The organism is Bradyrhizobium sp. LCT2 (assembly GCF_009931255.1).
Lineage (GTDB): Bacteria > Pseudomonadota > Alphaproteobacteria > Rhizobiales > Xanthobacteraceae > Bradyrhizobium > Bradyrhizobium diazoefficiens.
Map to the genome: position 1 here is coordinate 1,198,106 of NZ_CP034432.1, position 114,205 is coordinate 1,312,310.

99 protein-coding genes, 1 tRNA gene and 2 pseudogenes (1 of these 102 only partly in view) are annotated in these 114,205 nt (G+C 65.2%); 32 read left to right on the forward strand and 70 right to left on the reverse strand.

Going from position 1 to position 114,205, the window contains the following annotated elements; translation table 11 throughout:
• Nucleotides 1-22: 22 nt before the first annotated feature.
• From EI171_RS06395 to EI171_RS06405, 3 genes are all read right to left on the reverse strand, one after another.
• Nucleotides 23-862: a hypothetical protein gene (locus EI171_RS06395; protein WP_161532860.1), complete on the reverse strand. Its 840-nt coding sequence runs from the start codon at nt 860-862 to the stop codon at nt 23-25.
• 82 nt (nt 863-944) lie between these two features.
• The gene (locus EI171_RS06400) at nt 945-1,406 is read right to left on the reverse strand and encodes a GNAT family N-acetyltransferase (RefSeq protein WP_028172515.1); all 462 of its coding nucleotides are present in this window, start codon (nt 1,404-1,406) and stop codon (nt 945-947) included.
• Between the two features lie 6 nt (nt 1,407-1,412).
• The gene (locus EI171_RS06405; protein WP_161532861.1) at nt 1,413-2,339 is read right to left on the reverse strand and encodes a hydrogen peroxide-inducible genes activator; all 927 of its coding nucleotides are present in this window, start codon (nt 2,337-2,339) and stop codon (nt 1,413-1,415) included.
• A 114-nt stretch (nt 2,340-2,453) separates the two neighbouring features.
• Here EI171_RS06405 and katG point away from each other — a divergent pair, with 114 nt between their 5' ends.
• On the forward strand, nt 2,454-4,619 hold the full coding sequence (gene katG / locus EI171_RS06410; protein ID WP_161532862.1) for a catalase/peroxidase HPI: 2,166 nt from the start codon (nt 2,454-2,456) through the stop codon (nt 4,617-4,619).
• A 172-nt stretch (nt 4,620-4,791) separates the two neighbouring features.
• Here the strand turns inward: katG and pnp are convergent, their stop codons facing one another.
• From pnp to rimP, 8 genes are all read right to left on the reverse strand, one after another.
• On the reverse strand, nt 4,792-6,954 hold the full coding sequence (gene pnp, locus EI171_RS06415) for a polyribonucleotide nucleotidyltransferase (protein ID WP_028172517.1): 2,163 nt from the start codon (nt 6,952-6,954) through the stop codon (nt 4,792-4,794).
• A gap of 462 nt (nt 6,955-7,416) precedes the next feature.
• The gene (rpsO, locus tag EI171_RS06420; protein WP_011083602.1) at nt 7,417-7,686 is read right to left on the reverse strand and encodes a 30S ribosomal protein S15; all 270 of its coding nucleotides are present in this window, start codon (nt 7,684-7,686) and stop codon (nt 7,417-7,419) included.
• 2 nt (nt 7,687-7,688) lie between these two features.
• Nucleotides 7,689-8,807: a tRNA pseudouridine(55) synthase TruB gene (truB, locus tag EI171_RS06425; RefSeq protein ID WP_028172518.1), complete on the reverse strand. Its 1,119-nt coding sequence runs from the start codon at nt 8,805-8,807 to the stop codon at nt 7,689-7,691.
• Complete coding sequence (gene rbfA / locus EI171_RS06430; RefSeq protein ID WP_011083604.1) at nt 8,804-9,238, reverse strand: 30S ribosome-binding factor RbfA; 435 nt, start codon at nt 9,236-9,238, stop codon at nt 8,804-8,806. Before rbfA ends, truB begins: the two co-directional genes overlap by 4 nt.
• A gap of 153 nt (nt 9,239-9,391) precedes the next feature.
• Complete coding sequence (infB, locus tag EI171_RS06435; protein ID WP_161532863.1) at nt 9,392-12,100, reverse strand: translation initiation factor IF-2; 2,709 nt, start codon at nt 12,098-12,100, stop codon at nt 9,392-9,394.
• A 71-nt stretch (nt 12,101-12,171) separates the two neighbouring features.
• A complete protein-coding gene (locus tag EI171_RS06440; RefSeq protein WP_011083606.1) occupies nt 12,172-12,855 on the reverse strand; it encodes an RNA-binding protein in 684 nt (227 codons plus the stop codon).
• A gap of 23 nt (nt 12,856-12,878) precedes the next feature.
• On the reverse strand, nt 12,879-14,489 hold the full coding sequence (gene nusA / locus EI171_RS06445) for a transcription termination factor NusA (RefSeq protein WP_060909539.1): 1,611 nt from the start codon (nt 14,487-14,489) through the stop codon (nt 12,879-12,881).
• A gap of 2 nt (nt 14,490-14,491) precedes the next feature.
• Nucleotides 14,492-15,247, reverse strand: a complete 756-nt coding sequence (gene rimP / locus EI171_RS06450) for a ribosome maturation factor RimP (protein ID WP_161532864.1) — start codon at nt 15,245-15,247, stop codon at nt 14,492-14,494.
• Nucleotides 15,248-15,608: 361 nt separating this feature from the next.
• On the opposite strand from rimP, the gene EI171_RS06455 reads away from it, so the two are divergent.
• Nucleotides 15,609-16,691, forward strand: coding sequence for a DUF2336 domain-containing protein (locus EI171_RS06455; RefSeq protein WP_011083609.1), 1,083 nt, complete (start codon nt 15,609-15,611; stop codon nt 16,689-16,691).
• Nucleotides 16,692-16,807: 116 nt separating this feature from the next.
• On the opposite strand, the gene trmB is transcribed toward EI171_RS06455, so the two are convergent.
• The 16 genes from trmB to murJ form a co-directional block, all read right to left on the reverse strand.
• On the reverse strand, nt 16,808-17,521 hold the full coding sequence (trmB, locus tag EI171_RS06460) for a tRNA (guanosine(46)-N7)-methyltransferase TrmB (protein WP_161532865.1): 714 nt from the start codon (nt 17,519-17,521) through the stop codon (nt 16,808-16,810).
• On the reverse strand, nt 17,518-18,675 hold the full coding sequence (locus EI171_RS06465; RefSeq protein WP_161532866.1) for a M20 family metallopeptidase: 1,158 nt from the start codon (nt 18,673-18,675) through the stop codon (nt 17,518-17,520). The genes trmB and EI171_RS06465 overlap by 4 nt, the downstream gene beginning before the upstream one ends.
• A gap of 86 nt (nt 18,676-18,761) precedes the next feature.
• A complete protein-coding gene (locus EI171_RS06470; RefSeq protein WP_027546813.1) occupies nt 18,762-19,175 on the reverse strand; it encodes a helix-turn-helix domain-containing protein in 414 nt (137 codons plus the stop codon).
• 220 nt (nt 19,176-19,395) lie between these two features.
• On the reverse strand, nt 19,396-21,009 hold the full coding sequence (lnt, locus tag EI171_RS06475) for an apolipoprotein N-acyltransferase (RefSeq protein WP_161532867.1): 1,614 nt from the start codon (nt 21,007-21,009) through the stop codon (nt 19,396-19,398).
• Nucleotides 21,006-22,124: a hemolysin family protein gene (locus EI171_RS06480; RefSeq protein ID WP_028172525.1), complete on the reverse strand. Its 1,119-nt coding sequence runs from the start codon at nt 22,122-22,124 to the stop codon at nt 21,006-21,008. The genes lnt and EI171_RS06480 overlap by 4 nt, the downstream gene beginning before the upstream one ends.
• Nucleotide 22,125: 1 nt before the next feature.
• Nucleotides 22,126-22,635, reverse strand: a complete 510-nt coding sequence (gene ybeY, locus EI171_RS06485; RefSeq protein WP_038965162.1) for an rRNA maturation RNase YbeY — start codon at nt 22,633-22,635, stop codon at nt 22,126-22,128.
• Between the two features lie 62 nt (nt 22,636-22,697).
• Nucleotides 22,698-23,693 (reverse strand): PhoH family protein, encoded by a 996-nt coding sequence (locus EI171_RS06490; protein WP_011083616.1) that lies wholly within the window; start codon nt 23,691-23,693, stop codon nt 22,698-22,700.
• Nucleotides 23,694-23,757: 64 nt separating this feature from the next.
• Nucleotides 23,758-25,155 (reverse strand): tRNA (N6-isopentenyl adenosine(37)-C2)-methylthiotransferase MiaB, encoded by a 1,398-nt coding sequence (miaB, locus tag EI171_RS06495; RefSeq protein WP_161532868.1) that lies wholly within the window; start codon nt 25,153-25,155, stop codon nt 23,758-23,760.
• A gap of 193 nt (nt 25,156-25,348) precedes the next feature.
• Complete coding sequence (locus tag EI171_RS06500) at nt 25,349-26,029, reverse strand: HAD family hydrolase (RefSeq protein ID WP_161532869.1); 681 nt, start codon at nt 26,027-26,029, stop codon at nt 25,349-25,351.
• Entirely contained in the window at nt 26,030-26,485 is a 456-nt protein-coding gene (locus tag EI171_RS06505) for a Fur family transcriptional regulator (protein ID WP_011083619.1), read from the reverse strand.
• Nucleotides 26,486-26,523: 38 nt separating this feature from the next.
• Complete coding sequence (rimI, locus tag EI171_RS06510; protein WP_161532870.1) at nt 26,524-27,009, reverse strand: ribosomal protein S18-alanine N-acetyltransferase; 486 nt, start codon at nt 27,007-27,009, stop codon at nt 26,524-26,526.
• Nucleotides 27,006-27,698, reverse strand: a complete 693-nt coding sequence (gene tsaB, locus EI171_RS06515; RefSeq protein ID WP_161536932.1) for a tRNA (adenosine(37)-N6)-threonylcarbamoyltransferase complex dimerization subunit type 1 TsaB — start codon at nt 27,696-27,698, stop codon at nt 27,006-27,008. Before tsaB ends, rimI begins: the two co-directional genes overlap by 4 nt.
• Nucleotides 27,699-27,897: 199 nt before the next feature.
• Nucleotides 27,898-28,467: a NifU family protein gene (locus tag EI171_RS06520; protein WP_161532871.1), complete on the reverse strand. Its 570-nt coding sequence runs from the start codon at nt 28,465-28,467 to the stop codon at nt 27,898-27,900.
• Between the two features lie 237 nt (nt 28,468-28,704).
• Nucleotides 28,705-29,199, reverse strand: coding sequence for a universal stress protein (locus tag EI171_RS06525; RefSeq protein ID WP_028172532.1), 495 nt, complete (start codon nt 29,197-29,199; stop codon nt 28,705-28,707).
• A gap of 108 nt (nt 29,200-29,307) precedes the next feature.
• A complete protein-coding gene (trpS, locus tag EI171_RS06530; protein WP_011083624.1) occupies nt 29,308-30,360 on the reverse strand; it encodes a tryptophan--tRNA ligase in 1,053 nt (350 codons plus the stop codon).
• A 93-nt stretch (nt 30,361-30,453) separates the two neighbouring features.
• Nucleotides 30,454-31,986 (reverse strand): murein biosynthesis integral membrane protein MurJ, encoded by a 1,533-nt coding sequence (gene murJ / locus EI171_RS06535; RefSeq protein WP_161536933.1) that lies wholly within the window; start codon nt 31,984-31,986, stop codon nt 30,454-30,456.
• Nucleotides 31,987-32,111: 125 nt separating this feature from the next.
• Here murJ and EI171_RS06540 point away from each other — a divergent pair, with 125 nt between their 5' ends.
• Complete coding sequence (locus EI171_RS06540) at nt 32,112-33,113, forward strand: adenosine kinase (RefSeq protein WP_011083626.1); 1,002 nt, start codon at nt 32,112-32,114, stop codon at nt 33,111-33,113.
• A 165-nt stretch (nt 33,114-33,278) separates the two neighbouring features.
• Here EI171_RS06540 and EI171_RS06545 read toward each other — a convergent pair whose 3' ends face one another.
• Entirely contained in the window at nt 33,279-34,472 is a 1,194-nt protein-coding gene (locus EI171_RS06545) for a serine hydrolase (RefSeq protein ID WP_161532872.1), read from the reverse strand.
• Between the two features lie 347 nt (nt 34,473-34,819).
• Between EI171_RS06545 and EI171_RS06550 the strand changes: the two genes are divergently transcribed.
• Together EI171_RS06550 and EI171_RS06555 are read left to right on the forward strand one after the other, a co-directional pair.
• The gene (locus EI171_RS06550; RefSeq protein ID WP_011083628.1) at nt 34,820-35,140 is read left to right on the forward strand and encodes a hypothetical protein; all 321 of its coding nucleotides are present in this window, start codon (nt 34,820-34,822) and stop codon (nt 35,138-35,140) included.
• Between the two features lie 188 nt (nt 35,141-35,328).
• Nucleotides 35,329-36,822 (forward strand): NAD-dependent succinate-semialdehyde dehydrogenase, encoded by a 1,494-nt coding sequence (locus EI171_RS06555; protein ID WP_161532873.1) that lies wholly within the window; start codon nt 35,329-35,331, stop codon nt 36,820-36,822.
• Between the two features lie 517 nt (nt 36,823-37,339).
• Here the strand turns inward: EI171_RS06555 and EI171_RS45380 are convergent.
• From EI171_RS45380 to EI171_RS06575, 4 genes are all read right to left on the reverse strand, one after another.
• Nucleotides 37,340-37,762 carry a hypothetical protein gene (locus EI171_RS45380; RefSeq protein WP_246740456.1) on the reverse strand — a complete coding sequence of 141 codons (423 nt, stop codon included), beginning with the start codon at nt 37,760-37,762 and terminating at the stop codon, nt 37,340-37,342.
• 352 nt (nt 37,763-38,114) lie between these two features.
• Nucleotides 38,115-40,331 (reverse strand): SLC26A/SulP transporter family protein, encoded by a 2,217-nt coding sequence (locus EI171_RS06565; protein ID WP_161532874.1) that lies wholly within the window; start codon nt 40,329-40,331, stop codon nt 38,115-38,117.
• 283 nt (nt 40,332-40,614) lie between these two features.
• The gene (locus tag EI171_RS06570; RefSeq protein WP_110115858.1) at nt 40,615-41,529 is read right to left on the reverse strand and encodes a phosphoribosylaminoimidazolesuccinocarboxamide synthase; all 915 of its coding nucleotides are present in this window, start codon (nt 41,527-41,529) and stop codon (nt 40,615-40,617) included.
• A gap of 93 nt (nt 41,530-41,622) precedes the next feature.
• Nucleotides 41,623-42,540, reverse strand: a complete 918-nt coding sequence (locus EI171_RS06575; protein ID WP_028172539.1) for a pirin family protein — start codon at nt 42,538-42,540, stop codon at nt 41,623-41,625.
• A gap of 313 nt (nt 42,541-42,853) precedes the next feature.
• Between EI171_RS06575 and EI171_RS06580 the strand changes: the two genes are divergently transcribed.
• Nucleotides 42,854-43,915 (forward strand): helix-turn-helix domain-containing protein, encoded by a 1,062-nt coding sequence (locus EI171_RS06580; RefSeq protein WP_161532875.1) that lies wholly within the window; start codon nt 42,854-42,856, stop codon nt 43,913-43,915.
• Nucleotides 43,916-44,230: 315 nt separating this feature from the next.
• On the forward strand, nt 44,231-45,658 hold the full coding sequence (locus EI171_RS06585) for a serine hydrolase (RefSeq protein ID WP_161532876.1): 1,428 nt from the start codon (nt 44,231-44,233) through the stop codon (nt 45,656-45,658).
• Between the two features lie 174 nt (nt 45,659-45,832).
• On the opposite strand, the gene EI171_RS06590 is transcribed toward EI171_RS06585, so the two are convergent.
• Nucleotides 45,833-47,203 carry an MmgE/PrpD family protein gene (locus EI171_RS06590; protein ID WP_161532877.1) on the reverse strand — a complete coding sequence of 457 codons (1,371 nt, stop codon included), beginning with the start codon at nt 47,201-47,203 and terminating at the stop codon, nt 45,833-45,835.
• Nucleotides 47,204-47,326: 123 nt separating this feature from the next.
• Here EI171_RS06590 and EI171_RS06595 point away from each other — a divergent pair, with 123 nt between their 5' ends.
• Nucleotides 47,327-48,442 (forward strand): aromatic acid exporter family protein, encoded by a 1,116-nt coding sequence (locus tag EI171_RS06595; protein WP_028172543.1) that lies wholly within the window; start codon nt 47,327-47,329, stop codon nt 48,440-48,442.
• Between the two features lie 13 nt (nt 48,443-48,455).
• Here EI171_RS06595 and EI171_RS06600 read toward each other — a convergent pair whose 3' ends face one another.
• The 14 genes from EI171_RS06600 to rpsT form a co-directional block, all read right to left on the reverse strand.
• Entirely contained in the window at nt 48,456-49,103 is a 648-nt protein-coding gene (locus EI171_RS06600) for a DUF6064 family protein (protein ID WP_161532878.1), read from the reverse strand.
• Between the two features lie 142 nt (nt 49,104-49,245).
• A complete protein-coding gene (locus EI171_RS06605) occupies nt 49,246-49,896 on the reverse strand; it encodes a 2-hydroxychromene-2-carboxylate isomerase (RefSeq protein WP_161532879.1) in 651 nt (216 codons plus the stop codon).
• Nucleotides 49,893-50,381, reverse strand: a complete 489-nt coding sequence (locus EI171_RS06610; protein ID WP_011083642.1) for a DUF2867 domain-containing protein — start codon at nt 50,379-50,381, stop codon at nt 49,893-49,895. Before EI171_RS06610 ends, EI171_RS06605 begins: the two co-directional genes overlap by 4 nt.
• Nucleotides 50,378-51,772, reverse strand: coding sequence for an MATE family efflux transporter (locus tag EI171_RS06615; protein WP_161536934.1), 1,395 nt, complete (start codon nt 51,770-51,772; stop codon nt 50,378-50,380). Before EI171_RS06615 ends, EI171_RS06610 begins: the two co-directional genes overlap by 4 nt.
• A gap of 85 nt (nt 51,773-51,857) precedes the next feature.
• Nucleotides 51,858-53,153 (reverse strand): UDP-N-acetylglucosamine 1-carboxyvinyltransferase, encoded by a 1,296-nt coding sequence (gene murA / locus EI171_RS06620; protein ID WP_028172548.1) that lies wholly within the window; start codon nt 53,151-53,153, stop codon nt 51,858-51,860.
• A gap of 293 nt (nt 53,154-53,446) precedes the next feature.
• Nucleotides 53,447-55,882: a DNA topoisomerase (ATP-hydrolyzing) subunit B gene (gene gyrB, locus EI171_RS06625; protein WP_011083645.1), complete on the reverse strand. Its 2,436-nt coding sequence runs from the start codon at nt 55,880-55,882 to the stop codon at nt 53,447-53,449.
• 280 nt (nt 55,883-56,162) lie between these two features.
• Nucleotides 56,163-56,846 carry a hypothetical protein gene (locus EI171_RS06630; RefSeq protein ID WP_161532880.1) on the reverse strand — a complete coding sequence of 228 codons (684 nt, stop codon included), beginning with the start codon at nt 56,844-56,846 and terminating at the stop codon, nt 56,163-56,165.
• Nucleotides 56,847-56,986: 140 nt separating this feature from the next.
• Entirely contained in the window at nt 56,987-59,131 is a 2,145-nt protein-coding gene (locus tag EI171_RS06635; RefSeq protein WP_161532881.1) for a hypothetical protein, read from the reverse strand.
• A 117-nt stretch (nt 59,132-59,248) separates the two neighbouring features.
• Complete coding sequence (locus EI171_RS06640; RefSeq protein WP_161532882.1) at nt 59,249-59,992, reverse strand: hypothetical protein; 744 nt, start codon at nt 59,990-59,992, stop codon at nt 59,249-59,251.
• A gap of 112 nt (nt 59,993-60,104) precedes the next feature.
• On the reverse strand, nt 60,105-61,241 hold the full coding sequence (gene recF / locus EI171_RS06645) for a DNA replication/repair protein RecF (protein ID WP_028172552.1): 1,137 nt from the start codon (nt 61,239-61,241) through the stop codon (nt 60,105-60,107).
• A 91-nt stretch (nt 61,242-61,332) separates the two neighbouring features.
• On the reverse strand, nt 61,333-61,698 hold the full coding sequence (locus EI171_RS06650; RefSeq protein ID WP_011083650.1) for a DUF559 domain-containing protein: 366 nt from the start codon (nt 61,696-61,698) through the stop codon (nt 61,333-61,335).
• Nucleotides 61,699-61,825: 127 nt separating this feature from the next.
• Nucleotides 61,826-62,944: a DNA polymerase III subunit beta gene (dnaN, locus tag EI171_RS06655; RefSeq protein WP_161532883.1), complete on the reverse strand. Its 1,119-nt coding sequence runs from the start codon at nt 62,942-62,944 to the stop codon at nt 61,826-61,828.
• 377 nt (nt 62,945-63,321) lie between these two features.
• On the reverse strand, nt 63,322-64,734 hold the full coding sequence (gene dnaA, locus EI171_RS06660) for a chromosomal replication initiator protein DnaA (RefSeq protein ID WP_028172553.1): 1,413 nt from the start codon (nt 64,732-64,734) through the stop codon (nt 63,322-63,324).
• Between the two features lie 1,280 nt (nt 64,735-66,014).
• Nucleotides 66,015-66,281: a 30S ribosomal protein S20 gene (gene rpsT, locus EI171_RS06665; RefSeq protein WP_011083654.1), complete on the reverse strand. Its 267-nt coding sequence runs from the start codon at nt 66,279-66,281 to the stop codon at nt 66,015-66,017.
• A gap of 361 nt (nt 66,282-66,642) precedes the next feature.
• Between rpsT and EI171_RS06670 the strand changes: the two genes are divergently transcribed.
• The 3 genes from EI171_RS06670 to EI171_RS06680 all read left to right on the forward strand — a co-directional run bounded on the left by EI171_RS06670 (nt 66,643) and on the right by EI171_RS06680 (nt 68,816).
• Nucleotides 66,643-66,960, forward strand: a complete 318-nt coding sequence (locus EI171_RS06670) for a hypothetical protein (RefSeq protein ID WP_011083655.1) — start codon at nt 66,643-66,645, stop codon at nt 66,958-66,960.
• A gap of 144 nt (nt 66,961-67,104) precedes the next feature.
• On the forward strand, nt 67,105-67,761 hold the full coding sequence (gene msrA / locus EI171_RS06675; protein ID WP_011083656.1) for a peptide-methionine (S)-S-oxide reductase MsrA: 657 nt from the start codon (nt 67,105-67,107) through the stop codon (nt 67,759-67,761).
• Between the two features lie 350 nt (nt 67,762-68,111).
• Nucleotides 68,112-68,816 carry a polysaccharide biosynthesis/export family protein gene (locus tag EI171_RS06680; protein WP_231166607.1) on the forward strand — a complete coding sequence of 235 codons (705 nt, stop codon included), beginning with the start codon at nt 68,112-68,114 and terminating at the stop codon, nt 68,814-68,816.
• Nucleotides 68,817-68,959: 143 nt separating this feature from the next.
• On the opposite strand, the gene EI171_RS06685 is transcribed toward EI171_RS06680, so the two are convergent.
• From EI171_RS06685 to EI171_RS06700, 4 genes are all read right to left on the reverse strand, one after another.
• On the reverse strand, nt 68,960-69,442 hold the full coding sequence (locus EI171_RS06685) for a hypothetical protein (RefSeq protein WP_161532884.1): 483 nt from the start codon (nt 69,440-69,442) through the stop codon (nt 68,960-68,962).
• A 214-nt stretch (nt 69,443-69,656) separates the two neighbouring features.
• Nucleotides 69,657-70,331, reverse strand: coding sequence for a dienelactone hydrolase family protein (locus EI171_RS06690; protein ID WP_161532885.1), 675 nt, complete (start codon nt 70,329-70,331; stop codon nt 69,657-69,659).
• A 160-nt stretch (nt 70,332-70,491) separates the two neighbouring features.
• Complete coding sequence (locus EI171_RS06695; protein ID WP_028172557.1) at nt 70,492-70,833, reverse strand: hypothetical protein; 342 nt, start codon at nt 70,831-70,833, stop codon at nt 70,492-70,494.
• Nucleotides 70,834-70,858: 25 nt separating this feature from the next.
• Nucleotides 70,859-71,623 (reverse strand): alpha/beta fold hydrolase, encoded by a 765-nt coding sequence (locus EI171_RS06700; protein ID WP_161532886.1) that lies wholly within the window; start codon nt 71,621-71,623, stop codon nt 70,859-70,861.
• 319 nt (nt 71,624-71,942) lie between these two features.
• Here EI171_RS06700 and EI171_RS06705 point away from each other — a divergent pair.
• The 3 genes and pseudogenes from EI171_RS06705 to EI171_RS06715 all read left to right on the forward strand — a co-directional run bounded on the left by EI171_RS06705 (nt 71,943) and on the right by EI171_RS06715 (nt 76,227).
• Nucleotides 71,943-72,433, forward strand: a pseudogene (locus EI171_RS06705) ((2Fe-2S)-binding protein).
• Complete coding sequence (locus tag EI171_RS06710) at nt 72,430-74,724, forward strand: molybdopterin cofactor-binding domain-containing protein (protein ID WP_161532887.1); 2,295 nt, start codon at nt 72,430-72,432, stop codon at nt 74,722-74,724. Before EI171_RS06705 ends, EI171_RS06710 begins: the two are co-directional and overlap by 4 nt.
• A 408-nt stretch (nt 74,725-75,132) precedes the next feature.
• Complete coding sequence (locus EI171_RS06715; protein ID WP_011083664.1) at nt 75,133-76,227, forward strand: HD-GYP domain-containing protein; 1,095 nt, start codon at nt 75,133-75,135, stop codon at nt 76,225-76,227.
• Nucleotides 76,228-76,342: 115 nt separating this feature from the next.
• On the opposite strand, the gene EI171_RS06720 is transcribed toward EI171_RS06715, so the two are convergent.
• On the reverse strand, nt 76,343-77,923 hold the full coding sequence (locus EI171_RS06720; RefSeq protein WP_161532888.1) for an ATP-dependent acyl-CoA ligase: 1,581 nt from the start codon (nt 77,921-77,923) through the stop codon (nt 76,343-76,345).
• Nucleotides 77,924-78,141: 218 nt separating this feature from the next.
• Nucleotides 78,142-78,552: a VOC family protein gene (locus tag EI171_RS06725; RefSeq protein WP_011083666.1), complete on the reverse strand. Its 411-nt coding sequence runs from the start codon at nt 78,550-78,552 to the stop codon at nt 78,142-78,144.
• A 126-nt stretch (nt 78,553-78,678) separates the two neighbouring features.
• Here EI171_RS06725 and EI171_RS06730 point away from each other — a divergent pair, with 126 nt between their 5' ends.
• The 6 genes and pseudogenes from EI171_RS06730 (at nt 78,679) to EI171_RS06755 (ending at nt 82,142) form a co-directional block, all read left to right on the forward strand.
• Complete coding sequence (locus tag EI171_RS06730) at nt 78,679-79,653, forward strand: tripartite tricarboxylate transporter substrate binding protein (RefSeq protein WP_011083667.1); 975 nt, start codon at nt 78,679-78,681, stop codon at nt 79,651-79,653.
• Between the two features lie 150 nt (nt 79,654-79,803).
• Nucleotides 79,804-80,082, forward strand: a complete 279-nt coding sequence (locus EI171_RS06735) for a DUF3551 domain-containing protein (protein ID WP_028172563.1) — start codon at nt 79,804-79,806, stop codon at nt 80,080-80,082.
• Between the two features lie 125 nt (nt 80,083-80,207).
• Nucleotides 80,208-80,462: a DUF3551 domain-containing protein gene (locus EI171_RS06740; protein ID WP_082757162.1), complete on the forward strand. Its 255-nt coding sequence runs from the start codon at nt 80,208-80,210 to the stop codon at nt 80,460-80,462.
• Between the two features lie 37 nt (nt 80,463-80,499).
• Nucleotides 80,500-81,039 (forward strand): helix-turn-helix transcriptional regulator, encoded by a 540-nt coding sequence (locus EI171_RS06745; protein ID WP_011083668.1) that lies wholly within the window; start codon nt 80,500-80,502, stop codon nt 81,037-81,039.
• A gap of 11 nt (nt 81,040-81,050) precedes the next feature.
• Nucleotides 81,051-81,383, forward strand: a pseudogene (locus EI171_RS06750) (SRPBCC domain-containing protein); the annotation flags it as partial.
• Nucleotides 81,384-81,404: 21 nt separating this feature from the next.
• The gene (locus EI171_RS06755; protein ID WP_161532890.1) at nt 81,405-82,142 is read left to right on the forward strand and encodes a DUF899 domain-containing protein; all 738 of its coding nucleotides are present in this window, start codon (nt 81,405-81,407) and stop codon (nt 82,140-82,142) included.
• A gap of 173 nt (nt 82,143-82,315) precedes the next feature.
• On the opposite strand, the gene EI171_RS06760 is transcribed toward EI171_RS06755, so the two are convergent.
• On the reverse strand, nt 82,316-83,560 hold the full coding sequence (locus tag EI171_RS06760) for a S1C family serine protease (RefSeq protein WP_060912794.1): 1,245 nt from the start codon (nt 83,558-83,560) through the stop codon (nt 82,316-82,318).
• Nucleotides 83,561-83,751: 191 nt separating this feature from the next.
• On the opposite strand from EI171_RS06760, the gene EI171_RS06765 reads away from it, so the two are divergent.
• The 6 genes from EI171_RS06765 (at nt 83,752) to EI171_RS06790 (ending at nt 88,446) form a co-directional block, all read left to right on the forward strand.
• Complete coding sequence (locus EI171_RS06765) at nt 83,752-84,369, forward strand: hypothetical protein (protein WP_161532891.1); 618 nt, start codon at nt 83,752-83,754, stop codon at nt 84,367-84,369.
• On the forward strand, nt 84,356-84,730 hold the full coding sequence (locus EI171_RS06770) for a transcriptional regulator (RefSeq protein ID WP_038965183.1): 375 nt from the start codon (nt 84,356-84,358) through the stop codon (nt 84,728-84,730). The genes EI171_RS06765 and EI171_RS06770 overlap by 14 nt, the downstream gene beginning before the upstream one ends.
• A 31-nt stretch (nt 84,731-84,761) precedes the next feature.
• A complete protein-coding gene (locus EI171_RS06775; protein WP_011083674.1) occupies nt 84,762-85,502 on the forward strand; it encodes a di-trans,poly-cis-decaprenylcistransferase in 741 nt (246 codons plus the stop codon).
• A 131-nt stretch (nt 85,503-85,633) separates the two neighbouring features.
• The gene (bchE, locus tag EI171_RS06780; protein ID WP_161532892.1) at nt 85,634-87,160 is read left to right on the forward strand and encodes a magnesium-protoporphyrin IX monomethyl ester anaerobic oxidative cyclase; all 1,527 of its coding nucleotides are present in this window, start codon (nt 85,634-85,636) and stop codon (nt 87,158-87,160) included.
• A gap of 176 nt (nt 87,161-87,336) precedes the next feature.
• Nucleotides 87,337-87,873, forward strand: coding sequence for a GNAT family N-acetyltransferase (locus EI171_RS06785; RefSeq protein ID WP_161532893.1), 537 nt, complete (start codon nt 87,337-87,339; stop codon nt 87,871-87,873).
• Between the two features lie 87 nt (nt 87,874-87,960).
• Nucleotides 87,961-88,446 carry a Crp/Fnr family transcriptional regulator gene (locus EI171_RS06790; protein ID WP_011083677.1) on the forward strand — a complete coding sequence of 162 codons (486 nt, stop codon included), beginning with the start codon at nt 87,961-87,963 and terminating at the stop codon, nt 88,444-88,446.
• Here EI171_RS06790 and EI171_RS06795 read toward each other — a convergent pair.
• Nucleotides 88,385-89,212, reverse strand: a complete 828-nt coding sequence (locus EI171_RS06795; protein WP_161532894.1) for a metallophosphoesterase — start codon at nt 89,210-89,212, stop codon at nt 88,385-88,387. The genes EI171_RS06790 and EI171_RS06795 overlap by 62 nt on opposite strands.
• A gap of 207 nt (nt 89,213-89,419) precedes the next feature.
• Here EI171_RS06795 and EI171_RS06800 point away from each other — a divergent pair, with 207 nt between their 5' ends.
• From EI171_RS06800 to EI171_RS06815, 4 genes are all read left to right on the forward strand, one after another.
• Nucleotides 89,420-90,106, forward strand: a complete 687-nt coding sequence (locus EI171_RS06800) for a DNA-3-methyladenine glycosylase I (protein WP_161532895.1) — start codon at nt 89,420-89,422, stop codon at nt 90,104-90,106.
• Between the two features lie 303 nt (nt 90,107-90,409).
• Complete coding sequence (locus EI171_RS06805) at nt 90,410-90,703, forward strand: hypothetical protein (RefSeq protein WP_028172575.1); 294 nt, start codon at nt 90,410-90,412, stop codon at nt 90,701-90,703.
• A gap of 240 nt (nt 90,704-90,943) precedes the next feature.
• Nucleotides 90,944-91,171: a DUF3551 domain-containing protein gene (locus EI171_RS06810; RefSeq protein WP_161532896.1), complete on the forward strand. Its 228-nt coding sequence runs from the start codon at nt 90,944-90,946 to the stop codon at nt 91,169-91,171.
• 389 nt (nt 91,172-91,560) lie between these two features.
• Nucleotides 91,561-91,944 (forward strand): SHOCT domain-containing protein, encoded by a 384-nt coding sequence (locus tag EI171_RS06815; protein ID WP_011083682.1) that lies wholly within the window; start codon nt 91,561-91,563, stop codon nt 91,942-91,944.
• Nucleotides 91,945-92,007: 63 nt separating this feature from the next.
• On the opposite strand, the gene dinB is transcribed toward EI171_RS06815, so the two are convergent.
• Entirely contained in the window at nt 92,008-93,108 is a 1,101-nt protein-coding gene (gene dinB, locus EI171_RS06820) for a DNA polymerase IV (protein ID WP_161532897.1), read from the reverse strand.
• Nucleotides 93,109-93,321: 213 nt separating this feature from the next.
• Here dinB and EI171_RS06825 point away from each other — a divergent pair, with 213 nt between their 5' ends.
• The gene (locus tag EI171_RS06825) at nt 93,322-93,531 is read left to right on the forward strand and encodes a hypothetical protein (RefSeq protein ID WP_060909506.1); all 210 of its coding nucleotides are present in this window, start codon (nt 93,322-93,324) and stop codon (nt 93,529-93,531) included.
• 27 nt (nt 93,532-93,558) lie between these two features.
• Here EI171_RS06825 and EI171_RS06830 read toward each other — a convergent pair.
• The 12 genes from EI171_RS06830 to EI171_RS06885 form a co-directional block, all read right to left on the reverse strand.
• Nucleotides 93,559-93,635, reverse strand: a tRNA-Arg gene (locus EI171_RS06830).
• 285 nt (nt 93,636-93,920) lie between these two features.
• Nucleotides 93,921-97,031 (reverse strand): EAL domain-containing protein, encoded by a 3,111-nt coding sequence (locus EI171_RS06835; protein WP_161532898.1) that lies wholly within the window; start codon nt 97,029-97,031, stop codon nt 93,921-93,923.
• Between the two features lie 173 nt (nt 97,032-97,204).
• Nucleotides 97,205-98,290, reverse strand: coding sequence for a branched-chain amino acid ABC transporter permease (locus tag EI171_RS06840; protein WP_171463731.1), 1,086 nt, complete (start codon nt 98,288-98,290; stop codon nt 97,205-97,207).
• Nucleotides 98,287-99,297, reverse strand: a complete 1,011-nt coding sequence (locus EI171_RS06845; protein WP_161532899.1) for a branched-chain amino acid ABC transporter permease — start codon at nt 99,295-99,297, stop codon at nt 98,287-98,289. The genes EI171_RS06840 and EI171_RS06845 overlap by 4 nt, the downstream gene beginning before the upstream one ends.
• Entirely contained in the window at nt 99,294-100,016 is a 723-nt protein-coding gene (locus tag EI171_RS06850; protein ID WP_011083707.1) for an ABC transporter ATP-binding protein, read from the reverse strand. The genes EI171_RS06845 and EI171_RS06850 overlap by 4 nt, the downstream gene beginning before the upstream one ends.
• The gene (locus EI171_RS06855) at nt 100,013-100,777 is read right to left on the reverse strand and encodes an ABC transporter ATP-binding protein (RefSeq protein WP_028172583.1); all 765 of its coding nucleotides are present in this window, start codon (nt 100,775-100,777) and stop codon (nt 100,013-100,015) included. Before EI171_RS06855 ends, EI171_RS06850 begins: the two co-directional genes overlap by 4 nt.
• Before the next feature lie 202 nt (nt 100,778-100,979).
• Nucleotides 100,980-102,164, reverse strand: a complete 1,185-nt coding sequence (locus EI171_RS06860) for a substrate-binding domain-containing protein (protein WP_028172584.1) — start codon at nt 102,162-102,164, stop codon at nt 100,980-100,982.
• A gap of 111 nt (nt 102,165-102,275) precedes the next feature.
• The gene (locus EI171_RS06865) at nt 102,276-104,324 is read right to left on the reverse strand and encodes an acyl CoA:acetate/3-ketoacid CoA transferase (protein WP_161532900.1); all 2,049 of its coding nucleotides are present in this window, start codon (nt 104,322-104,324) and stop codon (nt 102,276-102,278) included.
• A 113-nt stretch (nt 104,325-104,437) separates the two neighbouring features.
• Complete coding sequence (locus EI171_RS06870) at nt 104,438-105,748, reverse strand: MFS transporter (RefSeq protein ID WP_246740457.1); 1,311 nt, start codon at nt 105,746-105,748, stop codon at nt 104,438-104,440.
• A gap of 195 nt (nt 105,749-105,943) precedes the next feature.
• Complete coding sequence (locus EI171_RS06875) at nt 105,944-107,386, reverse strand: sigma-54-dependent Fis family transcriptional regulator (protein WP_161532902.1); 1,443 nt, start codon at nt 107,384-107,386, stop codon at nt 105,944-105,946.
• Nucleotides 107,387-107,647: 261 nt separating this feature from the next.
• Nucleotides 107,648-109,384, reverse strand: a complete 1,737-nt coding sequence (locus EI171_RS06880; RefSeq protein ID WP_161532903.1) for a bifunctional diguanylate cyclase/phosphodiesterase — start codon at nt 109,382-109,384, stop codon at nt 107,648-107,650.
• Between the two features lie 198 nt (nt 109,385-109,582).
• On the reverse strand, nt 109,583-110,554 hold the full coding sequence (locus EI171_RS06885; RefSeq protein ID WP_011083714.1) for a sensor histidine kinase: 972 nt from the start codon (nt 110,552-110,554) through the stop codon (nt 109,583-109,585).
• 179 nt (nt 110,555-110,733) lie between these two features.
• Here EI171_RS06885 and EI171_RS06890 point away from each other — a divergent pair, with 179 nt between their 5' ends.
• The gene (locus tag EI171_RS06890) at nt 110,734-111,573 is read left to right on the forward strand and encodes an SDR family NAD(P)-dependent oxidoreductase (RefSeq protein ID WP_161532904.1); all 840 of its coding nucleotides are present in this window, start codon (nt 110,734-110,736) and stop codon (nt 111,571-111,573) included.
• A gap of 126 nt (nt 111,574-111,699) precedes the next feature.
• Here EI171_RS06890 and EI171_RS06895 read toward each other — a convergent pair whose 3' ends face one another.
• Nucleotides 111,700-113,076 (reverse strand): cytochrome P450, encoded by a 1,377-nt coding sequence (locus EI171_RS06895; protein ID WP_161532905.1) that lies wholly within the window; start codon nt 113,074-113,076, stop codon nt 111,700-111,702.
• A 142-nt stretch (nt 113,077-113,218) separates the two neighbouring features.
• Nucleotides 113,219-114,205, reverse strand: partial view of an LLM class flavin-dependent oxidoreductase gene (locus EI171_RS06900; protein WP_161532906.1) — the 3' portion only. The gene runs 249 nt beyond the window's last position; only the last 987 of its 1,236 coding nucleotides appear in the window; its start codon lies beyond the right edge, outside the window — the gene reads right to left on this strand; its stop codon occupies nt 113,219-113,221.

The following is a 114,205-nucleotide window of genomic DNA, read 5'->3' on the forward strand; positions in this document are numbered from 1 at the left end:
CGTGTCGCGTCGGCAAAGGCGCTTACTCTTCCTTTAGATAGCCCGGCAGGCCCCGGTCGAGCCTGTCGGTGATGAGCGCGCGCGTCCTCTCGCGCAGCGCCGCGCTGGCGGAAGCTGCCGCGGGTGGGTCGGGAAATAGCGAGTTGTCGAGCTTGTTGAGTGGGTCTTCGGTCAGTCGCAGACTCGCAGCGAAGTTGGCGCCGAAATTCACAAAGGGGCGCTTGATCTCCTCGTAGCTCCTTCCGTCGATCAGTGTGATCGCAACATTGGCGAAAAGATGCGAGTGACGGAGGATGCCGCCGACCCCCTGATTGTAAGTGCCGATGCCGTTTAGCGTCATATGCGAATTTGGCAGCTCCGCCTTGAACGTGGTTGCGACAAGATAGCGCTCGCAATTCGCATTCGCGGTGAAGCTTCGTACGATGTCCGGCAGACGCTCTCCGGGATCGCGGATCAGGATCGTTTTCGGATTATAGAAGGGCTCGAAGACGCCCTTGGGATAGGCGATCCTACGTACCCCGGGATCGTTATTCGTTGCCGCGCGCACCCGTGCGAAGACGAGATCGTCGAGGCCCCAGTCGATCGGGACCTCGCTTGCCTCAGCCTCGAAGATCGTAATGCCAAATTTCTGTACGGAGTAGCGATCTCCGATCACCGAGATCACACCGAGCCGACACGGGCCGCTCTCTGCCGCGACCGGCGGCTTCGCAGTCGGCTTGGCCTTCGGCGCCGCTTTCTTGGCAACCGGCTTTGCCTGTGGTGCGGACTGAGCGACGGGCGCTGTTGTTGCGGGAGGAGTTTGTGCGACTGCCGGGGTCAGAAGGGACAGGAGCGCGATCAGCGAGACAGCAATGCGAAGCATGGATTCCGGGAGCAGGGGTCATCGGTCCCGCCACACTAGGTGGGGATCGTGACAACCGCAAGCTGCATCCAGAGATCGTGGTCTATCCCGCAGCCGGCCGCTTCCAACGGTAATACTTCATCACGAACCCGTTCGACGGTTCGACCTCTTCCTTCTCAAACACAAAGCCTTCGCGCTCGTACCAGCGCCAGGCCTTTTCGTTTTCGCGCACACAGCGCAGGTACATCTCGTCAGGCATTTGCGTGCGCGTGAAGGCGAGCAGTTTTCGTCCGAGGGATTGCCCCTGATAGGCGGGCCCGACAAAGAGCATATCGAGATAGAGTTTGGGCAGATGCAGTGCGAGCATCGCGGCGATGGCGCCGTTGTCGTCGGCGACGAACAGGCTCCAGCCGTTCTCGATCTCGCGCCTGATGCGTGCGCGCAGGTTTGCCAGCAGGAATTCACTCGCCTCGGCAAGCCCGGTCGAGACCCAGCTCTCCATCCAGACGCGGGCGATCTCGTCATATTCGTCCGCGCGGGCGGGGCGGATGACGGGTGCCGGCATCGGAAGTCAGGCCCGTTGGCTGCGCACGGATTGCCGTGCGCGCACCTTGCCGGCCGACAGGCACACCACCTCGGAAATCTGCAGCAGCTGCCGCGCCAGCGGACTGGTCTTGCGCCAGACCATGCCGATGGTGCGCGAGGGCTGCGGGTCGCGAAAGCGCGTGAGCGAGACCGCGGCCGATCGCGTCTCCACCGGCACCGCCATCTCCGGGATCAAGGTGACACCGATGCCGGCGCTGACCATCTGGACCAGCGTCGACAGCGAATTCGCATCCAGCATCTCGCGCGGCGGCGCCGATTGCATGTTGCAGAACGACAGCGCCTGATCGCGGAAGCAGTGTCCCTCCTCGAGCAGCAGGAGCCGCATCTCCCGCATCATCTCCCGCGAGGGTGCGGGCGTTCCCTCATCCGCGCCGGGCCGCACCAGCAGGAATTTCTCCTCGAACAGGGCGACCTCGGTGAGCGAGGGCTCGGACACCGGCAGCGCGACGATGGCGGTGTCGAGCCGGCCTTCGACCAGTTCCTGGATCAGCCGCGGTGTCATCGTCTCGCGCACGCGGATGTCGAGTTCCGGATGCATGCGCGTGAGATTCTTGGTGATCTTGGGCAGCAAATACGGCGCGATCGTCGGAATCATGCCGATGCGCAGTCGGCCGGCGAAGCGGTCCTGCGACGCCCGCGCGAAATCGCCGAGCTCATCGACCGAGCGCAGGATGTCGCGGACGCGGGGGGCGAGCTCTTCGCCGAACCGCGTCAGCGCGACCTGCCGGGCGGTGCGCTCCAGCAGCAGGCCGCCGAGCGCCTCCTCCAGTTCCTTGATCTGCATCGACAGGGCCGGCTGCGAGATCGAGCTCGCCTCCGCCGCGCGCCCGAAATGGCCGTGACGCGCCAGCGCGTCGAAATACCGGAGCTGGCGCATCGTCACGTTGACCATCAGAAAATCCTATCGCAGCGATCATTAAAGTCAACTTCCCCTGATGGAATGCGAGGCTTAGAGTGTTTCTACCTGGTCAAAGGCGCGAGTTCGACGCCACCAGAGGAGGTATTCATGGACGACACTTCAAAGTGCCCGTTTTCGGGTGGAAAACGCGTGCCGGCGAACCGCGATTGGTGGCCAACCCAGCTCAGCATCGAGATGCTGCACAAGAATTCCGGCCTGTCCGATCCGATGGGCGAGGAATTCGACTACGCCAAGGAATTCAAGACGCTCGACCTGAACGCGGTCATCAAGGACCTGACCGCCCTGATGACGGACTCGCAGGAGTGGTGGCCCGCCGACTTCGGTCATTATGGCGGCCTGATGATCCGCATGGCCTGGCACAGCGCCGGCACCTACCGCATCACCGATGGCCGTGGCGGCGCCGGTGCCGGTCAGCAGCGCTTCGCGCCGCTCAACAGCTGGCCCGACAACGCCAACCTCGACAAGGCGCGCCGGCTGCTCTGGCCGATCAAGCAGAAATACGGCCGCAAGATCTCCTGGGCCGATTTGATGGTGCTCGCCGGCAATGTCGCGCTGGAATCGATGGGCTTCAAGACGTTCGGTTTCGCCGGTGGCCGCGCCGACGTCTGGGAGCCGGAAGAGCTCTATTGGGGTCCCGAAGGCACCTGGCTGGGCGATGAGCGCTACAGCGGCGAGCGCCAGCTCGCCGAGCCGCTCGGCGCGGTGCAGATGGGCCTCATCTACGTCAATCCGGAAGGCCCGAACGGCAAGCCGGACCCGATCGCCGCGGCAAAGGACATCCGCGAGACCTTCTTCCGCATGGCGATGAACGACGAGGAAACCGTCGCGCTGATCGCCGGCGGTCATACCTTCGGCAAGACCCATGGTGCGGGCGATCCGTCGCTGGTCGGACCGGAGCCGGAAGCGGGCGCACTCGAGGATCAGGGGCTCGGCTGGAAGAGCAAGCACGCTTCGGGCCTGGCGGGCGATTCCATCACCAGCGGACTCGAGGTGACATGGACGACGACGCCGACGAAGTGGAGCAACAACTTCTTCGAGAACCTGTTCAAGTACGAATGGGAGCTGACGAAGAGCCCGGGCGGCGCGAACCAGTGGACGGCCAAGGGTGCCGAGGCGATCATTCCCGACGCCTTCGACAAGTCGAAGAAGCACCGGCCGACGATGCTGACCACCGACCTCTCGCTGCGCCTCGATCCGGCCTATGAGAAGATCTCGCGGCGCTTCCTGGAGAACCCGGATCAGTTCGCGGACGCATTCGCCCGTGCCTGGTTCAAGCTCACCCATCGCGACATGGGTCCGATCCAGCGCTATCTCGGCCCGCTGGTGCCGAAGGAGACGCTGATCTGGCAGGATCCGATCCCGGCCGTGAATCACGAGCTGGTCAGCGATCAGGACATCGCTGCGCTGAAGACGAAGATCCTGGCCTCGGGCCTCTCGGTGCCGGAGCTGGTCTCGACCGCATGGGCGTCGGCCTCGACGTTCCGCGGTTCGGACAAGCGCGGCGGCGCCAACGGCGCGCGCATCCGTCTCAGCCCGCAGAAGGACTGGGAGGTGAACCAGCCGGCTCAGCTCTCGAAGGTCCTCGGCAAGCTCGAGGCGATCCAGAAGGAGTTCAACGCCTCGGCCGGCGCGAAGAAGGTCTCGCTCGCCGACCTGATCGTCCTCGGCGGCACCGCCGCGGTCGAGAAGGCCGCGAAGGACGCCGGCGTCGACGTCAAGGTCGCGTTCACGCCGGGCCGCATGGATGCTTCGCAGGAGCAGACCGACGCGGCTTCCTTCGCGCCGCTGGAGCCGCGCGCCGATGGCTTCCGCAACTACGTCGGCAAGCGGCAGCAGTTCCTGCAGCAGGAAGAAGCGCTCGTCGATCGCGCGCAGCTTCTGAAGCTCACCGGACCGGAGTTGACGGTGCTAGTCGGCGGTCTGCGCGTGCTCGGTGCCAATGCGAACGGTTCGAAGCACGGTGTCCTCACTACGAAGGTGGGCGCGCTGAGCAACGACTTCTTCGTCAACCTGCTCGACATGAGCACGCAGTGGGCGCCGGCGGCCGACGGCACCTACGAGGCTCGCGACCGCAAGACCAACGCGGTGAAGTGGACCGGCACGCGCGCCGATCTCATCTTCGGCGCGCACTCGCAGCTCCGCGCCTACGCCGAGGTCTATGCCACGTCGGACTCCAAGGAGCAGTTCGTGAAGGACTTCGCCAAGGCCTGGACCAAGGTGATGAACCTCGACCGGTTCGATCTCGCGGCGTAAGGCGGTGTTACACCTCTCCCGCTTGCGGGAGAGGTCGCGCCGAAGGCGCGGGCTCACCCCAGCCCTCTCCCGCAAGCGGGAGAGCGAGCGCAGCTCTCCCGGGGCGAGCACGAACACAAACAAAAAGGGCGGCCTCTCGGCCGCCCTTCGTTTTTCTGGACTGGTGCGAGACTTACTCGCCGGCCGCTTCGCGCGGGGCCTTCTCGCCCTCGGCGGCCTTGTCCTTGGCCTCGAGGTCCTCGCCGGTGGTCTGGTCCACCACCTTCATCGACAGGCGGGTCTTGCCGCGGTCGTCGAAGCCGAGCAGCTTGACCTTGACCTTGTCGCCTTCCTTGACGACGTCGGAGGTCTTCTGCACGCGCGCCGAAGCGAGCTGGCTGATGTGGACGAGGCCGTCCTTGGAGCCGAAGAAGTTCACGAAGGCGCCGAACTCCATCACCTTGACGACGGTGCCGTCATAGATCTGGCCGACTTCCGGCTCGGACGCGATCGACTTGATCCACTTGATCGCGGCCTTCATCGCCTCGCCGTCGCTGGAGGCGACCTTCACGGTGCCGTCGTCCTCGATGTTGACCTTGGCGCCGGTCTTCTCGACGATCTCGCGGATCACCTTGCCGCCGGTGCCGATCACTTCGCGGATCTTGTCGGTCGGGATCTTGAAGGTCTCGATGCGCGGCGCGTATTCGCCGAGCTCGGCGCGGGCGTTGGTCAGCGCCTTGGCCATCTCGCCGAGGATGTGGATACGCCCATCCTTGGCCTGGCCGAGAGCCACCTTCATGATCTCCTCGGTGATGCCCTCGATCTTGATGTCCATCTGGAGCGAGGTGATGCCCGATTCCGTGCCGGCGACCTTGAAGTCCATGTCGCCGAGATGGTCCTCGTCACCGAGGATGTCGGAGAGAACCGCAAAGCGCTTGTCTTCGAGGATCAGGCCCATCGCGATGCCCGCGGTCGGCCGCTTCAACGGCACGCCGGCGTCCATCAGCGCGAGCGAGGCGCCGCAGACCGAAGCCATCGACGAGGAGCCGTTGGATTCGGTGATCTCGGAGACCACGCGGATCGTGTACGGAAACTCGTGATGCGGCGGCAGCACCGGGTGGATCGCGCGCCAGGCGAGCTTGCCATGGCCGATCTCGCGGCGCTTGGTGCCGCCGAGGCGGCCGGTCTCACCGACCGAATAGGGAGGGAAGTTGTAGTGCAGCAGGAACGTCTCTTTGTACGTTCCCGACAGCGCGTCGATGTACTGCTCGTCCTCGCCGGTGCCGAGCGTGGTCACGACCATCGCCTGGGTCTCGCCGCGGGTGAACAGCGCCGAGCCGTGGGCGCGCGGCAGCACGCCGACTTCGGCGATGATGTTGCGCACGGTCTTGGAGTCGCGGCCGTCGATGCGCTTGCCGGTGTCGAGGATGTTCCAGCGAACGATCTTGGCCTCGAGCTCCTTGAACACGCCGGCGATGCGCAGCTTGTCGTATTTCGGTTCCTGCCCTTCGGGGAAATAATGGGCGATCACCTTTTCCTTGACCTTGCCGACCGCGGCGTAGCGATCCTGCTTGACCGGAATGGCGTAGGCGGCGCGCAGTTCCTGCTCGACGAGGCCGAGCATTTCCTTCTCGAGCGCGGCATTGTCGATGACGGTGACTTCGCGCGGCTCCTTGGCGGCCTTCTCGGCGAGCTCGATGATCGCGTTGATCACCGGCTGGAAGTGGCGGTGACCGAACATCACCGCGCCGAGCATGATGTCTTCGTTCAGTTCCTTGGCTTCCGATTCCACCATCAGCACGGCGTCGGCCGTGCCGGCGACGACGAGGTCGAGCTGGGTGTCGACCATCTCGTCGAGCGTCGGGTTGAGCACGTATTCGTCATTGACGAAGCCGACGCGCGCGGCGCCGATCGGACCCTTGAAGGGAGCGCCCGACAGGGTCAGCGCAGCCGACGAGGCCACCAGCGCGACGATATCGGGATCGTTCTCCATGTCGTGCGACAGCACGGTGGCGATCACCTGGGTCTCGTTGCGCCAGCCGTCGACGAACAGCGGACGGATCGGGCGGTCGATCAGGCGGGAGACCAGCGTCTCCTTCTCGGTCGGACGGCCCTCACGCTTGAAATAGCCGCCGGGAATGCGGCCGGCGGCGTAGGTCTTCTCCTGGTAGTCGACGGTCAGCGGCAGGAAGTCGACGCCTTCGCGCGGCGCCTTCGCCGCGACGACGGTGGCGAGCACCACGGTCTCGCCATAGGTGGCGACGACGGCGCCGTCGGCCTGGCGGGCGATCTTGCCGGTTTCGAGCTTGAGAGGGCGTCCGCCCCAGTCGATCTCGACTGAATGCTTATTGAACATAGAGGTCTTCTTTCATGGGTTCTCGAAACAAGGGACGCTTCGAAAAACAAAAACCATGCGCAAGATTGCGGGACGCTGATCGGAGCGGATGATCAGCGTCCTGCGATCCTGCCATGGTTTTTGGATTTCGGATGGCGTCCATCCTTTCGGGTCATACGGGCGCCTTGCCCGTTGTGCCCAGCCGCCGGATTGCTGCTGGACTGTCAGTCGGCACGAACGCGAACACCGAACTGTGGTCTTCGCCGATCGTGCCCCGGATGCTGGCCGTCACTCGAGTATGATCCGGAAAAGTGCGAATCGGTTTTCCGAAAAGATCATGCTCAAACAACAATCCAAAGTGCGATTCTTCGCGCTTTGGGCTTGCATCCGACGCGCACGCAGCCTCGATCAAAAACCTTCAAACAAACGCTTTCGTTCGAAACCACGCGCGAAAACGCGCGCCAGTGGCGCGCGCAGGAACACTTAACGACGAATGTTGTGCTTCTCGAGCAGTGCCTTGTAGCGCGCCTCGTCCCTCTTCTTGAGGTAGTCGAGGAGCGAGCGGCGGGTCGAGACCAGCTTCAAGAGGCCGCGACGCGAATGGTTGTCCTTCACGTGGGTCTTGAAATGGCTGGTGAGGTTGTTGATGCGTTCCGACAGGATCGCGACCTGAACCTCGGGCGAGCCGGTATCGCCGGCCTTGGTGGCATTCGTCTTGATGACTTCCGCTTTGCGTTCTGCGGCAATCGACATCGTCAATTTCTCTCGTTGCGACCGGGGCTGGCAGTCAGGCCGGTCAGGTTGAACACACGCTTGGGGATGATTTCGCCATTGCCGACTTCGGCAAGCGCCAAAAGGCGGCCTGCCACCGTGACATAGACTGTGCCGCTACAAGTGGGCGCATCCCGTCCGCGCAACAAAACGGCCTGGCCCCGATGGAGCCTTGCCGCATCAGCCCGAGTGACGGCCAGTGCCGGGATGTCGTCCAGCGCGGTCTCAACGGGCAAAAGCGCGTCGGCGAGGCTGCCCTCGCCGGACGCGGCTCTATCGCACAAAGCCTCCAACTGATCCAGCGGAATCATGTCGTTTTCGCCAAATGGGCCGACCAGGGTCCGCCGCAGCGCGCAGATATGGCCATAAGTGCCGAGAATCCGGCCCATATCGCGGGCCAGCGCGCGGACATAGGTGCCCTTGCCGCATTCGGCCTCGAACACGGCCCGGTCGTTATCCGGTTGATCCACAAGGGTTAATCGGTGAATCTCGACCGGGCGGGGAGCCAGCTCCACGACCTCGCCGTCGCGGGCGAGGTCATAGGCGCGCTCGCCCTGGATCTTGATCGCGGAATAGCGCGGCGGGATCTGCTCGATCACCCCGGTGAAGCGGGGCAACAGCGCCAGGATGGCCTCCCGGGTCGGGCGCAGCTCGGAGGTCGCGGTCACCCGGCCCTCGATGTCGTCGGTGTCGCGCTCCTCGCCCCAGCACACGGTGAACTGGTAGCGCTTGCGGCCGTCCATGACGAAGGGAACCGTCTTGGTGGCTTCGCCGAGCGCAATCGGCAGGCCGCCGGAAGCGAGCGGATCGAGCGTGCCGGCGTGGCCGGCGCGCTTGGCGTTGAACAGGCGCTTGAGCACGGCGACGGCCTGCGTCGAGGTCATGCCGATCGGCTTGTCGAGCACGACCCAGCCATGGACGTCGCGGCGGTCGCGGCGAACCTGGTTGCCCTTCTGCTGCTTGGCGCGGGGATCGTTGTTGACGCGGCGCGGCTCCTGGTGCGGCTGGGAATTGCCGCCCATGTCCGCAAAATTATTTTTCTGCACGTCGCGCTGATCGGCCTGTTCGCCGCCGATCGTGCCGTGAGCCGGGTCCATCGTCATTGCTCTTCTTCCCGATCCGAATCCGGATCCTGTTCCAGGTCCTTCTGCACCGCAGGTGTTCGCAAAAGCTTCTCGATCCGTTCCGCTTCGTCGAATCGCTCGTCGACGCGGAAGCGAACGTCAGGTGCAAATTTCAGGTTAACGCGCCGCGCGACTTCGCCGCGCAGGAATTTCTTGTTGCGCTCGAGCGCAGCGATGACGATCTCGGTGTCGCGGCCACCGAGCGGCATCACGTAGATTGTCGCGAGCTTCAGGTCGGGGGACATCCGCACCTCCGGCACGGTGACGATGTGACCTTCGAGGTCCGCATCATGCACGTTGCCTTGCGCCAGAATCTCGGCCATCGCATGGCGAACCTGCTCGCCGACGCGCAACTGGCGCTGCGAGCCTCCGCCGGACGCGGAACTTTTTTTCTGGTGGTGGCGCGGCATTCTGGAAATCACCTCGTCGTGCCCGCGTTTGGGACACGAGCATTGTCATTTGTCCGTTGAAACGAAGAGGCGCGGATGGCCGGAAAAAATCCGGCCATCTCACTCCCGCTATTTCAGCTCAAAAAGATCCGGGCGCTTCGGTAAGATTTGGACTTACAGGGAGCGCTGGATCGTCTCCACGCGATAACACTCGATCACGTCACCGGCACGCATGTCGTGATAGTTCTCGAAGGCCATGCCGCATTCCTGACCGGACTGGACTTCCTTCACTTCGTCCTTGAAGCGCTTCAGCGTCGACAGCTTGCCTTCGTGCACGACGACGTTGTCGCGGATCAGGCGCACATTGGCGCCGCGTTCCACGGTGCCGTCGGTGACGCGGCAGCCGGCGACCTTGCCGACCTTGGAGATGTTGAAGATCTCCAGGATCGCGGCATTGCCCAGCATGGTCTCGCGCAAGGTCGGCGCGAGCAGGCCGCTCATCGCCTTCTTCACGTCGTCCACGAGGTCGTAGATGATGTTGTAGTAGCGGATCTCGATGCCGTTGCGCTTGGCGGCCGCAGCGGCTTCCTTGTTGGCACGAACCGAGAAGCCGATGATCGCGGCGTTGAAGCCTTCCGCGAGCGTCACGTCCGACTCCGAGATACCGCCGACGCCGGCATGCAGGATGCGGGCGGCGACTTCGTCGGTGCCGAGCTTCTCCAGCGAGCCGAGGATCGCTTCCAGCGAGCCCTGCACGTCGGCCTTGATGATCAGCGGGAATTCCTTGCGGCCCGCCGTCTTCAGCTGCGACATCATCTGCTCGAGCGAGCCGCGCATGCCGGAGATCGAGGCTGCCGCGTTCTCGCGCTTCTGGTGCGCGCGGTAGCTCGTGACCTGGCGGGCGCGGGCTTCGTTCTCGACGACGGCGAGGCGATCGCCGGCTTCCGGCGGACCGTTGAAGCCGAGCACCTCGACCGGCACCGACGGACCTGCTTCCTGCACCGTCTCGCCCTGGTCCGAGATCAGCGCGCGGACGCGGCCCATCTCGGCGCCGGCAACGATGATGTCGCCGACACGGAGCGTGCCGCGCTGGACCAGCACGGTCGCGACCGGGCCACGGCCGCGGTCGAGCTTGGCCTCGATCACGGTGCCTTCGGCCGGACGCTCCGAATTGGTCTTCAGGTCGAGGATATCGGCCTGGAGCGCGATCATCTCGAGCAGCTTGTCGAGATTGGTCTTGTTCTTGGCGGACACCTCGACGTCGACGACGTCGCCGCCGAAGGATTCCACCTGCACTTCGTGCTGGAGCAGCTCGGTGCGCACGCGCTCGGGCTTGGCATCGGGCTTGTCGATCTTGTTGATGGCAACGATGATCGGCACCCGCGCCGCCTTGGCGTGGTTGATGGCTTCGACGGTCTGCGGCATCACGCCGTCATCGGCCGCGACCACCAGCACGACGATGTCGGTGACCTTGGCGCCGCGGGCGCGCATCGCGGTGAACGCGGCGTGGCCGGGCGTGTCGATGAAGGTGATCTTCTTGCCGCTTTCGGGCGACACCACCTGATAGGCGCCGATATGCTGGGTGATGCCGCCGGCTTCGCCGGAGACCACGTTGGCATGTCGGAGCGCGTCGAGCAGCGAGGTCTTGCCGTGGTCGACGTGACCCATCACGGTCACCACGGGCGAACGCGTCTCGGTGTCGGTGGAATCGTCGACCTGGTCGAACAGGCCTTCTTCAACGTCGGACGCGGCGACGCGCTTGACGGTGTGACCGAGCTCTTCGGCGATCAGCTGCGCGGTGTCGGCGTCGATCACGTCGGTGATCTTGTGCATCGCGCCCTGCTTCATCAGCATGCGGATGACGTCGACCGCGCGCTCGGCCATGCGGTTGGCGAGCTCCTGGATCGTGATCGCTTCCGGAATGATCACCTCGCGGATGAGCTTTTCCTTCGGCTCGTTCGAGGCATGGCCCTTCAGACGCTGGGTGCGGCGGCGGAACGAGGCGATCGAGCGCTCGCGCACCTCGTCGGCGTTGAGCGCGGTGACCACCGTGAGACGGCCGCGCTCTTTCTGCGGGCCGGGCTTGTGAGTGGTCTTGGGAGGCGGCGCGGGACGCGCGGCGCCGCCGGGACCGCGACGGATCTGGCGCGGCGCCTCGTCCTCGTCCGGCTCGGCCGCAACTGCGGGGCCACGGCCTGCCGGTGCACCCGGACGCTGCGCGGTCGTCGTTGCAGGACGCGCGGTCGTTGTTCCCGGGCGGGTCGTCGTGGTTCCGGGCCGTACCGCGGGGGCGCCGGGGCGCGGTGCGGGCGCGGCCGGCGCTGCGGTCGCGGGACGCGCGGCCGATGCCGGCTGCTCGCCCTCGCCAAAACGCTTCTTGGCCTCGGTCTCGGCCTTCCGCTTGGCTTCGTCCTCGTGGCGATGGCGCTCGTCCTCGGCCTTGCGGCGGGCTTCGGCGGCTTCGCGCTCGGCGCGTTCGGCGGCCTCGCGGACGGCGCGGCGCTGGGCCTCTTCCTCGGCCTGGCGGCGTTCCTCGACTTCGCGCAGCTTGGCATCGGCCAGCGCGCTGGCACGGGCCGAACGCTCGTCCTCGGTCAGGGTGCGCAGCACCACGCCGGAACCGGCATTGCGCGGCGGGGCGGGCGGCGGAGCCGGGCGCGACGGGGTAGGCGCGGCGGGCGCCGGCTTTGCGGTCACCTCGGGCGCGTGCGGCTCGGGACCGTCGCCAATACGGCGCTTGCCGCGCTTCTCGACCACGACCTGCTTGCTCCGGCCGTGGCTGAAGCTCTGGCGCACGGTGCCCGTTTCGACGCGCGGCTTGAGCGATAGCGTCTTGCTCGGAACGCTCAGCTTCTTGTCGCCAGGGGTCTTGGTATCAACCATTCAGCAGTCCTAATCCTGATCTTGTTGTCGTTGTGCGTTGCCGCACAGTCATGTCGGTTGGTCGTTGTCTCTCAGAAATCCTGGCCGCGCTTTTCGGCAGTCTTGTCATCGTCCGCCATCCGGTATCGGACCAGCATCTGGCTACGTGACAGGAATGACCTGCTCGCCGGGCCCGCGAGCAGCGCAGCATGTATCACATTTGACCGGGTCAGTGCCAAATCCAATTCTATCGATTTCAGTCCGGTCACGACGGGAATCTGCGGCTTGGCGCCGCGATTTCCGGCATTTTGACGCGCCAGCATGTCCAATTTGCGGATTCCGTCCGCGGCCCCGTCGCTGGCGTGGATCAGGACCTCGACCGTGCCTTCCCGAAGCGCGCTCTCGACCTTGCCGAAGCCGGCCACGACCTGGCCCGCCTTGGCGGCAATCCCAAGGGCTTCCGTCACGCTCCGGACCAGGAGCGCCTCGATGTCGGCGGGAAGCGTCTGAGGGGTGCGCAGCTCGCGCTTGAAGGCCTTGCTAAATTGGTGACGCCGCACCGCTTCCGCAACCACCTCGCGCGAGGCGGTGATCCACATGCCGCGTCCGGGCAGCTTGCGCTTGAGATCGGGAACTATGTGCCCTTCCGGCGAGACGACGAAACGGATCAGCTCGTCGATCGGCCGGACCTCGCGGCTGACCGCGCACATCCGCATGGTCGCGGACCTTTCGGTCCGCGGCCCATGGTCGAGATCGTGGTCAGTATCTGCGAGCATCCGGGCGACATTCTCCTTCGTCCTTAAGCCGGCTGATCTTCGCTCGCCTCAGCCTCTTCGGCGGGCTTGGCGAGATCGGCCTCGGTGATCCAGCCGGCCTTGACGCGGGCCTGCATGATCATCGCTTCGGCATCGTCACGGGAAATGTCGATACCGTCGAGCGCACCCGGATATTTGGTGGTTTCGCCACCTTCCTTGCGCTCGGTCCAGCCGACCAGGTCGTCGGTGGCGCAGCCGGCGAGGTCGTCGACGGTCTTGATGTCGTTCTCGCCGAACTTGACCAGCATCTTCGAGGTGACGCCGGGCACGTCCTTGAGAGCGTCCTCGACGCCGAGTTCCACCCGCTTGGCCTCAAGCTCGGCTTCCTGTTGCTCGAGATATTCGCGGGCGCGGTTCTGGAGCTCCTGCGCGGTCTCCTCGTCAAAACCCTCGATGCCGGCGAGCTCCTTGATGTCCACCATGGCGAGTTCCTCGACCGAGGTGAAGCCTTCGGACGCCAGCAGCTGGCCGACCACTTCGTCGACGTTGAGCGATTCCATGAAGACGCGGGTGGAGTTCTCGAAGTCGGCCTGGCGGCGCTCCGATTCCTCCTGCTCGGTCAGGATGTCGATATCCCAGCCGGTGAGCTGCGAGGCCAGGCGCACGTTCTGGCCGCGGCGGCCGATCGCCAGCGAGAGCTGGTTGTTGGTATCGGGCACCACGACCTCGATGCGCTCGCGGTCTTCGTCGATGACGACCTTGGAGACTTCGGCCGGCGCCAGCGCGTTGACCACGAAGGTCGCGATGTCGGGCGACCAGGGAATGATGTCGATCTTCTCGCCCTGCAATTCGTTCACCACGGCCTGCACGCGCGAGCCGCGCATGCCGACGCAGGCGCCGACCGGATCGACCGAGGAATCGCGGGAAATCACGCCGATTTTCGCGCGCGAGCCGGGATCGCGGGCAACCGCCTTGATCTCGACGATGCCGTCATAGATTTCCGGCACTTCCTGCGCGAACAGCTTCGCCATGAACTGCGGATGGGTGCGGGAGAGGAAGATCTGCGGGCCGCGGGTCTCGCGGCGGACGTCGAAGATATAGGCGCGGACGCGGTCGCCGTTGCGGAACACTTCGCGCGGCAGCATCTCGTCGCGGCGGATGATGGCTTCACCGCGGCCGAGATCGACGATCACGCTGCCATATTCGACGCGCTTGACGACGCCGTTGACGATGTCGCCGATGCGGTCCTTGAATTCCTGATATTGCCGGTCGCGCTCGGCCTCGCGCACCTTCTGCACGATCACCTGCTTGGCCGACTGCGCAGCGATGCGGCCATATTCGAGCGGCGGCAGGGTGTCGGCGATGGTGTCACCGACCTGGGCGCCGGGATTGGCGCGCTGCGCATCCACCAGCGAAATCTGGTTGGAGTGGTTTTCGACCTTCTCGACCACCAGCATGTGGCGCGACAGCCGCAGCTCGCCCTTCTTCGGGTCGATCTCGGCGTGAACGTCAGTCTCGCTGCCGTAGCGGGCCCGCGCCGCCTTGGCGATGGCGTCCTCCATCGCCGCGATGACGATGCCGCGGTCGATCGATTTCTCGCGCGCGACGGCATCGGCGATCTGGAGCAGTTCAAGTCGATTGGCGCTGACTGCCATGGCTAGTCTCCTTCGTCAGGCTCGATCTCGCCGCGCCGCGCGCGTTCGGCGGCCAGGCGATGTTTCTTCGTATTGGTCGGTGCCGGCTTCTTCTTCGGCTTGGTGTTCTTGGTCGTTTTTTCGCTGATTTTCGCGTGAGGCGCAGCCGGCGGCTCCAGGCCGAGATTGCGGCGCATCTCGCGCGCCGCGGCCTTGCCACGGCGCATCGATTCCGCGATCAGCTCGTCGGTCAGTACCAGCCGGGCCTCGCTGATGTCCTCCATCGTCAGGAGAACGTCGCGTTCCTCGCCCACCTTGACGTCGTCGCGCTGCAGATGCACGCGGTCGCCTTCGACAGCGCCGATCATGCCGCGGAACCGCTTCCGCCCCTCATGGGCGACCGCCATCTCGACCTTCACCAGATGTCCGGCATAGCGCTCGAAATCGGAACGCCGCACCAGGGGGCGATCGATCCCCGGCGAGGAGATTTCCAGCCGATAGGCGCGATCGATGGGGTCGGCGACGTCGAGCACGGGCGACAGCGCCCGCGAGATTGCCTCGCAATCCTCGATCTGCATCGAGCCGTCCGGGCGCTCGGCCATGATCTGCACGGTGCAGCCGGCCTCGCCGGAAATGCGGATCCGCACCAGGCGGTAGCCCATGCCCTGGAGCACGGGACCTGCCACCGCGGACACCCGTGCCGCGACGCCCGGCTCGACCACGAGCCTCGGCTCGGCCAGCAACTCGGCATCCGTGGAACCAGCGGTCGGTTCGGTCATATCCAGGGTCAAGGCGCTCGATGGTTAAGGCTTGGTTACGATTTCAAAGCCCGCTTCGGAACTCTCCCGGCAGATCGCCGGGCCGCATCTTCCGCCAAGCCGCGCTCAGGTAATAAAAAAGAGCGGGTCCTTTCGGGCCCACTCTCACTACGCGGATCGTATGAGAAGATGAATTGGCGCTGATATAGCCCTTTCCACCCTCGCGGACAAGGCCCATCGCAGGGCAGGCGAGGCTTTTTGCGCCTTTCCAACGGCCCCCCGCGCAACGCTTCCTTCATCAACGGGGCCTAAATTCCCTGATTGTGGGGCGACTTGGACCAAGGGCGCACCCGCGGCGTGCCCTGTACGAGTTTGCGTTTTCATGACCGTTGCCACGTCGCTCATTCCCGGACTGGACGATATCGTCAAACGCGGCGACCCCCGGCGCCGTGGCGAGATCGCGCGTGCCATCGCCGAGCTGTTCTTCCAGGATCCCGCCAAGCTCCGTCCCGAGCTCATAGATCTCTTCGACGATCTCCTGATCGATCTCGTCCCGCATGCCGAGCTCGCCTCGCGCGTCGATCTCGCCGAGCGCTTTTCGCGCCTGGACAACGCGCCGCGGCACCTGGTGAACCAGTTCGCGCGCGAAAACGAGATCATGGTGGCGGCCCCTGTGTTGCGCCGCTCGCCCGTGCTCGACGAAGCGGCGCTGGTCGAGATCGCGCGGCTGAAGGGCCAGGGTCATCTGCTGGCGATGACGGAGCGTCCCGCCCTGTCGTCTGTCGTCACCGACGTACTGGTCGAGCGCGGCGATCGCGACGTGGTGCGTCGCGCCGCAGGCAATGCCGGTGCGATGTTCTCACCCGGCGGCTATTCCGAGCTGATCAAGCGTGCCGCGCAGGACGGCGTGCTGACGCTCAAGATCGGCCAGCGCAACGATCTTTCGGGCGAGCACCTGAAAGAGCTGCTCAACGGCACGCTCGACGTCATTCGCCGCCGTCTCTCCAGCGTGGTCAATCCCGTGCGCCAGGTCGAGATCAAGCGCGCCATGGCGGCCATCGAGGAGGCCGCGCTGCCGCCCGGGCCGCGGCGCGATTTCACGGCGGCACAGCGCACGGTGCTCGGTCTGCATCGCGAGGGCCATCTCGGCGAGAGCGCGCTGCTCGGCTTTGCCAAGGCAAACAAATACGAGGAAGCGATCGCCTCGCTCTCGGCGATGTCCGGCGTCCGCCTCTCGATCCTCGACCGCCTGATCGCGGGCGACCGCTACGATCCGATTCTGATCCTGGGGCGCGTGCTCAATCTCGGCTGGCCCACGGTGCGCGCGCTCATCCTGCTCTGGTACGGTCCGCATCGCACGCCGGCCGATGCCGACATCGAGGCCGCCCGCATGAACTTCACGCGCCTGATGCCGACGACGGCGGAACGCGTCGTGAATTTCTGGCGCAACCGGCAGACGATCTGAGATTATCTCTCCTGTCATTCCGGGGCGCGCGCAAAGCGCGAACCCGGAATCCCGAGATTCTCAGGTGCGCAATTGCGCACCATAGTTCGATGCTGCGCATTGCCCCGGAATGACGATTACACTCGCTTGAACCGCAAATACGCGGCCTTGCGTCCTTCGCGCGCGGCCTTCCGGCCGTAGCGCGTCATCGTGTAGCCGTCCCATGGCTGCCGGAAATCGTCGGCGCGCTCCGCAAGCCATTTGAAGTCCGCCGAGCGCGCAAGATGCGACAGCGTCCAGGCGCAGTAATCGTCGATGTCGCAGACGAAGCGGAATTCGCCGCCGACCTTCAGCACGCGCGCCATTGCGGCGATGGTCCTGTCCTGGACAAAGCGCCGCTTCCAGTGCCGCCGCTTCGGCCAGGGATCCGGGTGGATCAGGTCGATCCGCGACAGCGAGGCCTTCGGCAGCCAGGCCAGGAGCTCGGCGGCATCGCCCGCGAACAGGCGGATGTTGGCGATGTTGCCGGCCTCGATCTGCGCGAGGATCTTCGCCATGCCGTTGACATAGGGCTCGCAGCCGATGAAGCCGGTCGTGGCGAAGTTCTGCGCCTCGGCCGCAAGATGCTCGCCGCCGCCGAAGCCGATCTCGAGCCGCACGTCGCTCGCCGCGGGATCGAAGATCTCGCACGCATTCGCCGGCGCCTCGCCCGCGATGTCGAGCGCAAGATGCGGCAGCAGATGATCGATCAGCTCGGCCTGGTGCTGCCTGAGCTTGTGGCCCTTGCGGCGCCCGAAGAAGGCGCGCTCGCTGTTGTCATCGCGATCGGGATCTGACTTGCGTTCGCTCATCGCAGCGTCTGATACAGGCGATAGAGCAGCCGCGCGCGCGGTTCGAGCGACGAGACATAAAGCTGCTCATAATGGGTGTGTGCGCCCTTGCCGTCGACGCCGAGCCCGTCGAGCGTGCCGGTGTGGGGAGCGGTGAAATTGCCGTCCGAGCCGCCGCCCGTGTAGGTGTCGATCAGTTCGAAGCCGATCTCCGTGGCGAGCGTCCTGGCATGCTCGTACAGCGAGGCACCTGCATTGCCCTTCTCGTAGGGCGGACGATTGAGCTCGCCGGTGACCCTGACGGTGACGCCGTCCGTCTTCGACCTCAGGGCGAGGATCTTGCCGACGAATTCGTCCGCATCGGTGAAGCTCGGCACGCGCAGATCGATTTCGGCATAGGCCTCTTCCGGCGTCACGTTGGGGCGCGTGCCGCCGCGCACCACACCGACATTCACGGAGACGCCGCGCGCCGGGTCGTTCATCCCTTCCAGCGTCAGGATGATATTGGCGAGCTCGCGGACGGCGCTGCGACCATCTTCGGGTCGCGAGCCGGCATGTGCAGGCACGCCCTTGATGAACACCTGGAAGCGTCCGACGCCCTTGCGTCCGGTGACGATCTTGCCGCCGTCGCGTGCCGGCTCCGTCACCAGCACGTATTTGGCCTTGCGCCCTTCCTTCTCGATCAGCGCACGCGAGGTGGGGCTGCCGATCTCCTCGTCGGAGGTGAACAAGTGGGTGATGCCGAGTGGCGAGCGCTCGGCCGTGGCGCAAAGCGCGCGAAACGCGTGATGGGCGAGGTAGGCGCCGCCCTTCATGTCGTAGATGCCGGGACCGAACGCGCTGTCGCCTTCGACCTTGAACGGCAGGCGCTCGATGAATCCCAGGGGATGAACGGTATCGAGGTGGCTCAGCACCAGGATGCCGGGCCGGTCCTGGCCCCAGGCCGAGCGTGCCAGCAGATGATCGCCGCAGCCGTCGACGCCGGCGATGCGCTCGAGCGTGACAGGCAGATCGCGATAATGATCCGCGACCAGCGACACCAGCCTGTTGACCTGTTCAGGCGCCTCTGTCGGCGTCTCGATCTCCACCCAGCGCCGGATGCCGTCGAGAATAGTTTGGTTATCGAACCAGTTGGAGTTCACCATGGGCGCATCTATGCCTTTGAATCGCATCATCCGGGAGGACGCGCGTCAAGGCGCGGCCGCAAATGACGACATAGGCCAGATTTGGCGCAGCCTCAAATCGATTGAGCTGGCGCGCCTCAGCGCTTGTCGGGACCTTCGCGTGCCGCGATCTGCTCGACGAGATCGACGATCGAGCGGCGCATCTTCGAATCAGTGATTCGCGTGAACGCCTTGGTCAAAGCGAGTCCCTCGGAGGTCGCGAGGAAGTCCGAGACGTAAGAGGGCGAGGCGCCTTCCGCGAAGCCGTTCGGGCCGGCCACACCGCTCGGTCCGCCTTCGAACAGGAACGACACCGGCACCTGGAGAATTTCGGCAATCTGCTGGATGCGGCTCGCGCCGACCCGGTTCGTGCCCTTCTCGTATTTCTGGATCTGCTGGAAAGTCAGGCCCAAAGCTTCACCGAGCTTTTCCTGGCTCATGCCCAACATGATGCGGCGCATGCGCACGCGGCTGCCGACATATTTGTCAACAGGGTTGGGCGCTTTCGACATTTCCTCAGCCTCCAAACACCACCCTCAGCGCAATCGACGGAATGCCTCAGGTGCCAGCATCATAAAAATCAGACCCTGTTATTGGGAAACATTGCGGAGAAATTTAGCAATGCCCACTGTCTTTTGCAGCTGGTGCAGAATGAGGAACCCGCGTGCAGTCTGTCAACCGTGGGACCACGGTTGTCAAAGGATTCCGGCCGCTTCGGCGGTGACGGCGGGATCAGGGGTACCGTTTGGCCACACGTCGGCGGACCGCGAGAAGCACGGCCAGCGCGACGAGCACGGCCGCGGGCACGTCGCCCACCCGTGCATAGATCGTCGGCGGGATCGCGGCGGGCAGGCTTGCATCCAAAATGCCTTCGACGCCGAGACCGAGGCTGGCGACGGTTCGCCCCACCGGATCGATCACCGCGGAGATGCCGGTATTGGCGGAGCGGACCAGCGGCAAGCCGAGTTCGATCGCGCGCATCCGCGCCTGCTCCAGATGCTGATAGGGTCCGGTCGAGATGCCGAACCAGCCGTCATTGGTGAGGTTCACGATCCAGCCCGGACGTTCGTTGCGACCGGCAACCTCGCCGGGAAAGATCGCTTCGTAGCAGATCAGCGGCAGCGCTGACGGCGCGCCGGGTATCGGCAGCGCATGCCGCACGGTGCCGGCGATGAAGCCGCCGCGCACACGCGTGAGCTGCTCGAAGCCGAGCTTCTCCATCAGATCCTGGTAGGGAAGAAATTCTCCGAACGGCACCAGGTGCAGCTTGTCGTAGACCGCGAGCACGCTGCCGTCGTGATCGATCACGTAGATCGAATTATAGGCACGCGTGATCGGCGTTCCCCGCGGCAGATCGGGCGCGCGAACCGAACCCGTGATCAGCACCGTGCCCTTCGGCAGCAGCTCGGCGATCTCGGCCATCGCGTCGGCTTCGCGGGTCAGGAAGAACGGAAAGGCGGATTCCGGCCAGATCAGGATGGTGGCATCGCGCACGCCGGTCGATTGCGGTCCGGAGGCGCGGTCCGACAGCGCCAGGTATTTCTTCATCACCTCCGTCTTGGCGGCGTAGTTGAACTTCGCGTCCTGCTGGAGGTTCGGCTGCATCAGGCGCAGCTTGGCGCCCGCGACCATCGTGGTCGGATGCAGCGACAGGCGGATCGCGCCGAAGATGCTCATGGCAATCAGAAGCGCGACCGCCGCGGCCGGCGCGCGCCACGCCACGCGGCGATCGGGCGTGCGGTCGATCAGCGTCGCGGGGCTTGCAAAGATCGCAACAGTCAGGAACGTCATGCCCCACAGTCCGATCAGCGACGCCGTCTGCGCCAGCGGCAACGGCTCGGACAGCGCATAGCCGAACGCGTTCCAGGGAAAGCCGGTCAGCGCGTGACCGCGCAGCCATTCGGCGATGGTGAGGCTTGCCGCGAGCGCAAGCACGCGCGTGGCGTTCTTGGTCCAGAGCAGGCGGGCGAGCGCAAATCCGATCGCCGTGAAGATGGAAAGATAGGCCGGCAGGCCCAGCACGGCGAACGGCGTCAGCCAAGCGAACACATCGGCGTCGACGAAGAAGGCATAGCCGATCCAGTAGAGGCCGGGGACGAAATAGCCGAGCCCGAACCAGTAGCCGGTCAGCGCCGCGGCGGGGATGCCGCGGTATCGCCCCGCGCCGGCGCCGTCGATCAGCCAGACCAGCACCGGGAAAGTGATGAACAGCACGGGGAAGAGATTGAACGGCGCCAGCGCCAGCACCGACAGCGCGCCGGCGGCCATGGCGACGAGGGCGCGCTTCCATCCCCAGGTGAGGATGATGGCAAGCGCAATCTGCCGGAGTCGCTGGAACGCGCTCACTGCGGGCCGGTCCCGTCGCTTGGCGGCGGGGTCGGCGTGTCACTGGCCGGCGGTTGACCGCTCTCCGGCGCGCTCTCGCGGCGTCGGCTCTCGCGCTGGGTGCGCGGCGCGGGGCGTTCCTTCCGCGTCGAGATGCGCAGCCGCTTGACGCGGCGCGGATCGGCATCGAGTACCTCGACCTCATAGTTGCCGGGGCCCGAGATCACCTCGCCGCGCACCGGCAGGCGCCCGACGAAGCTGACGAGATAGCCGCCCAGCGTCTCGACTTCCTCGCCGGCTTCGCCGGTGACGAAGTCCGCGCCGATCACGGTGCGGACGTCATCGAGGCTGGCGCGGGCGTCGGCGATGAAGGCGTTGTCGGGCAGGCGCACGATCGAGGGCGGCTCGTCGCTGTCGTGCTCGTCGTCGATCTCGCCGACGATCTGCTCGACGATGTCCTCGAGCGAGACCAGCCCGTCGCTGCCGCCATATTCGTCGACCACCAGCGCCAGGTGGATGCGCGTGGCCTGCATCTGCGCGAGCAGGTCGATCGCCCGCATCGACGGCGGCACGTAGAGCAGCTTGCGAATGATGCGCGCGTCCTCGAGCGGCATCGCGAGATCGACGGTACGAAGGTCGAGGCCGGCCGGCAGCGGCTTCTTGCGCTTGGTCTTGGTGGCGTCCGACACGCGTGCCCGCGCGGTCATGAACGCGAGCAGGTCGCGGATGTGGACGATGCCGACGGGATCGTCGAGCGTCTCGTTGTAGACGACGAGGCGCGAATGGCCGGCGCTTTCGAAGCGGTCCATCAGCTCGCCGAGCGGAATGTCGCGCTTCACCGCGATGATGTCGGCGCGATGCACCATGACGTCGGCGATGCGGCGCTCGTGCAGACCGAGGATGTTGCGCAGCATGGTGCGCTCGACGGCGGAGAAGCCGGTGTCGTCGGGCGTCGAGGCGTCGAGCACGACCTGGAGATCGTCGCGCACCGACCCCGCCTTCCAGCCGAACAGCGTGCGGATCGCGCGCAGCAGCCAGCCTTCGGCGGTCGGACGCAGCACCTCGCCGGGTGCCACCACGACCGGCAAATTGGGAGTGTTGCGGGGATTGTCGTGGATCGGGTCGGAATCCGGCATCTCAGTGCGTCCCCGGGCGGTCGGCATAGGGATCGGGAATGCCGAGATGGGCCAGGATCTGCGTCTCCAGCGCTTCCATCTCCTCCGCGTCGTCGTCGTTCTCGTGGTCGTAGCCGATCAGGTGCAGGAAACCGTGCACGGCCAGATGGCTCAGATGGTGGTCGAACGGCTTCTTTTCCTCGTCCGCCTCGCGCCGCATGGTCTCGTAGGCGATCGCGATGTCGCCGAGCATGCGCGGCGCATCGCCTTCCTTCCATTCGCCCTCCGGCTGGAGCGCGGGAAACGACAGCACGTTGGTCGGCTTGTCGATGCCGCGCCAGTTGCTGTTGAGCGTGCGGATGCCGGCATCGTCGGTCAGCATCACCGCCACTTCCGCCTCCGCGACGTCTTCGTCGACACTCTCGGCGGCGGCCGCGACCGCGCGCTGGATCACGGCTTCGGAATCGGGTTCGCGCTGCCAGCAATCGGCGACGACGAGGACCTCGGTCATGGGAAGGTTGGGGTGTGACATTGTCTTTGTTCGGAACGAAAAGGCGCTCGCGTCCGCGCCCATATGGTCCGGTTGTTGTCCCGTCAGGATTTACCGGCGGCCGGCCGCTGCGGCTGCCCTTCATAGGCGGAGACGATCCGCGCCACGAGTTCGTGGCGGATCACGTCCTCGGCTTTGAAATGAACTTGTGCAATGCCTTCGACGCCGTTCAGCAGGCGGGTTGCCTCGGCGAGGCCCGAGGTCTGGCCGTTCGGCAAGTCGATCTGCGAGGGGTCGCCGGTGACGATCATGCGGCTGTTCTCGCCGAGGCGGGTCAGGAACATCTTCATCTGCATCGATGTTGTGTTCTGCGCCTCGTCCAGGATGATGGCGGCGTTGGTCAGCGTGCGGCCGCGCATGAAGGCGAGCGGCGCGATCTCGATCTCGCCGGTTTGCAGCGCCCGCTCGACGATGCGTGCGTCCATGAGGTCGTAGAGCGCGTCGTAGATCGGGCGCAGATAGGGATCGACCTTCTCGCGGAGATCGCCGGGCAGGAAGCCGAGCCGCTCGCCGGCTTCCACCGCCGGGCGCGACAGGATGATCTTGTCGACTTCCTTGCGCTCGAACAGTTGCGCGGCATGCGCGACCGCGAGCCAGGTCTTGCCTGTACCGGCAGGTCCAATGCCGAACACCAGCTCGTGGCGCTTCAGCGCGCGGATGTAGGAGTCCTGCGCGGCGGTGCGCGCGCGCACCGGGCGTTTACGCAAGTTGATGCTGTCGAAGGTCGTTTTGGCCGATTTGGCGTCGAACTCGAACAGGGAGCCCTGTGCGATCACGGCGCGGATCGCGCCCTCGACCTCGCCCTGGTCGAGATCCTGCCCCTTCACCGCCTGGGCGTAGAGCACCTCCAGCACGCGGCGCGCGGCATCGCAACCGTCGCGCGTGCCGCCGATGGTGATGTGGTTGCCCTTGGAATCGACGACGACGCCGAGCCGGCGCTCGATCTGCGCGAGGTGCTGGCCGTAGGGGCCGACCAGTGCGGATGCGGCGCGGTTGTCGTCGAAGTCGATGACGACCTGGGTTTCGGGCGGAACTTGCATGTCGCGGTCAAATTTGCGGCTGGGAGCGATAGAAGACGAATCCGATGCGCTTTTTGGCAAGGGTTCAGGCTCCAGTGGCGATGGGTGATAAAGCGGGCTCGCGCGCAACGCGCGGTGTGACGAGCTCCCCGAGGAAGCTGTAGCGTTCGAGGCTGTCGATCCGCACCGGAAGGATTTGTCCGATGATGTCGGGCGAGGCCATCACATGCGCGGGCTGGAGGAAGGCGGTGCGGCCGACGATCTGGCCGTCCTTGCGCGCCGGACGCTCGAACAGCACATCGACGGCTGAGCCAATCGCGGCCTTGTTGAAGGCCGATTGCTGGCTGTCGATCAGTTCCTGGAGCCGCTCCAATCGCTGGTCCATCTCGGCGGGGGACACCGTCTCCTGCATATCCGCGGCCGGCGTTCCCGGCCGGGCGGAGTATTTGAACGAATAAGCGGCAGCGTAGCCGATTTGCGTGACGAGCGCGAGGGTGGCGAGAAAATCTTGCTCACTTTCACCCGGGAATCCGACGATAAAATCTGATGAAAAAGCAATGTCTTGGCGCGCGGCCCGGAAACGGTCGATGACACGCCGATAATCATCGGCGGTATGTTTGCGGTTCATGGCGGCCAGAATCCGGTCCGAGCCCGACTGCACCGGCAGGTGCACGAACGGCATCAGGGCCGCGAGATCGCGATGGGCCGCAATCAGGCTGTCATCGACGTCGCGGGGATGGCTGGTCGAATAGCGCAGCCGCGCGATGCCGGGAATCCCTGCCAGATGTTCGAGCAGCCGGCCGAGTGGCCAGCTTTTTCCGTCGGGTCCGTCGCCGTGATAGGCGTTGACGTTCTGCCCGATCAGCGTGAGCTCGCGCACGCCGTTGTCGGCGAGCCGCTTCACGTCGTCGACGATCTTCGCGACAGGGCGGGAGACTTCCGAACCTCGCGTGTAGGGCACGACGCAGAAGGTGCAGAACTTGTCGCAGCCTTCCTGCACCGTGACGAAGGCGGAAATGCCGCGCGCGCGGATCGCATCGGGTTTCGGCTGGGCCAGGAAGCCGAACTTGTCGGCCGCGGGAAATTCGGTCTCGATCGCGCGGCCTTCGTTGCCGGCCCGCTTCAGCAGCTCCGGCAGGTGATGATAGCTCTGCGGGCCGACCACGACGTCAACCACCGGCGCCCGGCGCACGATCTCCTCACCCTCGGCCTGCGCCACGCAGCCTGCGACGGCGATCTGCATCGCGCGGCCCCCGCGGGCGGCCTCGTCCTTGGCGACGCGCAGCCGGCCGAGCTCGGAATAGACCTTCTCGGAGGCCTTCTCGCGGATATGGCAGGTGTTGAGGATGACGAGGTCGGCGTCCTCGGCGCTGGCCGTCTCCACGAATCCTTCCGGAGCCAGCGTGTCCACCATGCGCTGGGCATCGTAGACGTTCATCTGGCAGCCATATGATTTGATGTGCAGCTTGCGCGGCGGCGTCATGGAACCCGAAAATGGAGGTGGAGGACGGCCTTCAGATATAGGCTGGAGGCGGGAAAATCCAGCGAATGGAGCCCGAGGCGGTCATTCCGGGGCGCCCGCAAGGCGGGCGAACCCGGAATCTCGCTCCAAAAGCACGGGATTCCCGGTTCACGCGCCTTGCGCGTGCCCCGGAATGACGGGCAAGGGGGCGAAATCAGCCCGCCAAAGCGTCCGCCTCGACCCGCCGGACCAGCTCCGGCAATTGCCGCATATCGTCGAACGTCAGTCCGGCGCCGGCGGCCCGCAGCCTTTCGGCGTGCCCCGGCGGGCAATGGCTGCCGCCGTGAAAGCCCAGCACGGTCATCCCGGCGGCGTGCGCGCCGGTCACTCCGGGAAGGCTGTCCTCGATCACGAGGCAGCGCTCCGGGGCGACCTTCATCTGCGCGGCGGCAAACAGGAACAGGTCGGGCGCGGGCTTGCCGCGGGCGACCTGGCTCGCGGAAAAGATGTTCGGCGCGAGCAGGTCGTAAAGCCCGGCGCATGTCAGGCCGTGATGGATCTTCTCCGGCGTGCCGCTCGATGCGACGCATTTCGGCAGATCGATTGCGGAGATCGCCGCGGCCACATGGGTGATCGGCTGCAAGTCGCTGGCGTAGAATTGCAGCGTGGCCGCATTCACTTGGCTCTCCAGATCGTCGGGGAGGCTGCGGCCGATTTCCTGCTCGACCATCCGCCGCGCGTCCTTCTCGGATACGCCGAGAAAGCGGATTAGCACCTGCTCCGAGGTGATCGGATAGCCGTGGCGGGTCAGCACATCCGCATGCGCGCGACAGGAGATCACCTCGCTGTCCACGAGCACGCCATCGCAGTCGAAGATGATGAGATCGACGGGCACTTAGCTTGTGGGCTTGTCGTCGTCGAGCGGGACGCAATAGAGCTCGAGCCGATGGTCGACCAGCTTGTAGCCGAGCTTGCGGGCGATCTCCGCCTGGAGCTTCTCGATCTCTTCGGAGGTGAACTCGATCACCTTGCCGTCGCGCAGATTGATGAGGTGGTCGTGATGGCTGTCGCGCATCGTCTCGTAGCGCGCGCGTCCCTCGCGAAAGTCATGGCGTTCGATGATGCCGGCATCCTCGAACAGCTTGACGGTGCGATACACGGTCGAGATCGAGATCTTGTCGTCGACGGCGACGCAGCGGCGGTATAATTCCTCGACGTCGGGATGATCGACCGCCTCCGCGAGCACGCGGGCGATGACGCGGCGCTGCTCGGTCATGCGCATGCCGGTGGCGGCACAGCGCGCCTCGATGCCGGACGCCTTGGATGCAGAAGAAGGTTTCAGTGCGGTCATGATCTGTCTGCCTGACGGGGCGCTTTCTGCCATCAATGTTACGACAAGTCACGCCGCATCAGAAGGGCGTTCAATTGTTCCCCGTTCGGCTGTTTATAGTAGCGTTCGCGGCGTCCGACCACCATGAATCCGCACCTCGCGTAGAGCCGCCGTGCCGGCTGGTTATTTTCCTCGACCTCGAGAAATATCGTGCGCACGCCGCGCCCGGCGAGGTGGCCGAGATGGCTCATCAGAAGCGTGTAGGAGAGGCCGCGGCCGCGATGGGCCTGGTCGACCGCGATCGAGAGGATCTCCGCTTCGTCCGCGCCGATCCGCGACACCGCAAAGCCGATGGTCTTGCGGCCGACGCGCAGCCGATGCACCAGCGTATTGCGCTCGCTCATCATGCTCTCGAATTCGCCTTCGCCCCAGCCGTGCGCGAAGGAGGCGCCATGAAGCTGCGCGAGCCGCGCGGCATCGCGCGCGGAAGCCGGCTCGACGGCGGCCGTGCCGCCGCGCCACCATTCCGACAACCAGCTCATCATGAAGTTGCGGCTTGTGCGAGCGGCGGAGTTGCGGCCGGCTTTGCGTCGGGCGCCTTCAAATAGAATGGCCGCGCCGGATTTGTCTCGGGATCGGCGGCAGCGCCAAGCCATGCGACCCAGCCGATATCGGGCGCGGGCTGCGCGTCGACCGCGACCGGCTGCGGTGCATCCTTCGGCCAGCGATCGGCAAGGATGTTTGCGGCATTGCCGACCAGATGCGGTGCGCCGAATTGCGAGGCCGCGATCGCCTCGTCGACGGAGACGACGCCCGGCCGCACCAGCTGGCTGCCGTCGCCGGCGACGATCTGGAAGTAGACGTGATCGTGCCGCGCATCGATAGCGGAGATGACCGGGGCCGATTTGCTCTGGCCGACGACGGTGGCGGCATAGGCCGACAACGTCGTCAGCCCGACGGCCGGCCGCTTGGCCGCGAGTGCAAGGCCGCGCGCCGCCGAAATGCCGACGCGCAGGCCCGTGAAACTTCCCGGGCCGACGGTGACGGCGATGCGGTCGAGCGCGGTGAAGGAAAGATTGGCCGATTGCATGACGCGCGCGATCATCGGCATCAGCGCCTCGGCGTGGCCGCGCTTCATGAGAAGCTGCTCCTGCGCAAGCAGCTCGCCGGCGTCGGTATCGAGCACGGCGGCCGCGCACGCCTCGAGCGCGGTATCGATGGCAAGGATCAGCATGAGAACGCGGATGGCGAGTGGCGAATAACGAGTAGTGTAGCGAACCACGCGCCAATCCGCCATTCATCACGCACGATTTGCAGGCCTCCAAAATGCCCCACGCAAGCTGTCATTCCGGGATGGTGCGTCAGCACCAGACCCGGAATCTCGAGATTCCGGGCTCGGTCCTTCGGACCGCCCCGGAATGACGACTTCGTCGTCACATCGGCCGGACTTCGACCACGTCGGGTACGAAGTGCTTGAGCAGGTTCTGGATGCCGTGCTGGAGCGTCGCGGTCGATGACGGGCAGCCGGAGCAGGCGCCCTTCATGTTGAGATAGACGATGCCGTCCTTGAAGCCGCGGAAGGTGATGTCGCCGCCGTCATTGGCGACCGCCGGCCGCACCCGGGTCTCGATCAGGTCCTTGATCATGTCGACCGTCTCGGCATCGGCCTCGTCGAAGAACTCGTCCTCGTCGTCGAGATCGGCATCGCTTTGCGTGGCGCCGTCGGCGAGCAGCGGCGCGCCCGACATGTAGTGCTCCATGATGGCACCGAGGATCGCGGGCTTGAGCTGCTGCCATTCACCGTTCGCCTTGGTCACGGTGATGAAGTCCGATCCGTAGAACACGCCGGTGACGCCGGGCACCTCGAACAGCTTTTCGGCGAGCGGCGAACGCGCGGCCGATTCGCGGCTCGAAAATTCCATCGGGCTGCCGTCGACCACGACGCGGCCGGGAATGAATTTCAGCGTGGCGGGATTGGGGGTAGCTTCGGTTTGAATGAACATGGTTTTCTCCAGACGTCGCCGGTTCAAGGCCGGCGCGCAAGCTATCCACTAGCAGATGGCGACGGGGAACGCACGATCAAGGGGCGAGATGGCCGTTCCGTTGTTATATCAGTGGGTTAAGGTGCCAAGATATTCCAACCTCGTCATGGCCGGGCTTGTCCCGGCCATCCACGCCTTACTTCGCGGAACCAAAAACGTGGATGCCCGGGACAAGCCCGGCCATGACGAGCGCCCGGCCTACGACAGCGAATCCACGCTTTGGTCGCTCAGCGCGCCGGAGATGATCGTCACCGGCACCGGGAACGTGCCCAGCTCATGCGCGAGCAGCGCGACCAGGGGTCCCGGACCTTCCGCGCCGGGATTGGCGGCGAGCACCAGCATGGCGATGTCGGGGTCCTCGTCGATCACCGCGAGCAGCTGTTCCATCGCGGCCCCTTCGCGGATCACCCGCTCCGGCGTGATCGCGGCAATGCCGTTGGCGCGGCCGGCGGCGCGGTCGAGCGCGGCTTCCGCCGCCTCATGCGCCTCGGCGCGCATGATGTCGGCGACACCAAGCCATTCCTGGGTCTGCTGCTCGGGCTCGATGATGCGCAGCATGACCACCCCGCCGCCGGCGCGGATCGCCCAGCGGCTGGCGTAGTAGACCGCGCGGTCCCATTCGGCGGTGTCGTCGACGATGACGAGGCATTTGGGCTTGTGACCCGGCTCGAAGCAAAGTCGCTTGCTGGTCATGCATGTTCCGGCGTGTGCGCGGCCGGCATGCTGCCACACTCCCGCAACGTTTGGGAGAGGGGAAGCGGCCGACGCCGGCGCGCCGGCCGCGTTTTGCGAATGCGATAATCAGCGCCGGCGGATGAAGCCGACGATGTCCTTCGAGAGCTTCATGGTCTCGTCGGCAATCGCGCGGGCCCGGTCGGAGCCCTCGTTCAGGATCGCGTCGATATGGCCGGGGTCGGCGACGAGGCGCTTCATCTCGCCGGCAATCGGCGCGAGCTTGGTGACGCACAGCTCCGCCAGCGCGTTCTTGAAGCTGGAGAACTGTCCGCCGCCGAAGTCCCTGAGCACGTCGGCCTTGGAGCGGTCAGCGAGCGCCGCGAAGATGCCGACGAGATTGTCGGCTTCAGGGCGGGCTTCCAGGCCTTTCTCCTCGGTCGGAAGCGGCTCCGGATCGGTCTTCGCCTTGCGGATCTTCTGCGCGATGGTGTCGGCGTCGTCGGTGAGGTTGATGCGCGAATTGTCCGAGGCATCCGACTTCGACATCTTCTTGGTGCCGTCGCGCAAGCTCATCACGCGCGTCGCCGGGCCCGTGATGAAGGGTTCCGGCAGCGGGAAGAACAGGCCGTCATTGGTGCCCTGGGCGCGGATCGAGTCACCGAAGTCGTTGTTGAACTTCTGCGCGATGTCGCGCGAGAGCTCGAGATGCTGCTTCTGGTCCTCGCCGACCGGCACATGGGTGGCGCGGTACAGCAGGATGTCGGCCGCCATCAGCACGGGATAGTCGAACAGCCCGACGGAGGCGTTCTCGCGGTCCTTGCCTGCCTTCTCCTTGAACTGGGTCATGCGGCCGAGCCAGCCCATGCGCGCGACGCAGTTGAATATCCAGGCGAGCTCGGCATGACCCGAGACCTGGCTCTGGTTGAACACGATGTGCTTCTTTGGATCGATGCCGCTGGCGATGAACGCGGCGGTCACCTCGCGGGTGTTGCGCGCGAGCTCGACCGGTCCGCCCCAGACGTCCACGCCCTGCGTGATCGCGTGCATGTCGACGACGCAATAGATGCAGTTATGGGTTTCCTGCATCTTCACGAAGTTGACGATCGCGCCGAGGTAATTGCCGAGATGCAAATTGCCCGTCGGCTGGACGCCCGAGAAGACCCGTTCAACGAATGGCATGGCAAGCTTTTCCTAGAAGGTACCGGCCGTCGTTTCCAACAGCGGCGCTGCCTCGTCAAGGGCAATTCGATCATCCTGCGCGCCGAGGTCGGGCTAGGCGGGCCGCCGCAAGGCGGCAGCCGCCTCGCGCCATGAGGCCGCGCCGAGGATTTGCAGGAGCAGGCCGTAGACGGCGATTCCGGCCGCGATCTGCACGCCCAGCACGATGAATTTGATGACGCCATGCGCTTCGGGCGGCACCAGGCCAGCGGTCAGCCAGAGCAGGGCACCCATGGCGGAAGCGGCGAGCACGATCCGCGGCAGTCGCCTGCGGGCGGCGGTGTCGACCGAGAAGCCGAATTCGCCCGTGCCCTTCCGCAGCAGCGAGAGCGCGCTGCTCCAGGCGCCGGCCGCGATACTCGCGGCGATCCCGCTTGCGCCGAAGAAATGGCCGAGCAGAACCGCAAGCGCGACCGCGACCACAAAACCCTTGGCCGTTGCGAGCAGCGGCGTCATCGTGTCGCTGCGGGCATAGAAGGCCGGTGACAGCGCCTTGATCAGCACGTGGGCCGGCAGGCCCAGCGCCAGCCACATCAGCGCGCGCGCGGTGGCCGTGCTGTCATCGGCGCCGAAGGCGCCATGCTCGAACAGTAGCCGCACGATCGGCTCGGCCAGCACGATCAGGCCGAGGGTTGCCGGCAGCGCGAGCCCGGTCGCAAGTTCCAGCGCGCGCGATTCCGCATGCGCCACCGCGTCGCGGTCGCCGCCGGTGACGGCGCGCGTGAGCTCCGGCACCAGCACCGTGCCCATGGCGACGCCGACGATGCCGAGCGGCAGCTCGATCAGGCGGTTGGCGAAATAGAGCCAGGAGACGGCAGAGGGCGTCGCCGAAGCGATGATCGCACCGGCCACCATCAGCCATTGTGGGCCCGAGCTTGCGATCATGCCGGGAATGGCCTTGGCGAAGAAGCCGCGCATCTCCTTGTCGAAGCTTGCGCGCAACGGTGCGGCAAGCCGTCCGCTTCGCTGCGACAGCAACATGGCGAGTTGCAGTAGCCCGGCGATGCCGACGGTCGCCGCCAGCATCCACGCCGCGAAGGTCGCATCGGCATGCCAGGCCAGCAGCGTCGCGATTGCGGCGATCAGGGCGATGTTGAACAGCAGCGGCGAGAACGCCGTGAGCGCAAAACGCCCCTGCGCGTTGAGCAGCCCCATCAGCACGGTGACGGGGCCGGCGAAAGCGAGATAGGGCAGCATCAGCCGCGCGTTCTGGACGGCGAGATCGAGGGTGCTGCTGCCGAGAAATCCCGGCGCGATCACCGTGATGATCAGTGGCATCAGCAGCGCAATGACGAGCGAGATTGCGATCAGGGCCGCGCTGACCGTGCCGAGCACGCGTCCCGCGAACGCGGAGGCGGCCGCCTCGCCGTCGCGATCCCGGACGCGCAGCCAGGCCGGGATCAGCGCCGCGTTCAGGGCCCCTTCGCTGAGCAGCCGCCGCACCACGTTGACGAGCTGGAACGCCGCCAAAAATGCGTCCGCCACGGCGCCGGTGCCGAGCAGGGCGGCAATCATGGAATCGCGCGCAAAGCCCAGCAGTCGCGAGGCCAGTGTTCCCGTCGAGACGGTCAGGAAGGAGCGGATCATTGCGCGTGCATAATACCGTGGCTTGCCCGCGAAGGCCGGGTCGTGATAGGCCGCGAGCCAGATTTCAGGCAGACAGGAAGCGGATTTTCCCGGCAATCGCAATCCGCCAAACAGGATCAAGGTGAATGGCTGACGTGAAATATGACGTTCTCGGGATCGGCAACGCGCTGTTCGACGTGCTGGTCAGGACCGACGAGGCTTTTCTCGCCAAGCACGGCATGACCAAGGGCAGCATGTCGCTGATCGACGAGGCGCGGGCCGCCGCCATCTACCAGGACATGGGCCCGGCGACGGAAGTCTCGGGGGGATCTGCCGCCAACACCATCGTCGGCATCGGCAGCCTAGGCGCCCGCGCGGCCTATGTCGGCAAGGTCAAGGACGACCAGATCGGCAAGCTCTACGTCCACGACATCCGTGCCGCCGGCGTCGCCTTCAACACGCCCGCCGCGAAGGACGGCCCTGCCACCGGCTGCTCCTACATCCTGGTCACGGGCGATGGCGAGCGCACCATGAACACCTATCTCGGCGCGGCGCAGGATCTGTCGCCGGCCGATATCGATCCGGCCGAGATCGCGAGCGCCGGGATCGTCTATCTCGAGGGCTATCTCTGGGACCCCAAGAACGCCAAGGAGGCCTTCGTCAAGGCGGCCAAGATCGCTCATGACGCGAGGCGCAAGGTGGCGCTGACATTGTCGGATTCCTTCTGCGTCGATCGCTATCGCGACGAGTTCCTGTCCTTGATGCGCAACGGCACCGTCGACATCGTCTTTGCCAATGAGTCCGAGCTGCATTCGCTCTACATGACCTCGGACTTCGACACGGCGCTGAAGCAGCTGCGCAACGACGTCAATCTCGGCGTGGTCACCCGCAGCGAGAAGGGCTGCATGGTCGTCTCGGCGGAAGACGCCGTCGCCGCGCCGGCGGCTCCCATCGCCAAGCTCGTCGACACCACAGGCGCCGGCGATCTCTTCGCCGCCGGCTTCCTCTATGGCCTGGCGCGCAACCTGCCGTACAAGCAGTGCGGCGAGCTCGGCGCGCTTGCGGCCGCCGAAGTGATCCAGCACATCGGCGCGCGTCCGCAAGTGTCGCTGAAGGAATTGGCGGAGCAGCGCGGGCTGACGGCGTAACGCAAGCCCGCGCCTCGCTCTCCGCTGTCATCGCCCGGCTTGACCGGGCGATCCAGTACTCCGAGACGCCTGTGATTTATTGAGAAGCCGCGGCGTACTGGATCCCCCGCCTTCGCGGGGGATGACAGTCGTCGTGTGGTGAGAGCCGTGCGCGAAGTCGCCCCCTCACGCCGCCTTCTGCCCGCTCCCCGCATCGAGCCCGGCATAGACGCCGCGCTCAAATCCCGCGAACGCCTCCAGGCACTTTCCGTCCGCGAACGGCAACACCTGCATCAGGATCACGCCGGTGACGTCGCGCGCCGGGTCGATCCAGTAATAGGTGTTGGCGAGGCCCGCCCAGGCGAGGCTGTTCGGGCTGCGGCCTTCCGGCGTCTTGGCGGTGTTGATGAGGAAGCTGAGGCCCCACTTCTTCACCTGGTCCGGATAGAGGTCGACGTCGTTGGTGTACATCGGCGCCACCGAGGTCATCTTGGTGACGTTGAGATCGCCGATGTGGTTCTGCCCCATCGTCGCGACCGTTTCGGCCTTCAGCACCTGGTTGCCGTTGCCGCGGCCCTTGTTCAGGATCATCTGCGTGAACCTGATGTAGTCGGCCGCGGTCGAATAGAGGCCGCCGCCGCCCATGCAAAATTCCGGCGCCTGCTCGAGCTCGAACGGGATCGCGCCGAGCTGGCCGTCCTCGCCGCGCGCATGCATGCCGACCAGCCGTTTGCGCATGTCGTCGGTGATCTTGAAGCCGGTGTCGCTCATGCCGAGCGGGGTAAACAGATTGTCACGCAAATACGCGTCCAGCCGCTTGCCGCTGACGGCTTCCACCGCCTTGCCGACGAAATCGATATTGGTGCCGTATTCCCAGCGCGTGCCGGGATCGGAGGCGATCGGCGTCTTCAGCGCGGCGTTCTGGCAGGTGATGATACCCGGCGTTCCGGTCTTCTCGAGATAGATGCCCATATTGCCGTTCCACATGTCGTAGCAGAAGCCGGCGGTGTGGGTCATGAGCTGGCGCAGCGTGATCGGTCCTTTGGCCGGCCGCAGCTTCGGCTCGCCCTTGGCGTCAAAGCCTTCGAGCACTTGCGGCTTGGCGAGATCGGGCAGCACCTCACCGATCTGCGCGTCCAGCGACAGCTTGCCTTGCTCGACCAGCTGCATCGCGCCCGCTGTCGTCACCGCCTTCGTCATCGATGCGATCCAGAACACGCTGTCCGCTGTCATCGCGTCGGGCTTGGACAGATCGCGCTTGCCGAACGCGCCCTGATACAGCACGTCGTTACCGCTGGCGGCGATGGCCACGACGCCGGGAATCTCCTTGGCGTCGCTTGTCTTACGCAGAACCTCGTCGATCTGGGCTTGGCTTTGCATACGCGTTTCCTCCGGTTTGATTATTGTTGGAAGTGATCGATTGTCCTCCTGCATGCCCCGCGCGGCAAGCGCGTCGCGATGTCTCCGCCGGTCGCGATGTCGTGACTTGACGACCCGCGCCGCGCGCAGGACGACAGGTCGTCTAAACTGAAACACTCCGTCACAATCTGCGGTGGATGGCCGCAACGAACCGTGACCGTGGACGGGCTCCGGCGATATGTTTCGCGTGTTTGAAGCACTTGAAACATTTTGTGCGTTGCGGCGTTTGGCAACGGGCCCAATCAGCCGCGGACGTTAGGACTTGATACAAATTTGGCGGCCGGCACCGGCCGCGAGGGGGACCTCTGATGATTTCAACCTGGAGCGAATGGAAGCGCTATCCCCGTCCCGGACGGGGCGACAATCTCGAGGCGCCGATCTCGCCCGGCATTTACGAGGTCCGCATCGCCGGCAGCGGCGCGCTCTATTCCTTCGGCGCGGTCGACAATCTGGCGCAGGCGCTGGCGCTGCTTCCGGTCGGCTCGAAATCGTGGTTTGGCCGCCGCGACACCACGGGCGTTCCCGATCTCGAATATCGCACCTGTGCGACCTCCTCGAAGTCCGACGCCAAAGCCGCCGCCGAGCGCATGATCGGCCGGCGCGAGACCTATATGAGCGGCGCGGCCTGAGCATGATCCGGACCCGAAGGGCCGCGTTAGCGCAAAGTGTGCAGCGGTTTTCCGGAAAGATCATGCTCAAACAATAAGTTCGCCGCTACGAGCTTAGCTCCCATCTGATGTGCGTTGCGGGCGGTGCATTACGCGCCGTCTGTCCCTATATTCCGGGCCGATCCGATCGCGCTCCGAGGAGTAACGCCATGACCCCGACTGCCGCCGCACGCGCTCAGCACGCCACCGCCACCCTGCGCGACCGGTTGAAGGACCCGTCGCTGCTGAAGGAGGCCTGCTACATCGACGGCGCCTGGGTCGGCACGCCGGTCTTTGCCGTCAACAATCCCGCCACCGGCGTCGAGCTTGCGAAGGTTCCGCAGCTTGGTGCGGACGATACGACCAAGGCGGTCGAAGCCGCCGAGCGGGCCTTTCCCGCCTGGGCCAAGCACACCGCCAAGCAGCGCTCCAACATTTTGCGCAAATGGTTCGAGCTGATCATCGCCAATCGCGAGGACCTTGCGCTGATCCTCACCTCCGAGCAGGGCAAGCCGCTCTCCGAGGCATTGGGCGAGGTCGACATCGGCGCCGCCTATATCGAGTTCTTCGCCGAGGAAGCCCGCCGCGTCTATGGCGAAACCATTCCGACGCAACGTCCTGATGCGCGCCTGCTCGCGATCAAGCAGCCGATCGGCGTCTGCGGTGCGATCACGCCGTGGAATTTCCCGAACTCGATGATCACGCGAAAAGTCTCGCCGGCGCTGGCGGCCGGCTGCACCGTGGTGCTGAAGCCCGCCAACGAGACGCCGCTGTCGGCGCTGGCGCTGGCCGTGCTCGCCGAGAAGGCCGGCGTGCCCAAGGGCGTGCTCAACATCATCACCGGCGATGCGCCGCCGATCGGAAAGGTGCTGTGCGAGCATCCGGCGGTGCGCTTCGTCGGCTTCACCGGCTCGACCGCCGTCGGCAAGATTCTCTACCAGCAGGCCTCCGTCGGCGTGAAGCGGCTCGGCCTCGAGCTCGGCGGCAACGCGCCCTTCGTGGTGTTCGACGACGCCGATATCGATGCGGCGGTCGAAGGCGCAATCGTCTCGAAATACCGCAACATGGGCCAGACCTGCGTCTGCGCCAACCGCCTCTACGCGCAGGACAAGATCTACGACGAGTTCGTCCAGAAGCTGTCGAAGAAGGTCGCGGCGATGAAGATCGGCGACGGCACCGAGAGCGGCGTCACGCAGGGCCCGCTGATCAACCTGAAGGCGGTCGACAAGGTCGAGCGCCACATTGCCGACGCCGTGAAGCGCGGCGCCAAAGTCGTCACCGGCGGCAAGCGCAGCGAGCTCGGACGCTCCTTCTTCGAGCCCACGGTGCTCGCCGACGTCAAGCCGGACTCGCTGGTGGCGCAGGAGGAAACCTTCGGCCCGCTCGCGCCGGTGATCCGCTTCAAGGACGAGGCCGACGTCATCGCGATGTGCAACGCCTCGCCGTTTGGGCTCGCCTCCTACTTCTATTCCCGCGATCTCGGCCGCGTCTGGCGTGTCGCCGAAGCGCTGGAGTCCGGCATGGTCGGCGTCAACACCGGCCTGATCACCACGGAAGTCGCGCCGTTCGGCGGCGTCAAGGAAAGCGGCTTGGGGCGCGAAGGCTCGCGCCACGGCATGGAAGAGTATGTCGAGATCAAATACGTGATGATGGCGGGGGTCTAACCGGCAATCGATGCTGCGCGCCGGCGATTTGAACTCGCCGGCGCGAATGCATCAGCGGCACACGTAGGCGCCGTTCACATATACGCGGACGCATGCTGTGCCGACCGCTGCCGCGCCTACCGCCGCTCCCTACGACCGCGCGCCGCGTGGTTCGACGTGCGACGCCGGCGACGCTCGCCGGGGTTGCCGGTCGTCCGACCCTGGCTTCAGCGGCTTGAACGACGAGCGTGATGCCGTCCTCGTGTGACCAATTGATCGAGCCGAAAATTCCACAGCCTAGAACGGCTGCAACAAGTAGCATTCGCTTGGTGCCGGCCAGCTTCATGGCAATCTCCCTCGGGTATCAAAGCCGAGCGATCAGCATTCTCTGGTCATTTGCTCCCGGCTTGATCTGGATCAATGGAGCACAGGAATTGCAAAGCGGCTTGCTCGCTGTTGCGAGGCGTGCGCCGTCTGGCAAAGGTGCAAGATGCGGGAGGCGGCTCGAAAGCCGCCTCCCGCTGATGCGACTGTGCCATTACTGACAGCGATACATGCGGCCGTCCTCCATCTTGGTCAGCGTACCGGGTGTGCAGACCATGCCGTTTCGCCTGCGCCAGTCCTCCGGCGAGTAGGCGTAAGACGCGTAAGGACCGCCGCCCGCATAATAGCCCGGACCGGCCCCCCATCCAGGTGACGTTGCGGCAATCGCGGCGGCTGTGCCAACCGCTGCGACACCTGCTCCGACACCGTAGGCGCCGGCACCGTATACGGCGCGCCGTGTCTGTCGACGCGCCACGCCGGCAACGCTCACGGGAGTCAGCGGGCGACCGACCCGCGCCTGTGCACTGTCGACCGACATCGAGACGCCGTGCTCCCCAGACCAGGCGAAGGAGAACAACGTCGCGCAGGCGAAGGTCGAGACTGCTATTGCAATTCTTGTCGCGCATGTACGTGTCATGTTTTTTCCTCCATTGCTGTCTTCCAAATGCGCTTTCGCTGTCCGGGGTCCGTTGCGCGGTCCCTGGCGGTCTTCTCGCGCTGGTCTGGGGCGGTGTGCAACCGACGCCGTTTGCGCTCGGCGCAAGCGGCGGCCCTTGCGATAAGAGAAGCTTCATCGGAGGCACGCCGTATCGTACTCGGAGAGCAATGGCAGGCAGGATCATATTGCAGATCGGCGACGCCCGCTATTGTCCCAATGCACCGCAATGGGTCACGCCAACTGCCTCATTGCAATGCTTGGTGGCGCAATCTCATGAGACGGAAGTGCCGTAGCCCGGACTGCGCTTCGCTCCGTCCGGACTACGCGGTCGTTACCGCCGCAGCACCGCGATCGTCCTGTTCGCAAATGTCAGTCGCTCGGCCATGACCGACACGAAATAGGTCAGCAGCTTGCGGCTGAGCGCGGGGGCCTCGTCCCTGATCGCGTCGAACTGGTGCGTGTTCAGCACGTAGAGCACGCTGTCGACCTCGGCCTGGATCGTCGCGCTGCGCGGCGTCTGCGACACCAGGCCCATCTCGCCGATCGTGGTGTAGCGCCCGAGGCTTCGGACCCGCGTCATGCCATTCTGCTCCGCGGGGATCATGATCCCAACGCGGCCGTCGAGGATGAAGTGCATGGAATCGGCGGCATCGCCGGCCTGCACGATGATTTCGCCGGCCTCGACCTCGAGGCGCTGGCAGCGGCGGATCAGTTCGTCGGCATCGTCCTCGCTGTCGAGAATCCCTGCGAACCAGTCGCGCAAATTCGCCTCTTCCTGCGCCAGGCCCTGATGCTGCGCGATGAGCTCGTTCTCGCACCACTCCAGCGCATGATCGAGCTCGGGAATGACGGTGACGCCGTCGCCGAGGAAATCGCTGGAGCGCAGCACCTTCTCGGCCGCGGCTGGCAGGTGCACCAGGATCAGCTCGACGCCGAGGTCGCCGGCGCTGCGCTTGATCTGGGCAAAACTGTAGGCGGCCGACGAATCGACGCCGGTGACGAGCTTGAAGTCGAACAGCAGATAGCGGCACTCCGGGCGTTCGTGCAGCAGTTTCTTGACGTGCTGATAGAGCCGGTTGGCGGACCCGAAGAACAGATAGCTCTGGAGATTCAGGCCCTGAATCTTGCCGCCATGAGCGAGCAGCACCTCCTGGTCGTCGCGCGAGCGATCGAGCGAGGAGCGATATTCGGCGCCGTCAAAACTGTATTTGATCGATTCGACCCGCGCCGCGCTGAATGCGAAGGTCGCGCAGCCGATGATCACGCCGATCAGGATGCCCGGCACGAAACCCCAGATGACGATGATCGCGATGATGGCGACCAGCGACAGATATTCGAGCTTCGAGAGCCGCTTGCGCGACTCGATGAGCCATTTGTGGAGCTGATCGGCGCCGAGATAGAGCAGCAGGCCGCCGAGCACGAATTTCGGCATGAAGCCGAGCAGCTCCGGTGCGATCGCGAGCATCAGCAGTGATATGGCCGCAACCGTGAAGCCGGACAGGCGTCCGCGGCCGCCGCTGCTGAAATTGAGGATCGAGCGGCTGACCGAGATGCAGCCGGCATAGCCGGCGAGCGCGCCGGACAGGATATTGGCGGCGCCGGTAGTGTTCAGCTCCCGCTCAAGATTGGCCTCGCGGTGAACGGCGACCTCGATGCCGGTGGTGTTGAACAGGGTGCTGGAGGCGCTAACGAAGATGACGGCGACGACGTTGCCGAGCAGGTCCGGCACGGCGAACCACGGATAGTGCGCGAGGTCGTCGATGTGCCAGGGCAACATGAAGGTCGCCGGCGGCGGCGGCTGGAACATCCAGCCCAAAGCGCGCGCCTCCTCCGGCGAAATCCCGGCGATCCAGAACGCCAGATGCGCGGCGAGCATGCCGCCGACCAGGATGATCGGCAACCCGAACGCGTTGCGCGAGCGGTGCCACGTCAGATAGAGCACCTGCGCCATCGCGCAGGCGGCGCCCAGCTCCGACATCGTGACGCCGTTGGTGAAGCGCGGCAGGGTGGCAAACTGCACGGGACGATCGGTGATCACCCGGATCGCGCCCATCACGATCAAGAGCCCGGTGGCGCCGAGAAAGCCGCCGATCACCGGATAAGGCACGTAGCGGATGGCGCGGCCCATCCGCGTCAGTCCCAGTCCGCACAGCACGATCCCGGTCAGCATGGTCGACAGGCCGAGCGTGATCAGGACGGGCGAGAGCAGCGGCGCCGACAGATTGGCCGCTTCAATGCGTTCGACCAGTGAGGCGGCCAAGATGCCTGTCACTGCGGCGGTCGAGCTGTCGGGGCCGGCGATCGCGAAGGGCAGGGAGCTTCCCAGCCCGATGACAGCCGCAAGGACCGCGGAGCTGATGAAAGTCGCGGCGATGCCGTAGGACAGATAAGGCGACAGCGGCCCGGTGAAGATCAGCAGCGCGTAGGATAGCCCGAAAGTGACGGCCAGGACGCTGGCGGCGCTCCCGCCCAATATATCATTCAGCGCACGCCTGAGGGCCGGGTTGAAACGGGCAGCCGGACTGAAAATAATTGCTGGATCGGTCACGCGGTTGCGCTCGCCCCTGAAAAAGTCCCGTCCGAGACGTAGACGACTGCGGACTTAGCGCAACAGGATTCTTGTAACTATGAAATATCCGACAGTTTCGGCGATGGCATGTGAACGGCCAATCATGCGTGAGGGAATAGAGCCGGATGGACAATGCCGGAGCGGCGCACCGACCCCCTCCACGTCATTGCGAGCGTAGCGAAGCAATCCAGAATCCCTCCGCGGAAAGACTCTGGATTGCTTCGTTGCGCTCGCAATGACGAGTTTGTGGCAGCAACTGCGCCTAAATCTTCAGCTCTTTCCCCGTCACGCGCCGATACGCCTCCAGATACCGTTTGCTGGTCGCCTCCACCACGCTCGCCGGCAGCGGCGGCGGCGGGGCGTCGCCGTTCCAGCGGCCGGCGCGGCGCTCGACGTCGAGATAGTCGCGCAGCGGCTGCTTGTCGAAGCTCGCCTGTGGCTGGCCGGGCTTGTAGGCATCGACGGCCCAGAACCGCGACGAATCCGGCGTCATCACCTCGTCGATCAGGATGATGCGGCCGTCCTTGTCGCGGCCGAACTCGAACTTGGTGTCCGCGATGATGATGCCCTGCTCGCGCGCCAGCTCCTCGCCGAGCGTGTAGATCGCGCGCGTCATGCTCTCGAGCGTGTAGGCTGTCTCGTCGCCGACCACCTCGCGCATCCGCGCAATCGTGATGTTCTCGTCATGGCCGGTCTCGGCCTTGGTCGCCGGGCTGAAGATCGCTGGCTCCAGCTTCTCGCTCTCGACGAGGCCGGCCTTCAGCTTCTCGCCCGCGAGCGTGCCGCTGGCGGCGTATTCCTTCCAGGCCGATCCCGAGAGATAGCCGCGGATCACGCATTCGATCGGAAACACCGTGGTGCGGCGGGAGAGCATGGCGCGGCCGAGGATCTCGGCGCGATGCGGCTTCAAGGCGGGCACGGCCGCGATGATCTCGTCGGTGTCGGCGCTGATCATGTGATGCGGCACCACGCCTTCAAGCTCGCCAAACCAGAACGCGCTGATCTGGGTCAGCACCGCGCCCTTCATCGGGATGGTCTCGCCCATGACGACGTCGAAGGCGCTGATGCGATCGGTGGTAAGGAGCAGCAGGCGGTCGTCGTCGACGGCATAGATGTCGCGCACCTTGCCGCGCCCGATCTTAGGGAGCGGCAGGTCGCTGGAGAGCATGGTGGTCATCGGCAAAGCTTTCGCAGACAGATCTTTCGAAGGCATGGCCTTCAGGCGGGAAATCCGGCCGCGCCTGACGGCACGGCCGGAAACCGGATTAGCCTATTCCGGCAACGGAATGAACTCATGTTCCTGAGGAACCGCCGCGAAGCGGCCGGTTTTCCAGTCCTGCTTGGCCTGCTCGATCCGCTCCTTGCTGGAGGAGACGAAATTCCACCAGATGTGGCGCGGGCCTTCCAGTGCATCGCCGCCGAGAAACATCATTCGCGTGGCCTTGAGTGCCTTCACGGTGATGCGGTCACCGGGGCGGAAGATCAGCAGCCGCGGCCCCTCATAGCGCTCGTTCGCGATCTCGACCTCGCCGTCCACCACGTAGATCGCGCGCTCCTCGTGATCGGGGTCAAGCGGCACGCTCGCGCCCGCGACCGCCGTGACCTCGGTGTAGAACCAGGGCGAGACCATGGACACCGGCGACGTGATGCCGAAGGCGGAGCCCGCGATCACCCGCGCGGTGAAATCCCGCTCGGAGATCATCGGCAGGTCGCCGGCGCCGTAATGCTGGAACGATGGCGCGATCTCTTCCGATCCGGCCGGCAGCGCGATCCAGCTTTGCAGGCCCAGCATCTGCTGGCCCGAGGCGCGCTGCGCATCCGGCGTGCGCTCGGAATGCGCGATGCCGCGGCCCGCCGTCATCAAATTCATCGCACCGGGCGCGATCTCCTGGACGTTGCCCTCGCTGTCGCGGTGCATGATCGAGCCGTCGAACAGATAGGTGACGGTGGCGAGCCCGATATGCGGATGCGGCCGCACGTCCATGCCCTTGCCGGAGACGAACTGCACCGGGCCGAAATGATCGAAAAAGATGAACGGCCCGACCATCTGCCGCCTGCCATGGGGCAGCGCGCGTCGCACGACGAAGCCGTCGCCGAGGTCGCGCGTGCGCGGCACGATCACAAGATCGAGCGCATCGCAGGACATGGGATCGCCGAGCACGGGATCGTTGGAGGGTTGCCAGCTCATGATGGACTCCTTTTAACTTTCTTGGGCACGATCGTAGCAGGATTTGGCGTCGCCGTCGCGACAAAGCCGGACAAGATGTTGTGGGGGCGGCGGTGCCACATTCTCAACTGTCATGCCCCGCCTAGTGCGCAATTACGCACGGGGGCGGGGCATCCAGTACGTCGCGGCCTCTCGGCTCAATCACAACCGTCTCGGTGTACTGGATCGCCCGGTCAAGCCGGGCGATGACAGTTGGGGTGTGGATGGTCCTTGAAAAAGAGGACGTAACGAACGATGTTCGGCTGATTTCAACCGCGACCGATCGCATCACCCGATGACACTTGCCGCAACAGAACTCGCATTTCGCGCGGCGTCCGTGGCGCTGCTGCTGGTGCTTGCGGCGTCGTTGCTGCAGGATTTCCGCAATGTGCTGGCAGCCCGGCTCGGTGCGGCCTTCGCGCTCGGCTCTGCCGCACATGCGGTGAGCTATTCGGTGGATGTCACGTCACCGATCCCGCTCCTGCATGCGCCGCTGATAGCGCTCTCGACCGGCACGATCGTGGTGTTCTGGCTGTTCACGCGCTCCCTGTTCGACGACGAGTTTCGCCTCCGCTGGTGGCACGGATGGGTCTGGGCGCTGGTGACCGCCTTCAGCTTCGCAGGCTGCGTCTGGATTGCACCCAGCGGCCATGTGCGGTTCTCGGTGACGGTGGTCAATCTGATCGCGCTCGGCTTCATCGCGCTCGCGGTCGGGCAGATGATCGCCTCCTGGCCGGCCGACCTGGTCGAGCGCCGCCGCCACGTTCGTGTCTTCATCGTCTGCGTAACCGCGCTCTATGGCGGGCTGAACGCGGTGCTCCAGATCGCCGTCGCCGGCCAGCACGTCGGCGATGTCGCCGAAACCATCAATGCCGGCGTGCTCGCCTGCACCGTTGCGGCGATCGTCTATGCCATGATGCGCGTCGACGGGGCGGATCTTTTTCCGGCCGCGGCGGAGCCCGCACCGCCGATTGTTTCCGGTCAGCCTGCGGCCGATGACGCGGCCGATCAAAAGCTCATCGACGCCCTGATGCGGCTGATGGCCGACGAGCGGATCTATCGCCAGGAGAACATCACCATCGGCGTCCTGGCAGGTCGGCTGAAGATTCCCGAATACAGGCTGCGCCGGCTGATCAACCAGCGGCTCGGTTACCGCAACTTCAATGTCTTCCTGAACAACCACCGCATCGAGGAAGCCAAGGCCGCGCTCGCCGATCCCGCCCAGGCCGAGGTCCCGGTCATCACCATCGCCATGGACGCCGGCTTCCAGTCGCTCGGCCCGTTCAACCGCGCCTTCAAGGCGGTCACCGGCGTGACGCCGACGGAATACCGGCGGCTGAAGGTGAATGCGGCGTAACCGGCTCTTCGCCTCTCCCCGCGTGCGGGGAGAGGCCGACGCGCGAAGCGCGGCCGGTGAGGGGGAGCCTCCGCGAGTCCAACTCTCGCCGCCCCCGCGGAGGCTCCCCCTCACCCCAACCCTCTCCCCGCAAGCGGGGCGAGGGAGCGGACCACCGTCGTGACTGCATCCTCGCATTGCTTTGAAATATTTGAGTTATTTCGGAATCGGCCAGCCCCGCTCAGTTTCAGCCACGCTATTTTCCAAATCCGGCGAGCGCGTGTCGCCCGCATCCGGCCTGCTCTCCCGCACCTGCCCCGAAGCCGGAGAAAGCCCGTGACCCGCCGCCGCAAGATCGTCCTCCTCACCACCGCCATCGCCGCTGCCGGCGTCGCGCTCGGCGCGGCGCGGGCGCATGACGTGCCCAGGATCGCCACCGGCTTCGTCGCCGACATCCTGTGCTCCGAGACGTTCGTCTCGGGCCTGGATATCAGGCGGACCTTCGCCGAAACCATGGACGCCATGCCGGGCACCAGTCTGATCACCTGGGCGATGGACTACCAGGTCGATCGCGCGCGCAAGGACGTCACGGTGACATTGTTCGGCATCGGCCGCAGCCGTGCCGTCTATCGCGAGGGGCTCGGCTGCACGCTCGAGCACGGCGCGGCGATCGCCGACGTCGCGGTGCCCGCGGACGACAGGCAGCCGGCGCTGCTGCCCGAGATCGCCGGCCCCGCGATCGTGCCGCCGCAAAGCCCCGAGCTTGCCGCCGCGCTCGACCGCGCCTTCGCGGAGCCCGCGCAGCCGCCTTATCGCCGCACCCGCGCGGTCGTCGTGCTGAAGGCGGGCCGCATCATCGCCGAGCGCTATGCGGACGGAATCGGACCGGAGACTCCGCTGCTCGGCTTCTCCATGACAAAATCGGTGATCTCGGCGCTAACAGGCGTGCTGGTGCGCCAGGGCAAGCTGAAGCTCGATGGGCCTGCGCCGGTCGCGGCCTGGAAAGATCCTGACGATCCGCGCCACGCCATCACCGTCGATCAGCTGCTGCGCCACACCGCGGGCCTTGCGCTCGGCAGCTCATTGGAGGCTTCGCTCGGCTCCGCCTTCGAGCCCGTCAACCGGATGAAGTTCATGGAATCCGACATGGCCACCTATGCGGAGAGCATCCCGCTCGAGACCGCACCGGGCACCGCGTGGAACTATCACGACGGCAACACCATCATTCTCGCGCATCTGATCCGCGTTGCTGCCGGCGGTACCCCCGAAGACGCGCTGCGCTTCGCGCGCCGCGAATTGTTCGCCCCGCTCGGCATGCGCCATGTCACGCTCCAGCTCGACGGCGCCGGCACGGTCGAGGGCTCCAGCGAGATGCTGGCGACCGCGCGTGACTGGGCGCGGTTCGGCCAGCTCTATCTCAATGACGGCCTCGCCGGCGGCGAGCGCATCCTCCCCGAGGGATGGGTGAACTATTCGGCGACGGCGACGCCAAACGCGTGGGTCGGCATCGGCGCCGGCTTCTGGACCAACCACGGCGCCAGCTTTGGCGCGAACCTTCGCATCACACACGGCTGGCCGCGCGATGCCTTCTTCGCCAAGGGCACGATCGGGCAGTACACGATCGTCATTCCCTCGGAGCGACTCGTGATCGTGCGGCTCGGCCGCTCGCCGAACTGGCCGCCGGAGGCGGACGGCGTGTTCGATCTCGTGCGCGACGTGGTGGCCGCAACGCGCGAGAAGGGGAAGCTGGCGGGGGTGAATTGAGGTGTCGAGCGCCGCCTCTTCTCCCTCGCCCCGCTTGCGGGGAGAGGGTTGGGGTGAGGGGGAGTCTCCGCGAGGACGGTGAGAGTTGGATGCGCGGAGAGTCCCCCTCACCAGGAATCCAAGCTGCGCTTGGATTCCTGCCTCTCCCTGCAAGCGGGGAGAGGCGATATCTCTCTACTGCCGTCCCAGCTCCGTCGCCTTCGCCACGCGGTCGAACCGCTCCAGCGTCAGGATCGCATCGGCAAATTTCTCCGCGCGCGCATTCAGCACCGGACGCGCCAGCGTCAAGAATTTCTGCTGCATCGCCTGCGCATCGGGAAACGAATTCGGCTCGCCGGAGGGATCGGCATACAGCCGCTCGTGCACGCCGTCGTCCGTCGTGATGCTGACGCGCGCGCCGAACGGATGGGTGCGGCCGATCTCGAGCCGGTCGTCCTGCACCACGTCGAACTTGTCGGCGAGCGTGTCGATGGCGGTATCGCCGAGGCGGTTGTAGTCATCCCAACCAAAGCTGCCCTGATCGAGCGCGAGCGCGCCGGTGAAGAACATCGAGAACTGGCCGCCGACGATCGAGGTCGGATGCCGCTTGGTCGCGGCATCGCCGGTCAGCGTGATGCCGTTGCGATGCAGGCCGATCTCGACGCGCTTGACCTGGTCTGGCGTCAGATTGTGCTCGCGCCGCATCGCGATCAGCGCGTCGATTGCGGCATGGGTGTAGCGGCAGCTCGGATACGGCTTCACGCCGATCTTCATCGTCTCATAGGTCTTGCCGAGCTCGGCGACGGCCTTGCCGGGATGCGCGTCGTCGGTGTAGCCGGCGAGCAGGCCGTGCTTGCCCTCGACCGATTCGGTCGCGCCGACGAAATCGTTGCGCGCCAGCGTCGCGGCGATCACGCCGTTCATCGCGGCGGCGCCGACCTGGTAGCGCTTGTTCCAGGCGCCGTTGACCAAAAATTGCAGCGAGCCGGCGGCCTGGCTGCCGGAGACGCCGAAGGCGGCGATGATCTGCTTTTCGCTGAGGCCGAACAGTTTTCCGGCCGCGGCGGCCGCGCCATAGGTGCCGGCGGTCGCGGTCGGATGGAAGCCGCGCGCATAATGCGAGGTCGGGTCGAGCGCGTTGCCGAGCCGGCAGCAGACTTCATAGCCCGCCACGATCGCGGTCAGCACGTCGCGCCCGGAAGCGCCGACCATCTCGCCGACGGCGAACGCGGCCGGAACGACCGGCGCGCTCGGATGAAGCGAGGAATCCGCATGCGTGTCGTCGAAATCGAGGGAATGGCCGAGTGCGCCGTTCAGCAGCGCCGCCACCGCCGGGGTCCAGGTCTTGCTGTCGCCGAACACGGTGGACTCGCCCCTGGTGTCGAGCGCGAGCGCCTCCAGCATCTTCAGGATCGAGGGGGTGGATTCCGCTTCGCTTCTGGCCCGGATCGCGCTGCCGAGGAAATCCAGCGTCAACACCTTGGCGCGATCCAGCACTTCCGCCGGAATATCCTGGTATTTCAGATTGAAGACATAGGCGGCGAGCGTTGCGGTTTCGTGGGCCATCGTGTTTCCTCGTTTTGGCGCGCAAGTTAGGCGGGCTGATTTGGCCTTTCAAGCGGCCTTGGGGCCGCGGGCATCAGCTATGCTTTTGGCAGGCGCAAGAGGATCGGACCGGGACATTCGACGATGGCACTCGCAAGACAAATGTTCGACCGGATCCGATCACGGCGGACGCAGTTGGGGTTGGCCATCCGGGTCACGGTCGCCGCGGTGGCGGCCTATGCCATTGCCACCGCGCTGCATCTGCTCTTGCCGCTCTGGGCGGTGCTGACCTCGCTGATCGTGACCCAGATGAGCGTCGGCCGCTCGCTGAAGGCGACACGCGACTACGTGCTCGGCACGATCGGCGGCGCCATCTATGGCGGCGCCATCGCGATCCTGATCCCTTACTCTACCGAGGCGGGCCTGTTGGGGCTGCTGGTGCTGGCGGTCGCGCCGCTCGCCTTCGTGGCCGCGATCAACCCAAGTCTCAACGCGGCAACGGTGACTGCGATCATCGTGCTGCTGGTCCCGACCATGCATCACTCCGATCCCATGACCTCGGCGATCGATCGCGTCAGCGAGGTCGGGGTCGGCGCCATCACGGGATTGCTCGTTTCGTTCCTGGTGCTGCCCTCACGCGCGGTGCGACAGATCCGCGCCAGCGCGGCAAGACTGCTCGAACTGATCGCGGATGCCTTCACCGAGCTGCTCGCGGGCCTGACGCGCGGCCGCGACAACGATGCGCTGCACCGGATCCAGGACGGCATCGGCACCGCGATGGTGGGCATGAATGCCATCGGTGCAGAAGCCGAACGCGAGCGTGCCGCGCGCCTGTCGAGCGGGCCCGATACCGGTCCCTTGCTGCGAACGGTGCTGCGGCTGCGCCATGACGTCGTGATGATCGGCCGCGCCACCGTCGTCCCGCTGCCGGTCGAGGTGCAGATGCGGCTCGCCGCGCCGCTGGCGGAGGTCAGTGCGGCGATCGTGCGCTTCCTGCGGTCGGCGGCCGAAGCACTGCGGGCTGGCGCCGGCGCGCCGCCGATCCATCCCGTGCACGTCGCGCTTCAGCACTACGCCGAGGCGGTTGCCGCGGTGCGCCAGGACGGCCTGATCCGCGGCCATTCCGGCGACACCGCCGAGCGCTTCTTCGCCATCGGATTCTCGCTGGAGCAGATGCACCAGAATCTCTGCGATCTCGACCGCGTCGTCGGCGAGTGGTCGGAGGCAGCAAGCGACAAGCCCGCGCGCGTGGCGGAGTGAGCCGGTGCTGGAACTAGCAGGCTGATGCGACCCGCCGGTCACGCTGGACCAGCAGTGCCAGAGAGACAGCTCCAGCCACCAACAGTGCCCAGTCTTGCGGCACGCGGAGCAGTATCGCGGCGCTGCCGCCGACAAGCGACCATAGAAACGGGATCACAAGGAGCCAGCGCGGGACCGGCTGCCTTGTCAGCAGCAACATGCCGAAGCTGAAGATGGTGACGGGACACGGCGTGACTCCGAACATCGGCAGTTCGTTGGGGTGCTGACCCATCTCGAGGCCGAACAGGGGGTAGATCGCCGCCGCGTAGAATACGAACGCGACTCCGATAACCCCCGCTGATTCCTCATTGTAGTCGAAATCGATCCGGTTTTGGCACACGCCGAAATAGACGAAGGCTGCAGCCTGGACGACAAACAATGTGCCGAAAATGTAGGCCAGCTTGTTGATCGTTGCGAAGAAGGTCAGGTGATAGACGATCCCGGTCCATGCCCACATCGCCGCAAGAATGCCGGCGACGATCTGATCGGCCCATCTGTCCTTGCGAAACACCAGCACGAAGGCCAGCCCGCCCAGCAGATATGCGAGAACCTGCATCGGCCAGATTGCCCGGTTGTAGCTCGCAAAAACACCTAGGAATTGCTCGATCGTGAACGGCAGCATGATCGCGGCTCCTTCCGCGAGGAGACGCTATGCAGCCGGCGAGATGCGTCATTTGACCGGGATCAACGCGGATGCATGCCCGGCCGCGGCATGTTGACCTATGTCGGTCATGGGCCGAGGCCGGTACGCATCAGGACTTGCCCTACCGCTTCGTCAGGCCCTTGTCCTGCATGCGCCAGACCAAGAGATCGATGCGGTCCTGGCCGAAGAACGGCTCGTTCTCGAACACGAAGGTCGGCACGCCCCAATGGCCGGAGGCGGCGTGGTCCTTCTCGTTCTCCGCGATCACCTGCTCGTAACGATCCGGATCTGCGCTGATTGCAGCATCCATCGCGGCGAGATCGAAGCCGGCCTTCTCGGCCGCGCGGGCGAGATGATCGCCTTGGTTCCAGCCCGCCACCGAGCCGTCCCACAGCACGCGCGCGATTGCATCGGTGAATGCGAGCGAACGGCCCTCAAGCTGCGCCATCGCGCCCAGCCGGGTCAGCCGGTGGATGTAAGGTTGCTCGGCCGCGACATCGAACGTCGTCTTGTCCTGCACGATCGGATCCGGCCTCGGAAAGCGGAACGGAATGCCCTCGTGCTGCGCGACGCGCGTGCTGTCGAGCACCACATAGCGAATGAAGTTCGGGCTGGCCTTCTTGAAGAAGCCGGGGACGCGGACTGCCAGCGGATAGACCGGTCGCAGGTTCACCGCGAGGTCATACTCCGCGACGAGCTTCAGCGTCTTCGGCAGCGCCAGATAGCTGAAGGGACTGCGGTAGGAGTAGAAGAGGTCGACGGACAGGGTCATCTCGCCGGTTCCGCGATGCGCTTCATCATGCCGCGGACCACGAACTTGTGGAAGGGCATGATGAGGGCGAGATAGGTCCGGCCGAGCAGATTGTGGGTGCGCACCAGCGTGGTCGATGTCACCTGGCGGTCCGCCTCCGTTCCGGCGACATCGACGACGAGGCGGAAATCGAGATGGGAATCGTTGAAGCCCGCGACCAGCCGCTCGGGTGTTTCGCTGACCACCGGAAACAATCCGATCAGGCCATACGGCGCCGGCGCACCTTCGCCCGAGGTCTTCAGTCCGAACGGTCTCACCAGGATGTTGCGCAGGCGTATGAGCGCATCGACCCAGCGTGGCCCGTGCAGCACCATCCGCACGCAGGCCTCGCGGGCATTCACCGCCGTCGCGCCGATCTCCACGCGAAATGCGTCCACGAACTGCGCGCCCGCCAGCAGCGTGCCGGCGTCGACATTGGGAGGAACTTCGCGGACTGTGCCGATCATCCCACCAGTCTGCGCGCCAGCATCCGGAAGCGCAAGACCAGGAGGCCGGCATAGACGAACGTGCCGATCGAGAATCCGATCCAGACGCCGACTGCGCCCAGCCCGGCGTGGAAAGCCAGGACCCAGGCGACGGGAAAGGCGACGCACCAATAGCCGATCGCCGCGAACACCAGCGTCATCCTGGTGTCATTGATGCCGCGCAGTGCGCCGCCCATGATGGTCTGGAGACCGTCGGCGATGAAGAAGGTCGCGCCGACCAGCAGCAGTGTCGCCGTCAGCTCGACCGTTGCCGCGCTGGCCTCGCTGCCGCCGAAGAACAGCCGTCCGAGCTCGTAGCGGCCGAGGATGATGGCAACCGTCAGGGCCGAGACCAGCGCCACGCCAAGCACCGCAGCGACGAGGCCCGCACGTCTCACCGCGGCCGGGTCGTTGCGGCCGAAGGCGTGGCCGACGCGGACCGTCGCCGCCATGCCGATGCCGAGCGGGACCATGAACAGCACGGCCGTGACCTGGAGCGCAATCTGGTGCGCGGCAAGCGCCGTGGTCGAGATCAACCCCATCAGCAGCGCGGCGGACGAGAACAGGCCATATTCCAGCAGCAGGGAAAACGAGATCGGCGCGCCGAGCGCGATGAGCTGGTGCATCAGGGGCCAGTCGATCCGCCAGAGATGGGCGAGCGGGCGGTAGTCCGCGAATGGCTTTCGCCATGCGGCGATGGCGAGCACGGCGAGGAAGGTGCCGAGATTGACGAGCGTGGTCGCAAGCCCGGCGCCGAACAGGCCGAGCTCCGGCAGGCCGAACAACCCGTGGATCAGGACATAGACCAGCGCAGCATTGACGGGGATCGCCGCGACCGTGATCCACAGCGGCGGCTGCGGCCGGTTCACCGCGCTCATCATGCTGCGCAGCGCGATGAAGCCGAGCGCCGGTGCGATGCCCCAGGCGAGGCCGTTCAGATAGCGCTGGGCGAGCGCGGCCGATTGCGGCACCTGTCCGAGAGCGATCAGGATGTGTTCGCCATAAAGCGGCGAGGCCATCATCGGCAGCGAGATCAGCAGCGCGACCCACAGGCCGACGCGCAAGGCGCGGCGGATGCGCCTGACGTCGCCGGCGCCGAACGCCTGCGCCACCAGCGGCGACACCGCAGCCATCAATCCGAGCCCGAAGGTAAAGCTGACGAAATAAACCGTATGCGCCAGCGCGGCGGCGGCGACCGCATCCTCGCCGAGCCTCCCGATCAGCGCGAGATCGGTCGTGATCATCGCGATCTGTCCGAGCTGCGTCAGCATCATCGGCACGGCCAGCCGCAGCGTCTCGACGAACTCATCGGCGAGATGGTTTTGCGGCACGCCGGATTGCGGCTGCGAATGATGTTGCACGGTGTCGAGCATGGTCACTCAATAGCATCACTGAGCGACGAAAACATGGCCCGTGTTTTTTCCCTCTCCCACAAGGGGAGAAGGGAAGAAAGATGCCTCAGCTCTTCCGCTCGGGCACGCGCTTGATCTTCGCGCCCAGCGCGTTCAGCCGCTCCTCGATGCGCTCGTAGCCGCGCTCGATCTGGTCGGCGTTGTTGATGGTCGAGGTGCCCTCGGCGCAGACCGCGGCCAGCAGCATCGCCATGCCGGCGCGGATGTCGGGCGAGGTCATCGGCGCGCCGCGCAGGCGGCTGGGACCGGCGATGATGGCGCGATGCGGATCGCAGAGCACGATACGCGCGCCCATCGCGATCAGCTTGTCGACGAAGAACATCCGCGATTCGAACATCTTCTCGAACATCAGGATCACGCCCTCGCATTGCGTGGCGGTGACGATCGCGATCGACATCAGATCGGCGGGGAAGGCCGGCCAGGGCTGGTCCTCCAGCTTCGGCACGTGGCCGCCGAAATCGTCCTGTATCTTCAGCGTCTGGTTCGAGGGCACGATGAGGTCGTCGCCCTCGACGCGGCAGACGATGCCGAGCCGTTCGAAACCCATGCGGATCGAGCGCAGATGCTCGACACCGGCGCGCACGATGCGAAGCGGCGAGCGCGTCACGGCGGCAAGCCCGATCAGCGAGCCGACCTCGATATGGTCGGGCTGGATCCGGTAGGTCGCTTCCCCCAGCGTCGCCGGCCCGTGCACGATCATGGTGTTGGTGCCGATGCCCTCGATTTTGGCGCCGAGCGCGACCAGGAAGTTGGCGAGGTCCTGCACATGCGGCTCGGAGGCTGCGTTGCGCAAATAGGTGACGCCGTCGGCGGCGACCGCCGCCACCAGCGCGTTCTCGGTCGCGGTGACGCTCGGCTCGTCCAGGAACACGTCAGCGCCGGCGAGCTTTGGCGCGCGGAATTCGAGCCGGTCGGTTGCGGTGACTTTGGCCCCGAGCTGTTCCAGCGCCAGCACATGGGTGTCGAGCCGGCGGCGGCCGATGACGTCGCCGCCGGGCGGCGGCAGCATCACCTCGCCGCAGCGGGCGAGCAGGGGGCCCGCGAGCAGGATCGAGGCGCGGATGCGGACGCAGAGCTCGGGGTCGAGATCCGCAGCGCGGATGCTCTTGGCATGGATATGAAGCGTGTTGCGGGCGGTCCACTCCGCCGCCGCGCCGACCGAGCGGATCAGCTCGACCAGCGTCTCCGTGTCGCGGATCCGCGGCACGTTCTCCAGCGTCACCGGATGCTCGGTGAGCAGCGCGGCGGCGATGATCGGCAGCGCCGAATTCTTGTTGCCGGACGGCTCGATCGAGCCCGAGAGCCGGTGACCGCCCTCGACGATGTACTGGATGGGCGCCACGGTGGTTCTCGCTGTCCTGTTGGGTGGGGCGGGCTACTTCGGAGGCGCAAACTACCGAGATTTGGGCACGGTAGCAATTCGGGCTTGATGGTCGCCACGAAGGAGGTGCGCTCCCTCTCCCGCTTGCGGGGGAGGGCTGGGGTGGGAGTGCTTCAGCGGTGGGGTTGTCGAAATCTACGGAGAATATCCCCGCGAGGAGAAAGCCCTCACCCGCCGCGCGCGGGACGATGCTTCGCATCGCCCGGGGCGCGTCGACCTCTCCCGCAAGCGGGAGAGGTGCAACGAGGTCGGGGCTAGATATCGATCGTCGCGCTGAGCGAATGTTCCTGGATGAAGTCGCGGCGCGGCTCGACCACGTCGCCCATCAGCTTGGTGAAGATGTCGTCGGCCTCGTCGACCTCCTTGACCTTCACCTGGAGCAGCGAGCGCGCATTGGTATCCAGCGTTGTTTCCCAGAGCTGCTCCGGGTTCATCTCACCCAGTCCTTTGTAGCGCTGCAGGGTGACGCCCTTGCGGCCGGCGTCGGTGACCGCTTCGAACAGATCGACCGGACCGTGGACCGTGTGCTCGACGTCCTTGCGCCGAAGGTTGCCGGGGCGGGCATAAACATCCTGCAGCTTGGGCGTAAATTCGTCGAGCTTGCGGGCCTCGGCCGAGCCCAGGAACGCGGAGTCAATGATCGCGACGTCCTTGACCCCGCGCACAGTGCGCTCGAACTGGAAGCCCTGGCCTTCCACGTAGTGGCCGACCCATCCGCGTTCGACATCCTCGGCCTGCTTGTCCAGCCGTCCGGCGACGTATTGGGCGGCCGCGGCGGCCTTGTCGGGATCGCCGTAGATGTCTTTGTTCAGCACGCCCGTGATGGCGGCCTGCTCGACGACCTTGCGGTTGTAGCGGGTGTGCAGATTGCGCAGGATGCTGCGAACGACGCGGGCGTCGTCGATCAGTCCGCGCAGGTCACGGCCGCTGCGGTCGCCGCCAGTGCCGGGCGTGAATATGCAATCATCGAGACCGGTCTCGATCAAATAGTCCTCCAGCGCCCGCTCGTCCTTCAGGTACTGCTCGGACTTGCCTCTGGAGACCTTATAGAGCGGCGGCTGGGCGATGTAGAGATAGCCGCCGTCGATGATGTCGCGCATCTGCCGGTAGAAGAAGGTGAGCAGCAGCGTGCGGATGTGGGCGCCGTCGACGTCGGCGTCCGTCATCACGATGATCTTGTGATAGCGCAGCTTCTCGATCGAGAACTCGTCGCTGATTCCGGTGCCGAGCGCGGTGATCAGCGTGCCGATCTGCTCGCTTCCCAGCATCTTGTCGGGACGCACGCGTTCCACGTTGAGGATCTTGCCGCGCAGCGGCAGCACCGCCTGGAATTCGCGGTTGCGGCCCTGCTTGGCGCTGCCGCCTGCCGAGTCGCCCTCGACGATGAAGAGTTCGGACTTGGCCGGATCCTTTTCCTGGCAGTCGGCGAGCTTGCCGGGCAGCGAGGAGACCGAGAGCGGGCTCTTGCGCGTCAGCTCGCGCGCCTTTCGCGCGGCTTCGCGGGCGGCTGCGGCCTGGATCACCTTGCCGACGATCATCTTGGCTTCGCTAGGGTGCTCCTCGAACCAGGCCTGGAGCGCCTCGTTGAGCACGTTCTCGACCACGGGACGCACTTCCGAGGACACCAGCTTGTCCTTGGTCTGCGACGAAAACTTCGGATCGGGCACCTTGACCGACAGAACGGCGGTGAGGCCTTCGCGGCAATCGTCGCCGGTCAGCGCGATCTTTTCCTTCTTCGCATTGGCCTCGGCATAGCCGTTGACCTGGCGCGTCAGCGCGCCGCGGAAGCCGGCGAGATGGGTGCCGCCGTCGCGCTGCGGGATGTTGTTGGTGAAGCACAGCACGTTCTCGTGGTAGCTGTCGTTCCACCACAGCGCCGCCTCGACGCCGATGCCGTTGGCTTCCGCGCGCACCATGATCGGCGCCGGCACGATCGCCTTCTTGTTGCGGTCGAGATATTTGACGAATTCCTCGACGCCGCCGGAATAGTGCATCTCCTCGCGCTTCTCGACCGCGTGGCGCATGTCGGAGAGGGCGATGTTGACGCCGGAGTTGAGGAAGGCGAGCTCGCGCAGGCGGTGCTCGAGCGTCGCGAAATCATATTCGATGTTCTTGAAGGTGTCGGGCGAGGCCAGGAACGTCACCTCGGTGCCGCGCTTGCCCGGCGCGTCGCCGACCACCACCAGCGGTGCGACGGCATCGCCATGGGCGAACTCGATGTAGTGCTCCTTGTTGTCGCGCCAGATGCGCAAGCCGAGCTTGCTCGACAGCGCGTTCACGACGGAGACGCCGACGCCGTGCAGGCCGCCGGAGACCTTGTAGGAGTTCTGGTCGAACTTTCCGCCGGCATGGAGCTGGGTCATGATGACCTCGGCCGCCGAGATGCCTTCACCCTTGTGGATGTCGACGGGAATGCCGCGGCCGTCGTCGCGCACGGTGACGGAATTGTCGGCATTGAGCACGACATCGACGCGCGTGGCGTGGCCCGCGAGCGCCTCGTCGATCGCGTTGTCGACGACCTCGTACACCATGTGGTGCAGGCCCGAGCCGTCGTCGGTGTCGCCGATATACATGCCCGGGCGCTTGCGGACGGCATCGAGACCCTTGAGCACGCGGATCGATTCCGCCCCGTAATCGCTCGGATTTGAGGGCTCGTTTTCGGCAGGCGTCTGCCGAGCAGGTTCTGTCATAAGAGGCCTTCGAGATGTCGCCCGAATCAGCCGCGCAAAAGGCGCTGATGTGAGGCTATTTGTGCCATGAAAGACCGCTCGCGCCTAGCGCAAAGTATCCTCCGGCAACCCTTTGACTAAATAGGGATTTTTGGCCGGTTTTCAAGCCTCGCAAAGGCCGATTCTGGGCGCCGCAAAAAGCGCGATTCGGACCCTCTTTTTCACCCCCCGAAGGCGTGGATTTTGCGGGGTGGGAAACGGCGTTCCGAGATGCCGCGGCGCCCCGGAACGGGCCACGGGTTCAGTATATCTGGGACGGTTTCTTATCGTCGCTGAGGCCCCAGGCCTCGCCTGAGGCCAGGGTGACGGTATCGGTGCGCACCAGAAGGCCCGACACGCGTAGCTCGTAGGAATACGTGCCGGGTGGCAGATCCAGCACTTGTGGATGATTTTCGCCGCCCGCGATCTTGATGGTTTGATCGTTGATCACAAGCGAAGCCACATCCGGCTTTAGATAGCCGAATATCAGCCGCGCTTGTCCTGATATCGGCAGGACATCGGCCTTGGCTGCAGCCTCCGGATTCCGTTGCGCTAGGCTGACCGTGGTCTCGCCCTTGGCGCGGCCAAGCTTCAGCACGGCCGGGCCCTTCGGGGAGACGAAGGCGAGTTGCACGCGATCGGCGGCGATCATTGCGTCATCCGGCTTCTCCTGCCAGCCGCGCTGTCCGAGCTCTCTGCGGTAGAAGGCGAGCACCTCGCTGAGCTCCGCGGGCACGCGCGCTTCGATCTCGAGCCGGAGCGGGACCTTGGCGTCATGCGCGTGCGTGGTGCGGAATTGGCTGAAGCTGCTTTGCTTCGGTGCCGGCATGTCGACGTCGGGATCTGCCGTCAGCGGCTCCTTCGAACAGCCTGCGAGAAGAGTGAGGGCGCACACCAGCAGCCGCCATCGTGCCGGAACTCTCGTCCCGCGCTTGACCGTTGTCATGCTCCATCTCCGAGAATGTCGCGCGTTGTGATCTTCGCGCGATGCGGCGGCTGCGACACGGTCGCCGCCGCTTCCAGACGACTAGTCGCCCCAGGAACCGGACAGGTTCAACCGGGCCGTTGCAGGCACAGGCGGCGGGATCAATACATCTGCAGCGGAAGCACCTCGCCGGTCGGACCCACCATCAGGCCCCAGGCATCGCCGGCGGCGACCGTGAGGGTCTCGGTGCGGGCGGGACGCCCCGGTACGCGCAGCGCATACTGATACTTGCCGGGCGCCAGATCGAGCATCGGACCTTTCGGCGATTGCGGGCCGCCGGCGCCGGCCGCGATCTTGATGGTCTGCTTGTTGATCGTGAGCGATGCTTCCTTCGGCCCGATATTGCCGAGCATCACCCTGGCCTGGCCCGGCTTGGGCATGATGTCCGCCTTGGTCGCGGCATCCGGATTCTTCTGCGCCAGATTGACTGTGGTCTCGCCTTTGGCGCGACCAAGCTTGAGCACGGCCGGGCCCTGCGGCGAGGTGAAGTCGATCTGCGCGCTATCTGCGGACACGGTGGCACCGTCGGCCTTTTCCTGCCAGCCGAGCTTTCCAAGCTCGGTGCGGTAGAACGCCAGCACGTCGCCGAGCGGGGCGGGGATGCTGGCCTCCAGCTCGCGGCGGAACGGCGTCTCGCTGCCCGGCAGTTTCGTGGTGGCGAGCGAGGTCGACGAACGCTGCGTCGGCACGGGCAGCTGGGATTCGGTGTCCGGCTTGAGCGGTTCGGATGACTTGGCCTGCACCTCCGCAGGCTTGGCCGCAGTCACCCTTAGGCCCGAACCCTCGGCACTGACCCGCACCTTGGGGCCCATCTGCATCACGGTGAAGGAGATCGACTTGCCGCTTCTGGCAAACTCCAGCATCGCCATGTTGGGCTGGTTGATGACCGAAGGCCGCTCGTTCCAGCCCAATGGCTTCAGCGAGGCCCGGTAGAACGCGGTCAGCGCCTTCACGCTCGATGTGGACGAGAATTCGAGGCTGCCGTCGCTGCCTTCGAACTTCACGCCCTCGGCGTTCTCCGGCAGCGGCACCGGCGTCTTGCTGTCGGCGAGCGCGTTGAGCGGGACATCGGACAGCGCGGCCGCCTGCACCTTGCGCCGCGCCTCGTCGGCGGCGATGACCTGCTTTGCGGCTGCCGCGGCATCGCTGAAGAATCTGTCGTCAGCCTCCTTCTTTGCCTTGGCGCGGGCGGCAAGGGCTGATTCCTTCACCTGCGCGGTCAGGCTGACCATGGTGAAATCGTATTTGCGGCCAAGCCGCAGCACGCCGGCTTCCTCGGCGTTGGAGATCTTGATCGCCACCTCGTCGCCGGGCGCGAGCGGCGCGCTGCCGTCCTCCTGCCAGCCGCGCGCGGCGAGCTCGCGATGATAGAAGGCCAGCACCGCGGGCAGCTCGGCCATCGCGGCCGCCGACATCTCGCGCTTGTTGGAGCTTGCGCTGCCGAGCCCCCTCGACGACTTGGTGAAAGTTGGCCGCGGCAGCCCGGCGGCGTCGCTGTCGGCCTTGAGATCGAAGGGAAGCGCGAAGGGCGCGACGCGGATGTCGACATTGGTGCGGCCGTCGTCGCGGCGCGTCAGCGTCAGCATGACGGGCTTCTGCTTGTAGAAGCCGGTGACCTCACTGTCGGGATGCTCGTAGAACACGCGTAAGCCGTTGGGAACGGTCTCATCCAGGCTGGTCGTCCAGCGCGCGGCCGTTTCCGGCGTGAGCTTGCGCCAGCCGATCGCTTCCATCTGGCTGGCGTAAAAGTCCGATGTCGTATCGAGCGCGCTGGGCGCGATGCAGCCGAGATAGGGCCTTGTGCCATCGAACACGATGTCGCTCGCGCCGTCGGGGAACGGCACGTTGCCGTAGATCCGGTCGGTCGAATAGTAGACCACGGACTGGTCGGGCCGGCCGAGAGCCTGCGTGAAATGAACGGACAGGCCCTGCCGTCCCTTCTTGAAATTCAGCGTGGTGCTCTTCTCCTCCATTGGCCGTACATAGGGCACCCAGCCGGCGGCGCTGAGGAGCTTCTTCACCGCCGGCGACGTCACGGATTCCGGCGCCGGCATGCGATATTCGACGCGGTAGGGATCGGGGCGCGAATTATCCTCCACCGCACCATCGAGCTGCGGCAGCGCGTGAACGTCGACAATGCCATCGTCGGCGCGTGCGGGCAGAGACGCGCTCGCCATGAGCAGAAGGCCGCAGGCAAGCAGCCGCCAGCGTGCCGGGACCTGCGTCCCGCGCTTGATGATCGACATCGCTAAAAACTCCTGGATTTCGCGCGGGTCGATCCCTCGCGCAATTGCAGGCTGCGACACCGTCGGCGCGGCCTCAGACGAGAAGTCGCGGCGGGAACCCGTGAGGTTCAAAAGGGCTCAATACAGCAGGAGCGGCGACCATGCGTCACCGTCGGGCCCGACGGTGAGCTCCCAGGTATCGCCGGCAGCGACGTCGAGGACATTCGTGGTGGCTGGATGGCCCGGCACGCTCATCTCGTAGGAATATTTGCCGGGCTGCAGATCCAGCGACACCGCATGGGCGCCGGCGGCGCGCTTGATGGTCTGCTCATTGATCGTGAGCGTGGCGTCCGTCTTGCTGATATTGGCGAACACCAGCTTGGCCTGGCCGGGTTCGGGCATGACGTTCGCGTCGGTTGCGACCAATGCGTTCTTCTGCACGAGCTTGACCGTGGTGCTGCTGTCCTTGCGGTGGAGCTCCAGCAGCGCTGGTCCCAGCGGGGAGGCGAAGGCGAGCTGGACGTGATCGGCGGCGATCACCGCGCCGTCGCGCTGCTCCTGCCAGCCGAGCTTGCTGAGCTCGGTGCGATAGAAGGCGAGCACGTTGCCGAGCTCGGCGGGTACGGTGGCCTCCAGTCTGATACGAAGCGGCGCTTTAACGCCCTGCACCACGGTGGTGTGGGTCCCCCTGTAGCTGTAACGGGTCGGCGCGGGCAGCTTGGCCTCGGGGTCCGGCGTGAGCTCTGCGGAAAACAGCCGCGGCAGATCCGGCACAAAGGCGCCGGCGGTTGCCGCGAGCATGCAGCTTGCGAGCAGGGCGAGCCCGCACGCAAACGCCCGCCATCGTGCCGGGGCTTGCGCCCCGGGCCTTACCGTCCGCATCTCACTCTCCAAGAGATTGCGATTCATGTCATCGCGCAGTCACGGCTGCGACGTCGTCGGCGCGGCCTCCGACAGCTAGTCGCGGCGGGAAATCGTCGGGTTCAATGGCGTTCTAGCGCCGGGCGGAGACGCGTCCGCTCTCGACGTCAAAGACTTCGCCCCCGGCGCCGATCTCGGCGAAAGCGGCCGGGTCCGCGCCGGTCAGCCAGACCTGCGCGCCGAGCTTCTTCAGCTCCTCGAACAGCGCGGCGCGGCGGTTCGGATCGAGATGGGCGACGACCTCGTCGAGCAGCAGCAGCGGCACGATGCCGGTCATCTCGGCGACCAGCGTCGCGTGCGCCAGCACGAGGCCGATCAGAAGCGCCTTCTGCTCGCCGGTCGAGGCATCGCGCGCCGGCATTCCTTTCGGCGCGTAGATGACCTGGAGATCGGTCAAATGCGGGCCGTCGGTGGTGCGGCCGGCGATGGCGTCGCGCGGACGGTTGTCGCGCAGGATCTGGCGGTAGCGGTCCTCGACCGACGTCGCGGTCTCCCGGAGCAGCGCGTTCTCCATCCAGCCGTCGAGCGCGATCTGCGCCGAAGGAAAGGCGGAAGCCTGCGCGCGCGCGTTCAGCATGCCGGTCAGCCTTGCTGCGGTCTGGCCGCGGGTTGCTGCGACCGCGACCGCAAGCTCGGCGGTCTCGCGCTCGATCGCGTCACACCAATGGTCGTCGTAATTGCGCGTCTCGAGCAGGCGGTTGCGCGAGCGGAGGGAGCGCTCGAGCGCGTTGATGCGGCTGGAATGCTCGCTGTCGATGGCGAGCACCAGGCGGTCGAAGAAGCGCCGTCGCTCGGAGGCCGCGCCCATGAACAGCCCGTCCATCGCCGGCGTCAGCCACACCATGCGGATGTGGTCGCCGAAGGCGGCCGCCGAATTCACCGGCTCGCGGTCGATGCGGCAACGCCGGGTCACGGCAGCGTCGGCGCGCGGCGGCTCGATGCCGGTGCCGAGCGTGGCGAGGCCCAATGCGCCCTCGACCTGCGCAGACACGGCCCAGGAGCCGTCGCCCTGATTGTCGGCAACGTCCTCCAGCGTCGCACGGCGCAGGCCGCGCCCCGGCGACAGGAACGAGATCGCCTCGATGCAATTGGTCTTGCCCGCCCCGTTCGGCCCGACCAGCGCCACCATGTCAGCCGCCGTCTCGAGCCCCGCCGCCCGATAATTGCGAAAATGCGTCAGCGTCAGGCGATGAATGCGGGAGGGGGTCATTTTAACTCGTCATTGCCGGGCAGTGCCTTTCCCTCCCCCCTTGTGGGGGAGGGTGGCGCCTCACGAAGTGAGGCGACGGGTGAGGGGTATGTTACCGCGTGGCGAGCTTTGCAAGAATGTCTTCCAGCACAGCCGCGGGCTGTTGCAACACCTCGTTGTTCCAGTAACGCGCTATGGCGAAACCTGCCGCGGACAAGGCTGCGTCACGAGTTGCGTCGCCTTGTGATTCCGCATGTTGGCTTCCGTCAATCTCGATCACGAGCCTCTTCTCGAAACAGACAAAGTCGAGAATGTAGTTCTTGAACGGCTCCTGTCGGCGAAACTTGAAAGTGGAGAGCCGACGATCCCTCAACAAGCGCCACATTGCCCTCTCGGCGTCAGTCGGCTCGTGCCGCATCTTCCTTGCAAATTGGCGGAGAGGCGGGGCGATCGGTCGATGGGACGGGTCTCGTGGCACCAACCCCTCACCCAAGTGAGCTTGCGTCAAACATTGGTGCAGCCCTCTCCCACAGGGGGAGAGGGCGCAGTAACGTGCATCGCGCGCGGTTCTAAGGGCAGTGTGTGCTGGCGAGGGAGCACGTCCCTCACACCCGCATCGGCATCAGCACGTAGAGCGCGCTCTTGTCGTCGCGGTCCTGGACCAGGGTGGGCGAGCCGGGGTCGGCGAGCCTGAGGGTCGCGACCTCGCCTTCGATCTGGGCGGCGATGTCGAGCAGATAGCGGGAGTTGAAGCCGATATCGAGGGCGTCGGAGGCGTATTCGACCTCGAGCTCTTCGGTCGCGCTGCCGGAATCCGGATTGGTCACCGACAGCACCAGCTTGCCCGGCGACAGCGACAGTTTCACCGCCCGGCCGCGCTCGCTGGAGATGGTGGAGACGCGGTCGACCGCGTTCTCGAAATCCTTCTTGTCGACGACGAGCTCCTTGTCGTTGCCTTGCGGGATCACGCGGCCGTAGTCGGGGAAGGTGCCGTCGATCAGCTTCGAGGTCAGCACGACGTTGCCGATCGTAAAGCGGATCTTGGCCTGCGACAGCTCGATCGTCATCTCGGCTTCGGTGTCCTCGATCAGGCGCTGCACCTCGCCGACCGTCTTGCGCGGCACGATCACGCCGGGCATGCCGTCGGCGCCCTTGGGCTGGACCAGGTCGAGCTGGGCGAGGCGGTGGCCGTCGGTGGCGACGCCGCGCAGGGTCGCGGCCTTGGCGGTGCCGGCGGCGTGCAGATAGATGCCGTTGAGATAATAGCGCGTCTCCTCGGTCGAGATCGCGAACTGGGTGCGGTCGATCAGCCGCTTGACGTCCTTGGCGGCGAGCGAGAACGAATGCGACATGTCGCCGGCGGCCAGATCCGGGAAATCATTCTCCGGCAGGGTCTGGAGCGTGAAGCGCGAGCGGCCGGCGCGGATCGCCAGCACGGCGCGGTCGCCGTCGGCCTCGAGTACGATCTGGGAGCCGTCCGGCAGCTTGCGCACGATGTCGTAGAACATGTGCGCCGGCACCGTGGCGGAGCCGGCGGTCGCGGTTTCCGCGGGCAGCGTTTCCGTCACCTCGAGGTCGAGGTCGGTCGCCTTCAGCGACAATTTCGCGTTCTCGGCCCGGACCAGCACGTTGCCGAGGATCGGAATCGTATTGCGGCGCTCGACCACGCGGTGGACATGGCCCAGCGATTTCAGGAGTTGCGCGCGTTCGACCGTAACCTTCATTGCACTACTCGCCCGATCCCCAAGATGAAAAAAGCCGGGCGGCCGAAAAGCGCGCCGCGGCACCGAAGACCCCGACAGGCCGGGGTCTCCAGCCGATATGACCAAAGCCGTCAGGGTCGCGCAAGGTGGCGCGGATGGCCCCCGGTTTCAAGGGATCGGGGGGCAGTTCCCCACGATTTACAGGCAAAAACACCCGCCGCCGCTCAGGCATAGGTCTGCTCCCTCGCCCCGCTTGCGGGGAGAGGGTTGGGGTGAGGGGAGTTACCGCAAGGGAGGTGAGAGTTGGACGCGCCGAGAGTCCCCCTCACCCGGAATCCGCGCTGCGCGCGTATTCCGACCTCTCCCCGCAAGCGGGGAGAGGTGAAAGAAATAGGCGTTTATTCCTGAAGCTGGCGCTTCAGCGACTCGACTTCCTCGGACAGCGCGGTGTCCTTGGAGACCAGCGCCTCGATCTTGCGCACGGCGTGCAGCACCGTGGTGTGGTCGCGTCCGCCGAAGCGGCGGCCGATTTCGGGCAGCGAGCGCAGGGTCAGCGTCTTGGCGAGGTACATCGCCACCTGGCGCGGACGGACCACGTTGGCGGTGCGGCGCGAGGACAGCAAGTCGGAGCGGCTGACATTATACTGCCGCGCCACCACGCGCTGGATGTCCTCGATCTTGATCCGCTTCGGCTCCTGCGGCCGGACCAGGTCGCGCACCTCGCGCTCGGCCATCTCCAGTGTCACCGGCTGGTTGTTGAGCTTGGAATGCGCCAAGAGCCGGTTGATCGCGCCTTCGAGGTCGCGGCCGTTATGGGTGATGGTGCGGGCGAGATAATGCAGCACCTCCTCCGGCACGTCGAACGTCGCATGATGGGCGCGGGCGGCGGCGACGCGCGACTTGAGGATGCCGTGGCGCAGCTCCTCGCCGAGCGAGCCCATCTCGACCACGAGGCCGCCGGCCAGCCGCGAGCGCACGCGGTCATCCAGGCTTTCGAGATCGGACGGCGGACGGTCGGCCGCGATCACGACCTGGCGGCCGGCGTCGATCAGCGCGTTCAGCGTGTGACAGAACTCGGCCTGCGTCGACTTGCCCTGCAGGAACTGGAGATCGTCGATCACCAGCACGTCGATACCGCGCAGCGCTTCCTTGAAGGCGAGTGCCGTCTGCGTCTTCAGCGCGGCGACGAAGCCGTACATGAACTTCTCGGCCGTGAGATACAGCACCTTGCGCTCGTTGCCGGAATTGCCGGCCCAGGTCACCGCCTGGAGCAGGTGCGTCTTGCCGAGGCCGACGCCGGCATGGATGTAGAGCGGGTTGAACATGACGGGATCGCCGCGACGTCCTTCGGCAACCTGGCGCGCGGCTGCATGGGCCAGTGTGTTGGAGCGGCCGATGACGAAGCTCGCAAAGGTCAGGCGCGGATCGAGCGGCGAGCCGCCGAGCGCGTCATGATTGGCCGAGACCGGCGCGGTCGCAGTCGAGCGCAGCTCCGGCGCAGGCGCGCGGCGTGTTTCGACCGGCACCGGGGCTTCCTTCGGCGGCGCGACCGGGCGCACCGCGGAGCGCACGGTGAGATCGATGCGATGCACTTCCGGCATCTCGGCCTGCCAGCACGACAGCACGCGCTCGGCATAATGGGCCTGGATCCAGCTCTTCAGGAAGCGCGTGGGAACCGAGAGCCGCACGCTCTCATCCTGCACGTCTTCGAGATCCATGCGCGCAAACCAGCTCGTATAGATGTCTTCGCCGACGCTCGAGCGCAGCCGACCCTTCACGCGTGACCAGCGATCCTGTTCCGATGTGTTCATCGTCAAAACTTCTCTTGAGAGATATAGTTGCGTTGTGAGCGCCATGCAGGGTTCCTGCCATAGGGTTCCTGGCATGGCGCGACCTCAAAGCGAGTCCATCGTCAGACATGGCTCGACCGTTCGGCGAGAACGCCGCGTCCGATCAGCGATGTCAGAGATGGAGGGGTCGCGAGGTCAGCGCGTACTCGGCGCTCCGTCACACGCGGGAGGCTGGGTGTCCGACGGATTTAAAACGGCATCGTTGGAATGGAAAACCTGTTTCAATACCGCGTTCTGTCCGTAAGACATGATACCTCCCCGTCCTGCCGTGATTGCTCACGGCAAGGTCCTGCGTGTCCTGAAGACATCCGCGGCTAAAGTCGCCGATGTCCTGCCCGTCTGCACTGTTCGTTCGCCCGGCTTCGCCAATCACGCGTGTCGGGGTAGTCTCAAGATGTCTCTCGTTTGCGCTTGGATCTCGCTTGGAGACATTCAGACAAAGAGCTACCATTCCCATGTTGCTATGGGTTTTGAACCGACAATCGCTTGTTGAAGCGTCGCCAACGTGCACACCGCCGCCGATTTGCACGCTCGCCCCGTTTCCAAAACCGCGCTGGTCTCAAGATCGTGGGCGCCGCGAACGACTTAAGGAATACACTAAGCGGAAAGACTCGCAACGAAATTGATTCACACTCGATGCATCAAAAAACTTGACCAGCGTTAACGCCGCGCGCGACTTGTGCACAGGCTCGTGACCAAGTTTTTGGATTCGTGCACAGAATCGAAAATGCGCCGCGTCATGTGACAAATCCTCGTCACAGCCAAAAATTTTTTACAAAATCGTCACGCGCGCGACGTGCAGACGAATTTTCCAAATGCTTGTGATCGCTATGTCGATAAGTGATTAGCGAGACACCGTTTTTTGAGTCTCGTTTCACAGGGTAACTCCATCGCACGATGTGTCCCGGTGAAACTACGGTGTGCAGAACCTGGCGCGCGTGCAGGTGCGAGTTGGGCCCGCCTCGCAAGGGTTTTTCGCAGCGCAGCGCAGCGAAAGTTTCCGCTGTTGCAATATCACCCGCAACGAGGCTGGAGGTAAAATTGCGGAACGCATCATAGTGCGGAGATGCAAATCCTCCAATCGAGGATTGGCGCGTGACTGCTTGCGTGAATATGACAGGCAGCAAAAAGCCCGGCGCGAGGCCGGGCTGATTGACGAACGCGATGTCGAGCGGATCAACCGATCGGATGATTGCAACCAGTCGCTTGGCGAGCCTGGTCCGCGAACTTGCTTCGCGAACTTACTTGGCGAGCTTGGCGATCTGCGCGGTGAGCCGCGAGACTTTGCGGCTGGCATTGTTCTTGTGAATGATGTTGCGCTGCGCGGCGCGCATCAAGGCGGGCTCGGCATTCGCCAGCGCCTTCACGGCGGCGGCGCGGTCGCCGGTCTTGATGGCTTCCTCGACGTTGCGCACGGCGCCACGCATCTGGGTGCGGCGCGACTTGTTGACGGCGGTGCGGCGGGCGATCTTGCGCGTCGCTTTCTTGGCGGAGGTGGTATTGGCCATGGTCTCAATGTCCTTTGCGGGTACCGGTCGCGTCTTGGTCGGGTAGCGCCGGCTTGCTTGACCGCGTAATCGACGCTCGGATTTAGGGTGTTCGGTTCAAGGCTGTTCCCGGAACATGAGGCCTCAAAGAGCCTGCAACTGCTCAAAGAACAGCGGCGGCAGGATTGCGCCCGCCGCCAGTTGGCGCCCTTATAGAGAGGGTCTTTGGCACCGTCAACGCTTTCAAGACCCGGAAAACCGGCTCTGGCGGCCTGAATGGGTGCCGTAACGCCCTGAAGAGGTTGAATTTCTGCCGTCGCCCGGCTATTGGCTGGCGGCGTTTCTTTGGGTCCTCCGACCGGACGACCATATAAGGTGAGGCATGATCCGCGGCTTTTTCCGACTGATTGGGCTGTTGCTGCTCGCCGGCGGGTTCATCTTCATGGTCTATGACGGCGCCCGCTGGGTGGCCGACCAGACCCTCAAGTTCACCCGGTTCGGCCAGTTCTGGAACGACATCAATCAGGCCAGCCAGTCGGCGTTCCGGACCTGGGTCGAGGCCAAGGCGCCCTGGCTCTGGACCTCGGTGATCCGCCTTGTGCTGGATCAGCCGGTGTTCGCCGTCCTCGGCATCCTGGGCATCCTCCTGATGATCCTGTTCCGCCCGCGCAAGCCGCTGATCGGCTATTCCCGGGACTGAGTCCCGCGCGCGGCGCCGCGTAACAAGGCTGCCCCTTCGCGCGTAAACGCCTATATTCCCACCTGATCGCGAGCACGCCGCCTGAGCGCCTGGCTTTTCGAGTCGGCACAAGCGACGGACAGCTCGTTCTTCGGAGATCCGACCATGCTGTTCATGCGCAAGACCACCGCATTGCCGAGCGCAACTGAGGCGCTGCCGGGCCGTGCGCAAGCCATCCCGACCGCGAGCACCCATTTCGTCAACGGCAGCAAGTTGCAGCCGCCTTATCCCGCCGGCCTCGAGCAGGCCGTGTTCGGGCTCGGCTGCTTCTGGGGCGCCGAGCGCAAGTTCTGGGAGCTTGGCGATGGCGTTTACACCACCGCCGTCGGCTATGCCGGCGGCCACACGCCGAATCCGACCTATGAGGAGACCTGTTCGGGACGCACCGGCCACACCGAAGTGGTGCTGGTCGTGTTCGATCCGAAGAAGGTCTCCTACGAGAAGCTCTTGAAGACGTTCTGGGAGAGCCACAACCCGACGCAGGGCATGCGCCAGGGCAACGACGTCGGCACGCAGTACCGAAGCGCGATCTACACTTACTCGGATGCGCAGAAGAAAGCGGCCGACGAGTCGAAGGCGCTCTACCAGAAGGCGCTCGCGGCCAAGGGCCTCGGTGCCATCACCACCGAGATCGCGCCCGCCGGCGCATTCTATTTCGCCGAGGACTACCATCAGCAATATCTGGCGAAGAACCCCGCCGGCTATTGCGGCCTCGGCGGCACCGGCGTGTCCTGCCCGATCGGCGTCGGCGTGAGCGCGTAAGTCAGCTCCGGACTCGCTGCACCTCTCCCGCTTGCGGGAGAGGTCGGCGTGCCCGGGCGATGCGAAGCATCGTCCCGCGCGCCGGGTGAGGGCTCTATCCCCCGGGGGACTGTCCCGTTGTGGCGACACCCTCTCCCCAGCCCTCTCAGCGCGAGCGAAGCTCGTCGCGCCCCGCATCCGCCTTCGCCAAGGCTTCGGCGGACAAGAGCGGGAGAGGGAGCGCAGTGTGCCCGTTGCTCGCAGCGCCCCAGCCCCCTCAACGCTTTATTAACCATAACCGGTGCATCACTGGAGCCGTCTCGTTTCGAGGGATAGGTCCGGTGCCGGTTGCACGCGCGTTTCGATGGTCGATGTTGGCAGCGTCCGCCGCGCTTGCCCTTGGCGGCTGCATGCAGACCGCCGGTCCCGTCGCGGTGATGCAGCCGCGCGCCGATCTCGATTCGATGGCCTACGGCCAGCCCTACAACGCGCCGCAGCCGGTTGTCGTCGCCGACGGTGGCGGCGCCATCGGCGCGCTGCGCAATTCCTTTGCCTCCGCGCCTGCGCCGATGCCGGTCGGCTACGCCGCGCCGATGGGAGCGCCGGTCCGTTATGATGCCTCCTACCATCTCGATGCCGGCGACAAGCTGCGCGTCGTGGTCTATGGCCAGGAAGGTCTCACCAACAGCTACGCGATCGATGCCGGCGGCTCCATCACCATGCCGCTGATCGGCGCGGTGCCGGCCCGTGGCCGCACCACGGCGGGCCTCGCCGGTGAAATCGCCGCGCGCCTGCGCAACGGTTACATCCGTGAGCCCTCGGTCGCCGTCGAGATCGAGGCCTATCGCCCGTTCTTCATTCTCGGCGAAGTCTCGGCGCCCGGCCAATATCCCTACGTGCCGAACATGACGGTCGAAAGCGCCGTCGCCATCGCCGGCGGCTTCTCGCCCCGCGCCAAGCGCGACGTGGTCACCGTCACGCATACCGAAGCCGGCGGCTCGATGCGCGCCGTGGTTCCGCTCGGCACGCCGTTGGCACCGGGCGACACCGTGTTCGTCGGCGAGCGCTGGTTCTAGCTCTCTCGTCATTCCGGGGCGCGCGTAGCGCGAGCCCGGAATCTATTTCCCCACCATCTCTGACGCACGGTGGATTCCGGGCCTGCACCGCTGCGCGGCGCATCCCGGAATGACGGCAGGGATGATGTCGGCGGCCTCGCGACCTATCTCCTGAAATCCAGCCGCCCTTCCGGAAAACATCCGTCGATGCGCGCGGCATCGACCACGCGCCCGACCCACGGCCGCGTGATCGCAGGGTTGGTCAGGTTGATGTACTTGCCGACCAAGCGATCCGCGCCCTCGCGCACAGCGTCGATCAGCCCGTGCCGGCGGCCGTTGTCCCAGTCGAAACGCAGATAGATCCGGTTCCCCGCGACGCGAATTTCCGCGCGGCCATGCTTCCACATCTCCGGCGTATCGCCCGCGATGGTTGGATCAGCGCCGCCGTTCCAGCGGCTTGCCCAGATGCCTTCAAGCGGATCGGCGCGCGAAGAAATGTCTGCCCAATGCGCCGCATTGACGTCGGCTGCATCGCCGGAAAGCGTGGCGGCCGCGGCGTAGCTCATGACGTCAGAATCGTCCGGGCCGGGGACGTCCATCGTGCCGAAGGGGTTGCGGATGACGAGGTTCGTGTTGATCTGCTGCATGACGATCTCCCGGCGTATGTTGGCTTGATCGGCCAGCTCTAGCGCCGGGGGCAAGGTGCGGCCACCCGATTCCCGCTCTCTCCTCTGGTCATTCCGGGGCGCGCGTAGCGCGAACCCGGAATCCATCGCGCCTCCGACTTTGACGCATGATGGATTCCGGGCCTGCACCGCTTCGCGGCGCATCCCGGAATGACGGAGGAGAGAGTCGCCCGCGCTACGTCGTCAAATGCTTCGCGAAGAATTCCATGCTGCGTGGCCAGGCGATGTCGGCACTCGCCTTGTCGTAGCTCGCGCGCTCGTCGCAATGAAAGCCGTGCTGGGCGCCGGGATAGATGAAGACCTCCACGTCCGGCCGTTTCGCCTTGACGGTCTCGACGTCGGTCAGGGGAATGCCGGCATCCTTCTCGCCGAAATGCAGTTGCGTCGGCACCTTCGGCGTCTCGTCGGCAAAGCGCACGACCGCGCCGCCGTAATAGCCGATCGCGGCCTTCAGGCCCGACAGCCGCGTCGCTGCGACGAAGGCGACGCTGCCGCCGAGGCAAAAGCCGATGATGCCGACCGGGCCGACGCCCTTCACCGCATCGATCGCGGCTTGGGTGTCGCGCAGCATCGCGGCCCAGTCGGGGCTGGCGACGAACTTGCGCGCTTCGGCGATCTCATCGGGCGTATAGCCCGACTGGAAATTGGGCGAGGTGCGGTCGAAGATCGACGGCGCGATCGCGACATAGCCTTCGCTCGCCAGCCGATCGCAGACCGAGCGGATGTGATGATTGACCCCGAATATCTCCTGGATCACCACCACCGCGCCCTTCGGGTTGCCTGCGGGATCGGCGCGATAGCCGCCCAGCTGGAAATTGTCGGAGGCCGTCAGTCTGATGTCTTGTCCCACGCGGGTTGTCCTTCTTTGTTATTGCGAACTCAGCTCTCTCCCCTCATCCTGAGGAGCGCGCCCTTCGCGCGCGTCTCGAAGGATAGAGGCCGAGCTGCGAGAGGCGGGCCTGCATGGTTCGAGACGCGCGTTCCGCGCTCCTCACCATGAGGGGTGACAGTTATTCCCACATCCAGTTCTCGCCGTAGTCCTCCTTCCATCCCGCCAGCCGTCCGTGGCGGAATTGCAGGAACAGGCGGTGGCGGTAAGGGATCAAGCCGCTGCCGCCGATGTTGCGAAGCGCGAGGTAGATCTCGTTGCCGGGACGTCCCCGTACATATTGCAGCGGCTGCCCCAGGGCTCGCGCGCTCTGCTCGGCGTCCATGCCGAAGGCGAGCGGTGTGTTGTTCGACAAGGTCGCGACGAAGGGCCGGCGCGGCGGCATGGTGCCAAACGGCTCGGCCTGCACAGGCGCCGAGAAAAGTGTCGCCACGACGCCCGCAACCAACATCGCTCGCTTCATCGCCTCAGGTCCCCGTCCGGCCGGCCTATTGCGGCAAGTTCTTCAGGAAAGGCACGACCGCGTCAACAAAAGCCTTGGGCTGATCGATGTTGACGGCGTGTCCGGCGGCGGGGATCACGACCTTTTGTGCGCCGGGGATCTTGGCCGCCATGTAGTCGGATGCGGCCAGGAACGACGTGTCGTCGGCGCCGACCACGATCAACGACGGCACCGTGATATCGGGAAGCAGCTCGATCACCTTCGCATCGCGCTGGGTCAGCATGCCGCGTGCGGCGAGCGCCAGCCCGCTGGCGTTGCGATGACTAGCGGAGGCGCGCTCGTGCGTCGCCGCCTTCAGCACGTCGAGACCTTCGCGCTCGAGCCTGTCGGCGGTGGCAAGCGCCCGTGCGTTCCAGGCCTCGCGTGCATCGTCCTTCTTGAAGCCCGGGCCGGTGTCGATGATCAGCAGAGCGCGGACGCGTTGCGGATAAGCGCGCGTGAAGGCGAGCGACATGTAGCCGCCGAGCGACAGCCCGCCGATGACGGCGCGCTTCGAGCCGACGGCATCGAGGATCGCAGCCATGTCGCCGACGGTGAGCGCTTCGCTATAGGCCTTGGGATCGTCGGGATAGTCGGACTGGCCGTGGCCGCGCATGTCCCACAAGACAAGCTTGTGGTCCTTCGCCAGTGCATCGACCTGCTCACGCCACATCGCTGAGGTCGATGAGTAGCCGTGCGTGAGCAGCAGCGGCGGCCCGTCGCCATGGACCTCGTAATAGATTCCGACGCCGTCCCGATCGATCTTCGGCATTTCTCCCGCCTTTATTGTTTGTTTCGTCGCGGCCATCCTAGCCGCCGGGTTACCTCGAAGAAACCGCCTGAAGGCGATGGCATGCATGCTTGACGCGAGGTCTGCCGCTTTCCTTTGCATCATGCGCGCTGCGTCAGTTCCGTTCTCGCAACGCACAACATGCAAAGGCCGAGATGGCTTCGATCAATTCCAGATTGCATTTGCCTCTGCGGCGGAACGCGATCATTCTTGCGATCAAGGTTGACGCCAGCCCGGTGGGCGTCCGCCAATACAAGTTGCCGCCGTAAGCGGCTTCATGCACCGGCAGGGGAAGACGCCTATGCCAACTCTCACCATCAACGGGCGGAGTCTGTCCGTGGATGCGGCGAACGACACGCCGCTCCTCTGGGCTATCCGCGAGCAATTGCAGATGACCGGCACCAAGTTCGGCTGCGGTGCCGGCCTGTGCGGTGCCTGCACGTGCACGTCAACGGCGAAGCCGTGCGCTCGTGCCAGACCATGGTCGGCGACGTCGCCGGCAAGAAGATCACCACCATCGAAGGCCTCTCCGCCAAGGGCGATCATCCGCTCCAGAAGGCATGGATCGCCGAGCAGGTTCCGCAATGTGGCTACTGCCAGTCCGGGCAGATCATGCAGGCAGCCTCGCTGCTCGCGAAGAATGCCAATCCGACCAAGGAAGAGGTCGTCGCACACATGGACGGCAATCTCTGCCGCTGCATGACCTATTCGCGGATACAGAAGGCAATCATGCGTGCCGCAACCGAGATGCGCACTGCATCCGCCTCCGGCAATGAGCGGAGGTCCACATGAATAAGCACGTGAACAACGTCGCCCCCGGGACGACCGATCTCAGCCGCCGCTCCTTCCTCGTCGGCACCGCCGCGTCCGGCCTCGTGCTCGGCTATGCCGGCATGCCCGGCATCGATCCGGCGTCGGCCGCCGCGCCCGCCAATTTCGAGCCGAGCGTCTGGTATGCGATCTCGCCTGACGGTCTCGTCACCGTGACCTGCGGCAAGGCCGACATGGGCCAGCACATCGCCTCCACCATGGCGCAGATCGTCTGCGAGGAGCTGGGCGCGAAATGGAGCGACATGCGCGTGCAGCTCGCCTCCAACGATCCGAAGTTCAACGATCCCGTACTGGGGGCGCAGATCACCGGCGGCAGCTGGTCAACCATGATGAATTTCGAGGCGATGAGCCGGGCGGGCGCTGCCGGCCGCATTGCGCTGACGGAAGCGGCGGCCGCAGCCATGGGCCTGCCGCCCTACTTCAAGGACCAGCTGGTGGTGCGCGACTCCATGGTCTCGCATCCGAAGTCGAAGAAGCAGATGTCGTTTGCCGAGATCGTCAAGAGCGGCAAGGCGACCAAGACCTTCACGCCGGACGAGCTCAAGGCGATCAAGCTGAAGACGCCGGATCAATACACCATGATCGGCGTGTCGGTGCCGCAGCTCGACATCCCCTCCAAGACCAACGGCACCGCCAAGTACGGCATCGACGTGATGCTGCCGGGCATGGTCTACGGCAAGGTGGTGACCCCGCCGGTGCGCTTCGGCGCCACGGTGAAATCGGTCGACGACAGCGAAGCAAAGAAGGTGCCCGGCTTCATCAAGGCCATCATCCTCGACGACAAGACCGGAACCACCTCCGGCTGGGTGGTCGCGGTGGCCGGCACCTATGCCAACGCGCGCAAGGCGGCGGATGCGCTGAAGATCGCCTATGACGGCGGTCCGAACGCCAAGCTGTCGAGCCAGTCGCTGCTCGACGAGGCCAAGCGGCTCCAGGGCCTCGAGGATTCCGGCCAGTTCTTCGTCAAGGACGGCGATCCCAATGCGGCCTTCGGTTCGGCGGCCAAGGTGGTGGAGGCCGAGTACACCACCAGCATCAACATCCACACGCCGCTGGAGCCGATGAACGCCACCGCGGAGTTCAAGGGCGACATCCTGCACATCTATTCCGGCAACCAGTTCGCGACGCGCTCCGGCGCGATCGCCGCGGGCGCGGCCGGGATCGATCCGAAGTTCGTGGTGATGCACCAGCATTGGCTGGGCGGCGGCTTCGGCCGGCGTCTCGATGCCGACATGATGATTCCGGCCGTGCAGGCGGCAAAGGCGGTCGGCAAGCCGGTGAAGGTGATCTATTCGCGCGAGAACGACATGACGATGGATTTCTCGCGTCCGCTCACCTACCAAAAGGTGAAGGCCGGCGTGGACGGCGACGGCAAGCTCATCGCGCTCAGCCACGACGTCGTCTCCGCCTGGCCGACCGCGCGCTGGGGAATCCCCGATTTCCTGACGCCATCGGTCGACAAGAAGGGGCCGCTCGACAGCTTCACGGTGAACGGTGCCGACTTCTTCTACACCGTGCCCAACCATTATGTGCGCGCGATCAAGAACGAGCTCGCGCACAACGCGACGCCGTCCGGGCAGCTTCGCTCGGTGGCGCCCGGCTGGACGTTCTGGGCGGTCGAAAGCATGATCGACGAGATCGCGGCTGCGACCGGCAAGGATCCCGCGCAGTTCCGCATCTCGCTGCTCGACGGTGCCGGCAAGAACGACGGCGGGGCGCAGCGGCTGCGCAACACGCTGCTCGCCGCAATGGGACTGTCCGGCTACGGCACCAGGCAACTGCCGAAAGGCGAGGGCATGGGCGTCGCCTGCGTCTCGTCGCAGGAGCGCGCGACCGCAAGCTGGACGGCGTGCGTCGCCCATGTCGCGGTGGCGCCGTCGGGTGAGGTGACCGTGAAGAAGCTCACGGTCGCAACCGATGTCGGCACCCAGGTGCATCCCGACAACATCCGCGCCCAGGTCGAGGGTGCGGCGCTGTGGGGCCTGTCGCTGGCGATGTACGAGAAGGCGACGCTCAAGGGCGGTGGCATCGAGCAGACCAATTTCGACAGCTACACGCCCTTGCGCATGAGCCAGATGCCCGAGGTCGCGGTCACCGTGATCGCCAATGGCGAGAAGGCCACCGGCGTCGGCGAGCCGGCGGTGACGGTGATCGCCCCCGCCATCGGCAACGCCATCTTCAACGCCAGCGGCGCCCGCGTGCGGGCGCTGCCGATCACGGCCGAGGCCGTGAAGGGCGCAATGAAGGCGTAAGCCGGTCGAGGGCTGCCAGAGATCATCCGCCGGAGGGCAACCTCCGGCGGATTTGTTTTGGAGGCCGCCTCCACAATCTCACTGTCATGCCCGCGAAGGCGGGCATCCAGTAAGCCGCGGCTTCTCGATTCTAGCCGCGCCGTCTCGGAGTATTGGATCGCCCGGTCAAGCCGTTCGATGACGGCGGCGGGCGGGAGGGACAGCGCCCGAAAATCCCCTTTATCTTCAATGGCCGTTCTACTGTGCATGGGGTTGTTTTCACCGTTTTGCAGTTCCCTTGCCGGTAACCGAAATCCCTAAAATTGCGCGCAATTCCGGAAGGTTCCATTGAGCACGCCTCTTAAGGGCCGGAGAACCTGATCCGGCTTAGGCTTTCGCCCGAAACACTCCCGTTCTCTTGGGGAAGCCATGAACGCCTCAGTGAAACCCGCCGCCAAACGCCGGCTTCTGCTCGCCTCCGACCGGAGCGACGAGAGCACCGAGCTTGCCAGCATTCTGAAGGCGGTCGGCGACGTCTCGACGGTGACGACCCAGGACATCCCCGAGAAGCCCTCGCGCGATCTCTCCGGCCTCGTGGTCGACATCAATCTGCGCTCGCCCGAGAGCGTGCAGCGGGTGCGCAACAAGCTGCGCGGCGATGCCTATCGTTCGATGCCGCGGCTGTTCGTGCTCGCCGATGCCCTGCACCACGGCACCATGCAGGCCTGGGCGCTGGGCGCCACCGACACGATCTCGCGGCCGCTTCAGGCCGACGCGATCCTGCAGCGCATCCGCGCCGCGTTTCCCGACACCGCCACCTATGACGCGACCGATCGCGGCAAGACGCTGAACCGCGGCGTCGAGGCGGCGCACGCGGTGCTCGCCAAGATGTTCGAGAAGCTGCCGCTCGGCGTGCCCCTGACCTTCGACGACGTCATCGCCGCCGAGAGCAAGATCCTGAAGGCGATGAAGCACTCCTCGCTGCGCGAGTGGCTCACCACGGTCGGCTGCCACCATGTCGGCAGCTATCGCCACTGCCTGTTCGTCACCGGATTTGCCGTCGCCTTCGCGCAGCATCTCGGCATGCGCGAGGACGACCAGCGCCGCCTGACCCGCGCCGCGCTGCTGCACGACGTCGGCAAGGCCTTCGTTCCTTCCGCGCTGCTCGACAAGCCCGGCAAGCTGACCGACGAGGAGATGGACGAGGTCCGCCAGCATCCGCGCCGCGGCTATGACGCGCTCGCAGCCCAGGGCGGCTTCCCGCCGGAGATGCTCGACGTCGTGCTGCATCACCACGAATTCCTCGACGGCAGCGGTTATCCCAACGGCCTGTCGTCGAACCAGATCAGCGACATCGTGCGGCTGACGACGATCGTCGACATCTACGCCGCCCTGGTGGAGAAGCGCGCCTACCGCATGCCCTTCACCCACTCCCGCGCCTTCACGATGATGGAAGGCATGGGCGGCAAGCTCGACCAGCAGCTGCTGCAGGCGTTCAGGCCCGTGGCGCTGGGGTCGTTTTGACTTCTTGACGAGTCATTCCGGGGCGCGCGCAGCGCGAACTAGGGTGCGCAGTTGCGCACCTGAGAATCTCGAGGTTCCGGGTTCGGTGCTCTGCACCGCCCCGGAACGACTGTGATCACCCCACCATCTTCCTCAGCTCCGCCTTCGCCACCTTCTCCAGCGTCGAGCGCGGCATGTCGTCGACCAGCCTGATCTCGCGCGGCACCTTGAAGTCGGCGAGGCCTTTGCGGCAGGCGGTCATCACGCTGTCATGCAGGTCCGGCGCTGCGCCCGCGACGCCGCCGTGCGGGATGATGAAGACGACCGGCACCTCGTCCAGCATCGGGTGCTTCTTCGCCACCACCGCCGCCTCGCGCACGCCGGGGACGAGCGCGATCACCTGCTCGATCTCGGAGGCCGCGACGTTCTCGCCGCCGACCTTCAGCATGTCCTTGGCGCGGTCGCCGAACCTGATGAAGCCGTTCGCCAGCCGCTCGACGCGGTCGCCGGTGAGGAAGAAGCCGTGCGCGTCGAAGCTCTCGCGCGTGGCTTTCTCGTTGTGGAGATATTCGGCGAACAGCGACAGGCCGCGGATGCCCTTGATCGAGAGATTGCCGGTGTCGCCGACCTCGGTCGGCCGTCCGTCATCGTCGGTGATCCGGATCTGGTACTCAGGCGCGGCGCGGCCGATCGACATCGGGATGTTGGGCTGATCGACCTCGCCGACGATGCCGTGGGTGATGGTCTCGGTCATGCCCCACCAGCCGATGATCTTGACGCCGAACGCGGCAAAGGCCGGCGGCTCGTTGACGGCGCTGCCCCACAGGCGGAATTTGTGGTCCTTCGGGATCTCCTGCTCGAGCAGCGCCTTCATGCAGAAGGGAATGGTCGAGGTCCAGGTCGAGCCGTGCTCGCGCGCGACACCCCAGAACCGGCTCGCGGAGAAGCGCGGCTGGATCACGCAGGTGGCGCCGACCCACAGCGTCGCCAGCATGGAGTAGGCCAGCGCGTTGGTGTGGAACAGCGGCAGATAGGCCTGGTGCACGTCGCCGGCGTGCAGATCCTCATGCGCGGCGTTGACCTTGGCGCCCCACAGCGCGTTGGCGTGGGTCCACAGCACCGCCTTCGGCCGCGACGTCGTGCCGGAGGTGTATTGCACGCTGCACGGCGCGAGCGGATCGGCCATGCGCCCGGGACGGTCGGCGCTGTCGGCGAACAGCGCCTCGAAGCTGTCGCCGTGCGCGACGGGCTGTGCCGGCGCCGCGCCCGCATCGTGCGAGGTCACCGCGATCCAGCGCAGATTGCGGCAGTGCTTTGCAATGATCTCGGCGTAGGACGGTTGCGTGATGGCGGCAACCGCGCCGCAATGATCCGCAAAATATTCCATCTCGGCCGGCGCCGAACGCGTGTTTGTGGTCACTGCGATGGCGCCCAGCTCGACGCAGGCAAACCAGGCCAGCAGCGCCTCGATGCAATTGTCCAGGTGAATGAGCACATATTCGCCCGGCCTGACGCCGCGCTTCGCCAGCCCCGCCGCGAGCGCGCCGACCCGCTCGTGAAACTCGCCATAGCTCCAGTGCCGCGCCGGCGCGTCGAACGGCGCCCAGATCAGGAAGGGATGAGCGCTGCGCACCTCGGCGCGCATCTTCAGGAGCCACGGCACATCCAGCCCGTCAAACGGGCCCACGATTCCGGCTGCGGTCTGTTGATTGGGCATGCGTCCTCCCGTGCAGCCTACATCTTGATGGCGGCTGCCTTTTGATTATTGCGTCTTCCTGCCACCGGACGGCGCGGGGAGCAAATCGGGGGCGGTGTGCGCTGTGCAGTGGCCGCGCGCTCGTTCTCTCATTCGTCATTCCGGGATGGTCCAAAGGACCAGACCCGGAATCTCGAGATTCCGGGTTCGATGCTTCGCATCGCCCCGGAATGACGAGTCTAGTTTTCGTACGACGAGATCTCGATCAGGCTGCCGTCCGGATCCCTGCAATAGACCGAGCGCAGCGTGCCGCGGGCGCCCTGCTTGGGAACCGGGCCTTCCTCGATCGCGACGCCATGTGCCTGCAAATGCGCCACCACCTCGTCGGGCGCGGCGGAGGTGAGGAAGCACAGATCCTCGCTGCCGGCGGTCTGGTGGTCGGCGGTGAACCACTCGACCTTGTCGGCATCGCGCGGCCGGACGTTGATCTTCTGGTTACCGAATTGCAACGACGTCCGCGGCGCTTTGCCGCCGCCGGGGTCGAACACCTTGACTTCCATGCCGAGAATCTTGCGGTACCACTCAGCGGTCACCGCGACGTCGGCGACGTTGATCACGAGGTGATCGAGGGCCTCGACCTTGACCGGCATGCCTTATCCTTTCGTCGCCATGTGCGTTGCGCACTTTCCGCGTGCTTCCGGCTTTGTTACAACGCCGCCGACGACGCTTTCAAGATATCTGGCTTTCAAGAACAACACGTTGGGAGAACCCTTGAAATGATCACTCGCCGTACCGCGCTGGGCCTGCTTGCCGCCACTCCTCTTGCAGCCAGCCCGCTGTCGAAGGCGCTTGCCGCCGATTATCCGGCTCGCCCGGTGAAATGGGTGGTCGGCTATCCGCCGGGCGGCGCCACCGACATCCTGGCACGGCTGATCGGCCAGCGGCTGTCGGAAAAGCTCGGCCAGCAATTCGTGATCGAGAACAAGCCGGGCGCCGGCAACAATATCGCCACCGAATCCGTGATCAATGCCGAGCCCGACGGCTACACGCTGCAGCTGGTCAATCCGGCCAACTACATCAACGCCTCGCTCTACACCAACCTGAAGTTCAACTTCGTGCGCGACATCGCGCCGGTCGCCTCGTTCCAGCGCGTGCCGAACGTGATGACCGTGAACAAGGACGTGCCGGCCAAGACCGTCGCCGAGTTCATCGAATACGTGAAGGCCAATCCCGGCAAGGTCAACATGGCCTCGTCAGGCAACGGCACCTCGGTGCACCTGTCCGGCGAGATGTTCATGGCGATGACCGGCTGCAAGATGCAGCACGTGCCCTATCGCGGCGCGGCGCCCGCGATCACCGACATGCTCGGCGGTCAGGTGCAGGTGATCTTCGACAACATGCCCTCGATCATCCAGCACATCCGTTCGGGCAGCCTGCGTGCGATCGGCGTCACCACCGCGCAGCGCTCGCCGCAACTGCCCGACGTGCCGGCGATCGGCGAGACCGTGAAGGACTACGAGGCGAGCGCGCTGTTCGGCATGGGGGCGCCGAAGAACACGCCGAAGGAAATCATCGCCAAGCTCAACGATGAGATCAACACGCTGATGAAGGAGCCCGACATGACCAAGCGTCTGGTCGAGCTCGGCGGCGAGCCGCGGGTGCAGACCCCCGAGGCGTTCGGCGAGGAGATCAAGGCCGAGACCGAGAAGTGGAAGAAGGTCGTCGAGTTCGCCGGCCTGAAGGTCGAGTAGCGATCTTGTGATGATCGGAATTGGAGCCCTGCCGTTCGGCAGGGCTTTTTTTCTTGCGCGCGTTGTCTCGTTGATCTGGAATAAAGCGGCCCGGCGAAACCTGATGATGTATGGCGCCGTATCTGGCGCCGTGAAGAGAGGAGTTGGGACATGCGCAAGACGCAACTGGTCCTGCTGACATTGGGTGCGACGGCCCTTGCCGGTGTCGTCACCGTCACGCCCGCCGCGGCGCGCGACTATCCCTGGTGCGCCCAGGGCGGCGAATATGATTATCCCGGCGAATGCGCCTACAGCACCTACGAGCAGTGTCTGGCCAGTGTGTCCGGCCGGCTATTGTACTGCGGCCCCAATCCGCTCATGGCCTATGGCCAGGTGCCGCAGCGCCAACCGCAGCCGCGCCGGCGCACGCGGCCCGTCGCGCCGTACTAGCCGCACGAAGTCATCGCGAAGCCCGCAGCGGCGCATTTTCGCGTGATCGCTCCGGAATAAACTGGCTCTGCGAGCCTTTCTCTCTGTGAGGTCGCATGTCGCGCGGCGAACATGGGAGATCGGTCATGCGCAAGGCGCAATTCGTGCTGGGCACCATGGTCCTTGTGTGGCTCGCCGGCGGCAGCCCGGCGCGGGCGGACTATGCGTGGTGCATTCAGGATTCGGAATATGGCTATCCCGGCGACTGCTCCTATCAAACCCGCGAGCAGTGTCTGCTGAGCGCCTCAGGCCGCAAGGGCTTTTGCGGTCAGAATCCCGCCTTGGTCACGCGAGCGCCACCTCAGCCGGCTCCGCGAGCCCGGCACGCTCCGCCATACTAGCGGCGCCTCTCATTGACGTCTGCCTGATCACCTGATCGTGCAGATCCGGGCGCGCGGGTTCCTGCTTGACGCCTTCTCGTTCACGTCTATACTAAACCACATGGTTAAGTATCAGGACGAGACGCTGGACCGGACCTTTGCGGCGCTATCCGACCCGACGCGGCGTGCGCTTCTCGCCCGCCTCGGCGAGCAGGACAGCCTGTCGGTGAGCGAGCTGGCCGCGCCGTTTCCGGTCTCGCTGCCGGCGATCATGAAGCATCTCGATGTGCTCACGGACGCAGGCCTGATCGTGCGCGAGAAAACCGGTCGCACGGTCTCGTGCCGGCTCACCGCGCAGCCGATGGAGCAGGCGATGAACTGGCTCAATCGTTACGCGCAGTTCTGGTCCGACAATCTAGATCGTCTTGCCGCCTTCGTGGAGGAAGAGACATGGCCAACACAGCCGTCAACGCCGATTCCCGCAGCGCCGAGCGCCCGGCAGAACGTCCAAGCGAACGTCCAAGCCTCACGCTCACGCGCCGGCTCCGCGCGCGGCCGGAAAAAGTCTACGCCGCCTGGACGCAGGCCGCGCAGCTAGCGCAATGGTTCGGGCCGCCGAACATGAAACCGGCGACGCTGGCCGCCGAGCTCGACGTTCGCACCGGCGGTCGCTACCGCATCAGCTTCGTCAGCGACGACGGCGAATATTTCGAGGCCGGCGGCACCTATCGCGAGGTCGTGCCGAACGAGCTTTTGGTCTTCACCTGGGCCTGGCACTCGACGCCCGAGCGCGAATCGCTGGTCACGATCTCGTTCAAGCCGGATAGCGCCGGCACGCTGATGATCTTTCATCACGCCCAGTTCTTCGACGAGGCCGCACGCGACAATCATCAGCGGGGCTGGAGCTCGTTCCTCGACAAGCTCGATGCCTTCGTCGCCTGATTTCTGTCAGAGGAGACCGTCATGCAACCCCATCAGATCGTTTCGCGCGAGCAATGGATCGCGGCTCGCAAAACCCTTATGGCGCATGAGAAGGAGCTCACAGCGGCGCGCGAGCGCCTCGCCGAGGAGCGCCGCGCGCTGCCCTGGGTCAAGGTCGACAAGGATTACGTGTTCGACGGACCGAACGGCAAGGTGACGCTCGGCGATCTCTTCAAGGGGCGTCCGCAGCTCGTCGTCCAGCACGTGATGTTCGCGCCCGACTGGGAAGCGGCCTGCAAGAGCTGCTCGTTCTGGGCCGACGGTCTTGATCGCATGGTGCCGCACCTGGCCGCGCGCCACACCGCGACGGTCGCGATCTCGCTGGCGCCGATCGCAAAGCTCGAGGACTTCAAGGCGCGGATGGGGTGGACCTTCGACTGGGTCTCGTCGGGAAGCAACGACTTCAACCGGGATTACGGCGTGACGTTCTCGCCGGAGCAGATCGCCACGGGCAAGCCGATGTACAATTTCGGCACCACGAAGATCTACGGGCCGGAGCTGCCGGGCATCAGCGTGTTCTACCGCAACGAGGCCGGTGAGATCTTCCACACCTATTCCTGCTTCGCCCGCGGCCTCGACATGATGAACGCCGCTTATCAGTACCTCGACCTCACCCCGCTCGGCCGTCACGAGGAGGGGCTGCCCTATCCGATGGACTGGGTGCGCCTGCGCGACCAGTACGAGCCGCAGGCGACGAAGGGTGCGTGCTGCCACGGGTGAGGGGGGCGGGTACGCCCTGCCCACATCAAAGGTGTCATCGCCCGGCTTGACCGGGCGATCCAGTACTCCGAGAGGGGAGTGATACAGACGAGAGGCCGCAGCGTACTGGATTCCCCGCCTTCGCGGGGAATGACAGCAGTGGCCGGCGCGGCAGCTTGCCTTGCTCGTGAGGGCTACCGCTTCGCGTCGGCCTGCTCCGTCGCGTTGCACGAGATCAGCATCGTATAGGGCCGCGCGTTGCCGGCGATGTCGGTGGTCTTGAGCTCGGCCTTAGGCTCGGCGGTCTGATAGGGCACCACGGAATTGTCGAGGAAGTCGCGCAGCACGCCGGTCTTGATGGCGAAGTTGATGTTCTCGGGAATGTTGCCGGTCGCTACGGCGATGCGGAGCGCGTCGACCTTTCCGGTAACGACGCCCACGATCTGCCCGGTGGCGTCGAACAGCGGGCCCCCGCTGTTGCCGGGCTGCACTGGCGCACTGATCTGCAGGAAGCGCGTGTCGTTGCGCATGCCGCTGAGTGAGCTCACGATACCGGTCGTCACGGTGAAGTCCGAGGTCAGCATTCCATGGTAAGGAAAGCCGATCGCGATGACGGAATCGCCGGAGCGGATCGAGCGGTCGCGGATACGGGCAAAGTCCTTGAAAGCCGCCGTCGACGGCGCCTGCAACAAAGCGAGATCGTTGTTCGCATCGCTGGACACGACGCGCAGCGCCATCGAGGCCTCGCCGGTGAGGTTGCCCTTGATGTCGCCGACGCAGCCGTCGATCACATGGTTGTTGGTGACGACGTGGCCGTTGGCGCTGACCACGAAGCCGGTGCCGCTCTTGGTTCGAGCAGATTTGCCGCCGGTTGCCGGTGATGCCTGCTTGTCCGGCGCGGTCTGCGGCTTGGCGGCAATCTTTGTAAAATCGCCGGCCTTATCCAGGCCGTCGGCTTTGACTCTGGTCACACAATTGGTAATCGCAGCCACCAAAGGCGCAGTCGACGTCAGGCTGAACTGAAAGGGCGTACCTCTCGCCACCGCCACCATCAGACTCGCCTTCTGGAGCGCGCGGGCGACGTTGGTGGGCAGAACTGCCGAGACCATCACCTCCGAAAACGCGGTCGCGAAGAGTCTTACCTCGGCCTGACCGTCGAAGGTTACGTCGATCGTGAGGTTCTCACCCTTCTTGAAGCGAAATGCCGGATTGGCAAAGCCGAGCAGCCAAGAGCTGTTTGCATCCTGGCCAACAAGCAAGGTGACTCCGTTGGCGTAAGGTGTGCTTGCGGCGCAGTGAGAGAACGCGCCGGTCGAATCATTGGAATAGGCGCCACCGTTCCAGTTGCCGACGCGGATCGTGCCGAAAGGCCCCGCCGCATGGGCCACCCCGGCCAGGATCATCTGTAGCACGCACGCAACAACAGTCGTCTTGAACATCTCCACGCCCCCGGAACGCTATTGGCTCATCTTATCCGGCCGGTCCCCATTGGTGCAACCGGCAGTTGTTCGGTTGGGGCGTGTTTCCTCGGGCAGCCTTCGGGCTTGCGCCCACTTTGCAATGCTATATACTTTGCAGTACAAAGTAACGGATCCCGACAAGCGGGTCGAGCGAGGTTCTGGCGTTGCCGATGCGCGATCTCGACAAGGCACTGGCCGACATCGTGGCGATCCGCAGCCAGATTGCGGCCGGCACGGCGTTCCGCGGCTACGGCCCGGCAACCATGGTCGCGACCGGCGGTGTCGCGCTGATTACGGCAATCCTGCAATTCTGGCTGCTCGGCGACCCCACCGGAGAGCCGCTTGGCTTTTTCTTCGGCTGGTTCATCGCCGCCGTGGTCTCCGGCCTGATGATCGGGATCGAGATGCGCGCGCGTTCACGCCGCCATCATTCCGGCCTTGCCGACGCCATGATCCACCAGGCGGTCGAGCAGTTCCTTCCGGCAGGCGTTGCCGGCGTGCTGCTTGCGGTGGTGATGTGGAAGTTCGCGAGTGAGACGCTGTGGCTGTTGCCGGGTCTGTGGCAGATCCTGGTGTCGCTTGGCATCTTCGCCTCCATTCGCTCGCTGCCGCGCACCGTCGCGCTCGCCGGCGCCTGGTATTTCGTTTCGGGTTTCGCGGTCGTGGTGCTCGCGAGCCAAACCCACACGCTGTCGCCGTGGACCATGGGCCTGCCTTTCGTGATCGGCCAGTCGGTGATGGCGGGCATTCTGTATTTTGCGTCCGGAGATCATGATGTCGAAGACTGACAGCGCGCCTTTTTCCTATGAAGGGCTCGACCGCGTCATCCACGAGAAGGCGAGGCTCGGGCTTCTGACCTCGCTGATGGCGCATCCGAAGGGGCTGGCGTTCGCCGACCTCAAGCAGCTCTGCGGCCTTACCGACGGCAATCTCAGCCGGCATCTCGCCGTGCTGCAGGAGGCCGGCCTCGTCGAGGTAACCAAGGGCTATGAGGGCAATCGCCCGCACACCACATGCCGGCTGACCAGGGCAGGCCGCCGCCGCTTCCTCGACTATCTGGCCGTGCTCGAGCGCCTGGTGCGCGACGCCGCCAAGGCCGCCGGTCGCGAAGCGCCGCCGCTCGGCCGTCTCGGTATCATCTCGACCTGATCCTCCCCCTTTTTTGACCGGAGACTTTGCAATGCAAAGTGACATGACCTCTCGCAGCGAGAAGCTTCACGTCGGCATCATCATGGACGGCAACGGCAGATGGGCCACGCGGCGCGGCCTGTCGCGGCTGCGCGGCCACGAGGCCGGCGTCGAGACGATCCGCCGCATCGTCGAGGCGGCGCCCAAGCAGGGCATCGGCACGCTGACGCTCTATGCGTTCTCGACCGACAATTGGCGAAGGCCGAAGGCCGAGGTCGCAGCGCTGATGACCCTGCTGCGCTTCTATCTCGCCAACGAGGTGCAGAGCCTGGTGAAGAACGGGGTGCGTCTCACCGTGATCGGCCGCCGCGACCGGCTGCCTGACGGCATCGCGAATGCGATCGCGCGGGCCGAAGCGGCCACCGCCCACGGCAGCACGCTTCACCTGCGCATCGCCGTCGATTATTCCGCGCGCGATGCCATCCTCAACGCTGCGGCGAAGGCGGCGGCGCTGACCAGCCTCACCCGCGAAGCGTTCTCGCAGCTCGTCACCGGCGAGGCCGGTTTGCGCGACGTCGATCTCATCATCCGCACCTCGGGCGAGAAGCGGCTGTCGGACTTCCTGCTGTGGGAAGGCGCCTATGCCGAGCTGCACTTCACCGAGCGGATGTGGCCGGAATTCGATGCGGGCGATCTCGCCGAGGCGCTCGCCGCGTTCCACGGCCGTGAGCGGCGCTTCGGCGGCCTCCAGGCGATCATGCCCGAGGAGGTGCCGTCACTCTCGCGGGTGTGACGCCAAGGCGGGGCAGAGCAAGGGTTTCCGCAGCAGTCACGCACGAATGTCTTCGGGTTCAGTCGGGGGATTGGGCTTCTTCATAGAAGTGGGACGGACGATCACGCCAACCAAAGCGGGAGCGAAAGTCCATGCGTGTTCTTCTTGTCAACGTGCCTCATCCCTCGATCGGAAGCCGAATTCCCGATGATCATCTTCCGCCGCTGGGTTTGCTCGCGATCGGCGGACCGCTGATCGACGACGGCCATGCGGTGCGGCTGATCGACGCCGAATTCGGCCCCATGTCGATCGCCGAGGTCGTCAGCGAAGCGACGGGCTTCGCCCCGGATGCCGTGCTGTTCGGCCATTCCGGCTCGACTTCCGGACATCCCGTGATCGCGGCGGTTGCCTGTGCCCTGGTGAAGGTCATGCCGCGCGTGCTGATCGTCTATGGCGGCGTCTTCCCGACCTACCATTGGCGCGAAATCCTGCACGATGAACCCTATGTCAGCGCGATCGTGCGCGGCGAAGGTGAAGAGACCGCGCGGCGCCTGATGCGCGCGCTGGAATACGGTCACGATCTCGCCGACATAGCCGGCATCGCGTTCCGCGATGTCTCAGGTCCCCGCGCGACGCCGCCGGCGCCGGTGATCGCAAACCTCGACGCCTGTCGCATCGGCTGGGAATTGATCGATCATGCGCGCTACAGCTATTGGGGCGGCCTGCGCGCCGTGGTCGTCCAGTTCTCGCGCGGCTGTCCGCATCTGTGCAACTATTGCGGCCAGCGCGGGTTCTGGACGCGCTGGCGTCACCGCGATCCGGTCCGCTTCGCCAAGGAGCTTGCGCGCCTGCATCGCGAGCACGGGGTCAAGGTCATCAACTTCGCCGACGAAAACCCGACCGTCTCGAAGAAAGTTTGGCGCGCCTTCCTCGAAGCGCTGATCGCTGAGAACGTCGACCTCATCCTGGTTGGCTCGACCCGCGCCGACGACATCGTGCGCGACGCCGACATCCTGCATCTCTACAAGAAGGCCGGCTGGCAGCGCTTCCTGCTCGGGCTTGAAAATACCGACGAAAGGACCCTGGAGTTGATCCGCAAGGGCGCGACGACGGCCGTCGACCGTGAGGCCATCCGCCTGCTGCGGCAGCACGGCATTCTGTCGATGGCGACCTGGGTGGTCGGGTTCGAGGAGGAGACCGATCGCGATCACTGGCGCGGCTTGAAGCAGCTGCTTGCCTACGATCCCGATCAGGTTCAGCTGCTCTACGTCACGCCGCATCGCTGGACGCCTTACTTCCGTCTCGCGGCCGAGCGCCGCGTGATCCAGCCCGATCGCCGGCGATGGGACTACAAGCATCAGGTGCTCGCCACGCGCCATATGGCGCCGTGGCGCGTGCTGGCCTGGTTCAAGTTCACGGAAATGGTGTTGCAGTGTCGCCCAAAGGCGATCTGGCGGGTGCTGTTCCAGCGCGACGCAGGCCTGCGCCACGCCATGCGCTGGTACACGCAGATGGGCCGCAGGGTCTGGCCGCACGAGATTCTGGAATTCTTGCGTGCACGTCGATTGAAATGGGGGCCTTCGGTCAGGGAGTTCTGGGGTGCTCCGCAGGACGGCGAGGAGCAGTCGATGACAGCCACGCGGCCGGAGCGCCGCGTCGGGAGGCGAGAGGCCGCGTGACCGCGGCCTGAAGACGATCGCGCCCGCTTCGACGCTTTCACCCTCCCGTGTGTGACGCGGGGCACAGGGAAACGGGCTGTTCGTTTTTAGCCGCATGATTGGCAGCGATGTCCAAGCGCTACGTGCACGGCCTCGGCTAGGTGTGCGGTCCACGCAACCTGCCGAGAGCATCACGCATGTTACAGCTGTTTCCGGAGGCCGCCGTCGCGCCGGTTGAACTGGCCGAAGCGAAGGGGATGGTCTGCATCAGGGCCGCCAGCGCGTCCGATGTCGAGAACCTGTCGGTCTATTTCGCCGGCCTGTCCACGTCATCGCGCAACAAGCGTTTCATGGGTGCGCGCGCCGACCTCGCCGTGGTCGCGGCCGAATGCGTGGCGAAGGCCGACCGTCCCGGTCACTTCACCTTGCTGGCCGAGTTCAGGCAGGAGGGGCAGCGCAACATCATCGGCGAAACGCACTACGCCTACGATGCGGCCGCACGGCACGGCGAGTTTGCCATCTCGGTCGCCGACGCCTTCCAGCGCCTGGGCCTTGGCCTCCAGATGATGACGGCGATGGAGACGCGCGCGATCGATCTCCGCCACGAGATGATCGCCGGCGAGACCGCGCGAACGAATGCTGAAATGCGCGGCCTGGCGAAGAAGGCCGGGTTCAGGGATACCGGGCTCGGCGACTGGCAGTCGGTTCACCTCGCAAAGCACCTGTCGCGATAGCTCTACGCAGGTCGAATTGCCGCGTGGCACGGATCGTGCTCTAGTAATCCCGGCAATGGGTATCCCCAGCGATGGGAGCTTTCGGCGATGCGCGCAGTCCTGGATTATTGCACCGGCGGAACGGAGCGGCAGGTTGCGGCCGGTACGGTCGTCGTCACCGAGGGCGGCACCAGCGGCCATCTCTATGTGCTGATGCAGGGCAAGCTCGAGGTGCTCAAGGGTGAGATGGTGGTCGCCACCGTCACCGAGCCGGGCGCGGTGCTGGGCGAAATGTCGGTGCTGCTGGGCCAGCCGCACACCGCGACGGTCAGGGCCTGCTCCGATGCAATCGTCTACGAGTTCGAGGATGCCGCCTCGTTCCTGAAGCAGGAGCCGGGGGTGGCGCTGCTGATCGCGAAGATGCTGGCGCAGCGGCTCAACGTCGCCAACACCTATCTTGCCGATCTCAAGCGGCAATATGCCGGCCACGGCACGCATCTGGCCATGGTCGGCGAAGTGCTTCAGAGCATGATCAACCTGCCGCCGCTTGAGGTCTCGCCAGGCTCGGATCGGCAATCCGATCCAAGAATGTAAGCCAGTCCGGCGGTGCCTCGACCAAGGCCGCCGGCCGCTTCAGCGGCGCGTCGAGATCGATCCATTGCGCCTCGCCCGCCGCCAGCCAGAACGCCTTGTTGGCATCGAGATCCAGCACGATATGCGTCGGCGGCCGGCCCGGTTGCAGGCCCGCGTTGAAGACCCAGGTCTGGCCCAGCCGGTCGAACCACGAGCCGTCGGTGATGAAGGGCGACTGATGCACATGTCCCGAGATCACCATCGACGGCTGATACTGCATGATCCACTGCACCACCTCGACATCGCCGAAGAAGCGCTTGCCGCCCCAGCTCGTCGGCGAATTCGCCGGCGGCGCATGATGCGCCCAGATCCAGCGCTGCGGCCGGCTCGCCGCGGCATCGCGGAGCTGGTCGGCGATGCGCTGCTTGACCAGCGGTCCATCCCACCACGGGCACACCGTGAACAGGGTGTCGCCGATGGTGAGGCCGTCGCCGTCGCAGGCGATCCCCAGCTCGCGCACCTCCGAGATCCAGCGCGAGATCTTCTCGCCTTCCGCGTTGCGCTCGTCGAGGTCGTGATTGCCGGAGCAGATGATCACGCGGGTCTTCCCGGCAAGCAGCGCGAGGTATTTCTTCACCACCACGATCTGCGCGCGAAAATCCACCATCGAGCCGATATCGAGCGCATCGCCGGCGAAGATCACCAGGTCGAATTGCGGCGCCGCGCTGACCAGCCAGTCGAACTGCGGCAGCGCGTAGTGCAGGTCAGCCACGACCAGGCAGCGCATTTGAAATCCGTTCGCGATTGAAATTGTCTGGGAATTCCAAAACGGCAAAAAGCAAGAAGCAGACCAGCACGGCCGCCCCCTCGCGTCAATCCAATGAGCCGGAGCATGCCGCGGCGTATCGCGGCATGCAGGGCATCGGGCGTCGCAGGTCTGGACCGGACCATCGAATTCTGCTGTCGTGGCATATCCTCAATCGCTCGTGTCCGCATGACCCCCTTCAAGACCATTCGTGCCCGCGCCGAGAAGCGCAAGGGCGGCCCCAAGGCGCTGGACAGGCTGATGCCCGACAAGCCCGACCTCAAGCGTCTGGCCAAGCTCGGCGACGACCGCATCCTCGCCGAGATGACCCGGCGGGTGTTTTGCGCAGGGTTTGCCTGGAGCGTGATCGATTCGAAATGGGACGGCTTTGAAGCGGCCTTCCTGCATTTCCAGCCGGCCAAGCTCACCTTCCAGCCGGAAGACTATTGGGAAGGCCTGCTGCGCGATGCGCGGATCGTGCGCAACGGCGCCAAGATCATGTCGGTGCGCGACAACGCCGCCTTCGTCCAGGCGATCGCAAAGGAGCACGGCAGCTTCGGCAAGTTTCTGGCGAAGTGGCCGTCGTCCGACGAAATCGGCCTGCTCGATCTCCTCATCAAGCGCGGCAGTCGGCTCGGCGGCAACACCGGCCAGATGCTGCTGCGCTTCGTCGGCTGGGACGGTTTCGTCACCTCCAGAGACGTCGTGGCCTGCCTGCGCGGTGCCGGCCTCGATATCGGCGAAGAGGTGAAGTCGAAGGGCGATCTCGCAAAAGTGCAGGCGCAGTTCAACGCCTGGGCCGAGGAGACCGGTCTGCCCTACACATATCTGTCACGCATCTGCGCGCTCTCGGTCGGCGAGGTCAGGAGCGAGTAACGGATCAAAAGGCATCAGGAGAAGCCTATCAGGCTGCCCATGATTTGCTCGGCGATGGCGCGGACCGCGACATCCGGATCGTCGAAGCTGCCGATTAGAGCCGCTCACAGGCAGATCGTGGACATCGTGTGGCGAACCCGTGCCGTGAGCGCGGCGGATGAAACTCGCGATCACGAAATACATTTCACCGGAACATTTGTGCGTAGCACCCGTTCGGGAATTTGAGCCAGGCGACACAGGCGCAGGGAACGCCCGCCCTAGCTCAACTCAATGAAACCCGGCACGACAGAAACGGAGCAGCTCATGAAGCTCACATCCGAACAAGTGAAGCAGACCGTCAACCAACTCGGCGCCCAGGTGCTGCCCGACGAGCATCCCGCCATGCCGCAGCTCAACAGCATGTTCGGCGAGCACACCTTCTTCGTCGACGAGACGGGCCTGAAGGTCCTCGAGCCGACCCCGTCGCTCGGCGCCGAGCGCCAGACCGGCGAAGTCGTCAGCCTCGCCGACTGGAGCGATGCCGACCTCACGCGCCTGATGGCCCACGAGCCGGAGCCGACGGGTGTGATCGTCGTGTTCGAGCATGTGAGGCATTGACCATTGCTGGTCGTGAAGGAAGATCAGATCGGCGGGGAGACCCCGCCGTGAAGGTGTGACGCCGTCAATTGATACGGCCGCCTTCAGGCAGCCCCGAGCTTGAGATTTTCGCGATAGCGTGGGCGCTTTTCGCCCCAGGTCGCATCAATAAACGCCGCAGCGTCTGGCAAGGGCTTTTACTGGCGGTATGGCCGACGCGTCGGCGATATAATTCGCCTCCATCCATCCATGGAGGTCGAGATGCATCGTGCCGTTCCGATGCTGGCATTGCTTGCCACATCTTTATCCGTTGTATTCTCGGGGCCGGCGCAGGCCGCCGAGGCGGATCGTTACTGCCTGCGTGGTCGCAATTGGGGCTTTCCGGGCAATTGCCAGTTCGCCACACGCCCGCAATGTCTGGCTGCCGCTTCCGGCACGAACGCATATTGCGGCATCAATCCACGCTATGCCGCTCCGCGGCGGCGCTGATCACCCTCAGAGATAAACCGTTCTGCGGTTATCTGCGCGGCAGACGCGTCCAATCAGGAAAGGCACGCTCAGATGCGAAAGCTTGCACTGTTCGTCATCCTGCTCGCGTTCGCGGGAATGTTCCCTTCCAGCGAATCGTATCCTCAGAGCGCGCTTCGGGGTGCGGTCATCGGCGGTGCCGTCGGCGGTCGTCGCGGCGCTGCGATAGGAGCTACGGCCGGAGCGATCGCAGGCGCCCACCGGCGGCATCGGCATTGGCATAGATATTATTGGCGGAACGGCAACTGCTGGTATCGCTCGAGCAGCGGAAGATCGCACCGCGTGTCGCATCGGTACTGCCGTTAAGTGGAGCGACGGATCGAGAACGGTAATTCAACGAGGGGATTGCAATGTTCTTCGTTCAAGAGGGATTCACGTACCGAAATTTCCTGATGGACATGATTGCGATATTCGCATTCGTCGTCTGGTTCTGGCTGCTCATCGTCATCTATGGCGACCTGTTCAGGCGCCACGACATCTCCGGGTGGGGCAAGGCACTATGGGTGCTCGCGCTGGTTCTGACCTCCTACCTCGGCATCTTTGCATACCTCATTACGCAAGGGCGAAGCATGGCCGAACGTAACGCCGAGCAAGCTCAGCGGGCGCGCGAGGAGTTGCGGCACATCGTCGGCTTCAGCGTTGCAGACGAGCTTACCAAGCTTGATCAGCTAAGAAAGGCGGGATCCGTAACGGATGACGAGTACAGGCGGCTTCGCACCAGGCTGGTTTCCTAGCCGTCGTTGCGCGCGGCACATTCGGAAGCGATGTTTGAAAAATCCCGTCACCGTCCATCCGGTTCAAATACCGAAAGTCAGCTGCGGCTCCGGATCATCCCCGTCCTGGAGGGCAGACAGCGATACGCCCAACAGCCTGACGCGCTTGGGCAGCGGCATCTCGACTTCGAGCAGGCCGCAGGTCAGCCGCTCCAGATCGTCCCGGCCTGCAACCGGTGTTGGTGCGGACCTGCTGCGTGTGATGATCTCGAAGTCAGCAAATTTGATCTTCAAGGTCACGGTGCGGCCGCGATTGCCGGTCGCCTCGCAATGGCGCCAGACCTTGTCGACGAGAGGCCTGAGCGCGGCGACCAGCGCGTCGAATTCGTCGAGGTCGGCCTGGAACGTGGTCTCCGCGCCGATCGACTTGCGGATCCGGTTGGCCCGCACCGGACGTTCGTCGACACCGCGTGAGATCCAATAGTAATAGGCACCCGCCTTGCCGAAATTCGCGTTCATGAACTCCAGCGTCTGGTTACGCATGTCGCGACCGGTAAATATGCCGAGCGCGTTCATCTTCGCACTGGTCGCTGGGCCTATCCCGTGGAACTTGCCGACGGGCAGCGCCTCGACGAAGGCGGGTCCCATCTCCGGAGAGATCACGAACTGGCCGTTGGGCTTGCGATGATCGGAGGCGAGTTTTGCGAGAAACTTGTTGTAGGAAATGCCCGCCGAAGCGTTGAGTCCCGTCTCGGCCTTGATCTTCTCGCGGATCCGCAGCGCGACGTCCCGTGCCAGCGGAATGCCTTGCAGGTTTTCCGTCACGTCGAGATAGGCCTCGTCGAGCGACAACGGCTCGATGATCGGGGTGTGTTCGGCAAAGATCTCGCGGATCTGCCTGGAGATCGCCTTGTAGACCTCGAAGCGCGGCCTGACGAAGATCAGGTCGGGACATTGCCGCTTCGCAGTCACCGACGGCATGGCAGAGCGAACGCCGAACTTGCGGGCCTCGTAGCTGGCGGCCGCGACGACGCCGCGTTCGGCGGAGCCTCCGACCGCGACCGGCTTGCCGCGCAGGTCCGGATTGTCGCGCTGCTCCACGGACGCATAGAACGCATCCATGTCGATATGGATGATCTTGCGGACGGGCGAGGTTTCGCCCGTCACCGTGCCGGAATCGCTCATGGAGAGATGATACAATCGGGCAAAGAGAAGCGCGAGGTGATCGATGCTTTTCGCGCCTTACGCAGCCTGGGTCGCGTTGGCCGGCCTGCTCAATGCGGCCATCTGGCGTTTGAATTGAGGCGTTCAGTCTCGACCAGGTTCAAAGAACAGTCTCAGGCTTGTGAGTGGCAAGCATGGGCACGCGATCTAATATGAGGGCGCGGAGGACAATCCATGCAATACAGCTCCGAGCTCATTCGCACGATGCGTCAAGCGCTGGAGACCGTGATGGCGAGCGTACCGGCCCATCAATCGGTCTTCGGTCTGAAAGCGGCTGTGGCCGAATGCATCCTGAAGGCCGCCGCACACGGCCAGACGTCCTACGACGGCCTGGTCGCGTCCGCCTCGGACCAGATCCAGGCGATGATCTCGATGCTCAGCTAGGCGCTGGCGTGAAGACGGCGACAAGGCTGGCGCACCCGACACGATTCGAACGTGTGACCTTTGCCTTCGGAGGGCAACGCTCTATCCAGCTGAGCTACGGGTGCAGTGGGGCCTCATTTAGCCGATTGGCGAGGGGTGGGCAACCGCTTCCGCCGTGTTCGGCCACGTTGATTTGCGGGCAATGCGGCCAGGAACCGGCAGGCTGTCGCAGCCAAGCCGTATTGCCGCATAAAGCGCCTGGTCGGCCAGGCCCAGCAGCCGGTCGGGGGTGCCGTCGGCCTCGCCGGGAATGTGGCTGGCGACGCCGACGCTGAGGGTGACGTGGTCGCCGGCTCCCTGGCGCCACGGGCGATCCGCAAGGCCATGACGGCGATGCGGATCTCACCATCTCAGGCCACCGCCGCCACCGCAACGGCGTGGCTCGGGCCGAACAGCTTTCGCACCTCGCTGGCGGGCTTCGGCGCGCTGAACAGATAGCCCTGCATCTCGGTGCAGCCGAGCGCGCGCAGCAGCTCGCGCTGGGCCTCGGTCTCGACGCCCTCGGCGACCGTAGTCATGTGGCTCGCGGCGGCGATGTTCACCACCGCCTGCACGATCACGGGCGCGCCGCTCGTCTCCGCGATGTCGGCGACGAAGCAGCGGTCGATCTTGATCTTGTCGAACGGGAAGCGCTTCAGATAGCTCAACGAGGAGTAGCCCGTGCCGAAATCGTCGAGCGCGATCCGCACGCCGATCGCGCGAAGCTGGTGCAGGATCGCGAGCGCCGCCTCGTCATCGCGGATCAGCACGGCCTCGGTGATCTCGAGCTCGAGCCGGCGCGGGTCGAGCCCGGAGGCGGCGAGCGCGCCGGCGATCCTGAGCGCCAGCGTGTCGCATTTGAGCTGCACCGGCGAGACGTTGACCGCAACCCGCACATGCGCCGGCCAGGTCGCGGCTTCGTTGCAGGCCATGCGCAGCACCCAGTCGCCGAGCTCGTTGATCAGGCCGGTATCCTCGGCGATCGGAATGAACTCCGCCGGCGAGATCGCGCCGCGTTCGGGATGGCGCCAGCGCAGCAGCGCCTCGCAGCCGGAGACCTCGCCCGAGCGCAGATCGACCAGCGGCTGATAGTGGATCTCGAAGCCGCCGTTCACCAGGGCCTGACGCAGATCCTGCTCCATGGTCAGGCGCGCCTTGGCGCACGCGTCCATTTCCGGCTCGAAGAAGCGGTGGGTGCGGCGTCCCTCGGCCTTGGCGCCGTACATCGCGAGGTCGGCGTTCTTGATCAGCTGGTCGAGATCGTTGCCGTCCTGCGGCGCCAGCGCGATGCCGATGCTGGCGTCGGTGGAGAGCTGGTGGCCGAGACAGTGATAGGGCTGCCGGATCGCCTCGTAGATCCGCGTCACGAAGGACAGCACGTCGGCACGGGACTGGATTCCGGTCTGGATCACCGCGAACTCGTCGCCGCCGAGCCGCGCGATCAGGTCGCTCTTCTTGAGGCAGCCACGGAGGCGGGTGGCGATCGCCTTCAACAGCTCGTCGCCGACGTGATGGCCGAGCGAATCGTTGATGCCCTTGAATTCGTCGACGTCGATGTAGAGCAGCGCGAACTGCCCGCCGTCGGCGACCTTCGCCAGCTCGCGTTCGATCTGCTCGCGGAACAACGTACGATTCGGCAGGTCGGTCAACGCATCGTAGTGCGCCATATGCGCGATCTTCTCGTGGGCGCGCCGCCGCTCGGTGACGTCCTCGACGACGTTGATGATGTAGCGCGGCTCGCCGGACTTGTCGCGAATGCCGATCCGGGTCGAGGTGATGTAGCGCCGTCCGATGGTCGGGGTGCTCCAGATGTGCTCATCCAGAAATAGTCCGTCCGGCGATTGCAGCAGCTTGTCGTCGTCCCGGGTGATGATCTCGGCGGCGGCCGTCGGATAAAGGTCGAACGCGGTCTTGCCGACGATCGTCTCGGGGGCGGTGACGAGTTGTTCCTCGGCCACCTGGTTGGCCAGGAGGTAGCGCCGCGTGTGGGCGTCCTTCACGGTGATGCGCGAGGGAATATGGTCGATGATCTCGCGCAGGAAGGTGTGGTTGCGATCGCGCTCCTGTTCCAGGTTGCGGCGCTCGGTGATGTCTTCGATCGTGGCGACCCATCCGCCCTGCGCGAGCGGGGTGTTGATGACCTGGAAGGCGCGGCCGTTGGCGATCTGATGGGTTCTTGTGGAGACCGTGCCTTCGGCGACGGTCCTCATGACGTCGGCGCAAAATTCCTCGACGTCGCCGTCGAACGCGTCACGTTCCTTGCGATGGTACATCGCCTCGCGGATGTGACAGCCGGGCTTGATGACGTCGTGGGAGAGGCCGAACATGTCGGCGTACCGGCGGTTGCAGGTGACGATGTATCCGGCGGCGTCGTACAGGATCAGCCCTTGCGACATGTTGTTCAAGGCCGTGTCGAGCCGCAGCCGCTCCGCTTCGATTCCCTCCTGGGCTTCGCGGTTCTGCCGGTTGATCTGGCGGATGATCAGAAAGAGGATCAGCGCGATCACGACGGCCGAAAGCGCGGCCGTCGTGACCATGAAGCCGGTCTGCTGCCGCCAGTCGGCAAGCGCCGCCGCCGTGGTGTTGGTGGCAACGATGACCAGCGGGAAATGGTTCAGCGACGCGGCTGAGCCAAGCCGCTCCTCGCCGTCGACCGGGCTCCTGACGCGAAGCGTTTGGTGGCCGCCCTCGGTCAGCACCTTGTGCATCAGCGGCGCGGTCTTGAAGCTCCTGCCGATCAGCTCCTCGACATGCGGATAGCGCGCCAGCATCTTGCCTTCGCGATCGAACAGCGAGATCGCCGTGCCTTCGGCGAGCGCCACGGATGCGAAATAGTTCTGGTAGCTGTCCGGATCGATCCGCCGGACCATCGCACCGACGAAGGTGCCGTCCGGCAGGCTCAGCCGGCGTGCGACGACCGTGGTCCATTTGCCGATGATGAAGCTGCGGACGGACTCCAGCAGCACCGGTTCGGCCATCGGGTCCGATTTGAAGGTCTGGAAGTAGGCGCGCGAGGAGATGTTGATCTTCGGCAACGGCTGGGCCCGCGACCAGTTGATCAGTTCGCCGTCGGCATCGTAGATCGCGATGTCTCCGAGATAGGAGACCGAGCTGACCTTGCTGCGCAGCATCTGGTTTGTGGCAGGTCCGTACATGCGCTCGCGGAACATCCCGGGCGAGGCGATGCCCGGCAGGTTCATCTGCCCGATCAGATCGGCGGCGACGACGTCGGAATCCTCGAATTGCTGATCGAAATGCCGCGCGATCAGCTGCACCGTGTTTTCCAGCTCGCGCTCGCGGTTGGCGAGGGTTCGCTCGCGGAATTCGCCGACGGCCATGGCGGTCACGGCGAAGATCCCCGCGACCAGCAACACGCCGCACAGGGTCAGCCACAGGACAGGACCACGCCGCGCCAAGGCCGCCCAGCCGTTCTTCGCGGCTAAGGACATTCCGGCTGCCACCGTGGAAAAGACCTGGCGCATTCCCCCTCCCTGGAGGAACACGAATACACCGCACAAATGGCCCAAACCTTAGGAAAGCCGGTTACCTGAGCATTAATGCGGTTGCGCGGTCCGGCCGCATGCAGCGGGGCGGGAATCGCTCCGCGGTTGCGCGATGCGCGTAACAATCGCTGCGCTGCATCACTAACGGCAACTTAATGCGAGGCGCCCGCGCTCTTGTCACCGCCGCCACTGCGCAGCCGTCCGACCACGCCGGTCGGGAAGAAATAGACGCTGGCAATGAACAGCAGCCCGAGCCACAGCAGCCAGCGGTCGGGATGCAGAAGTCCCGGCAGCAGCGGCAGGCCGGCTTCCGACGCCGCCTTGGAGGCGACGCCCATCAGCGACTGGAGATAGTTCTGCGCGAGGATGAAGATGGTGGCGCCGATGATCGCGCCGTAGATCGTGCCCATGCCGCCGATCACCACCATCAGCAGGATGTCGAGCATGATCGAGAAGCTGAGCGAGGTGTCGGGGCCGGCGTAGCGCAGCCACAATGCGTTCAGGATGCCGGCGCTGGCGGCGACGAGGGCCGCGAGGCAGTTGGCGTAGGTCAGGTGGAACACGGTGCGGAAGCCGAGCGCCTCGGCGCGAAAACGGTTCTCGCGGATCGCCTGCAGCACGCGGCCGAACGGCGAGTTCACCACGCGCAGCAATGCGAGGATCATCAGGGCCGAGATGGCGAGCACGAGGTAGTAGGTGAGAATGCGGCCGTTGACCTCGAAGCCGAACAGGTTTCTGGAGATCAGCACCGTGCCGGGGCGCAGCAGTTCGGGCAGCTGGAAGCTGCGGCCATCCTCGCCGCCGGTCAGCCAGGACAGCTGCGAGGCCAGCACCTGGAAGGCGGAGGCGACCGCCAGCGTGATCATGGCAAAGAAGATCGCTGCGACCCGCAGCGAAAACAGTCCGATCGCGAGCGCGAGCAGGGCTGCCAGCGGCAGGCCGACGACGATGCCGGTTGCGACCGCGGCCCAGTTCGGACCCATCCCGTACAGCGCGATCGCGATCGCGTAGCTGCCGATGCCGTAGAACATGGTGTGGGCGAACGATACCGAGCCGGTATAGCCGAGCAGCAGGTCGTAGGAGGCGACCAGCGCGGCGAAGACGCAGATCTTGGCCGCGACGTTCAGCGCCTTGGCACCGGGAAACAGGAACGGCGTCGCCGCCAGCGCCAGGATGATGAGGACAAGGACGAGCGTGAGAACGCGGCTGCGCGGCGGATCGCCTGAGAGGATCATCATCGGCTGGTCACCGCATAGAGGCCGCGCGGCCGCCACATCAGAATGGCGACCATCAGCAGGATGTTGGAGACGAGGGCGAGTTTCGGCACCAGGAAGCCGCCGTAATTGGCGACCATCGCCACCAGGATCGCGCCGATGAAGCAGCCGCCTATCGACCCGAGCCCGCCGATGATGACGACGATGAAGATCAGCACGGTGAGGTCGTCGCTCATGGAGGCGTGGACCTGCTCGCGATAGAGCGCCCACATCACCCCGCCGAGGCCTGCGAGCGCGGAGCCCGTCATGAACACGCCGAGGAACAGGCGGCGGATGCGATAGCCGAGCGCCTCGACCATCTCGCGGTTCTCGACCCCGGCGCGGATCAGCAGGCCGAGCTTGGTACGGTTGAGCACGAGCTGGATCGCGATGAAGACGGCAAGGCCGATCAGCGTCGCCAGCACGCGGTACTTGGCGATCGCGACGTCGCCGAGGATGAAGGAGCCGCGCAGCGAAGTGGGCAGCGGCATCGGGATGATCTGCGGCCCCCACAGCGCATAGAGCGTCTGCTCGGCGACGATCAGGCCGCCGGTCGTCATCAGGATCTGCTTCAGATGCTGGCCGTAGACCGGCAGGATCAGCACGCGCTCGACGATCAGGCCGAGCGCGCCGGACACCGCCATCGACAGCAGCGCAGCCGGCGCCAGCACCGCGAGGTTCATCCAGAGCGAATCGGCCTGAATGGAGGCCGCAAACGGTGCCAGCACCAGGGTCGCGACATAGGCGCCGACGGCGATGAAGGCGCCATGACCGAAATTGAGCACGTCCATCAGGCCGAACACCAGCGTCAGCCCGGAGGCCATGATGAAGATCATCATGCCCATGGCGAGGCTCGCGGCGGTCAGCGTCAGCCACGTGCTGGGCGAGCCGACCAGCGGGATCACCAGGAGGGCGAGCGCGATCGGCAGCAGGATCGGCGCGATGTCGCGCTTCGGCTTCGGCAGCGGATCGTTTGCGGCAAGTTCTGTCACTGATGCGCCTCCAGGCTCAGGCCGAGCAGCCGCTCCTGCAGCGGCACGTCGGCGGCGAGCGCCGCCATCTCGCCGCGATGAACGATGGTGCCGTTGTCCATGACCAGCACGTTGTCGCCGAGCTCGCGCGCGGCAAAGAAGTTCTGCTCGACCAGGAGAATGGTGGCGCCCTTGCGCTTGATCTCCTTCAGGCACTCGATCAGCGCCATGACGATGGCGGGCGCCAGCCCCTTGGTCGGCTCGTCGATCAGCAGCAGCTTTCGTGGCTCGATAATGGCGCGCGCGATCGACAACATCTGCTTCTGTCCGCCCGAGAGACTTCCCGCGCGCGACAGCCAGAACCGGCGCAACGCCGGGAAGAAGCCGAAGATCCAGTCGAGCTGGGCGTCGTCGAGCGGCCCGTCGCGGGCCGCCAGCACGAGGTTCTCCTTCACCGTGAGATCGGAGAACACCGCCATGCTTTCGGGCACGTAGCCGACGCCGAGCCGGGCGATGTCGGGCGTGGCGCGGCTCTCGATGCGCATCCCGGCGAGGCTGATCTCGCCCTTCGAGGCCTGCCACAGGCCCATGATGGTGCGCAGCGTCGTGGTCTTGCCGGCGCCGTTGCGGCCGAGCAGCATCGTGGTCTGTCCTTGCGGGACGACGAGATCGATGCCCTGGAGGATGTGATAGCGGCCGATATGGGTGTGCACGCCGGAGAGTTTCAACAGCTCGGTCATGCGGCGCTCTTCGGTGCGATGCCGAGATAGGCCTCCTGCACGATCGGCGAGGCGATCACTTCGGCAGGTACGCCGTCGGCGACGAGCTGGCCGTTATGCAGTACGATGATGCGGTCGGCCAGCGAGCGCACCACGTCCATCTTGTGCTCGACCAGCAGAATGATCTTGCTCCTGTCCTGCTTGAGCTGAGCGATCAGGTTGAGCACGACAGGCACCTCGTCGATGCTCATGCCGGCGGTCGGCTCGTCGAACATGAACACCTTCGGCTCCAGCGCGATCATCAGCGCCACCTCCAGCTTGCGCTGGTCGCCATGCGACAGCGCGGTCGCGGCGACGCCGCGGCGGCCACCGAGCGCGACCTGGTCGAGGATGGCGTCGGCGCGCGCGATCAGGTCGCGGCGGACCATCCACGGCCGCAGCATGTCGTAATGGGTGCCGTTCGCCGCCTGTACCGCGAGGCGGACGTTCTCTTCCACGGTGAGGTTCGGAAACAGGTTGGTGAGCTGGAAGGCGCGTCCGAGGCCCGCGCGGGTGCGCAGCGGCGCGGAATGCTGGGTGATGTCGGTGCCGTCGAACAGGATGCTGCCACTCGATGCGCGTAGCTGGCCCGAGATCAGGTTGAAATAGGTGGTCTTTCCGGCGCCGTTCGGCCCGACGATGGCGGTGAGCTCGCCGGGGCGGAACGTACAGGAGACGTTGTTGACCGCGACGTGGCCGCCGAAGCGGATGGTGAGGTCGCGGGTTTCGAGAGAGAGCGTCATTCGATGTTTCGACCGAGTTTGGCGAATAAAATGGAGATGTATCCGCGATCACGCTGCGCTTCCTCCCCCGCTTGCGGGGGAGGGTTGGGGAGAGGGTATCGCCGCAGGCGAGAACGCCCAAGAGGACAGAGCCCTCACCCGGATCGCATCTCACGATGCGATCCGACCTCTCCCGCAGGCGGGAGAGGTGAAGCAAGAGAGCTCAGCGCTTGTTGCGGACGGGAACGTCCATGTCTTCGATCTTCAGCTCGCGCACCGGCTCGAGCACGGCCCAGGCGACGTTCGGATCGACCTTGACCTTGAAGTGATACATGCTCTGGAGCGCCTGATGGTCGTCTTTCCGGAACACCATCTTGCCCTTCGGCGTGTCGAACTCCAGGCCTTCCATCGCGGTGATCAGCTTCTCGGTGTCGGTCGACTTCGCCTTGGTGACGGCGGCGACGACGGACATCGCGGCGGCGAAGCCGCCCGCGGTGAAGAAGTCCGGCGGCGCGTTGAAGCGCTTCTGGTGCTCGGCGACCAGCCAGTCGTTCACCGGGTTCTTCGGGATCTCGTAGAAGTAGTAGGTGGCGCCTTCCATGCCGGGCAGGCCCTTGTAGGCGGCGAGTGCCGGCAGGATGTTGCCGCCGGTGGAGAGCTCGATGCCGTAGCGCTTCGGATCCATGTCCTGGAGCTTGGCCAGCGGATTGCCGGCGCCGGCCCAGATCACCCAGATCACCTTGCGGCCCGGCTTGTCCTTCAGCGCGTCGAACAGGCGCTGGCCGACCGCGGTGAAGTCGGTGGTCGAGGTCGGCGCATATTCTTCGGCGGCGAGCGTCGCGCCGGTCTTGGCAAGCGCCTCCTTGAAGGCGGCGACGCCGTCGCGGCCGAAGGCATAGTCCTGCGCCAGCGTTGCGACGGTGACGCCCTGCTTGCCGATCGCGACCGCGTTCGAGATCGCGTCCTGCGACGAATTGCGCGCGGTGCGGAAGATGTAGCGATTCCACTTCTCGCCGGTAATCTGGTCCGCGACCGCCGGCTCGACGATCAAGATCTTCTTGTTCTCCTCGGCGACTGGGAGAATGGCAAGCGCTGCGGCCGACGATGTCGTGCCGATCGCGATATCGGCCTTGTCGTCCTGATAGGCTTCCGCGAGCGCGGCCTTGGAGAGATCGGGCTTGCCCTGGTCGTCCTTGGTGATGACGACGATCTTGCGGCCGTCGAGCGTCATGGTGCCTTTGGTGGCGTATTCAAAACCCATCTGCAGGCCGGTCTCGGTCTGCTTGGCATAGGCTTCCAGCGGACCGGTCTTGCCGTAGATCAGCGCGACCTTGAGGTCGTCGGCCCGTGCGGAGGTGCCCGCGGCGAGGGCGAGGATGGTTGTTGTTATGATGAGTGATCGACGCACGATGGTCCCTCCTGATTCAAAGTTTCTCGGTAACAGCGAGTTGCACAACGTTACGAACATTGCAATTCATCCTTCCGGCGGACTGCGCCGGCACATGAGCATGCATCATTTTTAGGCCTGCCGTGTCACGCGCGTGTCGCCTGATGCGGCGGGGCTGCCGGCAGACTCGATCTGCCGCCAGTCCGACTGTGCCTCTTCCGCGCTCTCGAAGATGTGCGGCGCGACGCCGCGCTTCTCCAGGGCTTCGCCGAGCTTGATGCGCAGGAAGCCGGACGTGGTGTAGCGCGACACGCCGGAATAGAAGCGGTCGACGAGGCTGCGCACCATGGCCGAATAGTCGTCCATCAACTCCGGCAGGATCGAGAAGTTGTCGTAGTTGACGATGGCGTAGACCCGGCGGCCGAGCGGGGCGAGCTTCGCCTCGACGAGCGCCGCGATCGCATCGATCTCGGCCTTGCTGCGCAGCGGATATCGTTCCAGGTTGACGAAGAACAGGTTCTGCTGCTCGTCGAGCGTGAAGCGCTGGTCGAGCGGAATGGTCAGCAGTCGCTCGCGCAGGTCCATGGGGCCGTCGCGGAAGATGCGGGTGTCCATCAGGATAGGGTCGCGCGGGATCAATGGCTTGAAATCCATCAGGCGCAGAATGTCGCGCTCGATGTCGATGCCGGGCGCTATTTCCATGAGTTCGAGCCCGTCGGGCCGCAACGCGAAGACGCAGCGCTCGGTGACATAGAGCACGCGCTGCCCCCGCGCCGCCGCGAAGGGGCCGCTGAAGGTGACGTGCTCGACGCTGTCGACGAATTTGCGCGACCTCGCCTCGTCGAGGATGGCGAGCTTTCCGTCGTTCACCGCAATGCGCTGCTTGCCGGCGCCGAACGTGCCGACGAAGACGACCTCCTTGGCGTTCTGGCTGATGTTGATGAAGCCGCCGGCGCCCGCGAGCTTCGGCCCGAACTTGCTGACATTGAGGTTGCCGGCGCGATCGACCTGGGCGAGCCCGAGGAAGGCGGCATCCAGGCCGCCGCCGTCGTAGAAGTCGAATTGATAAGGCTGGTCGATCACCGCCTGGGTGTTGATCGCCGCGCCGAAATCGATCCCGCTCGCCGGAATGCCGCCGATCACGCCGGGCTCCGCCGTCAGCGTGATGAGATCGATGATCCGCTCTTCATTTGCGACCGAAGCGATCCCTTCGGGCATGCCGATGCCGAGATTGACCACGCTGTTGGCCTTGAGCTCGAGCGCGGCGCGCCGGGCGATGATCTTGCGCTCGCTGACCGGCATCACGGGCAGGGAGGCGGCGCGGACGCGGATCTCGCTGGAGAAGGCCGCATTGTATTGCGTGCCGAAGGTCTGCCAGTGGTTCTCAGGTCTCGCCACGACGACGCAATCGACGAGGATGCCGGGAATCTTGACCTGGCGCGGATTGAGGCTGCCGCTCTCGGCAACGCGCTCGACCTGGGCGATGACGATGCCGCCGGAATTATGCGCCGCCATGGCGATCGCGAGCGCCTCCAGCGTCAGCGCCTCCTTCTCCATGGTGAGATTGCCGTCGGGATCGCCCGTCGTGGCGCGGATGATCCCGACATCGATCGGGAACGTCCTGTAGAGCAGGCATTCTTCGCCGCCGATCTTGATCAGCTCCACCATGTCCTCGGTGGTGCGCGCATTCAGCTTGCCGCCGCCATTGCGGGGGTCGACGAACGTGCCCATGCCGACGCGGGTGATGTGGCCGGGCCGGCGCGCAGCGATGTCGCGGAACAGATGCGTGATGACACCCTGCGGCAGGTTATAGGCCTCGATCTGATTGGCGATCGCAAGCTGCTGGAGCTTCGGGGCAAGGCCCCAATGCCCGCCGATCACGCGCCGGACCAGGCCTTCATGCGCGAAATGATTGAGGCCGCGATGCTTGCCGTCGCCTTGGCCGGCCGCGTAGACGAGCGTCAGATTGCGCGGCTTGCCCTGCGTATAGGGCGCATCGCCCTCGTGTGAGAGATAGAGCTCCTCCAGTGCGATCGCGATCTCCTCGGCAAAGCCGATGCCGACGAAGCCGCCGGTCGCGACGGTGTCGCCGTCGCGGATCAGCATGACCGCTTCGGCCGCCGTGACGACCTTGCCTTTCTCGGAATTGCGCAGATAGGGCAGAGCTGGATGATGGCTCACGGCGTTCCTCCCGATCCCTGGACGGTATGCCGTCGTTGCTGTGCATCGATCCTAGCGCGGGGAGCAGGCCCGGAACAGGCTGCTCCTCGCGACAAGAGGTATCGTCAGGACGTTCAGGACTGCACTATCTTGCGTGTTTCGGTGGCGAAATAGACCGACACGACGGTGATGATCGCCAGCGCGATCATGTAGAGCGAGATCGGCCAGGTCGCCGGCGCGTACGCCGTCATCAATCCCGTCGCGATCAGCGGCGACAGCGCGCCGGCGAAGATCGAGGCGAGGTTGTAGCCGAGCGAGACGCCGCTATAGCGCACCTTGGTGCCGAACAGCTCCGACAGGAAGCTCGCCTGCGGGCCGTACATCGCGGCGTGACCGACGGCGAGGCCGAGCACGATCGCGATCCAGGCATATTGCGGGTTCTTGGTCGAAAGCAGCATGAACAGCGGGAACGACATCAGCGCCGAGAACACCGCGCCGAAGATGTAGATCGGCCGCCGCCCGAGCCGGTCGGAGAGCGCGCCGAAGGCGGGAATGGTGAAGGTCTCGATCGCCGCGCCGATCAGCACGCCGTTGAGCATGTCCTGCTTGTTCATGCCGAGCGATTGCGTCGCATAGGCGAGCACGAAGGTCGCGTAGATGTAGAAGAAGCCGTTTTCGGCAAAGCGCGCGCCCATCGCGAGCAGGATGTTCTTGGGATACATCCGGATCGCCTCGAGGATCGGCATCTTGACCTCTTGCTTGGTGTCCTTGACCTTCTGGAACTCCGGCGATTCCGCGATGGTGAAGCGAATCCACAGGCCCACGAGTACCAGCGCGATCGAGAACAGGAACGGGATGCGCCAGCCCCAGGAAAGAAGCTGTGCGTCGGTCAGCATCGCGGACACCACCGAGAACACCAGCGTGCCGAGCACGAGACCGAGCGGCGCCCCGAGTTGCGGCCAGCTGCCGTAGAATCCCTTCTTGTCCGCGGGCGCATGCTCGACCGCCATCAGCACCGCGCCGCCCCATTCGCCGCCGAGGCCAAAGCCCTGGATCAGCCGGCAGGTCACCAGCAGGACCGCGGCCCAGATGCCGGCGGTCTCGTAGGTCGGCAGGAAGCCGATCGCCGCGGTCGCCGCGCCCATGATCAGCAGGGTCAGATAGAGCATGGTCTTGCGGCCGATCTTGTCGCCGTAGTGACCGAACACGACGCCGCCGAGCGGACGCGCGATGAAGCCGAGCGCGTAGGTCGCGAACGCCAGCAGCGTTCCCATCATGGGGTCGAAGGTCGGGAAGAACAGCTTGTTGAAGATCAGCGCCGCGGCGGTGCCGTAAAGGAAGAAGTCGTACCACTCGATGGCCGTGCCGATCAGGCTCGCGGTGGCGACGATCACGTGCGAGGGCTGTCTCGCCTCAAGCTGATGGACTGAGATCGCTTCACTCATCTTGCGTCCTCCCTGGTTGCGAATGCGCATGTGCAGCACGCGTCATTGTGCAGAGCGAAGAGCAAGCTCCGCGCCAGATGCCGCAGGTTTGCGCAAAATGGCTGAAAACCCAGCAGTTTCAGTGCCTGATCCGGGATAGAGCGGCAGCACGCCGTGTCAGGAGTCCGAGACTCCGGACACGCGATGTCTCGCAACTCAGACGGATGCGGCTCCCGAGGCGAGGCCGAACTTGGCGAGCTTCTTGTAGAAGGTCGCTCGCGAGATCTGGAGCATCTTGGCGGCCTCCGAGATCTGGCCGTTGCTGGCGGCGAGCGCCTGTTCCAGCGTGTGCTTCTCGAACTCGGCCTCGGCTTCCGCATAGGGCAGGACGAGGCCGGCCGGCCGCGATGGTGCCGTGGGCACCGTCTCCGCGCCAACGGGGAGAATGCGATCGAAGTCGTCGCTGGTGAGGCGTCCCGAATCGCTCAGGATCAGCGCGCGTTCCAGGATGTTGCGCAGTTCGCGGACATTGCCGGGCCAGCCATAGCGCGCAAGCGCAGCCAGACCGCTCGGCGTGATCCTGGCATTGAGGTAGTCGCCGGATGCGCTGATGTCTTCGAGCAGCCGTCCGCAGATCTCGGGCAGGTCGTCCAGGCAGTGGCGCAGGGGCGGCAGCTCGATCGAGAGCACGTTCAGCCGGTAGTAGAGATCCGCCCGGAATGTCCCCTCGCTGACCCGCTTGTGCAGGTCGACATTGGTGGCCGCAATCACGCGCACGTCGATCCTGGTGACCTTGTCGGAGCCGAGTGGCTCGATCTCGCGCTCCTGCAGCACGCGCAGCAGCTTGGCCTGCAATTGCAGCGGCATTTCGCCGATCTCGTCGAGAAACAGCGTGCCCCCGTCGGCGATCCGGAATTTTCCGTCGCGACCCTTGCGGTCCGCGCCGGTATAGGCGCCCGGTGCGGCGCCGAAGAACTCCGATTCGATCAGCGTATCCGGGATCGCCGCGACGTTGACGCTGACGAACGGCCTTTCGGCGCGGGCGGACGCGTTGTGGATGGCCTGCGCCAGCATCTCCTTGCCGGTGCCGGTCTCTCCGGTGAGCAGAACGGTGACGCTCTGGCGCGCGGCGCGCGCTGCAAGCTCCTTGGCCTGTGCGATGCCGGCGGTTGCACCGACATAGTCGTCGAAAGTGAACCGGGCGGCGCGCGCATGCGACAATTGCCGCCGCGCCAGCCGCAAATCGTTCTCGAGCTGGGCGACGCGACCGAGCAGCGGCTTCAGGCCCTCGAGGCGGTCGTAAAGCACGAAGCCGATCGCGCCGATGATATTCCCCTTCTCGTCCTCGATCGGCATGCGGGTTACGACGAGTTGCTCGCCGCCGAGCTCCATGATGTCGAGGATGATCGGTTCACCCGTTTCCACGACCCTGCGCATCAGACTGTTGGGGATGACCTCCTCGATCGGGCGGCCGAGCGCCTCGGATTCGTGCGAGAGGCCCATCGCGGTGACGTATTTTTCGTTGACATACACCACGCGTCCGCTGCGATCGATCGCGATGGCGCCCTCGCACAGATGCTCCAGCCGCTCGAACAGCGTCTCCATGGCGCGTGCGCGGATATAGGCGGGATCGCTGACGACGGAAGAGGGACCGGACATGGCGTGCCTCGCGGGAAGCCCGCCTGTTTATTACCAAAAGGGCAGCAATTTCAAAGGGGAGAATTGGCGCTGGCTTCGCGACCCATTCTCGGTCGTCGTCCTGGACAAGCGAGCAAAGCGAGCGCCGATCCAGGACCCATTACCCCAGGAAGCTGTTTGGCGAAGACTCGTGGTCACCATCCTGCGCCACGGCACCTGTCTGGGGTAATGGGTCCTGGCTTTCGCCAGGACGACGGCGGTGTTTGTTGCGCCGCTGTCGCCCTACCGCCGATACCCGCCCGCCCGCGAATAGCCGTGTCGGTTCTGCTGCATCGGGCGGCTGGCCACGTTGGCGCGGGACTCGCTGGAGACGGGTGTTGCGAGCTTCAGCTCCTCCAGGAAGATCGGCCGCGAGAAATAATAGCCCTGCGCGTAGCGGATCTTGGTCGCGGCCTGGAGGTAGGCGAGCTCCTCGTAGGATTCGAGGCCCTCGGCGATCACGGTCATGCCGAGCGCTTCGCTCAAGGATTCGATCGCGCGCAGGATGCCCTGGCTGCGCGGCCGCTTATGGATGTCGGTGATGAAGGAGCGGTCGATCTTGATCTCGTCGGCCGTGATGTCGGCGAGCGCCGAGAGCGAGGAATAACCGGTGCCGAAATCGTCGATCGAGATGCCGACGCCGAGCTTGCGGAACATCGGCAGGATTTCCGACTGGAAATGGCTTTTGGCGACGAAGGCCTCTTCCGTCAGCTCGATCATGAAGCGTTGGGGAAAGCCGGTGTTGTCCAGCGCCTGCGCGAAGCTGCGCATGAACTCGGGATTGCCGGCCTGCCTGGCGGCGACGTTGATGCTGATGGAGGCGTCCGCGCCGAACGTGTCGTTGATCAGGTCGATCGACTTGACGATCTCGGCGAGCACGAGATGGGTCAGCTCGTCGATCAGTCCGAGCTCGCCGGCAAGGTTGATGAACGAGCCCGGCGCCTGGATCACGCCTTCGTCGTCGCGCAGCCGCACCAGGGCCTCGATGCCCTTCACGGCCTGCGTGCGGATGTCGACCTTGGACTGGAACGCGCAGCAGAAGCGCTTCTCCAGGATGGCGAGCCGCAGCGACTGCTCGATCTTGGTGCGCGCCAACGCCTCGCGCTCCATGCTGGCGTCGAAGAAGGCGGCCGATCCCTTGCCGTCGTTCTTGATGCGGTACATCGCGATGTCGGCGTTCTGACGCAGCATCTCGAAGCTGCTTCCGTGGTCGGGATAGAGGCTGATGCCGACCGAGGTCGAGGCGAAGACCTCCGAATGGTCGATGAAGAACGGCGCGGTCAGCCGCTCCAGCGTCGCTTGCATGAATTCGGCGACTTCCTCCTGGCCCTGGATCGGGGAGAGCAGCAGCAGGAATTCGTCGCCCGAGATGCGCGACAGCATGTCGGAATCGCGCAGGTCGCGCCCGAGCCGCTTCGCCAGCTCGATGAGCAGCGCATCGCCGACGGCGTGGCCGTAATAGTCGTTGATGTGCTTGAAATTGTCGACGTCGAGAAAGGCGAGCGCGAAGCGCTCGCCGCCGCCATCGCGCGCGAGCAGGTTGTTGGCGCGGTGCTCGATCACGCGCCGCGAGGGCAGGCCGGTCAGCTCGTCGAAATAGGCCGAGCGGAACAGCTGGTCCTCGAAATTCTTCTGCTCGGTGATGTCGGAGGAGGCGGAGATCAGGAGCTCGCGTCCGGCGAGGCGAACGGGGCGATGGGTCGTGAGCAGCACCTGGCGCGCCGCGCCGTCGTGCAGGGCTTCCTCGGTGACGACCGCCTGGCCGGCGCTCAGCGCCCGGCGGCAGGCTTCCTGGCGCGGCGTCAGATCGGGCGAGGGACGGCTGCCGTCCATGCCGAGCTGCGCCGCTGCGGCATCGTTAACCAGCAGAAGCTCGCCATGGGCGTCCTGAACGGTCAGGCCGGCCGGCAGCATTCTAACGATTTCCTTGAGGAATCCGAGTTCGGCTTCGCTCGCGCCGGAATATCTGTTGTCGTTCATAGAAGTCATGAATCTTGTTGTTTCAGCGCGCCTTTGCAATGGGCGCGATCTTGCGTGGTTCCCTCTTAAGTTTGGTTAAGGGGTCCGGAGAAATACGGTGGTGTCTTGCGGCGATGCGGCACGCGCGCCGATCGTCATTAACAGAGGGTCAATGCGCCCAGCGAAATCGCGAGCGGAGCGCGCGGGTCTGCTTTCGCTTTAGCGGCTTTCGCCTTGGGGGATGCGGCATTGCATGATGCAATGCAGCCCGGTCTTCAGATACGAGATCTCGGTCCTGCCATCGAAGGCGGAAAGCGCCGATTTCAGCAGCTTGGTGCCGAAGCCAGGCTCGGACACCTTGTCCACGGTTGGCCCCTCGGTCTCGTCCCAGGTGATGGTCAGGCGATCGTCGCTGACGGTCCACGACACCTGCAGCAGACCGCGCGGCGCAGAGAATGCGCCGTATTTGCCTGCATTGGTGGCGAGCTCGTGAAACATCAATGACAGCGTGACCGCGAGCTTCGCCGGCAGGAACAGCCGGTCGCCGTTGAGGGTGAAGCGGACGTGGCCGTAGGGGCCGAGCTCCGAGATCAGGAGATCGCGGATGTCGCAGCCGGCCTTGTCGATCCGCGAGATCAGATCGTCGGTTGCGGCCAGCGATCGCAGCCGCGGATCGACCCGGGCCCAGACCTGCGGCTGGTCATGCAGCACCTGGTGAATCACGGCGTGCACTGTCGAGAGCTTGTTCTTCAGCCGGTGCTGGAGCTCGTCGACCAGCAGCTTGCGATAGTCTTCTTCCTCGATCAGGCGCTTGGAGATCCGGCGCTGCTCCGCCAGCATGGTGCGATAGTGCTCGACGCCCCAGATGGTCAGCGCGCTCACGGCCCAGTAGAGCGCCAGCAGGGCAAAACGCGCGCGATCGGCAAGCGCATCGCTGAAATTCACGACGACGCCGAGCACGCCGCCGACGATCGCCGTCACGATGCCGATCCGGAAGCCTCCGAACGCGGCGGCAAAGAACACGGCCGGAAAGTACGGGGTGAAGTAGACGTCGGGCCGCACTTGCGCGAGGCCCCAGCGCGCCAGCGTCGCAACGAGCAGGCAGGCCACCGCAAAGGCAATGCTCAAGCCGAGCGACGGAGGTGCCGCGCCCTGCCAGCCCTTGCGGAATTCGTCGATCAGCTTCTCCATGCGCCGCCCGGTTGCGAGGTGCGTTCGTTGCGAATGTTACGCATCTCGCCAGCGCAAGCAAAGCTTGCCTTGTCGGGAGCCGGCAGGAATAGTGACCGTCGCGGCGCCGACTGTCGCGGCGCCGTCGTCGATCGGTATCCGCCATTTGGCGTCAAGAGGTTCGAAAACAGGGACATTCCATGGGCAGGCTGGACGGAAAGGTCGCGGTGATTACGGGTGCGACGAGCGGGATCGGATTACGGACCGCTGAAGTCTTCGTTGCCGAAGGTGCCAAAATTGTGATCGCGGGGCGGCGCATACCGGAAGGCGAGGCGCTGGCGAAGCAGCTCGGGGCTAATTGCATCTTCTGCCAGACCGATGTGACGGTCGAAGCGCAGATGCAGGCGCTGATCGCGCTCGCGGTGGACCAATTCGGCCGCATCGACTGCCTGTTCAACAATGCCGGCGGGCCGGCGCAGACCGGCGGCATCGAGGGCCTCGAGGTCGAGCGCTTCGACGCGGCGATGGCGACGCTGGTGCGCAGCGTCATGCTCGGCATGAAGCACGCCGCGCCCTACATGAAGAAGCAGGGGTCCGGCAGCATCATCAACAATGGCAGCATCGCTGGCCGGCTCGCCGGCTTCTCCTCGTCGGTGGTTTACGGCGCGGCCAAGGCGGCGGTGATCCATCTCACCAAATGCGTGGCGATGGAGCTCGGCGAATCCAACGTCCGCGTCAACTCGATCTCGCCCGGCGCGATCGCGACCGGCATTTTCGGCAAGGCGCTTGGGCTGGCGACCGACGCCGCGGAGAAGACGCCGGCGGTGATGCGCGAAGTCTACAAGACCGCCCAGCCGATCCCGCGCGCCGGCATTCCCGACGACATCGCCCATGCCGCGGTGTTCCTGGCGAGCGACGAATCCAGCTTCATCAACGGCCACGACCTCGTCATCGACGGCGCCATCACCGGCGGCCGCAACTGGAGCCAGCAGCAGCAGGGCTACGTGGCGCTGCGCAAGGCGTTCGATCAGGGGGCGTAGCGAGGGACTTTCTGTCGTCATTCCGGGGCGATGCGAAGCATCGAACCCGGAATCTCGAGATTCTCAGGTGCGCAATTGCGCACCATAGCTCGCACTTCGTGCGCCCCGGAATGACGGCGTACCAATTCACACCGCCTTCACCCGCACCTTCAACCCGTCCCGCGGCTTCGGGATCGGCCACATCTGCCAGTCCGGCTTGTAGCCCGGCTCCAGCGACACCTCGATGTTCTGCAGGAAGTGCCGGGCAAAGCATTTGGCCTGCATGTAGGCGAAGTGCAGGCCGAGGCACATATGCGCGCCGCCGCCGAACGGCACCCAGGCGAAGCGGTGGCGGTTGCGCTGGGCCTCCTCGGTGAAGCGCAGCGGATCGAAGCGGCCCGGCTCCGGCCAGATGTCCTTCATGTGATGCGTATAGAGCGGATTGACGCCGACCGCGGTGCCGGCGGGAATCCTGAAGCCCTTGAAGGTGAAGTCGCGCATCGCGCGGCGCGGCATCGACGGCACCGGCGGCTTGATCCGCAGCGCTTCCTTGAACGCCATTTCGGACAGCGGCATCTTCTCGAGATCGTCGAAGCTGCTTGGCGCGCCCGGGGCGAGCCCGAGCGCCAGAACCTCGGCGCGCAGCCTGTCCTGCCAGTCCGGGTTTGCGGCGAGCTCGCCGATGAAGGAGGTGAGCGACGAGGTCAGCGTGTCGTGCGCCGCCATCATCAAAAAGCTCATGTGGTCGATGATGTCCTGCTCCGACAGCAGCGCACCGTCCTCATGGGTGGCGCGGCAGAGCTGCGAGAACAGATCATCGCCGCCGTGATTGCCGCGGCGGAGCGGAATCTGCTGGCGGAAATAGGCGACGATGCGCTTGCGGCCCGCGACACCGCGCGCCATCTGCGTGCCGGGCAGGGGACGGCGGATCGGCGCGACGGCGGCCGCGACCATGTCGACGAAGGCGCGGTTGATCTCGTCGACCTCCGGCCCGATATCGGCGCCGAGAAAGGACGCGGCGGCGAGATCGAGCGTGAGCTGCTTCATCGCCGGATAGAGCTGCATCTCGCCGGGCTTGGCCTTCCACTGCGCGACGCGCGCGGAAATGCCGCGGTCGAGATCGCTGAGATAGGATTTCATCGGTCCGGACTTGAACGCGACCGACAGCGCCTTGCGGTGCAGCCGGTGCTCGTCGAAATCGAGCAGCATCAATCCGCGCGGAAACAGCAGGCCGAGCACCTTGTTCCAGCCGTGCGTCGACGAGAACAGTTTTTGCTGGTCGAACATCACGAGCTCGTTGGCTTCGGGTCCGAGCAGCACGACATTGGTCTCGCCGAAGACATGGGTGCGGTAGACCGGGCCGTATTTGGCGCCGTTCGCCTCGATATGCCCCTTGGGGTCGGCCAGCACCTGGAAGGTCTTGCCGATGACCGGCCAGCCCTCGTCGCCCGGGATGTGCGTCAGCTCGTTACGCCTGGGGGCGGTGAACTGAAGCGCAGGGGCGGCCACATTCTGCATCGACATGACGAGTGCTCCGGTTGGCTGACCGAACGGACATCGCGCGACCGCGACTTTATTGCGGCCTGCGCCAGCTGACCGGGGCAGCATAGCACAGGCCGATATCGCTTGCTTGAGATCGTGGTTACACGTGTAACGCCAACGAGCCCTACCGCTTCGCCGCTTCCTTCTGCAGATCCGGGGCGTTGACGGCGGGAATGGCGACGCGGCCGGGTCCGGTGACCTTCAGCGCTTCGGCAGCCTTCTCGTTCTCCATGATCTTGGCCATCACGGCCTGGCCGGCGCGTTCGAAGATCGCGCGGTTCTCGATCACGAATTTTTGCGACTTGCGGAGGCCATCGATATAGCCGTTGATCTCCGGCACGACATAGCGCGCGACCAGGTCCCAGCTCCGGCGCGTGTTCTCCGGGTTGGCCCAGTCGTGCACGAAGCCGATCACGGCGCCGACGCCGCCGGAGACCTGCATCACGTTCTTGATCATTTTCACGAGGTCGTCGGGCGTGCCGATGACGGAGGCGGCGCCCTCGACGAAGGCGGTCTTGTCCACGGCTTCGTCGGGCGAGGTGAACGCGGTGAGGCCCGGCCGCTGCAGCGTGCCGACATTATATTCGTTGTGCCAGCGCATCAGGCCGGCGCCGGCCTCGCGGCGGGCCTGCTCGCGGGTCTCGGCGACGTGCCAGGTCAGGAGCACGCGCCAGTCGGCGCGGTTCACCGTCGTGCCGTGCTTCCTGGCGGCATCCTCGGCGAACTGCCATTGCTGCTGGAGCGACATCAGGCCCTGTGTCGTCATCGAGCCCAGCGAGATGATGCCGATGCCGTATTTGCCGGCGAGCGTCATGCCGGAGGGCGAGATCTGCGAGGCCACCACGAACGGCATTTCCTCCTGCAAGGGCAGGAGCTGGAGCGCGGCATCGTTCATGGTGAACCAGTTGCTCTTGGCGGTGACGCGCTCGCCGTTGAACAGGCGGCGGATCACGCCGATCGCCTCGTCCTGGCGGTCGCGCTGCGTCATCGGGTCGATGCCGAGCGTGTGCGCGTCGGAGGCGAGCGCACCGGGACCGGAGCCGAAGATGGCGCGGCCGCCGGTCATGTGATCGAGCTGCACCATGCGCTGGGCGACGTTGAAGGGATGGTG

Excerpts from the sequence above, each read along its gene's own strand:
- trpS (WP_011083624.1), bottom strand. The coding sequence starts at position 30,360 with ATGCCATTCGTTGAACGGGTCTTCTCGGGCGTCCAGCCGACGGGCAAT.
- EI171_RS06735 (WP_028172563.1), top strand. The coding sequence starts at position 79,804 with ATGCGCAAGACGCAACTGGTCCTGCTGACATTGGGTGCGACGGCCCTT.
- gyrB (WP_011083645.1), bottom strand. The coding sequence starts at position 55,882 with ATGACAGAACCTGCTCGGCAGACGCCTGCCGAAAACGAGCCCTCAAAT.
- infB (WP_161532863.1), bottom strand. The coding sequence starts at position 12,100 with ATGGTTGATACCAAGACCCCTGGCGACAAGAAGCTGAGCGTTCCGAGC.
- EI171_RS06470 (WP_027546813.1), bottom strand. The coding sequence starts at position 19,175 with ATGTCGAAAGCGCCCAACCCTGTTGACAAATATGTCGGCAGCCGCGTG.
- EI171_RS06800 (WP_161532895.1), top strand. The coding sequence starts at position 89,420 with ATGACCCCCTTCAAGACCATTCGTGCCCGCGCCGAGAAGCGCAAGGGC.
- EI171_RS06895 (WP_161532905.1), bottom strand. The coding sequence starts at position 113,076 with ATGTCGATGCAGAATGTGGCCGCCCCTGCGCTTCAGTTCACCGCCCCC.
- EI171_RS06810 (WP_161532896.1), top strand. The coding sequence starts at position 90,944 with ATGCATCGTGCCGTTCCGATGCTGGCATTGCTTGCCACATCTTTATCC.
- EI171_RS06700 (WP_161532886.1), bottom strand. The coding sequence starts at position 71,623 with ATGCCGAAGATCGATCGGGACGGCGTCGGAATCTATTACGAGGTCCAT.
- katG (WP_161532862.1), top strand. The coding sequence starts at position 2,454 with ATGGACGACACTTCAAAGTGCCCGTTTTCGGGTGGAAAACGCGTGCCG.
- EI171_RS06570 (WP_110115858.1), bottom strand. The coding sequence starts at position 41,529 with ATGACCACCATGCTCTCCAGCGACCTGCCGCTCCCTAAGATCGGGCGC.
- EI171_RS06630 (WP_161532880.1), bottom strand. The coding sequence starts at position 56,846 with ATGACAACGGTCAAGCGCGGGACGAGAGTTCCGGCACGATGGCGGCTG.
- EI171_RS06550 (WP_011083628.1), top strand. The coding sequence starts at position 34,820 with ATGATTTCAACCTGGAGCGAATGGAAGCGCTATCCCCGTCCCGGACGG.
- EI171_RS06785 (WP_161532893.1), top strand. The coding sequence starts at position 87,337 with ATGTTACAGCTGTTTCCGGAGGCCGCCGTCGCGCCGGTTGAACTGGCC.
- EI171_RS06670 (WP_011083655.1), top strand. The coding sequence starts at position 66,643 with ATGATCCGCGGCTTTTTCCGACTGATTGGGCTGTTGCTGCTCGCCGGC.
- EI171_RS06715 (WP_011083664.1), top strand. The coding sequence starts at position 75,133 with ATGAACGCCTCAGTGAAACCCGCCGCCAAACGCCGGCTTCTGCTCGCC.
- EI171_RS06825 (WP_060909506.1), top strand. The coding sequence starts at position 93,322 with ATGCAATACAGCTCCGAGCTCATTCGCACGATGCGTCAAGCGCTGGAG.
- EI171_RS06505 (WP_011083619.1), bottom strand. The coding sequence starts at position 26,485 with ATGACCGCACTGAAACCTTCTTCTGCATCCAAGGCGTCCGGCATCGAG.
- EI171_RS06770 (WP_038965183.1), top strand. The coding sequence starts at position 84,356 with ATGTCGAAGACTGACAGCGCGCCTTTTTCCTATGAAGGGCTCGACCGC.
- trmB (WP_161532865.1), bottom strand. The coding sequence starts at position 17,521 with ATGAGCGAACGCAAGTCAGATCCCGATCGCGATGACAACAGCGAGCGC.
- dinB (WP_161532897.1), bottom strand. The coding sequence starts at position 93,108 with ATGAGCGATTCCGGCACGGTGACGGGCGAAACCTCGCCCGTCCGCAAG.
- EI171_RS06740 (WP_082757162.1), top strand. The coding sequence starts at position 80,208 with ATGCGCAAGGCGCAATTCGTGCTGGGCACCATGGTCCTTGTGTGGCTC.
- EI171_RS06395 (WP_161532860.1), bottom strand. The coding sequence starts at position 862 with ATGCTTCGCATTGCTGTCTCGCTGATCGCGCTCCTGTCCCTTCTGACC.
- EI171_RS06695 (WP_028172557.1), bottom strand. The coding sequence starts at position 70,833 with ATGAAGCGAGCGATGTTGGTTGCGGGCGTCGTGGCGACACTTTTCTCG.
- EI171_RS06755 (WP_161532890.1), top strand. The coding sequence starts at position 81,405 with ATGCAACCCCATCAGATCGTTTCGCGCGAGCAATGGATCGCGGCTCGC.
- EI171_RS06720 (WP_161532888.1), bottom strand. The coding sequence starts at position 77,923 with ATGCCCAATCAACAGACCGCAGCCGGAATCGTGGGCCCGTTTGACGGG.
- EI171_RS06680 (WP_231166607.1), top strand. The coding sequence starts at position 68,112 with ATGTTGGCAGCGTCCGCCGCGCTTGCCCTTGGCGGCTGCATGCAGACC.
- nusA (WP_060909539.1), bottom strand. The coding sequence starts at position 14,489 with ATGGCAGTCAGCGCCAATCGACTTGAACTGCTCCAGATCGCCGATGCC.
- ybeY (WP_038965162.1), bottom strand. The coding sequence starts at position 22,635 with ATGTCACACCCCAACCTTCCCATGACCGAGGTCCTCGTCGTCGCCGAT.
- msrA (WP_011083656.1), top strand. The coding sequence starts at position 67,105 with ATGCTGTTCATGCGCAAGACCACCGCATTGCCGAGCGCAACTGAGGCG.
- EI171_RS06760 (WP_060912794.1), bottom strand. The coding sequence starts at position 83,560 with ATGTTCAAGACGACTGTTGTTGCGTGCGTGCTACAGATGATCCTGGCC.
- EI171_RS06815 (WP_011083682.1), top strand. The coding sequence starts at position 91,561 with ATGTTCTTCGTTCAAGAGGGATTCACGTACCGAAATTTCCTGATGGAC.
- EI171_RS06455 (WP_011083609.1), top strand. The coding sequence starts at position 15,609 with ATGACCGTTGCCACGTCGCTCATTCCCGGACTGGACGATATCGTCAAA.
- EI171_RS06400 (WP_028172515.1), bottom strand. The coding sequence starts at position 1,406 with ATGCCGGCACCCGTCATCCGCCCCGCCCGCGCGGACGAATATGACGAG.
- EI171_RS06590 (WP_161532877.1), bottom strand. The coding sequence starts at position 47,203 with ATGGCCCACGAAACCGCAACGCTCGCCGCCTATGTCTTCAATCTGAAA.
- EI171_RS06730 (WP_011083667.1), top strand. The coding sequence starts at position 78,679 with ATGATCACTCGCCGTACCGCGCTGGGCCTGCTTGCCGCCACTCCTCTT.
- recF (WP_028172552.1), bottom strand. The coding sequence starts at position 61,241 with ATGACCCCCTCCCGCATTCATCGCCTGACGCTGACGCATTTTCGCAAT.
- EI171_RS06725 (WP_011083666.1), bottom strand. The coding sequence starts at position 78,552 with ATGCCGGTCAAGGTCGAGGCCCTCGATCACCTCGTGATCAACGTCGCC.
- EI171_RS06835 (WP_161532898.1), bottom strand. The coding sequence starts at position 97,031 with ATGCGCCAGGTCTTTTCCACGGTGGCAGCCGGAATGTCCTTAGCCGCG.
- EI171_RS06870 (WP_246740457.1), bottom strand. The coding sequence starts at position 105,748 with ATGAGTGAAGCGATCTCAGTCCATCAGCTTGAGGCGAGACAGCCCTCG.
- EI171_RS06490 (WP_011083616.1), bottom strand. The coding sequence starts at position 23,693 with ATGCAAGTTCCGCCCGAAACCCAGGTCGTCATCGACTTCGACGACAAC.
- rpsO (WP_011083602.1), bottom strand. The coding sequence starts at position 7,686 with ATGTCGATTGCCGCAGAACGCAAAGCGGAAGTCATCAAGACGAATGCC.
- EI171_RS06640 (WP_161532882.1), bottom strand. The coding sequence starts at position 59,992 with ATGCGGACGGTAAGGCCCGGGGCGCAAGCCCCGGCACGATGGCGGGCG.
- truB (WP_028172518.1), bottom strand. The coding sequence starts at position 8,807 with ATGACGATGGACCCGGCTCACGGCACGATCGGCGGCGAACAGGCCGAT.
- miaB (WP_161532868.1), bottom strand. The coding sequence starts at position 25,155 with ATGACGCCGCCGCGCAAGCTGCACATCAAATCATATGGCTGCCAGATG.
- pnp (WP_028172517.1), bottom strand. The coding sequence starts at position 6,954 with ATGTTCAATAAGCATTCAGTCGAGATCGACTGGGGCGGACGCCCTCTC.
- EI171_RS06840 (WP_171463731.1), bottom strand. The coding sequence starts at position 98,290 with ATGATGATCCTCTCAGGCGATCCGCCGCGCAGCCGCGTTCTCACGCTC.
- EI171_RS06855 (WP_028172583.1), bottom strand. The coding sequence starts at position 100,777 with ATGACGCTCTCTCTCGAAACCCGCGACCTCACCATCCGCTTCGGCGGC.
- EI171_RS06525 (WP_028172532.1), bottom strand. The coding sequence starts at position 29,199 with ATGACCAGCAAGCGACTTTGCTTCGAGCCGGGTCACAAGCCCAAATGC.
- EI171_RS06540 (WP_011083626.1), top strand. The coding sequence starts at position 32,112 with ATGGCTGACGTGAAATATGACGTTCTCGGGATCGGCAACGCGCTGTTC.
- dnaN (WP_161532883.1), bottom strand. The coding sequence starts at position 62,944 with ATGAAGGTTACGGTCGAACGCGCGCAACTCCTGAAATCGCTGGGCCAT.
- EI171_RS06580 (WP_161532875.1), top strand. The coding sequence starts at position 42,854 with ATGACACTTGCCGCAACAGAACTCGCATTTCGCGCGGCGTCCGTGGCG.
- EI171_RS06555 (WP_161532873.1), top strand. The coding sequence starts at position 35,329 with ATGACCCCGACTGCCGCCGCACGCGCTCAGCACGCCACCGCCACCCTG.
- EI171_RS06635 (WP_161532881.1), bottom strand. The coding sequence starts at position 59,131 with ATGTCGATCATCAAGCGCGGGACGCAGGTCCCGGCACGCTGGCGGCTG.
- EI171_RS06610 (WP_011083642.1), bottom strand. The coding sequence starts at position 50,381 with ATGATCGGCACAGTCCGCGAAGTTCCTCCCAATGTCGACGCCGGCACG.
- bchE (WP_161532892.1), top strand. The coding sequence starts at position 85,634 with ATGCGTGTTCTTCTTGTCAACGTGCCTCATCCCTCGATCGGAAGCCGA.
- EI171_RS06600 (WP_161532878.1), bottom strand. The coding sequence starts at position 49,103 with ATGCTGCCGTTCACGATCGAGCAATTCCTAGGTGTTTTTGCGAGCTAC.
- rimP (WP_161532864.1), bottom strand. The coding sequence starts at position 15,247 with ATGACCGAACCGACCGCTGGTTCCACGGATGCCGAGTTGCTGGCCGAG.
- EI171_RS06480 (WP_028172525.1), bottom strand. The coding sequence starts at position 22,124 with ATGCCGGATTCCGACCCGATCCACGACAATCCCCGCAACACTCCCAAT.
- EI171_RS06545 (WP_161532872.1), bottom strand. The coding sequence starts at position 34,472 with ATGCAAAGCCAAGCCCAGATCGACGAGGTTCTGCGTAAGACAAGCGAC.
- EI171_RS06595 (WP_028172543.1), top strand. The coding sequence starts at position 47,327 with ATGGCACTCGCAAGACAAATGTTCGACCGGATCCGATCACGGCGGACG.
- EI171_RS06615 (WP_161536934.1), bottom strand. The coding sequence starts at position 51,772 with ATGCTCGACACCGTGCAACATCATTCGCAGCCGCAATCCGGCGTGCCG.
- dnaA (WP_028172553.1), bottom strand. The coding sequence starts at position 64,734 with ATGAACACATCGGAACAGGATCGCTGGTCACGCGTGAAGGGTCGGCTG.
- EI171_RS45380 (WP_246740456.1), bottom strand. The coding sequence starts at position 37,762 with ATGACACGTACATGCGCGACAAGAATTGCAATAGCAGTCTCGACCTTC.
- EI171_RS06795 (WP_161532894.1), bottom strand. The coding sequence starts at position 89,212 with ATGCGCTGCCTGGTCGTGGCTGACCTGCACTACGCGCTGCCGCAGTTC.
- EI171_RS06685 (WP_161532884.1), bottom strand. The coding sequence starts at position 69,442 with ATGCAGCAGATCAACACGAACCTCGTCATCCGCAACCCCTTCGGCACG.
- EI171_RS06775 (WP_011083674.1), top strand. The coding sequence starts at position 84,762 with ATGCAAAGTGACATGACCTCTCGCAGCGAGAAGCTTCACGTCGGCATC.
- EI171_RS06575 (WP_028172539.1), bottom strand. The coding sequence starts at position 42,540 with ATGAGCTGGCAACCCTCCAACGATCCCGTGCTCGGCGATCCCATGTCC.
- EI171_RS06850 (WP_011083707.1), bottom strand. The coding sequence starts at position 100,016 with ATGACCGAGCTGTTGAAACTCTCCGGCGTGCACACCCATATCGGCCGC.
- EI171_RS06880 (WP_161532903.1), bottom strand. The coding sequence starts at position 109,384 with ATGAACGACAACAGATATTCCGGCGCGAGCGAAGCCGAACTCGGATTC.
- EI171_RS06805 (WP_028172575.1), top strand. The coding sequence starts at position 90,410 with ATGAAGCTCACATCCGAACAAGTGAAGCAGACCGTCAACCAACTCGGC.
- EI171_RS06440 (WP_011083606.1), bottom strand. The coding sequence starts at position 12,855 with ATGCTCGCAGATACTGACCACGATCTCGACCATGGGCCGCGGACCGAA.
- EI171_RS06465 (WP_161532866.1), bottom strand. The coding sequence starts at position 18,675 with ATGATGCGATTCAAAGGCATAGATGCGCCCATGGTGAACTCCAACTGG.
- EI171_RS06520 (WP_161532871.1), bottom strand. The coding sequence starts at position 28,467 with ATGTTCATTCAAACCGAAGCTACCCCCAATCCCGCCACGCTGAAATTC.
- tsaB (WP_161536932.1), bottom strand. The coding sequence starts at position 27,698 with ATGCTGATCCTTGCCATCGATACCGCGCTCGAGGCGTGCGCGGCCGCC.
- rimI (WP_161532870.1), bottom strand. The coding sequence starts at position 27,009 with ATGATGAGCTGGTTGTCGGAATGGTGGCGCGGCGGCACGGCCGCCGTC.
- EI171_RS06885 (WP_011083714.1), bottom strand. The coding sequence starts at position 110,554 with ATGGAGAAGCTGATCGACGAATTCCGCAAGGGCTGGCAGGGCGCGGCA.
- EI171_RS06710 (WP_161532887.1), top strand. The coding sequence starts at position 72,430 with ATGAATAAGCACGTGAACAACGTCGCCCCCGGGACGACCGATCTCAGC.
- EI171_RS06405 (WP_161532861.1), bottom strand. The coding sequence starts at position 2,339 with ATGGTCAACGTGACGATGCGCCAGCTCCGGTATTTCGACGCGCTGGCG.
- EI171_RS06875 (WP_161532902.1), bottom strand. The coding sequence starts at position 107,386 with ATGTCCGGTCCCTCTTCCGTCGTCAGCGATCCCGCCTATATCCGCGCA.
- rbfA (WP_011083604.1), bottom strand. The coding sequence starts at position 9,238 with ATGCCGCGCCACCACCAGAAAAAAAGTTCCGCGTCCGGCGGAGGCTCG.
- murJ (WP_161536933.1), bottom strand. The coding sequence starts at position 31,986 with ATGATCCGCTCCTTCCTGACCGTCTCGACGGGAACACTGGCCTCGCGA.
- EI171_RS06890 (WP_161532904.1), top strand. The coding sequence starts at position 110,734 with ATGGGCAGGCTGGACGGAAAGGTCGCGGTGATTACGGGTGCGACGAGC.
- rpsT (WP_011083654.1), bottom strand. The coding sequence starts at position 66,281 with ATGGCCAATACCACCTCCGCCAAGAAAGCGACGCGCAAGATCGCCCGC.
- EI171_RS06605 (WP_161532879.1), bottom strand. The coding sequence starts at position 49,896 with ATGACCCTGTCCGTCGACCTCTTCTACTCCTACCGCAGTCCCTTCAGC.
- EI171_RS06765 (WP_161532891.1), top strand. The coding sequence starts at position 83,752 with ATGCGCGATCTCGACAAGGCACTGGCCGACATCGTGGCGATCCGCAGC.
- EI171_RS06790 (WP_011083677.1), top strand. The coding sequence starts at position 87,961 with ATGCGCGCAGTCCTGGATTATTGCACCGGCGGAACGGAGCGGCAGGTT.